The 113227-nt window shown below is 70.7% G+C and carries 101 protein-coding genes, 1 tRNA gene and 11 pseudogenes (1 of these 113 cut by a window edge); 57 read left to right on the forward strand and 56 right to left on the reverse strand.

Going from position 1 to position 113227, the window contains the following annotated elements; translation table 11 throughout:
* From OOK07_RS14390 to OOK07_RS14400, 3 genes are all read left to right on the forward strand, one after another.
* A protein-coding gene (locus OOK07_RS14390) for a TauD/TfdA dioxygenase family protein (RefSeq protein ID WP_266680355.1) crosses the window boundary here: on the forward strand, window positions 1-387 show its end. It extends 510 nt beyond the left edge of the window; only the last 387 of its 897 coding nucleotides appear in the window; its start codon lies off the left edge, out of view; its stop codon occupies window positions 385-387.
* Window positions 388-499: 112 nt separating this feature from the next.
* Window positions 500-1885 (forward strand): amino acid permease, encoded by a 1386-nt coding sequence (locus OOK07_RS14395; protein WP_266680356.1) that lies wholly within the window; start codon window positions 500-502, stop codon window positions 1883-1885.
* A gap of 107 nt (window positions 1886-1992) precedes the next feature.
* Window positions 1993-2631 carry a superoxide dismutase gene (locus OOK07_RS14400; RefSeq protein ID WP_266796796.1) on the forward strand — a complete coding sequence of 213 codons (639 nt, stop codon included), beginning with the start codon at window positions 1993-1995 and terminating at the stop codon, window positions 2629-2631.
* A 107-nt stretch (window positions 2632-2738) separates the two neighbouring features.
* On the opposite strand, the gene OOK07_RS14405 is transcribed toward OOK07_RS14400, so the two are convergent.
* From OOK07_RS14405 to OOK07_RS14435, 7 genes and pseudogenes are all read right to left on the reverse strand, one after another.
* A complete protein-coding gene (locus OOK07_RS14405; protein ID WP_266680358.1) occupies window positions 2739-3515 on the reverse strand; it encodes an SAM-dependent methyltransferase in 777 nt (258 codons plus the stop codon).
* Window positions 3516-3527: 12 nt separating this feature from the next.
* Window positions 3528-3893: pseudogene (locus OOK07_RS14410) on the reverse strand (histidine phosphatase family protein); the annotation flags it as partial.
* A 58-nt stretch (window positions 3894-3951) separates the two neighbouring features.
* On the reverse strand, window positions 3952-4605 hold the full coding sequence (locus OOK07_RS14415; RefSeq protein ID WP_266680359.1) for a class I SAM-dependent DNA methyltransferase: 654 nt from the start codon (window positions 4603-4605) through the stop codon (window positions 3952-3954).
* 80 nt (window positions 4606-4685) lie between these two features.
* Window positions 4686-5186 carry a hypothetical protein gene (locus OOK07_RS14420; RefSeq protein ID WP_266680361.1) on the reverse strand — a complete coding sequence of 167 codons (501 nt, stop codon included), beginning with the start codon at window positions 5184-5186 and terminating at the stop codon, window positions 4686-4688.
* A 206-nt stretch (window positions 5187-5392) separates the two neighbouring features.
* Window positions 5393-5872 carry a DUF6415 family natural product biosynthesis protein gene (locus tag OOK07_RS14425; protein WP_266796797.1) on the reverse strand — a complete coding sequence of 160 codons (480 nt, stop codon included), beginning with the start codon at window positions 5870-5872 and terminating at the stop codon, window positions 5393-5395.
* Entirely contained in the window at window positions 5869-6075 is a 207-nt protein-coding gene (locus OOK07_RS14430; RefSeq protein WP_266796799.1) for a hypothetical protein, read from the reverse strand. The genes OOK07_RS14425 and OOK07_RS14430 overlap by 4 nt, the downstream gene beginning before the upstream one ends.
* A gap of 222 nt (window positions 6076-6297) precedes the next feature.
* Window positions 6298-7482 carry a helix-turn-helix domain-containing protein gene (locus OOK07_RS14435; RefSeq protein WP_266680365.1) on the reverse strand — a complete coding sequence of 395 codons (1185 nt, stop codon included), beginning with the start codon at window positions 7480-7482 and terminating at the stop codon, window positions 6298-6300.
* 118 nt (window positions 7483-7600) lie between these two features.
* Between OOK07_RS14435 and OOK07_RS14440 the strand changes: the two genes are divergently transcribed.
* Window positions 7601-8143, forward strand: a complete 543-nt coding sequence (locus OOK07_RS14440; RefSeq protein ID WP_266680367.1) for a flavoprotein — start codon at window positions 7601-7603, stop codon at window positions 8141-8143.
* Window positions 8144-8196: 53 nt separating this feature from the next.
* Here OOK07_RS14440 and OOK07_RS14445 read toward each other — a convergent pair whose 3' ends face one another.
* Entirely contained in the window at window positions 8197-8811 is a 615-nt protein-coding gene (locus tag OOK07_RS14445) for a histidine phosphatase family protein (RefSeq protein WP_266796801.1), read from the reverse strand.
* Window positions 8808-10247, reverse strand: coding sequence for an FGGY-family carbohydrate kinase (locus OOK07_RS14450; protein WP_266796803.1), 1440 nt, complete (start codon window positions 10245-10247; stop codon window positions 8808-8810). Before OOK07_RS14450 ends, OOK07_RS14445 begins: the two co-directional genes overlap by 4 nt.
* A 173-nt stretch (window positions 10248-10420) precedes the next feature.
* Here OOK07_RS14450 and OOK07_RS14455 point away from each other — a divergent pair, with 173 nt between their 5' ends.
* The 10 genes from OOK07_RS14455 (at window position 10421) to OOK07_RS14500 (ending at window position 19947) form a co-directional block, all read left to right on the forward strand.
* Window positions 10421-11842 carry an ABC transporter substrate-binding protein gene (locus OOK07_RS14455; RefSeq protein ID WP_266796805.1) on the forward strand — a complete coding sequence of 474 codons (1422 nt, stop codon included), beginning with the start codon at window positions 10421-10423 and terminating at the stop codon, window positions 11840-11842.
* Window positions 11843-11848: 6 nt separating this feature from the next.
* Window positions 11849-12730 carry a carbohydrate ABC transporter permease gene (locus OOK07_RS14460; protein ID WP_266796807.1) on the forward strand — a complete coding sequence of 294 codons (882 nt, stop codon included), beginning with the start codon at window positions 11849-11851 and terminating at the stop codon, window positions 12728-12730.
* Window positions 12727-13557 (forward strand): carbohydrate ABC transporter permease, encoded by an 831-nt coding sequence (locus tag OOK07_RS14465; RefSeq protein ID WP_266796808.1) that lies wholly within the window; start codon window positions 12727-12729, stop codon window positions 13555-13557. Before OOK07_RS14460 ends, OOK07_RS14465 begins: the two co-directional genes overlap by 4 nt.
* Window positions 13554-14642, forward strand: coding sequence for an ABC transporter ATP-binding protein (locus tag OOK07_RS14470; RefSeq protein ID WP_266796810.1), 1089 nt, complete (start codon window positions 13554-13556; stop codon window positions 14640-14642). Before OOK07_RS14465 ends, OOK07_RS14470 begins: the two co-directional genes overlap by 4 nt.
* A complete protein-coding gene (locus OOK07_RS14475; RefSeq protein WP_266796811.1) occupies window positions 14639-15493 on the forward strand; it encodes a DeoR/GlpR family DNA-binding transcription regulator in 855 nt (284 codons plus the stop codon). The genes OOK07_RS14470 and OOK07_RS14475 overlap by 4 nt, the downstream gene beginning before the upstream one ends.
* Window positions 15471-16550: an ABC transporter ATP-binding protein gene (locus OOK07_RS14480; RefSeq protein WP_266796813.1), complete on the forward strand. Its 1080-nt coding sequence runs from the start codon at window positions 15471-15473 to the stop codon at window positions 16548-16550. Before OOK07_RS14475 ends, OOK07_RS14480 begins: the two co-directional genes overlap by 23 nt.
* 56 nt (window positions 16551-16606) lie before the next feature.
* On the forward strand, window positions 16607-17629 hold the full coding sequence (locus OOK07_RS14485) for a 2-hydroxyacid dehydrogenase (protein WP_266801948.1): 1023 nt from the start codon (window positions 16607-16609) through the stop codon (window positions 17627-17629).
* A gap of 150 nt (window positions 17630-17779) precedes the next feature.
* Entirely contained in the window at window positions 17780-19204 is a 1425-nt protein-coding gene (locus OOK07_RS14490) for an FGGY-family carbohydrate kinase (protein WP_266796815.1), read from the forward strand.
* 224 nt (window positions 19205-19428) lie between these two features.
* Window positions 19429-19656 (forward strand): hypothetical protein, encoded by a 228-nt coding sequence (locus tag OOK07_RS14495; RefSeq protein ID WP_266796817.1) that lies wholly within the window; start codon window positions 19429-19431, stop codon window positions 19654-19656.
* 90 nt (window positions 19657-19746) lie between these two features.
* Entirely contained in the window at window positions 19747-19947 is a 201-nt protein-coding gene (locus OOK07_RS14500) for a hypothetical protein (protein WP_266796819.1), read from the forward strand.
* An 18-nt stretch (window positions 19948-19965) separates the two neighbouring features.
* Here OOK07_RS14500 and OOK07_RS14505 read toward each other — a convergent pair whose 3' ends face one another.
* A complete protein-coding gene (locus OOK07_RS14505) occupies window positions 19966-20628 on the reverse strand; it encodes a mycothiol-dependent nitroreductase Rv2466c family protein (RefSeq protein ID WP_266796821.1) in 663 nt (220 codons plus the stop codon).
* Window positions 20629-20778: 150 nt separating this feature from the next.
* Here OOK07_RS14505 and pepN (OOK07_RS14510) point away from each other — a divergent pair, with 150 nt between their 5' ends.
* Both pepN (OOK07_RS14510) and OOK07_RS14515 read left to right on the forward strand, forming a co-directional pair.
* The gene (gene pepN, locus OOK07_RS14510; protein WP_266796823.1) at window positions 20779-23358 is read left to right on the forward strand and encodes an aminopeptidase N; all 2580 of its coding nucleotides are present in this window, start codon (window positions 20779-20781) and stop codon (window positions 23356-23358) included.
* A 187-nt stretch (window positions 23359-23545) separates the two neighbouring features.
* A complete protein-coding gene (locus OOK07_RS14515) occupies window positions 23546-24592 on the forward strand; it encodes a hypothetical protein (protein WP_266796825.1) in 1047 nt (348 codons plus the stop codon).
* A gap of 292 nt (window positions 24593-24884) precedes the next feature.
* On the opposite strand, the gene OOK07_RS14520 is transcribed toward OOK07_RS14515, so the two are convergent.
* The 3 genes and pseudogenes from OOK07_RS14520 to OOK07_RS14530 form a co-directional block, all read right to left on the reverse strand.
* Complete coding sequence (locus OOK07_RS14520) at window positions 24885-26651, reverse strand: TIGR03767 family metallophosphoesterase (protein ID WP_266680387.1); 1767 nt, start codon at window positions 26649-26651, stop codon at window positions 24885-24887.
* A gap of 329 nt (window positions 26652-26980) precedes the next feature.
* On the reverse strand, window positions 26981-27442 hold the full coding sequence (locus tag OOK07_RS14525; RefSeq protein ID WP_266680389.1) for an NUDIX hydrolase: 462 nt from the start codon (window positions 27440-27442) through the stop codon (window positions 26981-26983).
* 9 nt (window positions 27443-27451) lie between these two features.
* Window positions 27452-27727: pseudogene (locus OOK07_RS14530) on the reverse strand (pyridoxamine 5'-phosphate oxidase family protein); the annotation flags it as partial.
* 3 nt (window positions 27728-27730) lie between these two features.
* On the opposite strand from OOK07_RS14530, the pseudogene OOK07_RS43665 reads away from it, so the two are divergent.
* Window positions 27731-27868, forward strand: a pseudogene (locus OOK07_RS43665) (CGNR zinc finger domain-containing protein); the annotation flags it as partial.
* Window positions 27864-29954, forward strand: a pseudogene (locus OOK07_RS14535) (S8 family serine peptidase); the annotation flags it as partial. The pseudogenes OOK07_RS43665 and OOK07_RS14535, both read left to right, overlap by 5 nt.
* Window positions 29955-30015: 61 nt before the next feature.
* Here OOK07_RS14535 and OOK07_RS14540 read toward each other — a convergent pair.
* Together OOK07_RS14540 and OOK07_RS14545 are read right to left on the reverse strand one after the other, a co-directional pair.
* A complete protein-coding gene (locus OOK07_RS14540) occupies window positions 30016-30744 on the reverse strand; it encodes a hypothetical protein (protein WP_266796826.1) in 729 nt (242 codons plus the stop codon).
* A 1-nt stretch (window position 30745) separates the two neighbouring features.
* Window positions 30746-31273, reverse strand: a complete 528-nt coding sequence (locus OOK07_RS14545) for an RNA polymerase sigma factor (RefSeq protein WP_266680392.1) — start codon at window positions 31271-31273, stop codon at window positions 30746-30748.
* A gap of 325 nt (window positions 31274-31598) precedes the next feature.
* Here OOK07_RS14545 and OOK07_RS14550 point away from each other — a divergent pair, with 325 nt between their 5' ends.
* On the forward strand, window positions 31599-32615 hold the full coding sequence (locus tag OOK07_RS14550; protein ID WP_266680393.1) for an aspartate-semialdehyde dehydrogenase: 1017 nt from the start codon (window positions 31599-31601) through the stop codon (window positions 32613-32615).
* On the opposite strand, the gene OOK07_RS14555 is transcribed toward OOK07_RS14550, so the two are convergent.
* A complete protein-coding gene (locus tag OOK07_RS14555) occupies window positions 32612-33106 on the reverse strand; it encodes a DUF1203 domain-containing protein (RefSeq protein WP_266796828.1) in 495 nt (164 codons plus the stop codon). The genes OOK07_RS14550 and OOK07_RS14555 overlap by 4 nt on opposite strands.
* Before the next feature lie 175 nt (window positions 33107-33281).
* On the opposite strand from OOK07_RS14555, the gene pepN (OOK07_RS14560) reads away from it, so the two are divergent.
* Entirely contained in the window at window positions 33282-35861 is a 2580-nt protein-coding gene (gene pepN / locus OOK07_RS14560; protein WP_266680397.1) for an aminopeptidase N, read from the forward strand.
* 61 nt (window positions 35862-35922) lie between these two features.
* Here pepN (OOK07_RS14560) and OOK07_RS14565 read toward each other — a convergent pair whose 3' ends face one another.
* The 5 genes from OOK07_RS14565 to OOK07_RS14585 all read right to left on the reverse strand — a co-directional run bounded on the left by OOK07_RS14565 (window position 35923) and on the right by OOK07_RS14585 (window position 41054).
* Window positions 35923-36681, reverse strand: coding sequence for an SDR family NAD(P)-dependent oxidoreductase (locus OOK07_RS14565; RefSeq protein WP_266680399.1), 759 nt, complete (start codon window positions 36679-36681; stop codon window positions 35923-35925).
* Window positions 36682-36761: 80 nt separating this feature from the next.
* Window positions 36762-38165, reverse strand: a complete 1404-nt coding sequence (locus OOK07_RS14570) for a sigma-70 family RNA polymerase sigma factor (RefSeq protein WP_266680401.1) — start codon at window positions 38163-38165, stop codon at window positions 36762-36764.
* Between the two features lie 49 nt (window positions 38166-38214).
* Window positions 38215-39159 carry a LysR family transcriptional regulator gene (locus OOK07_RS14575; protein ID WP_266796829.1) on the reverse strand — a complete coding sequence of 315 codons (945 nt, stop codon included), beginning with the start codon at window positions 39157-39159 and terminating at the stop codon, window positions 38215-38217.
* Between the two features lie 9 nt (window positions 39160-39168).
* Window positions 39169-40068: a DMT family transporter gene (locus tag OOK07_RS14580; protein ID WP_406313313.1), complete on the reverse strand. Its 900-nt coding sequence runs from the start codon at window positions 40066-40068 to the stop codon at window positions 39169-39171.
* A gap of 47 nt (window positions 40069-40115) precedes the next feature.
* Window positions 40116-41054 carry an EamA family transporter gene (locus OOK07_RS14585; RefSeq protein WP_266796832.1) on the reverse strand — a complete coding sequence of 313 codons (939 nt, stop codon included), beginning with the start codon at window positions 41052-41054 and terminating at the stop codon, window positions 40116-40118.
* 147 nt (window positions 41055-41201) lie between these two features.
* Here OOK07_RS14585 and OOK07_RS14590 point away from each other — a divergent pair, with 147 nt between their 5' ends.
* Window positions 41202-41723, forward strand: coding sequence for a MarR family winged helix-turn-helix transcriptional regulator (locus OOK07_RS14590; protein ID WP_266796834.1), 522 nt, complete (start codon window positions 41202-41204; stop codon window positions 41721-41723).
* Here OOK07_RS14590 and OOK07_RS14595 read toward each other — a convergent pair.
* The gene (locus tag OOK07_RS14595) at window positions 41683-43185 is read right to left on the reverse strand and encodes an FAD-dependent monooxygenase (protein ID WP_266796835.1); all 1503 of its coding nucleotides are present in this window, start codon (window positions 43183-43185) and stop codon (window positions 41683-41685) included. The two genes, OOK07_RS14590 and OOK07_RS14595, sit on opposite strands and share 41 nt — an antisense overlap.
* A gap of 156 nt (window positions 43186-43341) precedes the next feature.
* Between OOK07_RS14595 and OOK07_RS14600 the strand changes: the two genes are divergently transcribed.
* The gene (locus OOK07_RS14600; protein ID WP_266680413.1) at window positions 43342-43941 is read left to right on the forward strand and encodes a TetR/AcrR family transcriptional regulator; all 600 of its coding nucleotides are present in this window, start codon (window positions 43342-43344) and stop codon (window positions 43939-43941) included.
* A gap of 66 nt (window positions 43942-44007) precedes the next feature.
* Here OOK07_RS14600 and OOK07_RS14605 read toward each other — a convergent pair whose 3' ends face one another.
* The 3 genes from OOK07_RS14605 to OOK07_RS14615 all read right to left on the reverse strand — a co-directional run bounded on the left by OOK07_RS14605 (window position 44008) and on the right by OOK07_RS14615 (window position 46826).
* Window positions 44008-44259: a hypothetical protein gene (locus OOK07_RS14605; RefSeq protein WP_266680415.1), complete on the reverse strand. Its 252-nt coding sequence runs from the start codon at window positions 44257-44259 to the stop codon at window positions 44008-44010.
* 63 nt (window positions 44260-44322) lie between these two features.
* The gene (gene malQ, locus OOK07_RS14610; RefSeq protein WP_266796838.1) at window positions 44323-46410 is read right to left on the reverse strand and encodes a 4-alpha-glucanotransferase; all 2088 of its coding nucleotides are present in this window, start codon (window positions 46408-46410) and stop codon (window positions 44323-44325) included.
* A 185-nt stretch (window positions 46411-46595) separates the two neighbouring features.
* Window positions 46596-46826 carry a hypothetical protein gene (locus OOK07_RS14615; protein ID WP_405624339.1) on the reverse strand — a complete coding sequence of 77 codons (231 nt, stop codon included), beginning with the start codon at window positions 46824-46826 and terminating at the stop codon, window positions 46596-46598.
* 196 nt (window positions 46827-47022) lie between these two features.
* Here OOK07_RS14615 and OOK07_RS14620 point away from each other — a divergent pair, with 196 nt between their 5' ends.
* Genes OOK07_RS14620 through OOK07_RS14630 form a run of 3 tightly spaced genes read left to right on the forward strand, consistent with a single transcriptional unit; the run spans window position 47023 to window position 49636 of the window.
* Window positions 47023-47556, forward strand: a complete 534-nt coding sequence (locus OOK07_RS14620; protein ID WP_266680419.1) for a PadR family transcriptional regulator — start codon at window positions 47023-47025, stop codon at window positions 47554-47556.
* Window positions 47553-48281: an ABC transporter ATP-binding protein gene (locus OOK07_RS14625; RefSeq protein WP_266796840.1), complete on the forward strand. Its 729-nt coding sequence runs from the start codon at window positions 47553-47555 to the stop codon at window positions 48279-48281. The genes OOK07_RS14620 and OOK07_RS14625 overlap by 4 nt, the downstream gene beginning before the upstream one ends.
* Window positions 48278-49636 (forward strand): FtsX-like permease family protein, encoded by a 1359-nt coding sequence (locus OOK07_RS14630; protein ID WP_266796842.1) that lies wholly within the window; start codon window positions 48278-48280, stop codon window positions 49634-49636. Before OOK07_RS14625 ends, OOK07_RS14630 begins: the two co-directional genes overlap by 4 nt.
* A 96-nt stretch (window positions 49637-49732) precedes the next feature.
* Here OOK07_RS14630 and OOK07_RS14635 read toward each other — a convergent pair whose 3' ends face one another.
* Entirely contained in the window at window positions 49733-50269 is a 537-nt protein-coding gene (locus OOK07_RS14635) for an HNH endonuclease (RefSeq protein WP_266514508.1), read from the reverse strand.
* A 321-nt stretch (window positions 50270-50590) separates the two neighbouring features.
* On the opposite strand from OOK07_RS14635, the gene OOK07_RS14640 reads away from it, so the two are divergent.
* The 10 genes from OOK07_RS14640 (at window position 50591) to OOK07_RS14685 (ending at window position 62758) form a co-directional block, all read left to right on the forward strand.
* Window positions 50591-51688, forward strand: coding sequence for a mechanosensitive ion channel family protein (locus OOK07_RS14640; protein WP_266680425.1), 1098 nt, complete (start codon window positions 50591-50593; stop codon window positions 51686-51688).
* Window positions 51689-51902: 214 nt separating this feature from the next.
* Window positions 51903-53123: an ROK family transcriptional regulator gene (locus OOK07_RS14645; RefSeq protein WP_266796845.1), complete on the forward strand. Its 1221-nt coding sequence runs from the start codon at window positions 51903-51905 to the stop codon at window positions 53121-53123.
* A gap of 84 nt (window positions 53124-53207) precedes the next feature.
* The gene (locus OOK07_RS14650) at window positions 53208-54554 is read left to right on the forward strand and encodes an ABC transporter substrate-binding protein (protein ID WP_266680429.1); all 1347 of its coding nucleotides are present in this window, start codon (window positions 53208-53210) and stop codon (window positions 54552-54554) included.
* A gap of 7 nt (window positions 54555-54561) precedes the next feature.
* Entirely contained in the window at window positions 54562-55503 is a 942-nt protein-coding gene (locus tag OOK07_RS14655) for a carbohydrate ABC transporter permease (RefSeq protein WP_266680431.1), read from the forward strand.
* Between the two features lie 2 nt (window positions 55504-55505).
* The gene (locus tag OOK07_RS14660) at window positions 55506-56399 is read left to right on the forward strand and encodes a carbohydrate ABC transporter permease (RefSeq protein ID WP_266796847.1); all 894 of its coding nucleotides are present in this window, start codon (window positions 55506-55508) and stop codon (window positions 56397-56399) included.
* Between the two features lie 88 nt (window positions 56400-56487).
* Window positions 56488-57753: a 6-phospho-beta-glucosidase gene (locus OOK07_RS14665; protein ID WP_266796849.1), complete on the forward strand. Its 1266-nt coding sequence runs from the start codon at window positions 56488-56490 to the stop codon at window positions 57751-57753.
* Window positions 57750-58754 (forward strand): N-acetylglucosamine kinase, encoded by a 1005-nt coding sequence (locus tag OOK07_RS14670; protein WP_406311707.1) that lies wholly within the window; start codon window positions 57750-57752, stop codon window positions 58752-58754. Before OOK07_RS14665 ends, OOK07_RS14670 begins: the two co-directional genes overlap by 4 nt.
* A gap of 90 nt (window positions 58755-58844) precedes the next feature.
* Window positions 58845-60299, forward strand: a complete 1455-nt coding sequence (locus OOK07_RS14675) for a GlnX family signal transduction membrane protein (protein WP_266680439.1) — start codon at window positions 58845-58847, stop codon at window positions 60297-60299.
* Between the two features lie 14 nt (window positions 60300-60313).
* On the forward strand, window positions 60314-61369 hold the full coding sequence (locus OOK07_RS14680) for a glutamate ABC transporter substrate-binding protein (protein WP_266680441.1): 1056 nt from the start codon (window positions 60314-60316) through the stop codon (window positions 61367-61369).
* A 57-nt stretch (window positions 61370-61426) separates the two neighbouring features.
* On the forward strand, window positions 61427-62758 hold the full coding sequence (locus OOK07_RS14685; protein ID WP_266680443.1) for a hypothetical protein: 1332 nt from the start codon (window positions 61427-61429) through the stop codon (window positions 62756-62758).
* Window positions 62759-62830: 72 nt separating this feature from the next.
* Here OOK07_RS14685 and OOK07_RS43670 read toward each other — a convergent pair whose 3' ends face one another.
* Complete coding sequence (locus OOK07_RS43670) at window positions 62831-63079, reverse strand: hypothetical protein (protein ID WP_524540316.1); 249 nt, start codon at window positions 63077-63079, stop codon at window positions 62831-62833.
* Window positions 63080-63089: 10 nt separating this feature from the next.
* On the opposite strand from OOK07_RS43670, the gene OOK07_RS14690 reads away from it, so the two are divergent.
* From OOK07_RS14690 to OOK07_RS14705, 4 genes are all read left to right on the forward strand, one after another.
* The gene (locus tag OOK07_RS14690; RefSeq protein ID WP_524540317.1) at window positions 63090-65303 is read left to right on the forward strand and encodes a tetratricopeptide repeat protein; all 2214 of its coding nucleotides are present in this window, start codon (window positions 63090-63092) and stop codon (window positions 65301-65303) included.
* Window positions 65304-66644 (forward strand): PP2C family protein-serine/threonine phosphatase, encoded by a 1341-nt coding sequence (locus OOK07_RS14695; RefSeq protein WP_266796854.1) that lies wholly within the window; start codon window positions 65304-65306, stop codon window positions 66642-66644.
* A gap of 106 nt (window positions 66645-66750) precedes the next feature.
* Window positions 66751-68097, forward strand: coding sequence for a vWA domain-containing protein (locus OOK07_RS14700; RefSeq protein ID WP_266680449.1), 1347 nt, complete (start codon window positions 66751-66753; stop codon window positions 68095-68097).
* Between the two features lie 81 nt (window positions 68098-68178).
* Window positions 68179-69618 (forward strand): FHA domain-containing protein, encoded by a 1440-nt coding sequence (locus tag OOK07_RS14705; protein ID WP_266796856.1) that lies wholly within the window; start codon window positions 68179-68181, stop codon window positions 69616-69618.
* A 97-nt stretch (window positions 69619-69715) separates the two neighbouring features.
* On the opposite strand, the gene OOK07_RS14710 is transcribed toward OOK07_RS14705, so the two are convergent.
* Window positions 69716-70726, reverse strand: coding sequence for a methyltransferase domain-containing protein (locus OOK07_RS14710; RefSeq protein WP_266796857.1), 1011 nt, complete (start codon window positions 70724-70726; stop codon window positions 69716-69718).
* Window positions 70727-70863: 137 nt separating this feature from the next.
* Between OOK07_RS14710 and OOK07_RS14715 the strand changes: the two genes are divergently transcribed.
* Complete coding sequence (locus OOK07_RS14715) at window positions 70864-71268, forward strand: globin (protein ID WP_266680455.1); 405 nt, start codon at window positions 70864-70866, stop codon at window positions 71266-71268.
* Between the two features lie 150 nt (window positions 71269-71418).
* Window positions 71419-72033: pseudogene (locus OOK07_RS14720) on the forward strand (ABC transporter permease); the annotation flags it as partial.
* 14 nt (window positions 72034-72047) lie between these two features.
* Here the strand turns inward: OOK07_RS14720 and OOK07_RS14725 are convergent.
* The 3 genes from OOK07_RS14725 to ettA are packed head-to-tail and all read right to left on the reverse strand — an operon-like array spanning window position 72048 to window position 74806.
* Entirely contained in the window at window positions 72048-72725 is a 678-nt protein-coding gene (locus OOK07_RS14725; RefSeq protein WP_266796858.1) for a DUF8010 domain-containing protein, read from the reverse strand.
* Window positions 72722-73135, reverse strand: coding sequence for an acyl-CoA thioesterase (locus OOK07_RS14730; RefSeq protein ID WP_266796859.1), 414 nt, complete (start codon window positions 73133-73135; stop codon window positions 72722-72724). The genes OOK07_RS14725 and OOK07_RS14730 overlap by 4 nt, the downstream gene beginning before the upstream one ends.
* Before the next feature lie 6 nt (window positions 73136-73141).
* Window positions 73142-74806: an energy-dependent translational throttle protein EttA gene (gene ettA / locus OOK07_RS14735; protein ID WP_266514570.1), complete on the reverse strand. Its 1665-nt coding sequence runs from the start codon at window positions 74804-74806 to the stop codon at window positions 73142-73144.
* 658 nt (window positions 74807-75464) lie between these two features.
* Here ettA and OOK07_RS14740 point away from each other — a divergent pair.
* Window positions 75465-75905: a VOC family protein gene (locus OOK07_RS14740; RefSeq protein ID WP_266680461.1), complete on the forward strand. Its 441-nt coding sequence runs from the start codon at window positions 75465-75467 to the stop codon at window positions 75903-75905.
* Between the two features lie 83 nt (window positions 75906-75988).
* Here OOK07_RS14740 and OOK07_RS14745 read toward each other — a convergent pair whose 3' ends face one another.
* From OOK07_RS14745 to OOK07_RS14770, 6 genes are all read right to left on the reverse strand, one after another.
* Window positions 75989-76387 (reverse strand): hypothetical protein, encoded by a 399-nt coding sequence (locus tag OOK07_RS14745; protein WP_266796862.1) that lies wholly within the window; start codon window positions 76385-76387, stop codon window positions 75989-75991.
* A gap of 54 nt (window positions 76388-76441) precedes the next feature.
* A complete protein-coding gene (locus OOK07_RS14750) occupies window positions 76442-76624 on the reverse strand; it encodes a hypothetical protein (protein WP_266796864.1) in 183 nt (60 codons plus the stop codon).
* Window positions 76621-78060: a Cys-Gln thioester bond-forming surface protein gene (locus tag OOK07_RS14755; protein ID WP_266680467.1), complete on the reverse strand. Its 1440-nt coding sequence runs from the start codon at window positions 78058-78060 to the stop codon at window positions 76621-76623. The genes OOK07_RS14750 and OOK07_RS14755 overlap by 4 nt, the downstream gene beginning before the upstream one ends.
* A 293-nt stretch (window positions 78061-78353) precedes the next feature.
* Window positions 78354-78842 (reverse strand): single-stranded DNA-binding protein, encoded by a 489-nt coding sequence (locus tag OOK07_RS14760; RefSeq protein ID WP_266680469.1) that lies wholly within the window; start codon window positions 78840-78842, stop codon window positions 78354-78356.
* Window positions 78843-79233: 391 nt separating this feature from the next.
* Window positions 79234-81348, reverse strand: coding sequence for a GTPase (locus OOK07_RS14765; RefSeq protein WP_405672060.1), 2115 nt, complete (start codon window positions 81346-81348; stop codon window positions 79234-79236).
* 3 nt (window positions 81349-81351) lie between these two features.
* The gene (locus tag OOK07_RS14770; RefSeq protein ID WP_266680471.1) at window positions 81352-82959 is read right to left on the reverse strand and encodes a dynamin family protein; all 1608 of its coding nucleotides are present in this window, start codon (window positions 82957-82959) and stop codon (window positions 81352-81354) included.
* A gap of 321 nt (window positions 82960-83280) precedes the next feature.
* On the opposite strand from OOK07_RS14770, the gene OOK07_RS14775 reads away from it, so the two are divergent.
* Together OOK07_RS14775 and OOK07_RS14780 are read left to right on the forward strand one after the other, a co-directional pair.
* Window positions 83281-83353: transfer RNA gene (locus tag OOK07_RS14775), tRNA-Arg, on the forward strand.
* A gap of 279 nt (window positions 83354-83632) precedes the next feature.
* Entirely contained in the window at window positions 83633-83953 is a 321-nt protein-coding gene (locus tag OOK07_RS14780; RefSeq protein ID WP_266796866.1) for a hypothetical protein, read from the forward strand.
* Between the two features lie 267 nt (window positions 83954-84220).
* Here the strand turns inward: OOK07_RS14780 and OOK07_RS43280 are convergent.
* From OOK07_RS43280 to OOK07_RS14800, 5 genes and pseudogenes are all read right to left on the reverse strand, one after another.
* Window positions 84221-85309, reverse strand: a pseudogene (locus OOK07_RS43280) (recombinase family protein); the annotation flags it as partial.
* The gene (locus OOK07_RS14790; RefSeq protein WP_266796868.1) at window positions 85224-85742 is read right to left on the reverse strand and encodes a DNA cytosine methyltransferase; all 519 of its coding nucleotides are present in this window, start codon (window positions 85740-85742) and stop codon (window positions 85224-85226) included. The gene OOK07_RS14790 and the pseudogene OOK07_RS43280, both read right to left, overlap by 86 nt.
* On the reverse strand, window positions 85729-86253 hold the full coding sequence (locus tag OOK07_RS43675) for a hypothetical protein (protein ID WP_406311715.1): 525 nt from the start codon (window positions 86251-86253) through the stop codon (window positions 85729-85731). Before OOK07_RS43675 ends, OOK07_RS14790 begins: the two co-directional genes overlap by 14 nt.
* Window positions 86254-86344: 91 nt before the next feature.
* Window positions 86345-86575: pseudogene (locus OOK07_RS43680) on the reverse strand (DNA methyltransferase); the annotation flags it as partial.
* Window positions 86568-87239 carry a hypothetical protein gene (locus tag OOK07_RS14800; protein ID WP_266796870.1) on the reverse strand — a complete coding sequence of 224 codons (672 nt, stop codon included), beginning with the start codon at window positions 87237-87239 and terminating at the stop codon, window positions 86568-86570. The pseudogene OOK07_RS43680 and the gene OOK07_RS14800, both read right to left, overlap by 8 nt.
* Window positions 87240-87708: 469 nt before the next feature.
* Between OOK07_RS14800 and OOK07_RS14805 the strand changes: the two genes are divergently transcribed.
* The 5 genes and pseudogenes from OOK07_RS14805 to OOK07_RS14825 form a co-directional block, all read left to right on the forward strand.
* Entirely contained in the window at window positions 87709-88497 is a 789-nt protein-coding gene (locus tag OOK07_RS14805; RefSeq protein ID WP_266796872.1) for a hypothetical protein, read from the forward strand.
* 335 nt (window positions 88498-88832) lie between these two features.
* Window positions 88833-89198 (forward strand): hypothetical protein, encoded by a 366-nt coding sequence (locus tag OOK07_RS14810; protein WP_266796874.1) that lies wholly within the window; start codon window positions 88833-88835, stop codon window positions 89196-89198.
* 287 nt (window positions 89199-89485) lie between these two features.
* Window positions 89486-91123, forward strand: coding sequence for a TrbL/VirB6 family protein (locus OOK07_RS14815; RefSeq protein WP_266796876.1), 1638 nt, complete (start codon window positions 89486-89488; stop codon window positions 91121-91123).
* 6 nt (window positions 91124-91129) lie between these two features.
* Window positions 91130-92080, forward strand: coding sequence for a PrgI family protein (locus tag OOK07_RS14820; RefSeq protein ID WP_266796877.1), 951 nt, complete (start codon window positions 91130-91132; stop codon window positions 92078-92080).
* Window positions 92077-92970, forward strand: a pseudogene (locus tag OOK07_RS14825) (TraC family protein); the annotation flags it as partial. The gene OOK07_RS14820 and the pseudogene OOK07_RS14825, both read left to right, overlap by 4 nt.
* 42 nt (window positions 92971-93012) lie before the next feature.
* Here OOK07_RS14825 and OOK07_RS14830 read toward each other — a convergent pair.
* Window positions 93013-93243: a hypothetical protein gene (locus OOK07_RS14830; protein WP_266796879.1), complete on the reverse strand. Its 231-nt coding sequence runs from the start codon at window positions 93241-93243 to the stop codon at window positions 93013-93015.
* A 172-nt stretch (window positions 93244-93415) separates the two neighbouring features.
* Between OOK07_RS14830 and OOK07_RS14835 the strand changes: the two genes are divergently transcribed.
* From OOK07_RS14835 to OOK07_RS14860, 6 genes and pseudogenes are all read left to right on the forward strand, one after another.
* The gene (locus OOK07_RS14835) at window positions 93416-93607 is read left to right on the forward strand and encodes a hypothetical protein (protein WP_266796881.1); all 192 of its coding nucleotides are present in this window, start codon (window positions 93416-93418) and stop codon (window positions 93605-93607) included.
* Window positions 93608-93739: 132 nt separating this feature from the next.
* Window positions 93740-98228, forward strand: a pseudogene (locus OOK07_RS14840) (FtsK/SpoIIIE domain-containing protein).
* A 134-nt stretch (window positions 98229-98362) separates the two neighbouring features.
* Window positions 98363-98692, forward strand: a complete 330-nt coding sequence (locus OOK07_RS14845; RefSeq protein WP_266796882.1) for an SAV_915 family protein — start codon at window positions 98363-98365, stop codon at window positions 98690-98692.
* Window positions 98685-100148 carry a hypothetical protein gene (locus tag OOK07_RS14850; protein WP_266796883.1) on the forward strand — a complete coding sequence of 488 codons (1464 nt, stop codon included), beginning with the start codon at window positions 98685-98687 and terminating at the stop codon, window positions 100146-100148. Before OOK07_RS14845 ends, OOK07_RS14850 begins: the two co-directional genes overlap by 8 nt.
* Window positions 100149-100168: 20 nt before the next feature.
* Window positions 100169-100783 (forward strand): DUF3592 domain-containing protein, encoded by a 615-nt coding sequence (locus OOK07_RS14855; RefSeq protein ID WP_266796885.1) that lies wholly within the window; start codon window positions 100169-100171, stop codon window positions 100781-100783.
* Window positions 100780-101082 carry a hypothetical protein gene (locus OOK07_RS14860; RefSeq protein WP_266796887.1) on the forward strand — a complete coding sequence of 101 codons (303 nt, stop codon included), beginning with the start codon at window positions 100780-100782 and terminating at the stop codon, window positions 101080-101082. The genes OOK07_RS14855 and OOK07_RS14860 overlap by 4 nt, the downstream gene beginning before the upstream one ends.
* Window positions 101083-101167: 85 nt before the next feature.
* On the opposite strand, the gene OOK07_RS14865 is transcribed toward OOK07_RS14860, so the two are convergent.
* The 10 genes and pseudogenes from OOK07_RS14865 to OOK07_RS14905 all read right to left on the reverse strand — a co-directional run bounded on the left by OOK07_RS14865 (window position 101168) and on the right by OOK07_RS14905 (window position 107053).
* Window positions 101168-101428 (reverse strand): WXG100 family type VII secretion target, encoded by a 261-nt coding sequence (locus tag OOK07_RS14865; protein WP_266796889.1) that lies wholly within the window; start codon window positions 101426-101428, stop codon window positions 101168-101170.
* A 69-nt stretch (window positions 101429-101497) separates the two neighbouring features.
* The gene (locus OOK07_RS14870) at window positions 101498-101830 is read right to left on the reverse strand and encodes an integrase core domain-containing protein (RefSeq protein ID WP_266796890.1); all 333 of its coding nucleotides are present in this window, start codon (window positions 101828-101830) and stop codon (window positions 101498-101500) included.
* A complete protein-coding gene (locus OOK07_RS14875; protein WP_524540335.1) occupies window positions 101814-103232 on the reverse strand; it encodes an IS30 family transposase in 1419 nt (472 codons plus the stop codon). Before OOK07_RS14875 ends, OOK07_RS14870 begins: the two co-directional genes overlap by 17 nt.
* The gene (locus OOK07_RS43430) at window positions 103183-103413 is read right to left on the reverse strand and encodes a hypothetical protein (RefSeq protein WP_353963538.1); all 231 of its coding nucleotides are present in this window, start codon (window positions 103411-103413) and stop codon (window positions 103183-103185) included. The genes OOK07_RS14875 and OOK07_RS43430 overlap by 50 nt, the downstream gene beginning before the upstream one ends.
* Window positions 103414-103612: 199 nt before the next feature.
* Window positions 103613-103939 (reverse strand): annotated as a pseudogene (locus tag OOK07_RS43435) (IS3 family transposase); the annotation flags it as partial.
* On the reverse strand, window positions 103927-104217 hold the full coding sequence (locus tag OOK07_RS14885) for a transposase (RefSeq protein ID WP_266796894.1): 291 nt from the start codon (window positions 104215-104217) through the stop codon (window positions 103927-103929). The gene OOK07_RS14885 and the pseudogene OOK07_RS43435, both read right to left, overlap by 13 nt.
* A 48-nt stretch (window positions 104218-104265) precedes the next feature.
* Window positions 104266-104658: pseudogene (locus OOK07_RS14890) on the reverse strand (PE-PGRS family protein); the annotation flags it as partial.
* 149 nt (window positions 104659-104807) lie between these two features.
* Entirely contained in the window at window positions 104808-105521 is a 714-nt protein-coding gene (locus tag OOK07_RS14895; RefSeq protein ID WP_266796896.1) for a hypothetical protein, read from the reverse strand.
* A gap of 105 nt (window positions 105522-105626) precedes the next feature.
* Window positions 105627-106652 carry a hypothetical protein gene (locus OOK07_RS14900; protein ID WP_266796898.1) on the reverse strand — a complete coding sequence of 342 codons (1026 nt, stop codon included), beginning with the start codon at window positions 106650-106652 and terminating at the stop codon, window positions 105627-105629.
* Entirely contained in the window at window positions 106640-107053 is a 414-nt protein-coding gene (locus OOK07_RS14905) for a hypothetical protein (RefSeq protein WP_266796900.1), read from the reverse strand. Before OOK07_RS14905 ends, OOK07_RS14900 begins: the two co-directional genes overlap by 13 nt.
* Window positions 107054-107202: 149 nt before the next feature.
* Between OOK07_RS14905 and OOK07_RS14910 the strand changes: the two genes are divergently transcribed.
* Window positions 107203-108435: an IS701 family transposase gene (locus tag OOK07_RS14910; RefSeq protein ID WP_266796902.1), complete on the forward strand. Its 1233-nt coding sequence runs from the start codon at window positions 107203-107205 to the stop codon at window positions 108433-108435.
* Window positions 108432-108593 carry a hypothetical protein gene (locus OOK07_RS14915; protein WP_266796903.1) on the forward strand — a complete coding sequence of 54 codons (162 nt, stop codon included), beginning with the start codon at window positions 108432-108434 and terminating at the stop codon, window positions 108591-108593. The genes OOK07_RS14910 and OOK07_RS14915 overlap by 4 nt, the downstream gene beginning before the upstream one ends.
* A 764-nt stretch (window positions 108594-109357) precedes the next feature.
* On the opposite strand, the gene OOK07_RS14920 is transcribed toward OOK07_RS14915, so the two are convergent.
* Genes OOK07_RS14920 through OOK07_RS14930 form a run of 3 tightly spaced genes read right to left on the reverse strand, consistent with a single transcriptional unit; the run spans window position 109358 to window position 112884 of the window.
* Window positions 109358-109489, reverse strand: coding sequence for a hypothetical protein (locus OOK07_RS14920; protein WP_266796905.1), 132 nt, complete (start codon window positions 109487-109489; stop codon window positions 109358-109360).
* Window positions 109490-109493: 4 nt separating this feature from the next.
* A complete protein-coding gene (locus OOK07_RS14925; RefSeq protein WP_266796906.1) occupies window positions 109494-110816 on the reverse strand; it encodes a hypothetical protein in 1323 nt (440 codons plus the stop codon).
* Complete coding sequence (locus OOK07_RS14930) at window positions 110806-112884, reverse strand: hypothetical protein (RefSeq protein ID WP_266796907.1); 2079 nt, start codon at window positions 112882-112884, stop codon at window positions 110806-110808. Before OOK07_RS14930 ends, OOK07_RS14925 begins: the two co-directional genes overlap by 11 nt.
* Window positions 112885-113227 lie beyond the last annotated feature (343 nt).

The raw sequence follows: 113227 nt of genomic DNA on the forward strand, positions 1-113227 counted from the left end.
CAGCGCGCCCAGTTCACGTCGATCAAGTACCGCACGGTCCATCCGGTGGTCCGCGTCCACCCGCTCACCGGTGAACGCGGCCTGTTCATCGGCGGGTTCGCGCAGCGGATCGTGGGCCTGTCGCCGGCCGAGGGACGCAAGATCCTCGACCTGCTCCAGGCATACGTCACCCGGCCGGAGAACATCCTGCGCCACCGCTGGTCCGAGAACCAGCTCGTGCTGTTCGACAACCGCATCACCCAGCACTACGCCGTCGACAACTACGACGGTCTGCCGCGCCGTCTGCACCGGGTGACCGTCGCCGGTGACGTGCCGGCCGGCGTCGAGGGCAAGGAGAGCTACTCGATCGAGGGGGACGCCTCGCACTACACCTCCGTAGCCGCGTAGTCACCCCTCGCGACAGGCGCGTCCGGATCCTGGGCGGCCTCCCTTCGCGAGCGGGGAGGCTGCCCAGACTGTGGGCGTTTTGCCCATCTACTGCACTGGACGAGCCGCGCCCATGCCGAACAGCACCACCAGGGTCGAGACACCGCCGCAGGCGGACGACGCCCCTCTGTCCCACAGCCTCAAGCAGCGTCACCTGTCGATGATCGCCCTGGGCGGCGTCATCGGCGCGGGCCTGTTCGTGGGCTCCGGCGCCGGGATCGCCGCCGCCGGCCCCTCCATCGTCATCGCCTACGCCCTCTCCGGCCTGCTCGTGATGCTGGTGATGCGGATGCTCGGCGAGATGTCGGCCGCGTACCCCTCCTCGGGCTCCTTCTCGGCGCACGCGGAACGCGCCGTCGGCCCCTGGGCGGGCTTCACCGCGGGCTGGTCCTTCTGGGTGCTGCTGTGCACCGCCGTGGGCCTGGAGGGCATCGGGGCCGCGAAGATCGTGACGGGCTGGCTGCCGGGGACCCCGGAGTGGGCGTGGGTGGCCCTCTTCATGGTCGTCTTCTGTGCCACGAACCTCGCGGCGGTGAAGAACTTCGGCGAGTTCGAGTTCTGGTTCGCGGCCCTGAAGGTCGGCGCGATCGGTCTGTTCCTGGTACTGGGCGTGCTGGCGATCGCCGGCGTCCTGCCCGGCACGAACAGCCCCGGCACCTCGAATCTCACCGAGTTCCTGCCGCACGGCAGCGAGGGCCTGATCATCGGCGTCCTCGCCTCGATCTTCGCGTACGGCGGCCTGGAGACGGTCACCATCGCCGCGGCCGAGTCGGAGGATCCGGTGCGCGGCGTGGCGAGCGCCGTCCGCACCGCCATGTGGCGCATCGCGCTCTTCTACGTCGGCTCGATGGCGGTCATCGTCACCCTGGTCCCCTGGAACTCGAAGGAGGTCGTCGAGAAGGGCCCGTACGTCGCCGCCCTCGACCACCTCGGCATCCCCGGCGCCGGTCAGCTCATGAACGTCGTCGTCCTGGTCGCCCTCCTGTCGGCGATGAACGCGAACATCTACGGCTCCTCGCGCATCGCCTACTCGCTGGTGCGGCGCGGCCAGGGCCCGAAGGCGCTGGGCCGGGTGTCGGGCGGAGTGCCGCGGGTCGGCGTCCTCGTCTCCTGCGTCTTCGGCTTCGCGTGCGTACTGCTGAGCTACTGGCGGCCGGACGACGTCTTCCCCTGGCTGCTCAACATGATCGGCGCGGTGATCCTGGTCGTCTGGATCCTCATCGCCGTCTCGCAGCTGCGGCTGCGCGCCCGGCTGAACCGGGAGGCGCCACAGAAGCTGGTCGTCCGCATGTGGGCGTACCCGTGGCTGACCTGGGTCGCGCTGGCGGCGATGGCGGCGATCTTCGTCCTGATGGCCCGGGATCCGGGCACCCGCACCCAGCTCTACTACACCGGCGCGATGACCGCCGTCCTCGCGGCCGTCGGGTACGCCCGGCAGCGGGCGCGCGCCAGGACCTGACACTCCGCCTGCACCGAAAGACCCCCGTGACGCACTCACCGGGGTCTTTTTGTTGCTAGCCTGTACTTGCAACCTATGTGCAATAAGAGGCCGGAGGGGAACCGTCCATGCCCGTCTACACACTGCCCGAACTGCCGTACGACTACTCCGCGCTCGCCCCCGTGATCAGCCCCGAGATCATCGAGCTGCACCACGACAAGCACCACGCGGCGTATGTGAAGGGCGCGAACGACACGCTGGAGCAGCTCGCGGAGGCGCGGGACAAGGAGCAGTGGGCGGCGCTGAACGGGCTGGAGAAGAACCTGGCGTTTCATCTGTCCGGGCACATCCTGCACAGCGTCTACTGGCAGAACATGACCGGCGACGGCGGCGGCGAGCCGCTCGCGGCGGACGGTGTGGGCGAGCTGGCGGACGCGATCGCCGAGTCGTTCGGCTCCTTCGCCGCCTTCAAGGCCCAGCTGACCAAGGCCGCCGCGACCACGCAGGGCTCGGGCTGGGGCGTTCTCGCCTACGAGCCGTTGAGCGGGCGTCTCGTCGTCGAGCAGGTCTACGACCACCAGGGCAACGTCGGGCAGGGCGCGGTGCCGATCCTCGTCTTCGACGCCTGGGAGCACGCCTTCTACCTGCAGTACCGGAACCAGAAGGTCGACTTCATCGACGCCATGTGGGCCGTCGTCAACTGGCAGGACGTGGCCCGGCGTCACGAGGCCGCGAGGTCCCGGGCCAACGTGCTGCTGGCTCCCTGAGAGCCCCCCGAGCGTCCTGCCTCGTGATCGTCTTCTCACCCTTCACCTGGCAGGCGGAATGACGGAAGCCCCCGCGAGGACATGACTCGCGGGGGCTTCCCATGCTGCTACGGCTTTCGTCCGAGGCCACCGTGCTGGCCGATCGGTGCGGTCGCCGCACCCGGCTCCGGGCGCCACAGGGGGACGGACACGATGCCCGGTTCCACCAGCTCCAGCCCGTCGAAGAAGGCCGTGATCTGCTCCACCGGGCGCAGGAAGTACGGCACCGCGCCCGTTTCGTTGTAGGCGTCCTGGGCCCGCTCGTACTCGGGGTCGGTGCCGCGTGAGCCCTCGTTGAGGGAGAGGTAGCTGCCGGAGGGCAGGCCGGCCAGCAGGCCCCGGACCAGGTCGCGGGCCTGGTCGTAGTCGGGGACATGGCCGAGGATGCCGCTGAGGATCAGTGCGGTCGGCCGCGTGAGGTCGAGGGTCCTGCCGGCCGCTTCGAGGATGCGCTCGTGCTCGTACAGGCTCAGGTCCTCGTACGCCGTCACGCCCTCGGGCGTGGAGGTGAGCAGGGCACGGGCGTGGGTGAGGACCAGCGGGTCGTTGTCCACGTAGACGATCTTCGCCTCGGGGGCGTGGCGCTGGGCGACCTCATGGGTGTTGTCGACGGTCGGCAGACCGGTCCCGACGTCCAGGAACTGCCGTACGCCCGCCTCCGTGACGAGATAGCGGATGCTGCGTCCGAGGAAGGCGCGGCTGCTGCGGGCGATGGTGACGATGCCGGGGAAGACGGCGGTGTAGGCGTCACCGGCCGCCTCGTCCACGGGGTAGTTGTCCTTGCCGCCGAGCCAGTAGTTCCAGATCCGGGCCGAGTGCGGCACGGAGGAGTCGATGTCCGTCATACGGTCATCCTCCTACGCCTCGTCCGGCTCGCACGGCACGTTCAGCGAGATCAGCCCAACCGACGCGACATCCATACGGAGTTCGGTGACCGCGGCGTTCCGCAGCTGCGGGAGGACACGGCGGTAGTCGGCGAGCGGGACGGACAGCAGACCGCACAGGACCAGCCGGAGCAGGGTGTTGTGGGCGACGACCAGGACGCGTCCGCCGTCGTGGGCGGCGGCGATGCGGTGCAGGGCGGCGGCCCCCCGGGCGGCGGCAGCTCTCGGGTCCTCGGAGCCCGGGAACGGGTGGGCCACCGGGTCGGCACGGAAGGCCTCCGCCGCCTTCGGGTCCTCTCGCGCGAACTCGGCGAGCGTCCGGCCCTCCATCACCCCGAATCTGCTCAGGATCGCTGCGGCCATGGCCGGGCGCGTCTCCGTTCGCGTCAACTGCCGTCTACGCTTCGGCGCGAACGATCAGCGTGCCGATGTGGCCCGGTGTCGGCGCGTCGATGACGCGGGCCTCTGCCGAAGCGAAGCCCGCCCGGCTCAACAGCCGCTCCCACACGGCCGGACGGTAGCTGTAGCGGTAAGTGAACATGGCCCTGCCCGCAAACCCCCCCTTGTACATGCCCTGCGGGCCGTAGGCCCCGGGGATCGCCGACGGCTGAGAGAAGGCGAAGACGCCGCCGGGGTTGAGGCATTCCCGTACGAGGGGGAAGAGCCGACCCGGGTCCGCGAACCAGGCCGCGCCGAAGATGGAGTACACGGTGTCGTACCGGTCGGTGCATGCGGCGAGGTACTCAAGGACTTCCCCGCAGGTGAAGGTGGCCCCGGTACCGGCCCACCGGCTGCTGGTCTTCTTCACCATGACGGGCGAGAGGTCGACGCCGTGGGCGGTGACGCCGCCCATCGCCAGGTATGCGAGAGCGCGGCCGGTACCACAGCCGATCTCCAGCACACTGCGCGGGCTGCCGAGCAGCTCCGGTCCCGGGCCGTGACCGGGGTACTGGGTCCAGCAGAACACCGGCTCGGCGTCGTCCTTGAAGGCGGACTCCGCAAAGGTGTCCCACAGTTCGGTCTCGGCAGCGACGTCGTGCGGTACGGGCACAGCGTGTTCCTCTGCGTGGTGTCGGGATGCGGAACCCCGCCCTTGGCGGGGAACGCGAAGGGCGAGGCGACTGTAGTGGCTCAGTGGCTGTCGGGGACCTTGTTGTCGCACGGCGAGCAGTCGGCCCCGTCGATGGCCCACAGTTCCTCGTCGATGCCGAAGCCGATCGACTTCAGGAAGTCCGCGCTGCTCAGGCACAGGCCGTCGCGACGACGCTCAATGAACGGGGCGTGGTGCTTGTAGGCGCCGCCGTTGTACAGGCGGCAGATACCCCACCACACTGGTGTGTCGAGGATCAGCTGGTGGACCCCGATGTCGACGAGCTTGCCGACGCCGAGATGGACTTCCGGATGCTCGATGCAGCCGATGGTGTACATGACGGCGTTGCCCAGGATCCGTTCGGCCATGTCGCGGACCATCGTGTGATCGCGAAGTAGGAGGGCGATCTCGCGGTCCCACAGGCTGAGGTCGGCGTCGAAGACGTTCGCCGTCAGCTCCGTGATGTGCGGGCTGACGGCATTGAGTAGTTCCCGCGGGTCCCTCGTGCCCGTGCCGACTGGTTGTTCGAGGGTGACGGTCATTGACGTTCCCTTCTGGGTAGTCCTGCCGTGCTTGGTGGAGGGCCCGCCCGGGCGCTTGGCCTGTCCAGAGCTGGGGCTCGGAGCGGGGGCCTCGGGGGACCCCACCCGCCATGATTTCCGGACCTCGGCGGGAGGGGCGATCGGGATGCGACCCTGACCCTGCGGTCGCCATGGGGCCCCGGTGACCGGGGCGGTTTTGATGCCGGTCAGCGCGTCCAGCGCAAGCGGTTGACGCAGGCGGCATGGATGCGCCCGGACGCGGCAGCTCCTCCGGAGGGGCTCACCCCGCCGTACGGCAGGTCCCCCTCCTCCGGTGGGATCGGTCTGTCGCAGGCGAGACACATGGTGATTCCAGTGAGCGTCTCGTCGTGGTCGCACAGAGCTATCACCGAGCGGGCGAGCTTCTTGACGCGTTCGTGTTCGCCCATCAGTCCGGCGCGTTCGACCAGGGTGAGGCGACGTCGCGCCTCGCCGACGCCGGCCATGGCCACCCCCACGAGGATGTCGTGAGGCCTCTGTGACTCGATGCGCTCGATCTCCTCGATCAGCGTCCACAGGTCACCGCTGAACCGCATGCTGTGGTGCTTGATGAACTCGTAGCGAGGCAGAACGTCGAGGGCCAGATACTCGGCCGCCGCCTTGCGCAGTGCCTGTGTGTCAACGACGGCCTGCTCGCCGGTCTTCATCGAGCCGCCTCTGTCTGACGATGCAAGGGGCACTTGCAGGGCGGCAGTTGGGTGCCGATCCCCTCCAGGGGCGGCATGTGTCCGTGGGTGACGCTCACGGTGGCGCGGGAATGTGTGATCGTGCCGTCGAGGGTGACCGCGTACACCCTGATGGTCATCTTGCCCCGCGTGCGCCGCCGGGGCGGGGCGGTACCGTTCGTCATGTCGACGCTCCCTCTCAGCTTTGAGCGTTGGCCAGGCCCGGGGCCGTTCGCGCGGTCGCCGGGTTTTGCCTTGAAGCGATGGAGGCGGCGCATGGTGCTCCGGCGAAGTGCCCGGTGAGCTTGCGCGCTGCCTCCTCGCCCTTGTTTGACCAGCTGTGAGTACAGCGTGACGCTGAGAGAAGGGTGGAACGCTCACGGTTTCGTGAGCGTTGTGAGCGTGACCTACAGGCCGATCCAAGAAGCCATGTGGTTGAGCGTGTCCGGTGTCCGACGAGCGAGATGCACCAGACCGGTGATCGTCTCCCGTGCGCCCGGGTGATAGCGGGTCTGCTCCGGGGCCATCCTGCGAGCGTCGACCAGATGCTCAAGCGCCTTGTCGGTGTGCCCGGTCTCCATTTCTGCGCGGGCACGGTCGATCAGGAAGTGCGCGCGCCGCGACGTGGCGAGCTGCATGGGCAGCTTCATCTTGCGCGCCTGCTTCAGGGCGTCGTCGTACTGGCGCATCTCAACTGCCGCGGACATCTTGTGCAGGGCGACGTTGGCGGGGCCGAACGACAGCCAGTGCACGTCGGAGGCGTCTCCGATGCGCTTCGCGACACGGTGCGCTTCCTCGATGTGCAGATTCACGGCGGTCTTTTCCCCCGCCCGCGCGGAGATGACCGAGGCACCCAGGTGCAGCTGCCCGGCCACCGCCAGCGCCTCGCGGGTCTCCTGCGCCTGCCCGACCAAGCTCTGACCGGAGGCGACGAGCCGCTGCCCGATCCGGTACTCGCCCTCGCGGAAGTAGACCAGGGCACGCATATATTGACGCACGGCAGCCAGGCATGGGTCCGAGGCGCGTTGTGCAGCCCAGTCCATGCGGTCCAGAGCCACCCCCGACAGATCGTAATAGCCGAGCTTGACGCTGATGTCGTGCGCGGTCCGGTAGGTGGAGGCCAGCGCCTGCCACAGCTCCGTCGACGACTCCGACCAGGCTGTGTGGGTGAGTTCCGCGATCAAGCCGGGCAGCCTGCGGGCCGCATTGCGCAGGTGCGTCGCCCTGACCGCTACGCACAGCTGGTCTGCCCCGGCGATGAGCTGCTCCGCCGGCTGCGTATGGAGATCGGGGTTGGGGCCGAGGTCGTACAAGTCCAGGGCTTCACGGATCGGCCTTACGAGTTCGGAGAGGCGGTCGCGCTGCAACTCGGTCACGTACGGTTGCCCGGTGAGCACGGTGACATCGATGTTGAGGGCCCTGGCGCAGGCGGCCACGAAGTCTGCTGTCGCCGGACGGGCTCCGCATTCCACCTGGTTGAGCAGGCTGTAGGAGTAGGACAGCGAGTCGGCCAGTTGGCGTTGAGTGAGCCTGGCGAGTCTGCGCTGTTCCTTGATACGTGCGCCCGTGTGGTTGTCGTCCAGTGGGGGCATCCTGGTCTCCGTTCTGAGCACCCATTTGGGACAGTACCCGCGCCCGGTCGCGTGGGTGCATCCTGCCGCCCTCGACTCCTCTGTGAGTGGGGGCGGTTGTGTGTGGTCGGATGGGTCCATGACGACGCACGTGCTCTACCTGTTCGGTTCCGCCGCGCCGCCGGTCTTCGACGTCGCGACAGTGATCCAGGACGCCCGGTCCCGGGGGTTTGACGTCTGCCTCGGGCTCACCCCGACTGCGGCCCGGTGGCTGGAAGCCCAGCTTCCCGAACTGGAGAGGCTGACCGGGCATCCTGTGCGCAGCGAGTACAAGCTGCCGGGCGAACCCGACGTGTGGCCGAAAGCAGATGTGATCGCGGTGGCCCCAGCCACCTTCAACACGGTCAACTCGTGGGCACTCGGCCTCACCCACGATTTCGTGGTCGGCGTCGTCGCCGAGGGCATCGGCAAGGGCATCCCGGCCGTCATGATGCCGTGCGTGAACGCGGCGTACGTGCAGCACCGCCAGTTCGGGCGGAGCGTCGCCGAGCTGCGCGCCATGGGGGTCCAGATGCTCTATGGCGAAGGTGGCTTCGTCCCGAATCCGCCAGGCCAGGGCAAGCCGAAGGAATACCCATGGCATCTGGTCCTCAACGCTGCGGAGAAGATCGCACGCACCTGACCGGGCAACCCATGAGTGCAAAGGGGCCCCTTCCACCCGCGGGGGCTCCCCTGCTACGAGGAAGCCACGGGGACATTCAGCGAGATCAGCCCGACTGACCTGGTTGTCATGAGGAGTTCGGTGACCGCGGCGTTCCGCAGCTGCGGGAAGACACGGCGGTAGTCGGCGAGCGGGACGGACAGCAGACCGCACAGGACCAGCCGGAGCAGGGTGTTGTGGGCGACGACCAGGACGCGTCCGCCGTCGTGGGCGGCGGCGATGCGGTGCAGGGCGGCGGCCCCCCGGGCGGCGGCAGCCCTCGGGTCCTCGGAGCCCGGGAACGGGTGGGCCACCGGGTCGGCACGGAAGGCCTCCGCCGCCTTCGGGTCCTCTCGCGCGAACTCGGCGAGCGTCCGGCCCTCCATCACCCCGAAGTCGCATTCCCGCAGGTCGGGTTCGCGATGCGGGGCGAGGCCGAGGGCGCGGCAGGCGGGGTCGGCGGTGGCGGTCGCCCGGGAGACCGTGGACGTCCAGATCGCGTCGACGGGATGGGCCGCGGCCCAGCGGCCGAGGGCCCTTGCCTGCGCGCGGCCCGTGTCGGTGAGCGCCACGTCGCTCACCCCCGCGTAGCGGTTCTCGGCGTGCCAGACGGTCTGCCCGTGCCGGGCCAGCAGAAGGGTCGTACTCATGACGGCGAAGTATCCACGGTGAGCCTCCTGTGCGCGTGGGCCGCCACCGTCGGCGAAAGCCAGCCCCGTGCCGTCAGTTCGTCGACCAGGCGGGCGTACGGCTCGGCGAACAGGGCCGTGCGGCCGGGACGGGGTTCGAGGACCGAGCCGATGCGGACCATGCGTTCGGCGACGTCCGTCAGAGGGTCCGATCCCGTGCCGTGGGCGGCCAGTGCGGCCATGCCCAGGGCGGGTTCGGTCTGCTTCGGTACGCGGGCCGGCCGGCCGAGGATGTCGGCGCGCAGCTGGTTCCAGTACGGGCTGCGGGCGCCGCCGCCAGTGAAGGTGAGCGGGCCGTCCAGCGGCGCGCCGAGGTGGTCCAGATAGTCCAGGCAGAGCCGTTCCGCGAAGGCGACGCCCTGCAGCAGCGCGGCCCACAGGTCGGCGTCGCCGGCCGGCTCGCCCATCACCAGGGCGGAGGCGTCCGGCGCGAGGAACGGGAACCGTTCGCCGGGCGACACGAGGGGGTACGCCACCGCGCCCGAGGGCTCGTGGGCGGCCGCCCGTGCGTCCATCGTCGCCGGGTCGGCGCCCGCGAACGCGGCGGTCAGCACGCCCGCGCCCACGCTGGACGCCCCGCCGGGCAGCCAACTGCCGTCCGGCGCACGGTGGTTGTAGACCACGCCGGTGGCGTCGTGGACGGGGGTGACGGAGGCACCCTTCAGGACGAGCGTCGTACCGAGCACCGAGTTCCAGGAACCGGGACGCAGCGCCCCCGACGCGATCTGGGCCGCGCAGCCGTCGGTCATCCCGGCGATCACCGGTGTGCCGGCCGGGATGCCGGTGGCCTCGGCGGCGGCCCGGCAGACCTCGCCGAGGGGAGTCCCGGGGCGGACGACCTCGGGCAGGGAGGGTGCGTGGGGGACGGCCGGCCAGGCGTCGCGCTCCACGTCGTAGGCCGTCTTGAGGGCGTGGCTGGAATCCGTGGGGACGGGGTGGCCGACGAGGCGGGCGGTGACGATGTCGGGCTGGTGGGCGATGTGCCCGTGCCCATGGGTGCGCAACAGCCACAGGGCCTTGGGCAGCCCCCAGGTGTTCTGCACCGTGAGCCCCGCCCCGCGCAGCCGCTCGCCCTCGGCCCAGGCCCGCCCGTCGTCGTACATCAGCGCCGGGCTCACGGGCCACCCGGCCGCGTCCGTCAGCAGCACGGTCCCGGACGTCCCGCACACCGCGAGCCCGCCGACCCTGGCAGGCCGGTCCTTGAGCGCGGTCCGGGCCGCCGCGCACACCGCCGTCCACCACTGCCCCGGGTCCTGCTCGTGCCGTACTCCGTCGCGCCGCCCCTCCAACGGGGCCGAACCGGCGCCGAGGACCGTGCCGTCGGCGGTGACGAGCAGCACGCGGACGCTCTGTGTGCCCAGGTCGATCCCCAGCCACGCGTCACGCTCGTGTCCCATCCGGACCTCCCATGGATCGCGACCCGGCATGTGAACTTCTCACTCTGCACCGATATTTTCGCGTGCGCGAGGGATTGACGGTCATCTTCCGCCGTTACACCCTCTGTTAACGAGTCGACTCGACGTGTTAACCCACACAGCGCACCGGGCCCAACCCCACGCGGAGGTCACGGATGGACACGCACGCGCACGACCGCCGACGCTTCCTCGCCCTCACCGCGGGGGCCGCCGCGACCCCGTTACTCGCGGCCTGCGGCGCGGGCTTCGGCGGGGACGACAAGAAGAGCGACGGCTCGGCCGCCGACGACGTCACCGGCTCCTTCGACTGGAAACGGGAGAAGGGCACGACGGTCAAGGCGCTGCTCAACAAGCATCCGTACACGGACGCCCTGATCGCCGACCTGAAGTCCTTCACCGACAAGACCGGCATCAAGGTCGAGTACGACGTGTTCCCCGAGGACAACTACTTCGACAAGCTCACCGTCGACCTGTCCAGCGGTCGCGCCTCGTACGACGTCTTCATGCTGGGCGCGTACATGGTCTGGCAGTACGGGCCGCCGGGCTGGCTGGAGGATCTCGGGCCCTGGATGCGCAACTCCGCGGCCACCGGCGCCGAATGGGACCGGGCCGACTTCTTCCCCAGCCTCCTCCAGGCCGACCAGTGGTCGCTCAGGGCGGGCGCCCCGCTCGGCCGGGGCGGGCAGTACGCACTGCCGTGGGGCTGGGAGACGAACGTCGTCGCCTACAACACCGAGGTCTTCAAAAAGCTCGGCCTCAAACCGGCCGAGAGCTTCGACGAACTGCGCGAGATCGCCGGAGCCATCAAGAAGAAGGCTTCCGGGGCCGGTTACGACGGCATGTACGGGATCGCCGTGCGCGGGTCCCGCAGCTGGGCCACCATCCACCCCGGGTTCATGACCATGTACGCCCGCAACGGCCTGCACGACTTCACCGTGAACGGCGACAAGCTCAAGCCCGCCATGAACACCCCGGAGGCGATCGCCTTCACACAGGACTGGGCCCGCATGGTCAAGCAGGGCGGGCCGCCGTCCTGGACCTCGTACACCTGGTACCAGTGCTCCAGCGACCTCGGCGCGAAGAAGGCGGGCATGCTCTTCGACGCGGACACGGCCGCCTACTTCCAGGCGGTGAAGGGTGCCTCCCCCGCCTCCGGGAAGATCGCCTTCCACCCGGGGCCGAAGGGACCGGACGGCTCCCTCGCCACCAACATGTGGATCTGGTCGCTCGGCATGAACTCCAAGTCCCGGAAGAAGAGTGCCAGTTGGCTGTTCCTGCAGTGGGCGACCGGCAAGGAGCATCTGCTCAAGGCCGCCATCACCGGCAACCACATCGACCCGGTACGCAAGTCGGTCAGCCAGGACGCGGTCTACAAGGACAAGATGAAGCACCTGCCCGGCTTCATCGAGACCTTCGAGACGGTCGTCGACCAGACGAGGATCCAGTTCACCCCGCAGGCTCAGTTCTTCGACGCGACCACCAGCTGGGCCGCGGCCCTCCAGGAGATCTACGGCGGCAAGAACGCGAAGTCCGTGCTGAACGGCCTGGCGGGCGACCTCGCCTCCAAGGTGGGCTGAGCGGCGATGGGCTGGCGGCCGACCCTGCGCCCGTACGTCCTGATCGTCCCCGCGCTGCTGCTGACCTGCGGGATCCTCTATCCCTTCGGACTCGGGCTCTACTACACGCTGTTCGACTTCTCGGCGAGCAAACCGCGGCCGGACATGGTGCGGTTCCAGAACTACGAGACGGTCTTCACGCAGGACGCCTTCTGGAACTCCGCGTGGGTGACCGTGCTGTACGCCGTCGGGGCCGCCGCGGTCGAGACCGTGCTCGGGGTCGCCGTCGCCCTGCTGCTGCACCGTTCGTCGATCGTCGGCCGGGTGCTGGAGAAGATCCTCATCCTGCCGCTGATGATCGCCCCGGTGATCGCCGCGATCATCTGGAAGCTGATGCTCCAGCCGTCGGTCGGGGTGGTGAACCACCTGCTGAAACCCTTCGGGCTGGGCGGAGTCCAGTGGACGGACACCCCGACGGGCGCGCTGCTGTCGTCGATCGCCGTGGACGTCTGGGTCTACACCCCGTTCGTGGCGATCCTCGCCCTGGCCGGTCTGCGGTCGCTGCCCACCTCCCCCTTCGAGGCGGCGGCCGTGGACGGCGCGGGCTGGTGGTACACCTTCCGGCGGCTGACCCTGCCGATGCTGTGGCCGTACGTCCTGGTCGCGGTGATCTTCCGGTTCATGGACTCGCTGAAGGTCTTCGACATCATCTACGCCCTGACGGAGGGCGGCCCGGGCGACTCGACCGTCGTCCTGCAGATCCGTGCCTACCTGGAGGCGATCCGCTTCCAGCGCTACAGCTTCGGGATCAGCTACACGATCGTGCTGTGGGCCGTGGTGTACCTGGCCGCGATGGCGCTCGTACGCCATCTCGGCACGATCCAGCGGAAGGCGGCCGAGGCGAAATGACCGTCAAAAAACGCCTGTTGGGATGGCTGGCCGATGTCGCGCTCATCCTCTACTTCGTCTTCGCCCTGTTCCCGGTCGCCTGGATGGTGATCCTGTCCCTGAAGCCCGCGAACCAGCTCTTCAGCACCTACTTCTCCTTCACGCCGACCCTCGGCTCGTACCGGACCGTCCTCGGCGACAGCGAGGGCATCCCGTTCGTGCGGTTCTTCGTGAACAGCCTGGTGGTGTCGGTGGGGGCGGTCGTGCTGTCGCTGGTGGTCGGGCTGCCGGCGGCGTACGCGTCGGCCCGCTGGCGGTTCAAGGGCTCGGAGAACCTGATGTTCACGTTGCTGTCGTTCCGGTTCGCGCCCGAACTCACCGTGATCATCCCGCTGTTCGTGCTCTACCAGAAGCTCGGGCTGTTCGACACGTACGTCGGCATGATCTGGGTCCTGCAGCTCGTCACACTCCCGCTGATCGTGTGGATCATGCGGTCCTACTTCGCCGATCTGACACCGGAGCTGGAGCAGGCGGCCCTGCCGGACGGCTACACGCGCAAGCAGGCCTTCTTCAAGGTCGCCCTGCCGCTGGTCAAGCCGGGCATCGCGGCCGTGTCGCTGCTGGCCTTCATCTTCGCCTGGAACAACTTCGTCTTCCCGCTGATCCTCACCTCCAACGAGGCCCAGACGGTGACCGTGGGCGCCCTGTCCTTCCTCGGCGGCGACCGCCCCAAGTACAACCTCACGGCCGCGGCGGCGCTGGTGTCGGTCGTACCGCCCCTGCTGCTGGCCCTCACCATCCAGCGGTATCTGGTGCGGGGCCTTTCGTTCGGGGCGGTGAAGTCGTGATCGGGCTGCGGGGGATCAGAAAGGCGTACGGCCGGGTCACCGCCCTCGACGGGCTCGAACTGGACGTGTCCGAGGGCGAGTTCTTCTGTCTGCTCGGTCCCTCCGGTGCCGGCAAGACGACCACGCTCAAGACCGTCGCCGGGCTGGAACAGCCCGACTCCGGGACGGTCCTGCTCGACGGCAGGGACATGGCGGGCATCGAGCCGTACGACCGGGGTGTGGCGATGTGCTTCGAGAGCTACGCCCTCTACCCGCACCGCTCGGCCTACGACAACCTGGCCTCCCCGCTCCGCTCGCCACGCCACCGCCTGCCGGCCGCCGAGGCCCGCGACCGTATCGGCGCCATCGCCGAACTGCTGGGCATCAGCGCCCTGCTGGACCGCCGGGTCGGACAGCTCTCCAACGGCCAGCGCCAGCGCATAGCCCTCGGCCGGGTCCTGGTCCGCCCCGCCCGCGCCTTTCTCCTCGACGAGCCCCTCTCCCACCTGGACGCCAAACTCCGCCAGCAGATGCGCGCCGAGCTGAAGGCGATCGGAGCGGTACAGAACACGACGACTCTCTACGTCACCCACGACTCCCTGGAGGCGCTGGCGCTCGGCGACCGGATCGGGGTGATCCGGGACGGGCGGATCGTGCAGACGGGGACGCGGGAGGAGATCTGGTACCGGCCGTGCGACACGGAGGTGGCTCGGGCCTTCGGGCGGCCGCGGATCAATCTGCTGCCGGGGACGGTGACCGAGGACGGCGGCTTCCGGTCGGCGGACGGGAAGGTGGAGCTGCCGCTCCGGGCGAAGGCGCAGGCCGGCACGGACGTACTGGTCGGCGTGCGGCCCCGGGACATCGCGCTGAAGGGCGTCGCGGGCCACCAGCTCACCGGCACCGTCTACGTCACCGAGGTGCTCGGCCGTTCCGTGGAGGTGACGGTCCGGCTGGGCGGGCAGCACGCGTCGCTGGTCGCCCCGCGCGGCGACACGGCCGGGCTGCGTCCCGACGATCCGGTACGGCTGACCGTCCGGCCTGAGAACCTGCTGCTGTTCGAGGCCGACCGGCCTGGGCGTCCGGGACGACTGATCGGGACACGATGAGCAGCAACAACAGCGCACATCAGCAGGGGCCCGCGGCCCGCCGGGCCGCCATGGCCGAGCAGGTCCTGGCCGACGGCTCGGCGACCGCGGCCGAGCTCGCCGAACGCTTCGGGGTGAGCCTGATGACCATTCACCGGGACCTCGACGAGCTGGAACGGCAGGGCATCGTCAGGAAGTTCAGGGGTGGGGTGACCGCCCAGCCGTCCGGGGTCTTCGAGTCGAACGTGCAGTACCGGCTGAAGACCATGCGCGCCGAGAAGGCCGCCGTCGCCGAGCACGCGGTGAAGGCGATAGAGCCCGGCATGGCGATCATGCTGGACGACTCCACCTCCACCCTGGAGATAGCCCGCAGGCTCCGCCTCGGTGACATCACCCCGCTCACCGTCGTCACCAACTTCCTGGAGGCCATCAACCTCCTCTCCGACCAGCGGGGCATCCATCTGATGGCCCTGGGCGGGGAGTACGACCCGCTGCACTCCTCCTTCCTCGGCGTCTCCTGCGTCGAGGCCGTCCAGTCGCTGCGCGTGGACGTCTGCTTCGCCTCCACGTCGGCCGTGCACGGGGGCTATGCCTACCACCAGGAGCAGCACATCGTGTCCGTGAAGCGGGCGATGCTCGACTCGGCCGCCCGCAACGTCCTGCTGATCGACCACACCAAGCTCGCCCGGGTCGCCCTGCACCGGGTCGTCCCGCTGTCCCGCTTCGACCTGCTCCTCGTGGACGACGGGGCGTCGGCGGAGGCACTGCGGGACCTGGACGAGCACCAGGTCCGTTACGAGGTGTGCGCCACGACTGCCACCACAGCCACCACAGCCACGAGGGGCGGCGATGACCGAGCTGGAGCTACGTGATCTGCGCAAGACGTACCGGTCCCGGGGCCGGCCGCCGGTGGACGCCGTACGCGGCATCGACCTCGCACTGCACTCAGGGGAGCTGCTCGGGCTGCTGGGCCCCTCCGGCTGCGGCAAGTCCACGACCCTGCGGATGATCGCCGGCCTGGAGACCGTGACCGGCGGGGACATCGTGGTGGCCGGCAGGTCCGTGACCGGCCGTCCCGCACAGTCCCGCAACATGGGGGTCGCCTTCGAGAACTACGCGCTGTATCCCCCGCTGACGGTGGCGGAGAACCTGGCCTTCGGGCTGAAGGCGCGCAGGGGAAGCGCCCGGAGGGACGTGGCGCGCAAGGTCGCCGAGATCGCCGACCGCGTCGACCTCACCGGCATCCTCCACGCCCGCCCGGCGGGCCTGTCCAGCGGCCAGAAACAACGGGTCTCCCTGGCCCGCGCGCTCGTCCGCGAACCGGACGTACTGCTGCTGGACGAACCCCTCTCCCACCTCGACGCCACCCAGCGCGACACCACGCGCCGCGAACTCAAGCGCATCCAACGGGACTTGGGCCATACGACGATCCTGGTCACGCACGACCAGGAGGAGGCCCTCACCCTCGCCGACCGGATCGCCGTGATGAAGGACGGTGTCATCCAGCAGCTCGGCACGCCCTACGAGATCTACGACAGCCCCGCCAACGTGTTCGTCGCGGACTTCGTCGGCGAACCCGCGATCAACCTGCTCCCCGGCATCGCGGACCCGGACGGTCACGCCCGGCTGTCGGCCGCGGTACGGATCGCGCTGCCTCTGCCGGTGCCGGCCGGCCGCGAGGTCGTCGTCGGTATCCGCCCCGAGGACCTGCAGCTCACCGGCGACGAGGGCCTGCCCGCCCGGGTCGTCGCCCACGAACCCCTCCTGGAGGCGGGCATCGCCACCCTCGCCCTCGACGGCGTCGAGCACTCCCTCGTCGTCCTCACCGACCCCGAGGTGCGCCTCGCGCACGACGAGCCCGTACGGGTCACCGCCGACGCGCGCCTCACCCATGTCTTCGACGCCGAGACGGGAGACTCGCTGCGATGAGCGATCCGACGAGTGAGCCGACGAGCGGTCCGACGAGCGAACCCGTGCGCGAATCCGTGAGCGAACCCGTGCGCGTCGTCGCCGCCGGTGACCACTTCGTCCTGCCGTCGCTCATCACGGCGGCGATCGGCCGTGAAGCCGCCTGTGACGTGCGCGAACTGACCCTCGGCTGGCCGCTGGAACCCTTCGGCCCGGTCGCCGAGGTGACGGAGGCCAGTGACGCCGAGGAGGAGCTGATCGACTCACTCGCCGGCGCCCAGGTGCTGGTAACCCAGATGGGGCCGGTGACGGAACGCGTCCTGGCGGCCTGTCCTGATCTGCGGCTGGTCGTGGTGTGCCGGGGCGGCCCGGTCAACGTCAACCTGGACGCGGCCAAGCGGCACGGCGTCCGCGTCTGCTTCGCCCCGGGCCGCAACGCCGCCGCCACCGCCGAGTTCACCGTCGGCCTGCTCCTGTCGGCCCTGCGCCGCATCCCCCAGGCGCACACCCTCCTCGCAGGACAGGGGAGCTGGGAGGGGGCGACGTATTACACGTACGAGCACAGCGGTCTGGAGCTGGAGGACCTGCCCGTCGGGCTCGTCGGCTACGGCGCCGTGGGCAGCCGGGTGGCCCGCGCGCTGTGTGCCTTCGGCGCGCAGGTGATGGTGTACGACCCCTATGTGCGTGGCGAGATCCACGGTCTGCGGGTCGCCTCACTGAACGAACTCCTGCGCAGCTCCCGGGTGATCACGCTGCACGCGCGGCTCACGCCGCAGACGCGCGGCCTGATCGGCGCCCGTGAACTGGCGCTGCTGCCGCGGGGCGCGGTGGTCGTGAACGCGGCCCGCGGCCCGCTGCTCGACGAGGACGCGCTGTGCGACGCCCTGGAGAGCGGGCAGTTGTCGGCCGCCGCCCTCGACACCTACGTACAGGAGCCGCTGCCGGCGGACTCGCGGCTGCGCGCGCTCGCCGAACGCGTCGTACTGACCCCGCATCTGGGCGGCGCCTCGCGTGCGGTGGCGGAGAAGGCGGCGCGGATCGCCGCGGCGGAAGTGGGGCGCTGGGTGCGCGGGGAGGCGCTGGCGCACGCTCTGACCTGAGTGCCGGGAAGTGTCGTTCGTTCGTATGCAGCGCCGTCGGGGCTGGTCGCGCCCGCGCGGCGGAGCCGCACATCGGCTGTGACATCAGCCGCTGCCGCGGCGGGCCCCGGGCCCCTTGGGGCGCTGCCGGACCGCTAAGGAGAGCGCGTTATGTACGTCGGGATCGATGTGGGCACGTCCATGGTGAAGGCCGCCGCGTTCGACGCCGAGGGACGTGAACTGGCCGTCGAGGCACGCCCGGTGGGGCTCGCGCTGCACGGAGGCCTCGTCGAGCAGGACATGGAGGAGGTGTACGCGGCCGTCGTCGGCGTGCTGCAGGAGTTGACGGCGCGCGTGCCCGGGCCCGTCGAGCTGGCCGGCCTGACGGGGCAGGGCGACGGCGTGTGGCTGGTCGACAAGGAGGGGCGCCCGGTCCGCCCCGCGGCGTCGTGGATGGACGGCCGCGCCCATGAGCTGCTCGACCAGTGGCTGGCGGACGGCACCTTCGAGGCGGTGTTCCGGCGGACCGGGAGCGCCATGTTCCCGGGCTGCCCGGGCCCGCTGCTGGCCTGGTTCGACCGCTTCGAACCGCACTCCCTCGATGCCGCTGCCACCGCCCTGTACTGCAAGGACATGGTGTTCCGGCGGCTGACCGGCGCCCCGGCGACCACCGACGTGTCGGACGCGTCGATGCCGTTCCTCGACCCGCGCACGAGGGAGTACGACAACCGCGCGGTCGAGCTGCTCGGCCTCACCCACCGCCGCGGACTGCTCGCGCCCGTCGGCGACCCGATCACGACGGCCGAGACGCTCGGCGAGGGCCTGCCGTCGGGCACACGGCTCGCCAACGGCCCCTACGACCTCCCCTCCTGCGCCCTCGGCGCGGGCGTGACGACACCAGGGGACGGTCTGCTGATCGTCGGCACCTGCCTGGCCAGCCTGGTCGCGACGACCGACCTCGACCTGACGGGGGAGCCCGCCGGCCTGTACATCTCCACCGACCGACCCGGCCACCGGCTGCGCGCCATGCCCGCGATGGTCGGCACGGCGGCCCTGGACTGGGTGCTGTCGACCACCGGCGTCCACCACGAGGAGGTCGACGCACTGCTCGCCGAGGCGCCGCCCGGTGCGAACGGCGTGCGCGTCCTGCCGTACTTCGCCCCGTCGGGTGAGCGCGCCCCCTTCGTGGAACCGCGCCTGCGTGCCGAACTCACCGGTATCTCCCTGGAGTCGACGAAGGGCGACCTGATCCGCGCCACCTGCGAGGGCATCGGCTTCGCGGCCCGGCACTGCCTTGAGGCCGCCGGCCTCACGGGCACGCTCGCGGTCTGCGGCGGCGGCACCCGCAGCCCCGCGTGGATGCGGCTGCTCGCCGACGTCCTCGGCCGTCCGCTCAAGGTCGTCGAGGGTGAAGTGGGCGCGCGCGGTGCGGTGCTGGCGGCGGCCCAGCGGTACGGGGTCGCCCTGGACGCGTCCGCCTGGACCGAGCCGACGAGGGTGGTGGACCCGGACGCGGGACGGGCGGCGTACTACGCGAAGGCCTACGAGGACCATCTGTCCCGGCTCGCGGCGGCCCGGGGCCGGGCACGCGGGTGAACGACGCGACGACGAGGCGTTCGGTGCGGCGCCGGCCGGGAAGAGTCCGCGCCGCGGTGCCGGGGTGAACGATTTGAGGGACGATTTCGGGGACGATTCCAAGGCGCCTTCGCCGAGTACGCGCTGTACTACCGCCTGGGGGGTCGACGTGGGTGTGTGGCCGCCCGCGGCGGAGCCGCTGTCCGATACCGCCCGGAGCAGGCGGTGAGCGCGAGGAGAGGTTGATGACCGAGATCGAGCGGGAGTGCCCGACGTGCCGGAGCAGGCAGAGGTTCCGCCTGCTCACCAACGCGGAGAAGGCGGCCGTCCGTAAGAAGAAGGGCCCCCGCTTCTTCGTGGGCAACCTGTGGCGCTGCACGGCCAAGGGGTGCCTCTGGTACCAGCCGTACCTGAACCGGGGCGGGGGCGAGCGCCTTCCCGAGGAGTTCGGGGAGGCGGCCAAGGGCAGGTGACGGCGGGAGGACCCGGACGGCGCGAAGGCTCCGCGAGTACGTGTCTCGCGGAGCCTTCCGGTAGCCGGGCCTCCGGTGGATCGTGCCGTCATGGCGAATCCACGGAAGATGTACTGCGAGACCTGCCGCCACGACGAGGGGCACAGTCCGCTGACGAAGGACCAGCAGGACAAGCTCCGCGGCGCCACCGGGCGCAGGTACGTGGGCGACTTCTTCGTCTGCGACTGCGGGACCCTGCGAACCGGCCTGAACTCGTCCCCCTTCGACCGGCCCCGGCGGCTGCCCGACTGAGCCGCCCCGCTCAGGGGGTCACAGGTTGCTGAAGTCCGGTCCCGCCGTCCGTGTCCGCTTGATCTCGTAGAAGCCGGGGACCGAGGCGACAGCGAGGGTGCCGTCCCAGAGCCTGGCGGCCTCCTCGCCCTTGGGAGCCGGGGTGACGACGGGGCCGAAGAAGGCGATCTGCTCGCCGTCCGCACCGGGGACGGCGATGACCGGGGTGCCGACCTCCTGGCCGACCTTCTCGATGCCCTCCTTGTGGGAGGCGCGCAGCTCGGCGTCGAACTCGAAGTCCTCCTGGTCGGCGTAGTCGATCAGGTCGGCGGGCAGGCCGACGTCGGCCAGGGCGCCCACGATCGCCTCGACGGTCGGGCCCTCGCCCTGGTTGTGGATGCGGGTGCCGAGCGCCGTGTAGAGGGGGCCGACGACGTCCGCGCCGTGCTTCTGCCAGGCCGCGGTCACCACGCGCACCGGCTTCCAGGCCTTGGTCGCGAGCATCTCCCGGTACTGCTCGGGCAGCTCGTCGATCCGGTCCTCGTTCAGCACGGCCAGGCTCATGATGTGCCAGTGGACCGATATGTCCCGGACCTTCTCCACTTCCAGCACCCATCGGGAGGTCATCCAGGCCCAGGGGCACAGCGGGTCGAACCAGAAGTCGACGGGGGTCTTGGCGGACGACGTCGCGGTCTCGGACATGGCTCTCCTAGGAATACGGCCGTTTCCCAGGGCAACACCGGGCATCACCGACCCCATTCCCGGGTGTCCGGCGTCAGGTGCACATGGCAGGATCGGTCCTGTTCCGCCGCACCCCACCCATGCCCGACATGTCCCGAGGGAGTACCGCCCGTGCCCGGTGAGAATCTGACCCGCGACGAGGCCCGGGAGCGGGCCGCCCTGCTGTCCGTCGACGGTTACGACGTGTCCCTCGACCTGCGTACGGCGGTGGGGGACGTGGCCGAGGAGGGGCGGCGCACCTTCCGCTCGGTGACCACGATCCGGTTCCGCAGCAACGAGGCGGGCGCCTCCACCTTCGCCGACCTGATCGCGCCGAGTGTGACGGCCGTCTCACTCAACGGCCGGGACCTCGACCCGGGCGCGGTCTTCGACGGTTCGCGGATCCTCCTGGAGGACCTCGCCGCGGAGAACGAGCTGGTCGTCGACGCCCAGTGCGCCTACTCCCGCACCGGTGAGGGCATGCACCGCTTCGTCGACCCGGAGGACGGCGAGGTGTATCTGTACACCCAGTACGAGCCGGCCGACTCCCGCCGGGTCTTCGCGAACTTCGAGCAGCCGGACCTCAAGGCCCCGTTCCGCTTCGAGGTGCGGGCACCGGAGGGCTGGACGGTCTGGAGCAACGGGGCGGCTGAACTGGCGGACGGTGTCTGGAAGTTCGCGGAGACCAAGCCGATCTCGACGTACATCACGTGCGTGACGGCCGGTCCGTACCACTACGTGACGGACTCCTACGAGCGGACCTTCGAGGACGGCTCGCGGCTGGAGATCCCCCTCGGCGCCCTGTGCCGCAAGGGCCTGGCCCCCTACTTCGACTCGGACGACGTCTTCCTCGTCACCAAGCAGGGCCTGGACTTCTTCCACGACCACTTCGACTACCCGTACCCCTTCGGGAAGTACGACCAGGCGTTCGTCCCCGAGTACAACCTCGGCGCGATGGAGAACCCCGGACTGGTCACCTTCCGCGAGGAGTTCATCTTCCGGGGCAAGGTCACGCGGGCCTCGTACGAGGGGCGGGCCAACGTCATCCTGCACGAGATGGCGCACATGTGGTTCGGCGACCTGGTCACCATGGAGTGGTGGGACGACCTGTGGCTGAAGGAGTCCTTCGCGGACTTCATGGGCGCGTTCGCGCTGGTCGGCGCGACCCGCTTCACCGACGGCTGGATCACCTTCGCCAACCGCCGCAAGGCCTGGGCGTACCGCGCCGACCAGCTCCCCTCCACCCATCCGATCACCGCCGACATCCGCGACCTGCAGGACGCGAAGCTCAACTTCGACGGCATCACCTACGCCAAGGGCGCCTCCGTACTGAAGCAGTTGGTGGCGTACGTCGGTCAGGACGCGTTCCTGGAGGGCGCGCGGCGCTACTTCAAGCGGCACGCGTACGGCAACACCCGCCTCGGTGACCTGCTGTCGGCCCTGGAGGAGACCAGCGGCCGGGACCTGGCGACGTGGGCGCGCGGCTGGCTGCAGACGGCGGGCGTCAACTCCCTCAGCCCGCATGTGCTGTTGGACGCGGACGGCCGGGTCGACGAGCTGGCGGTGGTGCAGGAGGCGGTCGAGTCGCACCCCGAACTGCGGCCGCACCGCGTGGCGGTGGGCCTGTACCGGCGTACGGCCGAGGGCGGCCTGGAGCGGTACGCGCGTGCCGAGGCGGACGTCGAGGGGCCGCGTACGGTCGTGGCGGAGCTGGCCGGCGCTCCGGCGCCCGAGCTGGTGCTGGTCAACGACGACGACCTCACGTACTGCAAGATCCGCTTCGATGACACCTCGCTGGCCGCCCTGCGTGAGCACCTCGGTGAGATGACCGACCCGCTGGCCCGCGCCCTGTGCTGGTCGGCGCTGTGGAACCTGACCCGGGACGCGCTGCTGCCCGCGGCCGGCTTCGTCGACCTGGTGACCCGGTTCGCGCACCGCGAGTCCGACATCGGCGTCCTGCAGATGCTGCACGCGTGGGCGAACTCGGCGCTGGTCAACTACGCGGCGCCCGCCTGGCGGCCGACGGGCGAGCGGCTGCTGGCCCAGACCGCGCTGCGGGATCTGCGGGCGGCCGAGCCGGGCAGCGAGCACCAGCTGGCCTGGGCCCGTTTCCTCGCCTCGGTGGCGTCGGCGCCGGCCGATCTGGCGCTGCTGCGCGGCCTGTTGGACGGCACCGAGAAGGTCGACGGACTGGAGGTCGACCAGGAGCTGCGCTGGGCGTTTCTGGAGCCGCTGACGGCGCACGGAGTCGCGGACGAGTCGGCGCTGGCGGCCGAACTGGCCCGCGACGACACGGCCTCCGGCAAGCGCCACCAGGTCCGCTGCCTGGCCGCCCGCCCCTCGGAGGCGGTGAAGGCGCAGGCCTGGGCGCAGGTGGTGGAGTCGGACGCGCTGTCCAACGCCCTGGTGGAGGCCACGATCGCGGGCTTCGCGCAGCCTTCGCAGCGGGAGCTGACCGCGCCGTACGTCTCGAAGTACTTCGCGGTGATCGAGCGGGTCTGGCAGGAGCGGTCGATCCAGATCGGGATGGACGTGGTCCGGGGCCTGTTCCCGGCCCATCCGGCCGAGCGGGACGCACAGCCGACGCTGGACGCGGCGGACGCCTGGCTCGCGGCCCACGAGGACGCGGCGCCGGCGCTGCGGAGGCTGGTGCTGGAGTCGCGTGACGACCTGGCGCGGGCGCTGCGGGCCCAGGCTTTGGCCAACGGTTGATCCGCCCGTGACCGTTACGGAATCCGGTCAATAACACCCGTAACCCCTGGTCCAACCCGAACGGACCAGGGGTTTTCCGTGCCCTATCGGCATCCGAACATCCGTCCTTTAGTGCCCCCTTGTCCGCATTTGTCGACGAGCGTGTAACAGCGGTTAAAGAGCGGGCCGGGCGCGGAAAACCCCCGGCATGAACCACAACACGCCGCTCCCCCCGGCTTCCCCCCGCCCCCTCCGTCACCTCTCCGAGGTGCACCGCCGCGTCCTGACGACGGCTCAGCTCCGCTCGCACGGCGTCTCGTCCGCGGAGATGACCGAGCAGTGCCGCGCCGGCGGCCCCTGGCAGCAGATCCTTCCGGGCGTCTTCCTCCTCCACCCGGGCCCGCCGACCAGCGAGGAGCGGCTGCACACGGTGCTGATGTACGCGGCGCGCGAGTCGAACGCCGGGGTGCCGGCCCAACCGGACGCGGACGACCCCCACCGCGCGGTCTACCCGGAGGCGATGATCACGGGGCTGGCGGCCCTGAACCTGCACGGCTTCACATCCGCTCCCCCGCTGCTGTCGCTGGACAAGATCGACGTCCTGGTTCCCCGGCTGCGCCGACTGCGCTCGACGGGCTGCGCACGGATCGTCCGCACGCCGGCGCTGCCGACTCCCCAGCAGGTGACGGGAGTTCCGGTCGCTCCGGTGCCGCGGGCCCTGGCCGACGCGGTCTCCGAACTGGCGGACGCGGGCGCGGTGCGCCGGCTGCTGACGGAGGCGGTGCGCGGCGGCCACTGCGAACCGGCGTCGGTGGTACGGGCGTTGAACCAGGCGAAGCTGCTCAGCCGGCCGCACGTGGTGGACGCGGTGGACTCGCTGCTGGCCGAGGGCCGCGCGATCGCCGAGAACCGCCTGTACCGGATGGTCCGCGAGCACGGCCTGCCCGACCCGGTCTGGAACGTGGACCTCCGCCTCCCGGGCGGCCCCCACCTCGGCGGCCTGGACGCGTACTGGCCCGAGCAGGCGGTGGCGGTGGAGCTGGACACGCGGGCCCCCCGCCAGGACGAGGACGCGATGTGGTCGGAGTACGCCCGCAAGCGGGAGACCTTGGAGCGGCTGGGCATCACCGTCGTGTACGTCACCCCGAAGAAGCTCCGCGACTCGACGGAGCAGCAGGCCACGGTCATCCGTACGGCGCTCATGGCGTCCGGCGACCGCGAACCCGCCGCGTATGTCGTGGTGCTGCCCCGGTAGTGACGGACCGGGGCCGGCATCAGGAGGGGAGAGGAGGGGCCGCCGGGCCTGCACCGGCGGCCCCTCCTCGTGCGCCCGGGTCCGGCCGGGAGGCCTCCCGTCAGAAGGGACCGGGCCGCCGGGCCGGGTCGGGACGGAAGCGGAGGAGCCGCCGGGGTCCGGGGCCCGCGGCGGAGCCGTCGGCTCCTCACCGGACCTCGTCCGGCCTCAGCTGCCGCAGAACCCCTCCTTGATCACGTCCTTGCTGTTGTCCGCCCAGCCGTTGATGCGCCGCGAGCCGGTCGAGCCGGTTTCAGGCCTTCTTCAGCACCAGTTCCGTGTTGCGGTCGTTCGCGTCGCCGCCGAGCGAGGTGCTGGCGCCCGGGGCGTTGTACGACAGCTCGCGGTAGAGCGCCGCGAGGCCCGTCTGGGTGAGGTCGGAGAAGTCCGTGCGGTGCGGGGCCGAGGACTCGACGAGCGTCGTGAACAGGGAGATCGTGCCGTCCTTGTTGTCCGTCAGCTCGATGACCCGGGCGAGCTGGGGGTAGTCCACGTGCGACGCGGTGGAGATCTCCCAGAAGGAGCGGCCGCCGGAGGCCGCGTGCGGGGTGATGTCGTTGCGGTGGATGTGGCCGTTCACCCAGGCGAGGACGTTGCGGTGGGCGCCGAGGGTCGCGATGACCTCCTGGCCGTTGTGCCGCCGCTCGTTCGGGCGGGCCGGGTCCACGTGGTTCGTGTTCGTCATGGTCTTGCTGGTGTGGTGGCTGAAGACGACGACGTACGAGTCCTTGTTGTCCCGCAGCTGCTTGTCCAGCCACTTCAACTGGGCCGTACCGATGGAGCCTTCGTAGTGCCCGCCCGGGTCGGTGGTGTCGAGGCTGATGCCGACGACGTCCTCGGCGATCCGGAAGGTGTAGTACTGGGTGCCCGCCGCGAGGTTGGCACTGGAGTAGCCGTGCCCGACCGGGCCCACACCGCGGTACGCCGGGTCGAGGTGGGCCTTGAGGTACTCGGCCGGGGTGTACGGGGCACGCTTCTCGTCCGCGCTGACCGAGCGCATGTCACGGCTGTGCGCCTTCAGCATGTCCCGGAAGGCGGTGCCCTTGGGGTCGTTGCCGTTCTTGATGTGGTTCTGGAGCTTCGTCGCCTCGGACGCGGACAGGGACATCAGCTTCCTGCCGCCGACCGCGTACTCGGCGAGCCAGGAGTCGCCGTGGCCGTAGCAGCCGAGCGGCATGGCGTCGTGGTTGCCGACCGTGGAGTACCAGGGCAGGTTCAGGCCGGGGCTCTGGACCTCGCGGATCGCGGCGGCCAGGAAGCCCTGCAGATGCGGGAAGCCGAGCTGCTTGTCGCCGTCGCGGACGCTGGAGTCGGGCTGCCAGTACGTCTTGAGGCCGCTGTTCTGGACACCCTCGTAGTGCCGCGGGTCACCGGAGTTGGGGGTGATACGGCCGCCGCTCATGATCTTCAGGAACCAGTCGAGCTCGGACTTGGCGTTGTTGTCCGTGTTGTCGCCTGTGGTCATCGCGAAGTGCAGCGGGGAGCCTGTGACAGGGGCGCCGCGCAGCGCGTTGATCCGCTCGACCAGCGAGACCGCGCCCTGCACGGTGAGCGCCTCGTGCGGACGCCAGGCGTGCTTGTCGGTGGAGCGCAGGTACTCCAGGCGCATCGGGTGCTGGGCGTCGATCAGGTGCAGGTCGGTGAGCTGCACGAACGCGGCGAGCGCGGTACGGCGGCCGGCGCGGCCCGTCTTGGGCGCGGCCAGCTCGCTGCGCACGACCCGGCTCCAGCCCGGGCCGTCACCGAGGCGGCGGTAGCCGGAGCCGGTGTGCGGGGCGGCGACGGTGGCGAGGGTGGTGCCCTTGGTGTACGGGGCGAGGGGGGCGGCCGGGGCCCGGCGGGACTGCGCCACGACCCGGGTGCCCTCGGTGGTGGCGGTCGTGGCGGTGGCGGCCTGGCTTTCGGTGGGCCGCAAGGCGTAGCCGACGCCTGCGGAGACGGCCGCCGCGCCGGCGGCGGCGAGGACGGTACGGCGGTTGATCGCCGGGATGGTGGCGGCGACAGAGCGTATGCGCGACATGGCGCGATCTCCCCGAGTACAACGCGTCGGCAGTGGTCGCGGGTCGTTTCGCTGTCGCGAACAACCCGCTCACTCTGGATGCTTGGCATCGGGGATGACCTGTGCGTGAACGAGACGGCAACGCGCAACGCCGATCACCGTACGTCGATCTTGGGCCACCCTGCGCGTTCACGCCCGCTCGTCGGACCGCCCGGGGGTGGTCACTCAGTGTTCATTTTTCGGGGTAGGGGAGAGATTCCGCGGGGTTCGGCGAGGGCGGGCACCGAGCCGTCCGTCTTCGCCGGGCGGAAGGCGTTCACGTTCACCGCCCTGCCTTCGCCGCCCCCGCCTCACTCGCGGGCGGCCGGTGTCACATGTCCCGACGCCGGCCGCTCCCGCCACAGCGCCAGTCCGGCGTCGACCAGTCCCACCCGGTTGAGGCCCGCCACCTCCTCCAGCGGATGCCAGGCCGCCATGTCCGTGGATCCGCCGACCTCGGGGCGGAGTTCACCGCCGGTGATGCGCGCCTCGTAGATCAGCCGCAGACCCTGGTGGTCGACCGTGCGGCCGAAGCGGCGGGGGAAGCGGCGCCGGTTCGTGTCGACGCCCAGCAGGCCCGTCACCTCGATGTCATAGCCGGTCTCCTCGTCGACTTCCCTCCGCACGGTGTCGTAGGGGTCTTCCCCGTGTTCCATTCCGCCGCCCGGCAGGGTCCACTCGGGGACCCCGTCCCCGTCGATCCAACGGGCCAGGAGGAGTTGCCCGTCACGGACGCACATGGCGTAGGCCGCCACCCTCAGTTTCCTTCGCACATACGGACGTTAGACCGCAGGAGAGGGATTGGCAGGCGAGTACTGGGGTGTCGACCAGCGCAGCGGGACCGCGGACGGGGTCTCGACGACTTCCGTGACACAAAAACGCACCCGTCGTGCCCCGTCCGCACCGAACTCCGTGCGCGCCTCGCCCGTCAGCTGCAGTGTCCTGCCGCTCGTCCAGTCCAGGAACAGCAGCCCCGCCCGCGGATCCGCCGCGAGGTTGCCGAGGGTGAGGAACATGGAGTTGCCCGGATAGTCCCGCCAGACGAGTTCCCGCGGTGAGGCACCGCCGGCGGCCCCGGCGAGCTGCCCGAGTTCGACGACCCGTCCTGGGGTCCCGCCTGGCTCGCCGCCCGCAGCTATCTGGAGCTGCTCTCGACCGCCTCCGACCGCATCCGCGGCTGCGCCCACGACGCGTGCATCCCCGGGCGCGAAGATCGTGTCCTCCCGCGCCTGCACCTGGAGCGGCGGCTGCACCAACGTCGCACTCACCGAGGGCATGATCGACCTCGTGGTGAACCGCGGCGTCGACATCGTGAACATGTCGATCGGCGGCCTCCCCGCCCTCAACGACGGCAACAACGCCCGTGCCGAGCTGTACACGCGGCTCATCGACACCTACGGCGTGCAGCTGGTGATCTCGGCCGGCAACTCCGGTCCCGGTGCCAACACCATCGGCGACCCGGGCCTGGCCGACAAGGTGATCTCCGTCGGCGCCGCCATCTCCAAGCAGACCTGGGCCGCCGACTACGGCTCGGTCGTGGAGAAGAAGTACCAGATGATGCCCTTCTCCTCGCGCGGTCCGCGTGAGGACGGCGGCTTCACTCCCACCCTGTCCGCGCCGGGTGCCTCGATCAACACCACCCAGACCTGGCTGCCCGGCTCCCCGGTCGCCGAGGCGGGCTACTCGCTGCCGGCCGGCTACTCGATGCTGCAGGGCACGTCCATGGCGTCCCCGCAGGCCGCGGGTGCGAGCGCGCTGCTGCTGTCGGCCGCCAAGCAGAAGCACATCGCGCTGACGCCCGCCACCCTGCGCACGGCCCTCACCTCGACCGCCGGTCACATCAAGGGTGTTCAGGCCTACGAGGAGGGCGCGGGCCTCATCGACATCGTCGACGCCTGGGACGCGATCCGCGACGGCGCCACGGCACACGACGCTGTGCTCAATAACTACGCCGTGAAGGCACCGGTCGACACCGCGCTCGACCAGGCGCTGAAGCTGCCGGGCTTCGGCACCGGCCTGTACGACCGCGAGGGCGGCCTCAAGGCGGGTGACAAGAAGACGTACGACGTCACGATCACCCGGACCTCAGGCTCCGACAAGGCGGTCCGGCACGAGCTGAGCATCGAGAACAACGCCGGTGACACCTTCAGGATCGTCGGCAAGGACGAGGTGAAGCTGCCGCTGAACCAGCCGGTCACCGTCAAGGTGCGGGCGAATCCGAGGGCCGCGGGCATCAAGAGCGCGATCCTCGACGTCGACGACCCGAGGACCGAGGGCGTCGACAAGCAGATCCTCGCCACGGTCGTGGTCTCGACGCCGGTGAAGTACACCTACACGGCGTCGAGTTCGGTGCAGCGCAACAGCACGCAGTCGTACTTCGTGACCGTGCCCGAGGGCGCGAAGTCCCTTGAGGCCGCCATCGGCGGGCTGAAGGACAAGAGCCAGACCCGCTTCATCTCGGTCCACCCCTACGGTGTCCCGGTCGAGGACACCGGCACCCCGTACTGCTACAGCAACTACCCGAACACCAACGGCTGCAAGCCCGACGTGCGTTCGTACGCGGACCCGCAGGCCGGCGTGTGGGAGATCGAGGTCGAGTCGCGCCGTACGTCGCCGCTGCTCGACAACCCCTACAAGCTGGACCTCGCCGTCTACGGGGCGGCCTTCGACCCGGCGACCGTGACCGTGCCCGAGGCCAAGGTCGGTACCCCGGCCGCCATCTCCTGGAAGGTGACGAACAAGCTCGCCGCGCTCGACGGCAAGCTGGTCGGCGGCCCGCTCGGCTCGTCCAAGACGGCCCGCCCGACCATCAAGGAGGGCGAGACCCGGACCACCACGGTCGAGGTGCCCGCGGGCGCCAAGTCGCTGGACGTCGCGATCGGCAATGTGTCGGACGCTTCCGCGGACCTCGATCTGGTCGTGAAGAACGCGTCCGGCACGGAGGTCGGCAGGTCCGCCGACGGCGACTCGGAGGAGGCGGTCTCCATCGCCTCGCCCGCCGCCGGTACGTACACCATCGAGGTCGCGGGCTACTCGGTCCCGTCCGGCTCCACCGCCTACGACTACCGGGACGTCTTCTTCTCCGCGTCCCTGGGCACCGTCACCGTCGACGAGTCGGTGCCGGTGAAGCTCGGAACGGGCGAGTCGGCGACCGTCTCCGGCAGCGTCACCGCCGCGGCGGCCGCCCCGGAGGGCCGTGAGTTCTTCGGCCAAATCCAGCTGGTGAACGCACGCGGCACGGCCGCGGGCACCGGCAGCGTGAAGATCGAGAAGGTCACGCCGTAGTCGGTCAGTGACACGGCGGTGGGGGCGGACGTCCGTAAGGGCGCCCGCCCCTTCTTGTCCCTCACCCGCAGGGGAGGCCGGCCGACTCGGGCAGCGCCCGGGTGAGCCCGGCGCGCTCGCGGGCGATGGAGTCCTCGCCGACGAGCACGTGGTCCGGGGTGACGGCGTGCTGCGGGACGGCCACCAGGATGTGGTCGCCCTTGTGCAGGGCCTTCTGGAGAGCGCCCTCGTCGATCACGAGGGTGAGCTGCTTCTCGGCCTTCTCCGGCTTGTACGAGCGGGTCACGTGCAGCGTGACCCGCTCCTGCTCGGCGGCTCCGGGCAGCTGCTCGACGTCCGTCACCTCGCCCTCGGCGACCAGACGGGTGCAGGCGAGGTAGCCGGGGCTGTCGAAGGCGGAGCCGGCCTTGGAGCCCGCGGCCTGGTCGGCGCTCGCGCTGGAGCCCGAGTCGGAGGCCCCGCCGCCGACCTGCCCAAGCAGCCACACCATGCCCGACAGCGCGCCCGCGACCGCGACGGTGCCGAGGGCGAACCTGCGCGCCGGACGCCAGTTCCGCGGCGCCCGTACCACCGGAGCGGGTTCCTCCAGCGGCCGCGCGTCCACGGCCAGCGCGCCGGCGACGATCCCGAGCTGCTCCCGCAGCAGTGCCACATCGGCCCTCGCCCTGCGGTGTTCAGCCATGAACGCGGCGTCGTCGCGGGCCTCGTCCGGAAGCTCCTCGCCGGTGATCGCGGCCATCAGCGCATCGGTGCCGTCGTACATGTCGTGCGTCTCGTGTTCGGCGGTCATCTCACACCACCTCGTCCTCGTGCAGGCGGGCGCGCAGGGCCCGTACCGCCGTGTGCAGCCGGCTCTTGACGGTGCCCTCGGGGACGCCGAGCTCCTCGGCGATCGAGCGGACCGGCAGATCGGCGAAGAAGCGCAGGACGAGGACCTGACGCTGGGGGCCGGGCAGCTCGTCGAGGCCCTGGGCGACGGCCAGGGAGAGCACGCTGGTGTCCTCCCCTGAGGGGTGCTCCAGCTGCCGCAGGGAGGCCAGCCGTTCGCCGATCCGCTCCTGGCGCTTCTTGGCCCGGTGCCAGTCCATGGCCAGGTTGGAGGCGACGACGGCCGCCCACGCGGAGACGTCGCGCGGGGCCTCGTACCCCTTCGCGGCGCGCTCCAGCAGCCGCAGGCGGACCTGCTGCACCCCGTCCGGCAGGTCCGTCTGCGGCACCCCGCCCAGCGCGAGCACCGCCCGCACCCGGCGTTCCTGAGCCGCGTCCAGAGGATCCCCCTGATCGTCCTTCTGGGCCCGGCGGGCCTTTCTGCGCAGCACAAGCCACCCCCCTCACCGCGTTTCCTCTACGACGCCGCGGCGCACGGAAACGTTCGGCCGGGTCTTTGGGAATTCCGCCGAGGCGTACGTCACACCGTCGCGTGGCGCAGCACAGCTTGCGGCACAAGGCCCGCACAGAGCTAATTTCTGCAGCTCAGCGCGGCGCAAGCACGAGTTCCGCAACCGTAGGGATGGTCCGGGTGTCCCAGTTTCCGGGCATGGCGTCCAAAGAATTGGACAGGCGGACCCCGGTCGGCCGCATGATGGAAATGCCGCAGACACGCAAGAAGCCGCAGACAGGCACGTACACGTAGAGGGAGTCGCCGTGAGGGTCGGAATCGTCGGAGCCACCGGGCAGGTCGGCACGGTCATGCGCAGGATCCTCAAGGAGCGTGCCTTCCCGGCCACCGAGCTGCGCCTGTTCGCCTCGGCCCGCTCGGCGGGGACGGTCCTGGACGGCGTGACGGTGGAGGACGCGGCGACCGCCGACTACAGCGGCCTCGACATCGTGCTGTTCTCCGCGGGCGGCGCGACCTCGAAGGCGCTGGCCGAGAAGGTCGCCGCACAGGGCCCCGTCGTGATCGACAACTCCTCCGCCTGGCGCCGGGACCCGGAAGTACCCCTGGTGGTATCCGAGGTGAACCCGCACGCGGTCGCCGACCGGCCCAAGGGCATCATCGCCAACCCGAACTGCACGACGATGGCGGCGATGCCGGTCCTGAGCGTGCTGCACGCCGAGGCCGGCCTGGAGGCGCTGGTCGTCGCCACCTACCAGGCGGTGTCCGGCTCGGGCCTCGCGGGCGTGGCGGAGCTGCACGGCCAGGCGCAGAAGGTGATCGCCGACGCGGACAAGCTGACGCACGACGGCGGCGCGGTCGACTTCCCGGAGCCCGGCGTCTACAAGCGCCCCATCGCCTTCAACGTGCTCCCCCTCGCCGGCTCGATCGTCGATGACGGCCTGAACGAGACGGACGAGGAGCAGAAGCTCCGCAACGAGTCCCGCAAGATCCTGGAGATCCCCGAGCTGAAGGTCTCCGGCACCTGCGTCCGCGTCCCGGTCTTCTCGGGCCACTCCCTCCAGATCAACGCCCGCTTCGCGCGCCCGATCTCCCCGGAGCGCGCGACGGAGCTGCTGGCCGGCGCCCCGGGCGTCGCGCTCTCCGACATCCCGACGCCTCTCCAGGCCGCCGGCCAGGACCCGTCCTTCGTCGGCCGCATCCGCCGCGACGAGACCGTGGACAACGGCCTGGCCCTGTTCGTCTCCAACGACAACCTCCGCAAGGGCGCCGCGCTGAACGCGGTGCAGATCGCGGAGCTGGTGGCGGCCGAGCTGAAGGGCTAGACCCTCCTGACCTCGTAGAGGAAGCAGCCGTACTCGACGGCCCGGACGTGGACGAGTGCCACGGACGGGTCGTCGAACGCGTTGTGGAAGGCGTTGTGGAAGGCGTTGTGGAAGGCGTCGTGGTCCGGGGCGTCCACCAGTTCGCCGCCGAGGATGTGCCCGTCGGCCGAGTAGTGGCGGACCGTGCGGTGGGCGTTGGCGAACGGGTAGCCGTCGCCCTCCGGACCGGGGCACTCGTCCGCGTGGATGAAGACGGGGCCCTGCTCGTCGTAGGCACCGGGCTCGGCGCCCGTCGCGGCCGCCCAGCGGCGCAGGGGCGCGTAGGAGACGAGGGCGATCCGTTCGCCGGCCTCGCTGCGACGCAGACAGCAGCGGAGCGGGGCGCCGCCTTCGTCGTCGGTGACGGGGGTCATCGGGCGGCCCGCGTCGTCGGCGGTGCGCAGCTCCTTGAGGGCGGACGGTTCGACGGGTCGTGCGGTGTACGTGGTCATGGGTCCCAGGCTGCCGCGGGCGCGCGCTGATGACTGGCGGGATTCGGACGCGGTGTTCTCACCCGGCCCGTCCGGGGGTGTGCAGGCCAGGGGACTCATCGGGAAAACCCTCGTCGCCCTCCCCACGGTCACGTGGAAGGATGGCGCAACCCACACAGAACGAGGAGATGACCGCGTGCCTGGCACAAACCTGACTCGCGAAGAGGCGCAGCAGCGGGCGAAGCTGCTCACCGTTGACTCGTACGAGATCGATCTCGACCTCTCCGGCGCGCAGGAGGGCGGCACCTACCGGTCCGTGACCACGGTGCGTTTCGACGTGGCCGAGAACGGCGCCGCGTCCTTCATCGACCTGGTGGCCCCCACCGTCCACGAGGTGACGCTCAACGGCGACGCGCTCGACCCCGCGGAGGTCTTCAAGGACTCGCGCATCGCCCTCCCGGGGCTGCTCCAGGGCCGCAACATCGTGCGGGTCGTCGCCGACTGCGCCTACACCAACACCGGTGAGGGCCTGCACCGCTTCGTCGACCCCGTCGACCAACAGGCTTATCTCTACACCCAGTTCGAGGTCCCGGACGCCCGCCGCGTGTTCGCGTCCTTCGAGCAGCCCGACCTGAAGGCGACCTTCCAGTTCACGGTGAAGGCACCCACCGGCTGGACCGTCATCTCCAACTCGCCGACGCCCGAGCCCAAGGACGACACCTGGGCCTTCGAGCCGACGCCGCGGATCTCGTCGTACATCACGGCGCTCATCGTCGGCCCGTACCACTCGGTCCACAGCGTGTACGAGAAGGACGGGCAGTCCGTCCCGCTCGGCATCTACTGCCGGCCCTCGCTCGCCGAGTTCCTCGACTCCGACGCGATCTTCGAGGTCACGCGGCAGGGCTTCGAGTGGTTCCAGGAGAAGTTCGACTACGCGTACCCGTTCAAGAAGTACGACCAGCTGTTCGTGCCGGAGTTCAACGCGGGCGCGATGGAGAACGCCGGTGCGGTGACCATCCGCGACCAGTACGTCTTCCGCTCCAAGGTCACCGACGCGTCGTACGAGCTGCGCGCCGAGACGATCCTGCACGAGCTGGCCCACATGTGGTTCGGCGACCTGGTCACCATGGAGTGGTGGAACGACCTGTGGCTGAACGAGTCGTTCGCCACCTACACCTCCATCGCCTGCCAGGCGTACCACCCGGAGTCCCGCTGGCCGCACTCCTGGACCACCTTCGCCAACTCCATGAAGACGTGGGCCTACCGGCAGGACCAGCTGCCCTCGACCCACCCGATCATGGCCGAGATCAACGACCTCGACGACGTGCTCGTCAACTTCGACGGCATCACCTACGCCAAGGGCGCGAGCGTCCTGAAGCAGCTCGTGGCGTACGTCGGCATGGACGAGTTCTTCGCGGGCGTGCAGGCGTACTTCAAGCGTCACGCCTTCGGCAACACGCGCCTGTCCGACCTGCTGGGCGCGCTGGAGGAGACCTCCGGCCGTGACCTGGGGACCTGGTCCCAGAAGTGGCTGCAGACCGCCGGGATCAACGTCCTGCGCCCGGAGATCGAGACAGACGGTGAAGGCGGGGCGGGCGTCATCACCTCCTTCGCGATCCGTCAGGAGGCCCCCGCCCTGCCCGCCGGCGCGAAGGGCGCGCCCACCCTGCGCCCGCACCGTATCGCCGTCGGCCTGTACGAACTCGACGCCGAGAGCGGCAAGCTGGTGCGCGACGAGCGGGTCGAACTGGACGTGGACGGCGAGTCGACCGCCGTACCGCAGCTGGTCGGCAAGCACCGCCCCGCCGTCGTCCTGCTCAACGACGACGACCTGTCGTACGCCAAGGTCCGGCTGGACGAGGAGTCCCTCGCGTTCGTCACCGAGCACCTCGGGGATTTCGAGTCGTCGCTCCCTCGCGCCCTGTGCTGGGCCTCGGCCTGGGACATGACGAGGGACGCGGAGCTGGCGACCCGTGACTACCTCTCCCTCGTCCTGTCGGGCATCGGCAAGGAGTCCGACATCGGTGTCGTGCAGTCGCTGCACCGCCAGGTGAAGCTGGCCATCGACCTGTACGCCGACCCGGCGACCCGCGAGGCCCTGCTGAACCGGTGGACCGACGCCACGCTCGCCCACCTGCGCACGTCCGCACCGGGCAGCGACCACCAGCTGGCCTGGGCGCGGGCGTTCGCGGCGACGGCCCGCACGCCGGAGCAGCTGGACCTGCTGGATTCCCTGCTCGAAGGCGCGCATACGATCGAGGGCCTGGCCGTCGACACCGAGCTGCGCTGGGCGTTCGTGCAGCGGCTCGCGGCGGTCGGCCGCTACGACGAGACGGAGATCGCCGGCGAGTACGAGCGGGACAGGACGGCCGCCGGTGAGCGCCATGCCGCCAGTGCCCGTGCCGCCCGGCCGACGGAAGAGGCCAAGGCGGAGGTGTGGGCGCAGGTCGTCGAGTCCGACAAGCTGCCGAACGCCGTCCAGGAGGCCGTCATCGGCGGTTTCGTCCAGACCGACCAGCGTGAGCTGCTCGCCCCGTACGCCGAGAAGTACTTCGAGGTGGTCAAGGGCGTCTGGGACTCCCGCTCGCACGAGATCGCCCAGCAGATCGCGGTCGGCCTCTACCCGGCCGTCCAGGTCTCGCAGGAGACGCTGGACCTGACGGACGCCTGGCTGGCCTCCGCCGAGCCGGGCGCGGCCCTGCGCCGCCTGGTCTCCGAGTCCCGCTCGGGCGTGGAGCGCGCGCTGAAGGCACAGGCGGCCGACGCGCGGGCGTAGTCGTCGATACGAGCAGCAGGGCGCCCGGTGTCGTACCGGGCGCCCTTTCTCGTCGCCGGACTCAGCGCACGACCATGCCGCCGGTCACGTTGACGAAGGTGCCGGTGATGCCGGCCGCGTGGTCGGAGGCGAGGAAGACGGCCGTGGCGGCGACCTCGGCGAGGGTGGGGTTGCGGCGGGTCATGCGCATCCCGGCGAGCTGGTCGATGATGCCCTGCACGGCGGCGGCGTCGATGGCCGGGTTGACCGCGGAGAGCTTCTCGACGGTGAAGGTCTCGGGCACTCCGGCCGCCCACAGGCCGACGGCCCGCACCCCGCGCGGGCCGCACTCCACCGCGAGGTTGCGGACGAGCGTGTCGATGGCGGCGTCGGCGGGCCCTGTGCCGCCCATCATCGGACTGCCGTGCGCGGAACCGCTGTTGAGGGTGAGGATCACGCCCGAGCCGCGTTCGGCCATCCGGCGGGCGGCGCCGCGGGCGGTGATGAAGTTGGCGCGGGTGCCGTCGACGACGGGCCGCAGGAAGTCGTCCACGGGCATCTCGGTGAGCGGGGCGCCCTGCACGTCGCCGCGTGTGACGAGGTTGAAGGAGATGTCGACGTCGCCGACGCGGGCGAGATGCTCCTCCACGGCCGCCTCGTCGAGGGCGTCCACCACGGCGACCTCGGCGTCCTTGATGTCGTCGGCCACCGTCTGAAGCGTCTTGCGGGTGCGCCCGACGAGGTGCACGCGGGCGCCCTCGGCCGCGAAGGCGCGGGCGACCGCCCCGCCGATCGATCCGCCTGCGCCGTAGACGATCGCGGTCTTGTCGGTGAGCAGCATTGGGAATCTCCTTCGGAGGTGTTCCGTATCGGTCGGTCATACAGACGCAACGCACCCCGGCCGCTCATCGGTCGGCGGGGTCACAGGCGCAGCGGCAGGCCGAAGGCCGGAAAGAGATGCGGTTCGAAGGACACGACCTCCACGACGCGGTCGTCGCCGTCGAAGCGGAGGACGTCGAGGACCTGGGCACGGTAGACGTTCGTTCCCGGCCTGCGGACGTAACCGCCCGCCGCCAGCTGGCCGTTGGCGCGGGCGGGCAGGTGGCGCCAGTGCCCGAAGAACATGGGGGACGCCGGGTCGAGGGTCGGGCGCAGAAACTCGACGAGGGCGTCGCGGCCCGTGAACCAGAACGGGTTCGGCGGCATGGTGAGGGTGACGTCCTTGCTCAGCAGGTCGGTCATCGCCGCGAAGTCGAGCCGCTCCGCGGCGGCCATGTACCGCTGCAGGACGGCGCGCTGGGCCTCGGTGGGCTCGGTGGCGGTCCAGTCGGCGCGCCGGCGGGGCAGGTGGTCGCGGAGGGTGGGGCGGGCCCGCTGTAGGGCGCTGTTGGCGGAGGCCACGGTCAGGTCGAGGGCCTCGGCGGTCTCGGCCGCCGTCAGGCCGAGCACGTCCCGCAGGATCAGCACGGCGCGCTGGCGGGGCGGCAGATGCTGGATGGCGGCGAGGAAGACCAGCTCCAGGGTCTCGCGGGAGACGGCGGCGATGTCCGGACGGTCCTCGTCGGCGGTGGGCAGCTCGTCGTCGGGGTAGGGCTGCAGCCAGGTGACCCGGGCGGGTGGTTCGCCGGTGCCGTGGTTCATGCCGGGAACCGGTTCGTAGCGCTGTGGGCGGCGGGCGGTGCGGCGCTGGAAGTCGAGGCAGGCGTTGGTGGCGATGCGGTACAGCCAGGTGCGTGCGCCGGCCCGCCCCTCGAAGCCGTCCCGGGCCCGCCAGGCCCGCAGGAACGTCTCCTGCACGAGGTCCTCGGCGTCGTCGTAGGAGCCCGTCATGCGGTAGCAGTGCACCTGGATCTCGCGCCGGTGGGACTCGGTGAGGGCGGCGAAGTCGGCTTCGGTGAGGAGGGATTCGGGGCGGGAGCGTTCCGTAACGGGGTCCGGTGTGACGGATTCCTTCGCCGTGTCCCGGGATGCCTTCGCCGTGTCCTGGGCCACTTCCGCCGTCTCCCGGGACACGTTCGCCGTGTCCCGGGCCAGTCGTGCCACCCGCCGCAGCCGTGCCACGGACGACGAGAGTTCGGTCGCTCCCGAGTACAGGACCGAGGGAGGCTGCGGTGCCAGCTCCTTCACCTGCCGGGCGATGTCCTCGATCAGGCCGTCCACTCCGGCAGCTCCGGCCGCTCCCGCCGCTCCGGACTGATCGAGGTCGTGCCGCTTGCGGTACGCCTTCTGCCGGCAGGCGGCCGTGCAGTACACCGAGCTGCGGCCCGTGCGGCCGGCCCGGGCGGGAAGCGGTTTGCCACAGCTGGCACAGACCTGGGCGACCACGGGCACCTCCGGAAGTCCGGGCTTTGCGTCACGCGGGGACGGTGTGACGCTATCGCGAGTCGGTGCCCGTGATGCGGGTCCGGACCGACTTCTCGGTGAGGCCCTCGGCAACAGTCCGCAACACCTCCAGCACCCGCCCCACCGCCGCCCCCTCCTCGGCGCCCTTGCGTACGGCCGCCACCACGTGCCGTCGCGGCCGGTCCGCCGACAGTTCCCGCATCACCACGCCCTCCCTGCCCACAACCGCCATGCGCGGTACGAGCGCGACCCCCATCCCGGCCTCGACCATCGCCAGGATCGCCGTCCACCCGGCCGCCGAATGCGCCTGGACGGGGCTGAAGCCGGCCGCCTCGCAGGCCCCGCGCGTGATGTCCGACCAGGGCCCGCTCCCGCCGAAGATCCACCGCTCCCCGGCGAGACCGGCGAGCCGCAGCCCGTCCACGGCGGCGAGGGCGTGATCGCGGGGCAGAGCGACGTCGAGCGGGTCGGCGAGCAGCGGGACGCGGGTGAAGCGGGGGCCGGCCGCCGTCGGGGCCTGTGCGGCGAGGGACAGCGCGAGGTCGACGTCCCCGGCGGCCAGCAGCTCGTACGCCTCCCCGGCCTCCGCCTCCCGCACCCGCACGCTCACCCCGGGGTGCGCGGTTCGGAGCGCCTTCACAGCCGGTACGACGAGGGCGGGTACGGCGGTGGAGAAGGCGCCGATCCGCACCTCGCCGACCTCACCGTGCGCGTAGGCCGTCAACTCGGCGTCGGCGCGCTCCAGTTGCTCGAACACCGCCTCGGCGTGCCCGAGCACCAGACGCGCCGCGTCCGTCAGCCGCACCCGCCGCCCGTGCGCCTCCAGCAACGGCACGCCGAGCTGCTTGGCCAGGTTGGTCAGCTGCTGCGACACCGCCGACGGCGTCATCCGCAGCGCCTCGGCCGTCGCGGTCACGGTCCCCCGCTCCCTGAGCGTCCGCAGGATCTGCAGTTTCCGGATGTCCCACTCGGCCATGGCGGCAACCTATACGGCGGCGCCGAGCACCACTCCGCCGAGGATCAGCGACATGCACAGCAACCGTGCCGGGCCGAGCGTCTCGCCGAGCACGGCCCGGGACAGCAGGGCCACGCAGACCGGCTGAAGGTGGTAGACGGCTCCGGCCCGGGAAGGACCGACGAGCGCGATCGCCCTGTTCCAGGCGAAGAAGGCGACGGCCGAGGAGGCGATCCCGACGTAGAGCAGCGGAAGGACGGTGCCGGCCGTCGGCTGGAACCCGCCGTGGACGGCGAGGTCGGCCACGAAGGCGGGCAGCAGCATGACGTCGCCCAGCAGGAACGTGGTGAACAGGAGGGCCGCGCCGCCGAGTTCGGCCGGCCTGCGCCGCAGCACCGCGCTGTAGGAACCGAAGCAGCAGGCCGCGGCGATCATCCAGAGGTCACCCGGGGAGAAGCCGGCCCCGCCTCCCATGAGCAGCAGCACACCCCCGCACGCCGTCACCAGTCCGGCGACCCTGCGTGCCCCCAGCCGCACACCGCCCAGCCTCTCGAACACCGCCATCAGCACCGGCGAAGCAGCCATGATCATGCCCATGCTGGCGGCCGGGACGGTCAGCCCCGCCTGGTTGACGAGGGTGTTGTAGACGCTCACGCCGAGGAGCGAGGCGAGCAGTACGAAGCCGAGATGACGTCGTATCAACTGCCGCTGCCGCCAGGCCTGCCGGGCTCCGAAGGGGGCGACGGCGACGAGCGCCACCAGCCAGCGCCAGAAGGCCTGCTGCACCGGAGGGACGCTGTCGTGCAGGGCCCGGGAGGTGACGAAGCTGCCGGACCACACGACGGTGGCCAGCGCGGCGAACGCGAGCCCGCGGAGGGGGGCGTCGCGGGTGGCGGAGGAGGTCTCGGTCGTAGGGGCGGTCCGGTGCAGGACGGCGGCCACAGATGTCCTTTCACTGATCGGGGATCCCGTTGGATCTACCGTCGCAGCGCCGAACCTGTCACGTCCATCGAATGTTCTTGACCGGTATGTTCAGCTGAACTGAACGATTGGTGGGCCACCCTCGGCCGGATCTGCCCTGCCGCCGTCGCCCCGAAGGCCAGGGCCATGCCCGTCAGCTGGAGGGGTGTCAGTGCCTGGCCGAGGGCCGCCCAGCCGACGATCGCCGCGGTCAGCGGTGACAGCGGGCCGAGGAAGGTGACCTGTGTGGCGGTGAGCCGGCCGATGCCGCGGAACCAGAGCCAGTACGCGACCGCCGTATTGGCGAGGGCGAGATAGAGGTAGCCGCCGACGGCGCGACCGTCCAGCGCGGGCGGCGCACCCTCGACCAGCAGGGCGAGAGGCGCGATGAGCAGGCCGCCCGCGGTGAGCTGCCAGCCGGTGAGGGCGAGCGGGCCGACGCCCTCGGGTCGGCCCCATCGCTTGGTGAGCACCGTGCCGGTGGACATGGACGCGGTGGCGGCGAGGGCCGCCAGGACGCCCAGCCCGTCCAGCGCCCCGGCCGCCTTCAGTACGACGAGGCTGACACCGAAGGCCGCCGCGATCCCCGTGAGCAGGGTCCGCAGGGTCGGCCGCTCCCCCAGCAGCACCGCCGCGAGCCCGGCGACGAACAGCGGGCCGACCGATCCCACAACCGCCGCCATACCGCCGGGCAGCCGGTAGGCGGAGAGGAAGAGGAGGGGGAAGAAGGCGCCGATGTTGAGTGCACCGAGGACCGCGGCCTTCCACCACCAGGCGCCGCGCGGGAGGACACGGGTGATCGCGAGGAGCAGCAGGCCGGCGGGGAGAGCGCGCACCAGGCCGGTGAAGAGCGGGCGGTCGGGCGGCAGGAACTGGGTGGTGACGGCGTATGTGGTGCCCCAGGAGGCGGGGGCGAGGGTGGTGAGGGCTATGAGAGCGCTGCGGTTCGCGGGCATGACGGGGACCCTTCCGCGACCTTTCGAAGTAGGTCGCCGGTAAGTAGCTTAGTCCTAAGCTACTTACCGTCAAGCCACTAGCTGCCAAGTTACTGAGCGCCAAGTCACTTTCTTGCGGGCGACCGGAACCGGACGGATACTCGCCGCATGACTGCGCAGCACAACGACCCCGTCGACGCGATCATCGGCCAGTGGGCCGAGGTGCGGCCCGATCTCGACACCGCCGCGATGGAGGTCTTCGGGCGGATCTTCCGGCTGTCGCGGACGATGGGCGACCGGATGGAGCGGGCGTACGCGCCCTACGGGATCTCGCGCGGTGAGTTCGACGTCCTCGCCACCCTGCGCCGCTCCGGCGAGCCGTACACCCTCTCGCCCCGGCAGCTGTCCGGCACGCTGATGCTCACCACGGGCGGCATGACCGGCCGACTCGACAAACTGGAGCGGGCCGGCCTGCTCCGCCGCTTCCCCGACCCGCACGACCGCCGCGCGCTCCAAGTGACGCTCACGGACAAGGGGCTGGCCATCATCGACGAGGCGGTCGGCGCCGGCCTCGCCGCCGAGACCGAGGCCCTGTCCGCCCTGGACGCCGAACAGGCCGGCCAACTGGCCGACCTGCTGCGGGAGTTGCTCACCGGGACGGCCACGGGGTCCGGGTCCGACCGGCCCTGAGCCGGCCCAGGTGGCGCGCGACCGCTTCCTCGACCGTCGCCGCGTCCGCCGAGTCCGCCGCCCAGGCCACGTACCCGTCGGGCCGGACCAGGACGGCCGTACGCCGGTCGCTCGCCCAGCGCTCCACCGCCAGCCGGTCCCTGCCGGCACCCAGGCCCTCGTACGCCTCCGGGGTGATCAGCACGAACCGGCCGCCGCGCAGGGCCTCGTAGAGGCGGCAGCCCTCCAGGGCGACGTCCGGGACGCGGGTGCCGACGAGGCGGTGGGCGCCGCGGGGGGCGGGGTAGCGGTAGCCGATGCCGGTGATCTGGCCGATCCCCTTGCGCCGGGCGGGGCCGACGGTGTCGAGGAAGGTGGTGAGCACGGACCGCAGCGCCAGTTCCCAGGGGCGCTCGGCCATCGCGAGGCGGACGATGCCGCCACTGCTGCGCAGGACGGCCCGGCCGACGGGGTGGCGCTCGGCCTGGTAGGTGTCGAGGAGTGCCGCGTCCGCGTGACCCTGGACGACGGCGGCGAGCTTCCAGCTCAGGTTGGCCGAGTCCTGCAGGCCGGTGTTCATGCCCTGGCCGCCGGCCGGGGTGTGGACGTGCGCGGCGTCCCCGGCGAGGAAGACGCGGCCCACGCGGTAGGCGGGCGCCTGGCGTTCGTCGCTGTGGAAGCGGGACATCCAGCGGGCGTCGCGCATACCGAAGTCACGGCCGAGGGCGAGCCGGGTGGCCTCCTTGACCTCGTCGAGGCCGAGGGGCTCGCTGTCGGATACGTCGCGGGCCCGGTTCCAGGCGATGACGCGGTGGTAGCCGTCGCCGAACGGCGCGAGGAAGGCGAAGGCGTCGCCGACGGCGTTGACGGTCAGCAGGTTCTCGGGCTCCTCGGCCAGCCGTACGTCCGCGAGGACGACCGAACGGATGACGGAGCGACCGGGGAAGGGCAGCCCGATCGCTTCGCGCACGGCACTGCGCATGCCGTCCGTGCCGACGGCGTACCCGGCGCGCAGGCGGTGCGCCTCCCCACCGGGTCCGCGGGCCTCGACCGTCACCCCGTCCGCGTCCTGGGCCAGCCCGGTCAGCTCGGTCTCGTACCGGAAGTCGACGCCCGCCTCGACGGCACGCCGCTCCAAATCCTTCTCCACCTCGTACTGCGGGATGACGAGGAGGTGGTTGAAGCGGGAGGGGAGCGTGCCGAGCTCGACGGTGAGGCGGCCGAAGAGGCGCAGGCTGTCGTGGCGGCGGCCGACGGACTCCAGGCCGTCGGCGAGACCGCGGGCGTCGAGCTGTTCGAGGGTGCGGGCGTGCAGGACGAAGGCGCGGGAGAGGTTGCTGGTGCGGTGCGGGCGCTTTTCGAGGAGGGTGACCGGGACACCGGCGGTGGCGAGATCTCCGGCCAGCAGAAGGCCGGCGGGGCCCGCGCCGACGACGATCACGGGGTGCTGGGTGCTGTTGGTGCCGTTGCCGTTGCCGTTCATGGTGGCCTCCTGTTGCCAACACTTGTTTGCCAACACTTGTTTGCCAACGCTTGTTTGCCAACGCTTGTTTGCCAACGCTTGTGGACGACGATAGGAGCACCCACCCGAAGAAGTCAACACTTGTTGGCCAACAGCCGCTGGCCTACGCTTGTTGATGTGAAAGCCAGTGACAGCAGCAGTACGGAATCCGGCACCGGCGGTGCCCGGCGCCGTTCGGCGGACACCCGCGACGCCATCCTCGCCGCGGCCCGCGAACGCTTCGCGGCCGACGGCTACGAGCGGGCCACCATCCGCGCGATCGCGGGGGACGCCGGCATCGACCCGTCCATGGTGATGCGCTATTACGGCAACAAGGAGGGCCTGTTCGCGGCAGCGGTCTCCATCGATCTGTCGATGCCGGATCCGGGTTCGCTGCTCCGGCAGGACGTCGGCCGGACGCTCGTGGCGCACTTCCTCGGCATGTGGGAGGAGAACGAGGTGCTGACGGCCCTGCTCCGGGTCGGTGTGACCAATCGTGCCGGGGCCGAGCGGATGCAGTCCGTCTTCCGGGACCAGCTGATTCCGGTCGCCCGCGAGGTGTGTCCCGATCCCGAGCAGGCCCCGGCGCGGGCCGCGCTCGGTGCCGCGCAGCTGCTGGGGCTGGCGCTCACGCGCTACGTGCTGCGGTTTCCGGCGACCGTGGCGCTGAGCCGCGAGGAGATCGTGGCGTGGCTGGCGCCGACCCTGCAGCGGTATCTCACGGCGCCGAGCCCCTGAGAACACGCCGAGGGCGCCGGTCTCGCCCGCGTACGGCGGGGCCGGCGCCCTCGAAGGAGTGTGAGGTCAGGCCTTCGCCTTGGCCTTCGGCTGACGGTCCTTGGACCTGTCCAGAACCATCACCAGGCCCGCGATGACCGCGAACAGGGCGAGGGGGGCCAGCACGTAGAGGCCCAGCGTCTCGCCGACGCTCAGGCCCTGGCCGGGGTCGTCGCCGTCGTCGCGGGTCAGCGCGAGCGCGGGGGACGTCATGAGCAGCATCATCAGCGTCGTACCGGCAGCCAGGGCGCCGGCGCGCAGGGCGTTCTTCTTGTCCACGGTGCCAAAAGTATCGAACGACGAATCGGCCCGCTCGTCCGGGGGTGCCGTACGGGCTCCGCCCTACTCCTGCCGCCCCGCCCGCAGCACATCGATCAGCGCATGCAGACGTGGCGATCCCGCCAGCTCCTCCAGGGTGACCGGGCGGCCCTCCGCGTCCGCGATCGGGAGCCGCCAGTTCGGGTACTGGTCCCAGGTGCCGGGAAGGTTCTGGGGACGGCGGTCGCCGAGCGTGTCGGGGAGCCAGACGCCGAGCATGCGGGACGGGGTGGCGAGCAGGAAGCGGTGGACCGCCTGGATCTCGGCCTCCTCCTGCGACGTGCCGTGGCCGCCACCCATGCCGTCCAGCAGGCCGAGGCGGGTGAGCAGGGCCAGCCACTCGCCCGTGTCGGCCGCCGCCTCCGCGCGCTCCTCCTCCAGCGGACGGGTCAACAGGCCCAGGCTGTCGCGGAGTTCGACGTGCTCGCCGGTGAGGCGGGCGGCGGTGGGCGGCAGGTCGTGGGTGGTGGCGGTGGCCAGGCAGTCGGCGCGCCAGCGCTCCGGCGGCAGCGGACGGCCGTCGCCGTCCCAGTCCCGTTCGAACCACAGGACGGACGTGCCGAGCACCCCGCGCTCGCGCAGCGTCTCGCGTACGCCGGGCTCGACCGTGCCCAGGTCCTCGCCGATGACGACGGAACCGGCGCGCGAGGCCTCCAGCACCAGGACGGCGAGCATGGCCTCCGCGTCGTAGCGGACGTACGTCCCCTCGGTGGGCGGGTGTCCCTGCGGCACCCACCAGAGGCGGAACAGGCCCATGACGTGGTCGATGCGCAGGGCGCCGGCGTAGCGGAAGAGCGCCTTCAGCAGGCGGCGGTACGGCGCGTAGCCGGACTCGGCGAGGCGGTCCGGCCTCCAGGGCGGCAGGCCCCAGTCCTGGCCGCGCGCGTTGAAGGCGTCCGGTGGCGCGCCCACCGACATCCCGGCGGCGAAGTACTCCTGCTGCGCCCAGGCGTCGGCGCCCCCCGGATGCACTCCGACCGCCAGGTCGTGCACGATCCCGATCGGCATCCCGGCCTCGCGCGCGGCGCGCTGGGCGTCGGTGAGCTGGGCGTCGGTGAGCCAGGCCAGCCAGGAGTGGAAGTCCACCCGGTCCAGCAACTGCCCGCGGGCGCGAGCCGTTTCGGCCGACCGGGGATCACGCAGGGCGGCCGGCCACCGGCTCCAGTCGGAGCCGTGCACCTCGGCCAGGGCGTACCACGTGGCGTGGTCCTCCAGGGCCTCACCCTCCTCGGCGACGAAGTCGACGTACGCGGCACGCCGCCCGGGCCCCGGCTCCACCTCGCGGATCAGCTCCAGCGCCTGCCGCTTGAGCGCCCAGACCGCGTCCCGGTCGATCAACGCGCCCTTCTCCAGTACCGATTCGCGCAGCCCGGCGGCGCGCCCGAGCAGCGCACGCAGGTGCTCGCGGTCCTCGACGTAGGCGTACTCGGGGATGTCCTCGACGCGCAGGTGCACGGGGTCGGGGAAGCGGCGGGAGGAGGGGCGGTAGGGAGAGGGGTCGGTGGGAGCGCCGGGCACGGCCGCGTGCAGCGGGTTGACCTGGACGAACCCCGCGCCGAGGGCCCGTCCGGCCCAGGCGGTGAGTTCGGCGAGGTCACCGAGGTCGCCCATGCCCCAGGAACGGTGTGAGAGCAGGGAGTAGAGCTGGACGAGCAGACCGTACGAGCGGGCGGCCGGCGTGGGCAGCCGGGCGGGGGCGACGACCAGGTGGGCTGCCGCGGAACGGCCGTCGGGTGCGCTGGCCGTCAACCGGTGGATCCCGGGCGGGAGTTGCTCGGCGGACCCACGCGTCTCGCCCTGTTCGGTCTCGATGCGCAGTCGGGTGCCGTTTGGGAGGGCCGCGAGCGCGGGGGACGTACCGCCGCTCCAGAGCACCACCGTCGGCGGCAGCAGCCGCTCGCCCAGCTCCCGCTCACGGGCGGCGAGCGCGGCACGGGTGGCCTCGGGGGTGCCCGTGTCGACGCCGAGGGCGGCCAGCGCGAGGGTGACAGCGGTGGCCGAGGCCGCGACCTTGCGGTCCGGGGAGGGGCTGTAGGAGGTGGCGACGCCGTGCAGGGCGGCGAGCCGGGACAGGTCCTCGGCGGGCGGTTCGGGCGACCCCTGCGCTGCCATCTAGGGCCTGCCTTTCGGATCAGGTCGGCTGTACGGAACGGTGCCTCACCACCACCCCGAGCGGGGTCTGGTGCGTGCGGGTGCAAGGCGGAGGGGGAGTCGACGCGGAGCGTCGGCGACCGACGACAACGCCGCAGACGCGTGTGCCAGGGCCCGCGACGCCGGGCGGATCCGGAAGGCGGGTCCTAGGGCCTCGTGCAGTCCGGCTCGGGGGCCACCGCCTCGCTGGTCAGGTGCGCCGCGTCGGCGAGAGGCGGCTCGCTGGTCAGGGGCTCGGCGTCGGGCAGGGGCGGTTCGCTGGTCAACGGGATCTCGGCGCAGGCGCCCTCCGCACTGAAGACGCAGAAGTGCGGCTCGGGTTCGAAGGACGGCAGCTGCGCCACGGGTTTGGAGAGGGGGTAAGCCGGTGCGGCCACGGAAGGCCTCCTTGTCGGATACGGGCAACGGGTTACCGCAGCCCTACCCCGTGCGCGCGGCGGCAGACGTACGGGATCGAACCAGGTGCCTCTTGTCACATTCTGCTCCACTTCTCCGCCATACCGGGAGCGCCGCGGGGCAGCGAATCCCCGTCACTATTCACTCAGTACATGTATCGAGTGCATAATGATCGCCATGAGCACCCGCCACATCCTGCTGGGGCTGCTCGCCTCTGGGCCGAGCCATGGCTACGACCTCAAGCGACGCCACGACGAACGTTTTCCGCAGGCCCGTCCGCTGGCCTACGGGCAGGTCTACACGACCCTGCAGCGCCTGGTCCGGGACGGCCTCGCCCAGGTCGAGGGCACCGACTCGGACGGCGGCCCGGAGCGGACGGCATACCGCTCGACCGAGGACGGAACGCGCGAACTGGCCCGGTGGGCCGGGGAGATCGCCCCGCCCGCACCGTTCGTGACGAACGAGATCTTCGCCAAGGTCGTCGTGTCGATCCTGTCCGGCGGCGACCCGGCCGGCTACCTGGCCGCGCAGCGTGCCGCGCACATGGAGCGGATGCGGGAGCTCACGGCGGTCAAGACCGCCGGGGGCGCCGGCCTCGCGACCGTGCTCTCGGCGGACTACGCCCTCAACCACCTCGACGCCGACCTCCGTTGGATGAACACCACGGCGGCCCGGCTCACCACCCTGACCGCGGAGGTCGACGCAGCATGAGCAACGGGGACACGAGCAACGGGGACAGCCCGGACGGCACGGACAGCGCGGTGCCGCTCCTGGCGGCCCGTGACCTCACCAAGACGCACGGCAGGACCGAGGCCCTGCGCGGCGCCTCGGCCGAGTTGCGGGCCGGCGAGATCCTCGCCGTGACCGGGGCCAGCGGCAGCGGGAAGTCCACGCTGCTGCACTGCCTGGCCGGCATCGTGCGCCCGGACGCGGGCGCGGTGACGTATGCCGGGCAGCGGCTCGACCAGCTGCCGGAGAAGCGGCTGAGCGAGCTGCGCCGCACCGACTTCGGGGTGGTCTTCCAGTTCGGGCAGCTGATTCCCGAGCTGACGGCGCTGGACAATGTCGCGCTGCCGCTGATGCTGGCCGGAACACCGCGCGCCGAGGCGCAGGCACAGGCCGGCGAGTGGCTGGAGCGGTTCGGCGTGTGGGGGCAGGAGGCGCTGCGGCCCGGTGAGATGAGCGGCGGCCAGGCCCAGCGGACGGCGCTGGCGCGGGCGTTGGTCACCGGCCCGAAGGTCGTCTTCGCGGACGAGCCGACGGGAGCGCTGGACTCCCTGGCGAGCGAACAGGTGATGGCGGCCCTGGTGCACACGGCCCGGGACGCGGGCACGTCGGTGCTGCTGATCACGCACGACGCCCAGGTGGCCGCGTACGCGGACCGCGAGGTGCGGCTGAGCGACGGTGCCGTGGCGCCGGCGGGGGTGGCGGCATGAGGACCGATCTTCGGCTGGCCTGGCTGCTGACCCGGGGCTCCGACCGGCGGGAGTGGTGGCGGATCGGGCTGACGGCGGTCGGGGCGGCGATGGCGACGGGCATCGCGCTCGCGGTCGTCTCGCTCGCCTCGCTGGACGGGTACTACTCCGTGTCCGTCGGGTCCGGGCTGCTCGACTCCGACAGCGACCGGCGCGGAGTGATCTTCGCGTTGGGGCTGCTGCTCATCCCGGTGCTCGGGTTCCTCGGCCAGTGCGCGCGCATCGGAGCGGTGCACCGCGACCGGCGGCTGGCCGCGCTGCGGCTCGCGGGAGCCTCGCCCCGGCAGGTGCGGCGGATCGCGGCGCTGGAGTCGGGGCCTGCCTGTCTGGCCGGTTCGGCGGTGGCCACGGCCACCTTCGTGCCGCTGCTGCCGGCTCTGTGGTCGCGCCCCACCGCCCCCGCCTGGGCGGGCATCGCCCTGGTGGCCGCGGCCGTACCCGTGCTGGGCGCGGCCGTGAGCGCCCTGGCGCTGGGCCGGGTGGTGGCCTCGCCACTCGGGTGGGTACGCCGGGTGCGGGCCACGCGGGGCCCGGGGCGGCTGTTCAAGTCGGCGACCTGGCTGCTGGCCGCGACGCTGCTGTTCATCGTCGTGGCCCCGCTCTTCAGCGACTCCTTCACCTTCACCCCCGGCCCGCCGACGCTGATCGTCCTGACGCTGCTGATCAGCTGTACGGCGGTGTGGCTGTCCGGCTCGTCGTCCCGGCAGCTGGGCGCGGGCCTGGCCGCCCGCACCCGGCGCCCGGCGGTGCTGATCGCGGCGGAACGGCTGTGCGAGGACCCGTGGGCGGCGGCCCGTACGCACGCGGCGGTGCTGCTGGTGACGGTCGTGGGCTCGGGCTTCGTCGGCGTACGGCAGGTGCTGCTGACCGAGCTGCACGCCATGCGCCGCGAAGGACGGCTGGGCACGGACATGGCCTACTACACGACGGGCATCGACCTGACGGCCGCCGCGATCCTCGTCGCGCTCGCGCTCATCCTCACCGGCCTCGCCGTCGGCACCGCCGAGTCCCTCGCCACCCGGCGCCGGGGTCTGGCCGCGCAGTCCGCCGCCGGAGTGCCGCACGGCGTGCTGGCCCGGGCACTGCTCCTGGAGACCGCGCTGCCGCTGGCCCCCGCGGTCGCGGTGGCGGGCATCGGCGGCCTGGGGATCGGCGCCTGGTACGCCTCGCTCAGCACGGACTACATCGTGGCGCCGGTGCCGTACGGCACGCTCCTGGTGCCGTTCGCCGTGTACGCGTGCTGCCTGCTGGCGGCGGCCACCTCACTCCCTCTGCTGCGCCGCTCGGTCCGCCCGGCCGAGCTGCGCTACGCATGAGGGGATGACCGTCCGGTCCGGGAGTACGGGGGGCTCCCGGACCGGACCGCGTGCGCGGCACGCCCCGCCACCAGAGCTATGCGAAAGCCCGGATCGTCAGGCGGAAATGCCGTCGATCCGGGCCATGGCGGCCTCCGCGCCGTATGGCTGCAAGTACGGCAGCCAGCGCGGGTCCCTATGGCCGGTGCCGATGATGCGCCAGGCCAGTCCGGTGGGTGGAGCGGGTTTGTGGCGCAGCCGCCAGCCGATCTCGAAGAGATGTCGGTCGGCCTTCACGTGGTTGCAGCGGCGGCAGGACGCCACCACGTTGTCCCAGACGTGTTTGCCCCCGCGGCTGCGCGGGATGACGTGGTCGACGCTGGTTGCGACGCCACCGCAGTACATGCACCGGCCCCCGTCGCGCGCGAAGAGCGCCCGCCGGGTGAGAGGAACGGGCCCCCGATAGGGAACCCGGACGAATCGCTTGAGCCGGACCACGCTGGGTGCGGGGACTGTGACGGTTGCGCTGTGCATGAAGGCGCCGGATTCCTCCAGGGAGACAGCCTTGTTCTCCAGGACGAGGACGAGCGCGCGGCGGAGCGGTACGACGCCGAGTGGCTCGTACGACGCGTTGAGGACCAGGACGTGCGGCACGGATGCCTCCTTGTGCGTCGGCGGCGCGTGGCTCGCGCCGGGACGATCTGTAGCCAGTCTCCCCTCTGGCCTGCTGGAAGCGCCACCATGTCCCGGTAACGGGCTGGGAGTGTTTTCGACCACATCTGATTCATCCCCCGGAGGGGCGACTGTTTATCCCACCTGCTCATCCCCGGATGGCCAACGGCTCTCCCCGGAAGAGGGCAGGGATTCGCACACGATGCCCCGATAGTGTGGTGGACCCGCCCACCCGGTGACCTTTCCGTGACCTTGACCAATCCGGAACCGGGCGGCGGACCGCAGCACCTGGAGGTACCTGCCGTGTCCTTGCCCGCCGTCCTACTGGCCGCCGGTCCGTCGCCGTCGCCGACTCCCCCGGAGTCGACGGCCCCGGCGGTCCCCACGCTCCAGGACGCCCAGCAGAGCGCGACCAACGCCGCCGGCTGGGTCGAGCAGAACTGGTCCACCTGGCTCGCGATCGGCCTCAGGGTCCTGCTGATCCTGGTGATCGCCGGGGTGCTGAGAGCGGTCGTGCAGCGGGCGATCACCAAGCTGATCGACCGCATGACCCGCACCGCCCAGGCCGTGGACGGCACGGCGCTCGGCGGACTGCTGGTCAACACCGAGCGCCGGCGCCAGCGCTCCCAGGCGATCGGCTCGGTGCTGCGCTCGGTCGCGTCCTTCGCGATCCTCGGCACCGCGGCACTGATGATCCTGGCCGCGTTCCAGATCAACCTGGCCCCGCTGCTGGCCTCCGCCGGTGTCGCGGGCGTGGCGATCGGTTTCGGCGCCCGCAACCTGGTCACGGACTTCCTGTCCGGCGTCTTCATGATCCTGGAGGACCAGTACGGGGTCGGTGACACGATCGACGCGGGCGTCGCCTCCGGCGAGGTGATCGAGGTCGGTCTGCGCGTGACCAAGCTGCGCGGCGACAGCGGCGAGATCTGGTACGTCCGCAACGGCGAGGTCAAGCGCATCGGGAACCTCTCCCAGGGCTGGGCGACGGCCGGCGTGGACGTCACCGTGAAGGCGCACGAGGACCTGGACCGGGTGAAGGCCACCCTCGACGAGGTCGCCGAGAAGATGAGCGCGGAGGAGCCCTGGAACGAGCTCCTGTGGAGCCCGATCGAGGTCCTCGGCCTGGACAGCGTGCTCCTTGACTCGATGGTGGTCCGGATCTCCGCGAAGACCATGCCCGGCAAGTCCCTCACCGTGGAACGCGAGCTGCGCTGGCGCGTCAAGCGCGCCTTCGACGCCGCGAACATCCGCATCGTGGGCGGGGCGACGGCCCCGCTGGACGAGGAGCCCGTCGACCCGGCGGCAGCGGTCTCCGCCCCCTCGGTGCTCTCCAACCCCGACTCCCCGCAGGCGGAGGCCGCATCGCCGCTCGCCCAGCAGCGCTCGGCGGCGCCGAAGTAAGGGCCGGCCGGCCCCACCACCCACTCCCACCGCCCCCGAGGTAACGAGTCTGTTGCCTCGGGGGCGGTTCCTATTGACGCCTCCTTCGCCCTGGGCTTACGTTCCTCTCCAGCCAATAGGAAACTTTCCTAACAGTGATCAACGGCCACCCGCACAGTGATCAGTGAGAAGCTGGGCAGTCGAGCTGGGCAGTCGAAAGGCAGGTGTCGACCACATGGCAGGAACAGCCGGTACGCCGGGCACCCCGCGCGTCCTGCGCGCCATGAACGACCGCGCCGCCCTGGACCTCCTCCTGGAGCACGGGCCACTGTCCCGCACCCGGATCGGCAAGCTCACCGGCCTCTCCAAGCCGACCGCCTCCCAGCTGCTCGCCCGCCTGGAGGCGGCCGGCCTCGTCCTCGCCACCGGCACCACCGAGGGACGTCCCGGCCCCAACGCGCAGCTCTACGAGGTCAATCCGGCCGCCGCGTACGCCGCCGGACTGGACGTCACCCCCGAGCGTGTCCTCGCCGCCGTCGCCGACATCACCGGCCGCAGGGTGGGGTCGTACGAACTGCCCACCCCGGGAAGGCGGCCCACCCAGCCCGTCGTCCGACAGGTCACCGACGCCCTCGACGGCGCCGTGAAGGCCGCGGGGCTCACTCGCGGCGACGTCCACCGGCTCGTCATCGGCACCCCGGGCGCCTTCGACCCCAACACCGGCCGGCTGCGCTACGCCTCCCACCTCCCGGGCTGGCACACCCCGGCCCTCCTCGACGAACTCGCCGCCGCCCTGCCGATGCCGGTCGAGTACGAGAACGACGTCAACCTCGCCGCCGTCGCCGAACAGCGGCTGGGCGCGGCCCGCGGGCACGAGGACTTCGTGCTGCTGTGGAACGAGGGCGGCCTCGGTGCCGCCCTGGTCCTCGGCGGGCGGCTGCACCGCGGCTGGACCGGCGGCGCGGGCGAGGTCGGCTTCCTGCCGGTGCCGGGCGCACCCCTGGTCCGGCAGGTGACCAAGGCCAACAGCGGTGGCTACCAGGAGCTGGCCGGTTCGCAGGCCATCCCCAAACTGGCCCGGCGGCTGGGCATCGAGGAGATCCCGGCCGGCCCGTACGCCGAGGCCGCCGCCGCTCTCGTCGCCCGCGCCGCCGAAGCCCACGAGACCGACAACGGCCCCTACCGGCAACTGCTGGAGACCTACGCGACGCACCTCGCCACCGGTCTCGCCTCCCTCGTCTCCGTCCTCGACCCGGAACTCGTCGTCCTGAGCGGCAGCTCGCTCACCATGGGCGGCGAGGTGCTGCGCGCCCTGGTCCAGGCCGAGCTGGAGGAACTCGCTGCCTCCCGGCCCCGGCTCGTGGTCGGCGACGTCCGTGAACACCCCGTGCTGCGGGGCGCGTTGGAGAGCGCCCTGGCGGCCACCCGCGACGAGGTCTTCGACACCTCCCGCTGACCGGCCCGTAGGCCCTCTCGCCGAACCCGTACTCACCACCCGCCTTCCCTCACCCACCCCGTCCCGCCCCTGGGAGAACTTGCCATGCCCGGAATGTCACGGAAAGCGGCCCTCGCTCTCGCCGCCTCCGCCTCCCTCGCCCTCCTCGCCACCGCCTGTACCGGCCAGACAGACAGTTCGTCGTCCGGCGCCGACGACGACGCCTCGAAGGAGACGACCATCAACTTCTGGCATGCCTGGAGCGCGCCCAATGAAGTGAAGGCCGTCAACTCCCTGATCGCCGGCTTCGAGAAGGCACACCCCAACATCCATGTGAACGTCGTCGCCAACATGACCGACGACAAGATCAACCAGTCGCTGCGCACGGGCGGCGACAAGGCTCCGGACGTCATCTCCTCCTTCACCACCAACAACGTCGGCAAGTTCTGCTCGTCGGGTGCGCTGGCCGACCTCAACCCCTTCTTCAAGAAGGCGGGCATCGACCCGGAGACGACGTTCCCGAAGGCGATGAACGAGTACACCCAGTTCGACGGCAACCGCTGCGCGGCACCGCTGCTGGGCGACGCGTACGGGCTCTACTACAACAAGACGGCGTTCGCGAAGGCCGGCATCAGGAATCCGCCGAAGACGTGGTCCGAATTCGAGGCCGACGCCAAGAAGTTGACCATCACCGAGGGCGACAGCTACAAGCAGCTCGGCTTCATGCCGGACTACCACGGCTGGGAGACGACGACCGAGCACTACTTCGGTCAGTTCTCTCCGACGTACTTCGACAAGGCCGGCAAGTCCGAACTCGCCACGGACCCCGCGTTCGAGGCCGGATTCAAGCTCCAGAAGAAACTCGTCGACGAACTCGGCGGTTTCAGGAAGCTGGAGACCTACCGCTCCGAGCTGGGTGACGAATGGGGCGTCAAGCACCCCTTCCACACCGGCCAGGTGGCCATGCAGCTGGACGGTGAATGGCGTCTGGGAATGGCCCTGGACGCAAAGCCGAAGTTCGATGTCGGCGTGGCCCCGCTGCCCGTCCCCGACGACCAGGCCGCCCAGTACGGCAAGGGCTACATCACCGGCACCATCACCGGCATCTCCGCCGCCGGCCACAAGCAGAACGCTGCCTGGGAGCTGGTGAAGTACATGACCACGGACACGGACGCGGTGGTGAACTTCTCCAACGCCATCCACAACGTGCCCTCGACGCTGGCCGCCCTGAAATCCCCCAAGCTGAAGTACGACCCCCGCTTCAAGACGTTCCTTGACATCGCCGCGAACCCGAACTCCACGACGTCGCCCGCTTCCATCAACGGCGGCGTGTACCTCGCGACGATCCAGAACTTCGGGTACGACTACGAGAGCGGAAAGGTCACCGACCTGAAGGCGGGCCTCAAGAAGACGGCCGCGCAGATCGACACGGACATCGCGCAGGCGAAGTAGCCGGACGATGAGCACCATCACCCTGGCGTCGAAGCGCCGCAGGTCGGCCCTTCGAACTCTCGCCTTCATGTCGCCCTGGTTGATCGGCTTCGCGGTCTTCTTCGCCTACCCGCTGATCTCGACGGTCTACTTCTCCTTCATGCACTACGACGGCTTCAGACCGCCGACGTGGAGCGGGACGAAGAACTGGACCTACGTCTTCGAGCACTACCCCTTCTTCTGGCCGGCCCTGCGCAACACCCTCTGGCTGGTCCTGGTCATGGTGACCCTGAGGGTCCTCTTCGGCCTCGGCGTCGGCCTCCTGATCACCAAGATCAAGACGGGCACGGGAGTCTTCCGCACCCTCTTCTACCTGCCCTACCTCGCCCCGCCGGTGGCCGCGACGATGGCCTTCGCGTTCCTGCTGAATCCCGGTACGGGCCCGGTGAACTCGATCCTCGAAAAGGTCGGCATCCCGGCCCCCGGCTGGTTCAACGACCCCACCTGGTCCAAGCCCGCCCTCACCCTGCTCGCCCTGTGGGGCATCGGCGACCTGATGGTCATCTTCATGGCCGCGCTGCTCGACGTACCCCAGGAGCAGTACGAGGCCGCGGAGCTGGACGGCGCGTCGGCGTGGCAGCGGTTCCGGTACGTGACGCTGCCGAACATCTCGCCGATCGTCATGTTCGCCGTCGTCACCGGCGTGATCCAGACGATGCAGTACTACACGCAGCCGCTCATCGCCGGGAAGGTCGCCTCGGGCGTGATCCAGGGCGCGGGCACCCAGTTCGAGCCCGGCTACCCCGAGAAGTCGACCCTCACCCTCCCCCAGCTCGTCTACAACCTCGGCTTCCAGCGCTTCGACTACGGCTCCGCCTGCGTCGTCGCCCTGGTCCTGTTCGCCCTGTCCATGGTGTTCACCGCGTTCCTGATGCGGCGCCGGGGCGGTCTCAACCTGGCAGGTGACTGACCATGGCCCAAGTACTGGACAAACCGGTGCAGTTGAAGGCACCCGTCTCCCCCGCCGAGCGCACGGCCCGCCGCCGGTCGCTCCTGGAGTGGGTCGCGGTCCACTCCCTCGGCGTGGCGGTGGCGCTCTTCTTCGTGCTGCCCTTCGTGTTCGTGTTCCTGACCTCGCTGATGAGCGACACCCAGGCCCTCAGCCGGGACCTGATCCCGCACACCTGGGAGTGGTCCAACTACAGGAAGGTCTTCGACACTCCGGGCTTTGTGACCTGGTGGAAGAACACGCTGATCTACGCGGGACTGGGCACGGTCCTCACCGTGGCGTCGTCGATCCCGGTGGCGTACGCGCTCGCCAAGTTCCGCTTCCGCGGCCGCAATCTGTCGCTGATGCTGGTGATCTCGATGATGATGCTGCCACCGCAGGTGATCATCATCCCGATGTACCTGTTCTGGGCGAAGCAGCTGGACCTGTCGGGCACGCTGTGGCCGCTGATCATCCCGATGGCGTTCGGTGACGCGTTCTCCATCTTCCTGCTGCGCCAGTTCCTGATGACCATTCCGAACGAGTACCTGGACGCGGCGAAGGTGGACGGCTGCGGCGACTTCAGGACCCTCCTGAAGGTCGTCCTGCCCATGGCCAGGCCGGGCATCGCGGCCGTGGGCCTCTTCCAGTTCTTCTACGCCTGGAACGACTACTTCGGCCCGCAGATCTACGCCTCGGAGAACCCGGGCGCCTGGACCCTCTCCTACGGCCTGGAGTCCTTCAAGGGCGCCCACCACACCGACTGGAACCTCACCATGGCCGCGACCGTGCTGGTCATGGCCCCGGTGATCCTCGTCTTCTTCTTCGCGCAGAAGGCATTCGTCGAGGGCGTCACGCTCACCGGAGTGAAGGGTTAACCACGCATGCAGCATCTCCCCGGGGGCAACCCCCGGACCCCCGGCCGATGATCACCGTCCCGCGCGCCCGGAAGCGAGGCAACCTCCAGTGAAACTCACCGTGGTCGGCGGAGGCTCGACCTACACACCCGAACTCATCGACGGCTTCGCCCGGTTGCGTGACACGCTGCCCGTCGAGGAACTGGTCCTCGTCGATCCGGCGCCCGAACGCCTGGAGCTGGTGGGCGGACTTGCCCGCCGTATCTTCGCCCGCCAGGGGCACGACGGCCGGATCGTGGCGACCGACGACCTGGACGCCGGCGTGGACGGCGCCGACGCCGTGCTGCTGCAGCTGCGCGTCGGCGGTCAGGCGGCCCGCGAGCAGGACGAGACATGGCCCCTGGAGTGCGGCTGCGTCGGCCAGGAGACGACCGGCGCGGGCGGCCTGGCCAAGGCGCTGCGCACGGTCCCGGTCGTCCTGGACATCGCGGAACGGGTGCGCCGCACCAACCCGCACGCCTGGATCATCGACTTCACCAACCCGGTCGGCATCGTCACCCGTGCCCTGCTGCAGGCGGGCCACAAGACGGTCGGCCTGTGCAACGTCGCGATCGGCTTCCAGCGGAAGTTCGCGGACCGGCTCGGTATCTCACCGGCCGACGTCCACCTCGACCACGTGGGCCTCAACCACCTCACCTGGGAGACCGGCCTACGTCTCGGCGGCCCCGAGGGCGAGAACGTTCTGCCCAGGCTGCTGGCCGAACACGGCGCCTCGATCGCCGCCGACCTGCGGCTGCCCCGGGCCGTGCTCGACCGCCTGGGCGTGGTCCCGTCGTACTACCTGCGCTACTTCTACGCCCACGACGAGGTCGTACGAGAGCTGCGCACCAAGCCCTCCCGGGCCGCCGAGGTCGCCGAGATGGAGCGGCATCTGCTGAAGATGTACGCCGACCCGGCCCTGGACGAGAAGCCGGCACTGCTCGCCCAGCGCGGCGGCGCCTACTACTCGGAGGCAGCCGTGGATCTGGCGGCCTCGCTGCTGGGCGCGGGCGGCAGCCCGTACCAGGTGGTGAACACCTACAACAAGGGCACGCTGCCGTTCCTGCCGGACGACGCGGTGATCGAGGTTCAGGCGGCGGTCGGTCCGAAGGGACCGCTCCCGCTCGCCGTGCCGTCCGTGGACCCGCTGTACGCGGGTCTGATGGCGAACGTGACGGCGTACGAGGACCTGGCTCTGGAGGCGGCGCTGCGGGGCGGCCGCGACCGGGTCTTCCGGGCCCTGCTCTCCCACCCCCTCATCGGCCAGTACGAGTACGCCGAAGGCCTGACCGACCGACTGATCGCACACAACCGGGAGCATCTCGCGTGGGCATGACCGCACGTGTCCTCGCCGTCGACGCGGGCAACAGCAAGACCGATGTCGCGGTCGTGGCGGCCGACGGAACCGTCCTCGCCACGGCCCGCGGCGGCGGGTTCCGGCCGCCGGTGGTGGGCGTGGACGCGGCGGTGGACGCCCTAGCCGACGCGGTGGGCAGCGCCTTCGCCGCCGCCGGGGCGGAGTCGGTCGACCATGTCTCCGCGTGCCTCGCCAACGCCGACTTCCCCGTGGAGGAGGAGCAGCTGGCGGCCGCGCTGCAGGCGCGCGCGTGGGGCGCGCAGGTGGAGGTCCGCAACGACACCTTCGCCATCCTGCGCGCCGGCATCACCGAACCCCGGGGGGTCGCCGTGGTCTGCGGCGCCGGGATCAACTGCGTCGGCATGCGCCCCGACGGCCGCACCGCCCGCTTCCCCGCACTCGGCCGTATCTCCGGCGACTGGGGCGGCGGCTGGGGGCTGGTGGAGGAAGCGCTGTGGCACGCGGCACGCGCGGAGGACGGCCGCGGCGCACCGACGGCTCTCGCCCGCGTCCTGCCCGCCCACTTCGGCCACTACACCATGCTCGCGCTCATCGAGGCGCTGCACCTCGAAGAGGTGGCGCCCGCCCGCCGCCACGAGCTGACACCGGTGCTCTTCGCCACGGCCGCGGACGGCGACCCGATCGCCCGCGCGATCGTCGACCGGCTCGCGGACGAGGTGGTGGCGATGGCGACGGTGGCACTGACCCGCCTCGATCTGCTGGAGGAGGAGACCCCGGTCCTGCTCGGCGGCGGCGTACTGGCCGCCCAGCACCCCCAACTCAACGACGGAATCAAGGAGTTGCTGGCGACCCGCGCCCCGAAGGCGGTGCCCCGGGTGGTGACGGCGAGCCCGGTGCTGGGGGCGGCGCTGCTGGGGCTGGACCGGGTCCACGCGGGACAGGCGGTGCATGACAGGGTGCGCGCCCACTTCACGGGCAGTCCCAAGGGCGGAACCGATCCGATTCCCACGACGTATTGATGGGCAGGGGGTGATGCGAGCCCCTGCCCTCCCGCCGGAGGCATCCGGCAGGGATACTTGCGGCGACGGATGACCACGGGGGAGGTCAAGGTGACACACCCGCCGAAGAGCAGTACGGCGCCACCGGGGTCCGGCATGCCCACGATGCCGGCCGTGCCGCCGCAGCCGGGACGGCCCGTTCCCCCGCCGCCACCGGGTCCCACGGCCGTGCCCGCGCCCGTTTCGGCGCGCCGTACCGCCTTCGCGGAGGGGGTCGAGCGCCTGCGTGAGGCGGCGACGACCGAGCCGGGGCGGCTGCGCATCATCGGCGCGTTCGTCGCGCTTCTCGTCGTCGCGTTCGGCTCGGTCACCGCCTGGCAGATGACCGACCGCGCGTCCGCCGCCGACCAGGTGCTCACCCGCAGCCAGCCGCTGAGTTCCGACGCGGCCGACATCTACAGATCGCTCGCCGACGCCAACACGGCGGCGGCCAGCGGCTATCTCGCGGGCCCGCAGGAGAAGCCCGAGATGCGTCAGCGGTACGAGCGAGACATCGGCACGGCGGCGGACAAGCTCGTCAAGGCCGCCTCCAACTCCGACCCCGGGTCAAACTCCGCGAAGACCATCGCCGATCTCAACAAGCTGCTGCCGCAGTACAAAGGCCTGATCGAGACGGCCCGGGCCAACAACCGGCAGGGCTACCCGGTGGGCAGCGCCTACCTGCGCGCGGCGAACGAGCAGATGCAGCAGCAGATGCTGCCGAAGGCCGAGGCCCTGTACCAGAAGGAGAACCAGCGGCTGAGCTCGGACTACTCCGACGCGAAGTCGTTCCCGTGGGCCGCGGTCGGCCTCGGCCTCCTCGCGCTCGGCGGCCTTGCCTGGGCCCAGCACCGCAACTACCTGCGCACCAACCGGGTGTTGAACCACGGTCTGGTCACCGCGTCGGCCGCCTCCGTGGTGGTCCTGCTCTGGCTCGTCGTCGGTCACACCGTCGCCCGCGCGGGGCTGAGCGACTCCTACGACCACGGCGTCCGCTCACTGAACGTCCTGCATGACGCCCGCATCGCGTCCCTGACCGCCCGCAGCGACGAGAACCTCAGCCTCATCCGCCGCGGCGCGGACACCCAGGTCGTGGGCGGCAAGCCCGTGGACGCCTACGCCGTGGGGTACGACCAGCAGATCGGCGAGCTGGCCACGTCGCTCACCAGGGCCGGCGGTCTCGCCGACGACTCCGCGGGCAGGAAACCCGTACAGGACGCGGACAGCTTCATGAAAGCGTGGAAGGACCGGCACGTCGTCGCCCAGGGCCTGAACGACAAGGGTGAGTACCAGCAGGCCCGTGACAAGGTCATCGGCGTCGGCAAGGACCCGACGAGCGTGTGCTTCGACAATGTGGACGCCGCTCTGGAGAAGGCACTCACCCACGAGCAGACCGAGTTCCAGCAGGCGGCGGGCGACGGCAAGGACGCACTGACCGGCCTGCCGTACGGGGCGGCGGTCCTCGCCGTCCTGGGCGCGGCCGGCGCGGTGCTGGGTATCGGGCGCAGGCTTTCGGAGTACCGGTGAGAGGGGGCGTGGAGATGCATGCACACCGTCTGGCGCGACGTCTGCGGGCCGGCCTCCGGGGCTGGGGCGGCGTCGGCGCGATGGCGGCCGTGTGCGCCCTCGCGCTGGCCTTCGCGCTGCTGCTGCCCCTGACGCAGTCGAGCGGAGCGGCCGGCGCCACGGGCAGCGGCGCTCAGGGCGTCGCCCAGGGCAGCCAGATCAAGGCCGACGACTGCAAGACGCTGAACGACCCGCAGGACCGGAGCCTGTCCCCGTCGGGCGGCGACGGCGGCACACAGACCCTCGACAAGATCAAGGCCCGCAAGGACCGGCGTCTGATCGTCGGCATCGACACCAACAGCTACCGCTGGGGCTACCTCAACCCGAACAACACCTCCGGCGCGCTGGAGGGCTTCGACATCGACCTCGTCCACCGGATCGCCAAGGACATCCTCGGCGACGCGGACGCGGTCTCGTTCAAGGCGATCCCCACCAGCCGCCGTATCGACGCGATCCAGAACGGCGAGGTCGACATGGTGGTCCGCACCATGACGATCAACTGCGACCGGCTGAGCCAGGTCGCGTTCTCCGCGCCCTACTTCAGAACCGGCCAGCAGGTCCTCGCCCCCCGCACCTCGACGATCACCGGGTACAACGGCACGCTCGCCCACAAGAAGGTCTGCTCGGCCGACAGTTCGACGGCGCTGGACCGTCTGCAGTCGGACCAGAAGGCCGGCAGGCTCCCGGCCGGCACCGACATCAAGACGGTGGTCCCCAACCAGCTGGACTGCCTGGTGAAGTTGCAGCTCGGCGCGGTCGACGCGGTGGTCACGGACGGCGCGCTCGCCGCGAGCCAGGCCGCGCAGGACCCGACGGTGGAGCTCAAGGGCGGCCTGTTCACCGACGAGTACTACGGCGTGGCGATGAAACTGCACTCCGACGATCTGGTACGCCAGGTCAACCGGACCCTGCAGAACTACGTCAAGGACGGTGGCTGGGCGGACTCGTACGAGAAGTGGCTGCACCCCACCCTGGACCAGGGCGACAAGAAGTCGGCGTCCGCGACCCCTCCCGCCGCCCACTACAAGTGACCGACCACCGGACGCAGAGACCACACCACGGACCACGACAGCAGCGAGAGGTGATCGATGGGCGTCACGGACCCCGCCGGGCCGGTGATGGACCGGGACGAGGTGGACCGTGCGCTGGCGCGGCTCGGCGCCGAGCACGAGGCGATCGAGACCTCGCTCCTCGCCCTCCAGGACCACGCGGGCCGCAGACTCCTGGAGGGCGCGGAGCTCACCGGCGTCACCAAGGAGCGCTGGGCTGCCGCGGAGACGTCGATCACGCTGCTGTGGGCGTACTTCGACGCGTACACGGACGCGCTGCGCTCGGCCCGGGAGATCCGCTCCCGCCGCCGCTGGTCCAGCCGTGAGGACCTGGTGGAGCTGACGGAGCTGCTGCGCGGCGAGTCCGTGACGCTCGCGGGTTCGACGACGGCCACGGCGAACGCGCCGACGCTGACCGGCGGTTCGGGCAAGCTCAGCCGGCGGTTCTCCCTGGCCGGCCTCGTCGACCTGATGAACGACCTGTACGCGACGAGCCTGGACATGGTCGTCACCGCAGACGCGGTCTGGTCGGCGCTGCCCGCGCGGATCGATTTACTGGCCGCGGAACTCCAGCGCACCCGCAAACTCGCCCACTCGGTCGGCGTACGCCCCGGCGAGCACCCCTCCGGGGACGACCTGGAGCTGATCACGCGCACCCTGACGTCCCTGCGCGAGCAGGTGGTGTCCGACCCGCTCGCGTACTGGATTCCCGCGCAGGGGAGTTCGGCGCCCGGCGGTGGCCGGCCGGACACCACGGTGTACGACCGGGAGGCGCGCGCTCTGGAGGAGGTGCGCCGGGAGATCGACGCCGTGCTCACCGTCCGGCAGGACGCGGAACAGCGGCTGGTGCGGCTGCGGGACGTCCTCGGCCGCGCGGACCGCACCCTCGCCGAGGCACGCAGCGCACGGGGGGAGGTCCTCGCGAAGATCGCCGCGACGGAGGTGCCCGTGGTCAGCGGTCCGCCGACCGTGCTGCAGGAGCAGCTGGCGACGGCCGCCGAGTACCGCAGACACGCCCAGTGGCACCGCCTGTCCCCGCTCCTGGAGTCCCTGGAGGAGAAGGCGGAGGACGAACTGCTGCGCGCCCGCGAGTCGTTGACCGCGGTCACCGCGCCGCTCGCGGTCCGCGCGGAGCTGCGCGGCCGCCTCGACGCGTACAAGGCGAAGGTCGCCCGGCACGGGTACGCCGAGGACCCGTTCCTGATCGAGCGGTACGACGCGGCGCGCCGCATGCTGTGGAGCGCGCCGTGCGATCTGCGCGTCGCCGAGCAGGCCGTGCTGCGCTTCCAGCAGGCGGCCGCCGAAGTGCTGGCCGGCCCGCGCGTTCCGGGGCAGAGCGGGCCCGAGGACCGCAGGGGGCCCGGAGCGTGAGTGACAGAGGGGGTGCTGTGACGTCATGAGTCAGGCGCAGCAGAACTGCCAGCGGCCGGGGTGCGAGGGCGCCTACGACAACGTGGGCGACGGCGAGCTGTACTGCGACACCTGCGGCCTCGCGCCGGTCGTGTCGCCGACAGGCATGGTGAGTTCGCCGGCCACGGGCATCACGGGCGGCGGCAGGGGGTCGCAGGGCAGCGGCAGTTCGCGTTCCAGCGGCCGCAGCAGCCGTAGCAGCTCGCGTACGTCCTCGCAGTCGTCGAAGTCGCGGCGCTCGGTGTCGGGACGCCTGTCCCGTTCCCTTTCGGGCCGTTCCACGGGCCGTGCGGTGTCGGTCAGGAGCTCCGGTTCCTCCACGAACACCAGTGCCCGCGGCCGGCTGGGCGTCGGCCTGGTGCAGGTGCCGGACGTGCCGCGGCCCGACCCGCGCGCGATGGTGCTGGACAACCCGGAGGTGCCCGAGCGCAAGCGGTTCTGCTCGCGCTCCGACTGCGGGGCGCCGGTCGGCCGGGCGCGCGGTGAGCGGCCTGGTCGTACGGAGGGCTTCTGCACCAAGTGCGGCCACCCGTACTCCTTCGTGCCGAAGCTGAAGGCCTCCGACGTGGTGCACGGCCAGTACGAGGTCGTGGGCTGTCTGGCGCACGGTGGGCTCGGCTGGGTCTACCTCGCCGTGGACAAGGCGGTCTCCGACCGGTGGGTGGTCCTCAAGGGCCTGCTCGACACCGGCGACCAGGACGCGATGGCGGCGGCGATCTCCGAGCGGCGCTTCCTGGCCGAGATCGAGCACTCCAACATCGTGCGGATCTACAACTTCGTGGAGCACCTCGACCAGCGCACCGGTTCGCTCGACGGCTACATCGTCATGGAGTACGTCGGCGGCAAGTCGCTGAAGGAGATCGCCAACTCGCGCCGTACGTCCACGGGCAAGCGGGATCCGCTGCCGGTGGAGCAGGCGTGCGCGTACGGCATCGAGGCCCTGGAGGCGCTCGGTCATCTGCACAGCCGCAACCTGCTGTACTGCGACTTCAAGGTCGACAACGCGATCCAGACCGAGGACCAGCTCAAGCTGATCGACATGGGCGCGGTGCGCAGGATGGACGACGAGGAGTCGGCCATCTACGGCACGGTGGGCTACCAGGCGCCGGAGGTCGCGGAGGTCGGCCCGTCGGTGGCGTCCGACCTGTACACGGTCGCCCGCACCCTGGCCGTCCTGGCCTTCGACTTCCAGGGCTACACGAACGTCTTCGTGGACTCGCTGCCCGACCCGGACAACATCGAGGTCTTCCGGCAGTACGAGTCCTTCTACCGCTTCCTGGTCCGGGCCACCGACCCGGACCCGGCCCGCCGGTTCGCCTCCGCGCAGGAGATGGCGGAGCAGCTGACGGGCGTGCTGCGCGAGGTGGTGTCGCTGCAGACGGGGCGGGCCCGGCCCGCGCTGTCGACTCTGCTGGGGCCCGAACTGAAGGTCACGGACCCGGAGTTGTTCCCGAAGCTGGAGGGGGACGTGTCGCTGCTCGGGGCACGGGTGGCGGGCAGGCAGAACAAGCAGAAGGGGAAGCAGCAGCAACCCGCTCTTCCCGCCTTCGCGAACGGCAGCCCGGCGATCGTCAAGCCGGTCAACTCCCCCGTCGCCGCTCTCGCCCTGCCCGTCCCCCGAGTCGACCCCTCCGACCCGAACGCCGGTTTCCTGGCGGGCCTGATGACGACCGCGCCGGCCGAGCTGCTGGGGGCGCTCGCCGCGGCGCCGGCCTCGTCGGTCGAGACGCGCCTGCGGCAGATCCGCGCCTGGCTGGAGAACGGCGACGCGTACACCGCGCTGGAGGCCCTGCGGAACCTGGAGGAGGAGCGTCCCGACGACTGGCGGGTCGTCTGGTACCGGGGCGTGGCCGCACTGGCGACCGGCGACCACGAGGGGGCCGCGCTCGCCTTCGACGCGATCTACGACGCGTTCCCGGGCGAGCCCGCGCCCAAGCTGGCGCTCGGCCTGTGCGCGGAGGTGCTGGGCCAGCTGGACAACGCGGCCGAGTACTACCGGCTGGTCTGGTCGACCGACCCGAGCTATGTGAGCGCCGCGTTCGGTCTGGCCCGCGTCCAGCTCGCGGCCGGGGACCGCACCGGCGCCGTACAGACGCTGGAGTCGGTGCCGGAGTCGTCCATCCACTACACGGCCGCGCGGGTGGCCGCCGTCCGGGCGCGGCTGCGCGGGCGCACGGCGAGTGCCGCCGACGTACCGTTCCTGGGCGACCTGACCGCCGCCGCCGGGCAGGTCGAGGCGCTGGACGCGTACGGTCTGGACCCGGCGCGCCGGGAGCAGTTGTCGGCCGAGGTCCTCGGCTGCGCGCTGGACTGGATACTCTCCGGGGGCCGGGGTTCCGCACCCGCGGGACAGCAGGTGCTGCTCGGCAGTGACCTGGACGAGCGGGGACTCCGCTTCGGCCTGGAGCGCTCGTACCGCACGCTGGCCCGGCTGGCGCGGGGCGGCGAGGAGAGGATCGACCTGGTGGAACGTGCCAACCGTTACCGCCCCCGGACGTGGGTGTAGTTGATGTCGCAGATGCCCCAGCAGGCCGCCCTGTCGAACTGCCCGAGCTGCGAGTGGCCGCTCGAGTCGGGTGACCGTTTCTGCGGTGCGTGCGGATACGACCTGTCCGTGGTGCCCGTACCGCCGGACGACCATCCGACGGTCGCCCTGAACGGCTCGGCCCCGCCCGCGGGCGACGGCGCCGGCGCCTGGCCGCTCGCCGCCGGGCCCGGCAGCTCCGGCGCCCCGGTGCCAACACATCTGCCGACGGACCTGCCCGGGCAGGACTCGGGCGGCTCCCCGCTGCCGCCGGAGCCGTCACCGCCCACCGGATCGCCGGTGTCCGCGGCCTCCGGCGTGCGCTTCGACCGGCCGCCGGAGCCCGACGAATACCCGCTGCAGGCACCGGATCCGCGCGTCGCCGACCTCGCGGCCTCCGCCGAGGAGGCCAAGATGTGTGTGGCCTGCCGCGCCGGCCGTGTCGACAGCGACGGCTACTGCGAGAACTGCGGGCACGCACAGCCCCGGGAGCGCGATCACATGGAGCAGGAGTGCGGCCCGCTGGCCGCCGTCAGTGACCGCGGCCTGCGCCACCACCGCAACGAGGACGCGTTCGGCCTCGGCCACACCGCGCTGCCCGACGGCTCCCCCGTGTCCCTGGCCGTCGTCTGCGACGGCGTCTCCTCGGCGACCCGCCCCGACGACGCCTCACTCGCCGCGGCCCGCGCCGCGAGCGAGTCCCTGTCGGCCGCGCTGCCCCGCGGCACGCACCCGCAGCAGGCCATGCACGACGCGATCGTCGCCGCCTCGCACGCGGTGAACGTCCTGGCCGCCGAGCCCGCCACCGCCCGCGAGCACAGCCCGCACCAGAACGCGCCCGCGTGCACGATCGTCGGTGCCGTCGTCACGGCGGGGCTGCTGGTCGTCGGCTGGGTCGGCGACAGCCGCGCCTACTGGATCCCGGTGGACCGCGCCTCGCCCCCGGCCCGGCTCACCGAGGACGACTCATGGGCCGCGCAGATGGTCTCCGCGGGCCTGATGAGCGAGGCCGAGGCGTACGCCGACGAGCGCGCCCACGCGATCACGGGCTGGCTGGGCGCGGACGCCTACGAGCTGGAGCCGCACACCGCTTCCTTCAAGCCGGACCGGCCCGGCGTGGTGGTGGTGTGCACGGACGGGCTGTGGAACTACGCGGAGGCGGCCGGGGAGCTGGCCGAGGTCGTGCCGCTGGATGCCGCGGTACGTCCGCTGCACAGCGCCCGCGTGCTGGTCGGTCACGCCCTGGACGGCGGGGGCCACGACAACGTAACAGTGGCCGTCGTGCCGTTCCCCGCCGTGTCTCAGGGGGCAGGATCGGACTGAGGCGGGCCCATAGAGCACCACGGGGTTCCGGCGGACCGGAGGGGACCGGTCCGCATCCAGGTATCGCCTCGCACCTGTGAGGTTTTCAAGGGGGATTTGAGTAGGCATGGCCAATTTCTCGAAGTCCAACGTGCCGCAGTTCTCGATGGACGTGTACCAGAACGAGTACCTGCCGGAGGCCGGCCGTGAGGTCAACGCGATCGTCACGGTGACCGCCACCGGGGGCGGCACGGTCGGCAGCGCGGTCGCCGCGCCCCACCTATACGCGCCGGGGCGGGGCCCGTCGGCGGCGGTGGCGATCATGGTCGACTGCTCCGGCTCGATGGACTACCCGCCGGCCAAGATGCGCAACGCCCGCGACGCGACGGCCGCCGCCGTCGACACCCTGCGCGACGGAGTGCACTTCGCGGTGATCGGCGGCACGCACGTCGCCAAGGAGGTCTATCCGGGCGGCGGGCGCCTCGCGGTCGCCGACGCCACCACCCGCGACCAGGCCAAGCAGGCCCTGCGCAAGCTCAGCGCGGGCGGCGGCACGGCCATCGGCACCTGGCTGCGCCTCGCCGACCGTCTGCTCTCGTCCGCCGACGTCGCCATCCGGCACGGCATCCTGCTCACCGACGGCCGCAACGAGCACGAGTCGCCCGAGGACCTCAGGGCCGCCCTGGACTCCTGTGCCGGACGGTTCACCTGTGACGCACGGGGCGTGGGCACCGACTGGGAAGTGAAAGAAGTCACAGGAATCGCCTCCGCCCTCCTCGGCACCGCCGACATCGTCGCCGACCCGGCCGGCCTCGCCGCCGACTTCACGCAGATGATGGAGACGGCCATGGGCAAGGAGGTCGCCGACGTCGCCCTCAGGCTGTGGACGCCGGTCGGCACCGCCATCAAGTTCGTCAAGCAAGTCGCGCCCACCGTCGAGGAGTTGACCGACCGCCGCACCGAGGCCGGCCCGCGCGCCGGGGACTACCCCACCGGCTCCTGGGGAGACGAGTCCCGCGACTACCACGTCTGCGTCGAGGTTCCGGCCGCCAACGTCGGCCAGGAGATGCTCGCCGCCCGGGTCTCGCTCGTCGTCCCGCAGCCCGACGGCGGCGCCCAGAACCTCGGCGCCCAGGGCCTGGTGAGGGCCGTGTGGACCGACGACATGGCGGCTTCGACGTCGATCAACCCCCAGGTCGCCCACTACACGGGCCAGGCCGAACTGGCACAGGCCATCCAACAAGGGCTGGATCTTCGCAAAGCGGGCGATTTCGACGGAGCAACGGCCAAACTGGGCCGGGCCGTTCAGCTCGCGAGTGCCTCCGGAAACGCGGATACTGCGAAACTGCTTGCGAAGGTGGTGGACGTGGTCGATGCCTCGACAGGTACTGTGCGACTGAAGGCGAAGGTCGAGGAGGCCGACGAGATGACCCTCGAGACCCGGTCCACAAAGACTGTTCGTGTAAAGAAGTGACATAGCAAGCCGCGAGCCCGGCCCCCTGGGGTTGGAGAAACCCGGCCCGCGGGCCGGAACAGGAGAGGGGGAAGCGCCGACATGCCGACCTGCCCGAACGGACACCAGTCGGGTTCCGACGACTGGTGCGAGGTCTGCGGTCACCGCATGGCCGGTGCCGTACCCCCGCCCCCTCCGCCACCCCCGCCCGGCGGTGGCTACGGCTTCCCCCCGCCCGGCCCGGGCCAGCCCGGCCAGCCCGGCGGCCGTCCGCACCTGTCCGCCGTGCCCGACCACGAGCCGGAGCTCTGCCCGCAGTGCCGTACGCCCCGCGAGGGCGGCGCGCCGTTCTGCGAGGAGTGCCGGTGGAACTTCCTGACGAACACGGCGACCTCGTACACCCCGGCCGCCCCGCGCCCGCCGGCGCCCGGCCCTGCCGTGCACTTCCAGCAGCAGCCGCCTCCGGGACCGTCGTACGGCGGCGGTGACTCGTACGAGTACCAGGGCTCGCGCCCGTCCCGGATGAACCGTCCCGCCGAGCCGATCCCGCCCTTCGGCAGCGAGCCGTCCGGCCCCGCCGGGTTCGGCGACGACCCGCGCCCCGGCGGCCCGTACGGCAACGACCCACGTCCCGGCGGCCCGTACGGCAACGACCCGCGCCCCGGCGGCCCCTCCGGCTTCGGCGGCGACCCGTCCCGCCCGGTCCCGCCGCCGCCCGGACCGACACCGACCACCGCTCCCGGTGGCCCGGGAGGCTACGGCGGCCCCGGAGGGTACGGCGAACCCCAGGGTCCCGGTCACGGCGGTCACGGTGGTCCCGGCCCTGGTGGTCCCGGTGGTGCCCCGCAGGCGTTCCAGCAGCCCGGTCCGCCGGCCCCGCCCGCCTACCCGCAGGAGACGGGCCGGCCGCCGCAGCCCGGCGGACCCTCCGGCTTCGGCGGTGACGACGACTGGGTGATCTCCCCGCCGTCCGGTGGCCCGGGCGGCCCCGGTGGCCAGGGTGCTCCCGGCGGTCCGGGCGGTCCCGGCGGTCCGGGCGGTCCCGGCCAGGGCGGTGGCTACGGCTATCCGCAGCCCGGCTCCGCCCAGGCCCCGCCCCCGCCCGGCCAGGGCTACCCGCAGCAGCCCGCCGGCCCCGCCACCTGGATCGCCACCATCGGTCCGGACCGCGAGTACTTCATGGCGATGATGCAGCGCTCCGGCCCCGAGGCCGCGGGTCTCAACCTGCCCGCGTACTCGCCCGAGCAGCAGCGCACCCTCAGCGGCAACCAGATCACCATCGGCCGCCGCCGGCACTCCACCGGCGAGTCCCCCGACATCGATCTGGCGGTGCCGCCGGAGGACCCGGGCGTCTCGCACCAGCACGCGGTGCTGGTCCAGCAGCCGGACGGCAGCTGGGCGGTCGTCGACCAGAACTCGACGAACGGCACCACGGTCAACGGCTCCGAGGAGCCCATCCAGCCCTTCGTGCCGGTACCGCTGCAGGACGGCGACCGGGTGCACGTGGGCGCCTGGACGACGATCACGATCCGCAGGGGCTAGACGCCACGCCTGCGGCGGCCGTTGTCCGGCTGCGGCACCGTCGTGGCCGGTCGCGCGGTTCCCTGCGCCCCTTCGGGGCCCTACCGAACCGTCGGCTTCACCGGAGGGGCCAGGTGTACGGGCCCTCCGGATCGTCCAGCCACGCCCACTCACGGTCCCCGGCGACCGTGATGCCGTAGCGCTCGCGTTGCGGCTGGTCCTCGCGCTCCCACAGCTCGTACGCCTCCTGGGGGTCGAGGCTGCCGCGGGTCAGGGCGAGCAGGAACCGGAACAGTTCGTGCTCCCTGGCCCGGCGTGGAATCGCATCGAGGTGTGAAGGTTCCGGTTCGGGGCGGCTCTCGCCGCGCAACGGCACGAAGTAGGCGGCTGTGTGGAGGAAACGGCCCTCCCCGTGCCCGGGGCCCCGGACCGTCAGGGCGATCAGGCCGGTGGCCAGGGGCGCCAGGATGCGGGCGCCGGGGTTGCACTGGGCGAGCCAGGCGGGCGGGACCGAGGCCAGGGTGCAGGTCGCGATGATCCGGTCGAAGGGGGCGCGTGCGGGGACTCCCCGGGCGCCGTCGCCGGTGACGACGGCCGGGTGGTGTCCGGCGGCGGCCAGGTGCCTGCGCGCCGACTCGGTGATCTCCGGCTCCAGATCGACGGTGGTGACCAGGTCGTCGTCGCTGAGCCGGTGCGCCAGCAGGGCCGCGTTGTAGCCGGTGCCGGCGCCGACCTCCAGCACCCTGTCGCCGTCCTCGACCCTCAGCTCGGCCAGCATCTTCGCCATCAGCGACGGCTGGCTGCTGGAGGAGACCAGCTCGCCGTCGCGCAGCCGCGTGGCCAGCGGAACGTCGGCGTAGGCACCGCGCACCCACCGCTCACGCGTCCGCCGATCGGGACTCTCGCCCCAGCGCCGCTCATAGCCGCCCTTGACGCCGACGTAGTAGTACGGCACGAACAGATGGCGCGGCACCGCCTCGAACGCCCCCCGCCACACCGGGTCGTCGTCCCAGGCCCCGCTCGCGTCGATCTCCCGCACGAGTGCTGCCCGCGCCGAGACCGCGAGATCGGCGAGGTCCCTGTCGTCCTCGTCGTCCCTGTCGTCCTTGTCGAGAGCATGCGCGCCCATATGTCCACTGTGCTGCGGGACGGGGCGCGAGGCGAGCACCGGAGCCGGCCGATCCGGAATCGCTCCTTCCCGGCGGGCCGGGCGTGAGTGGTCCTACGCCTTGAGTCCTGGTCCACCCGGTCTGAGAGCATGGACGGGTGAATGAGATTCGGCGCGGCACGCTTCAGGAGCAGACCTTCTACGAGCAGGTCGGCGGGGAGGAGACCTTCCGCCGCCTCGTCCACCGTTTCTACGAGGGTGTGGCCGAGGACCCGATCCTCAAGCCCATGTACCCCGAGGAGGACCTCGGCCCGGCCGAGGAGCGCCTCACGCTGTTCCTGATCCAGTACTGGGGCGGCCCGACGACGTACAGCGACAACCGCGGCCACCCCCGTCTGCGGATGCGCCACGTCCCCTTCACCGTGAACCGCGAGGCGCACGACGCCTGGCTGAAGCACATGCGGGTCGCCGTCGACGAACTCGGCCTCTCCGCGGAGCACGAGCAGCAGCTGTGGAAGTACCTGACCTACGCCGCCGCCTCGATGGTGAACACCCCGGACTGACCGCTGACCGCGCCCGCATGATGTGCGGATTCTGGTCGTAAGCCGCCGAAATCCGGTCACGATCCGGTCAGGCCGTGGGCACAAGCGCTTACCCGTGACCCGCCCCCTCTGGCAACATCGCCCGGAGTCCGGGCCGCCACAGGGGTTGGCGTGACGGCGCTGGGTGCCGTGGGCCGGTTCGTCCTGTCACGTGCCCGTGCGCACCGCTTCCTGCTCGCCGCGGCGCTGCTCACCGTCCTGCTGACCACCGCCGTCCTGGCCACGTTCGCCGCCTACTCGGGCGCGATCGGCGACGCGTCTCTGCGCCACTCCCTGCGGAGCCCGCAGAACGCCGCCGGCGCCGCGCTGATCGTCAAGGCGGACGAGCCGGCCCACCGGCGCGCGGCAGCCGGCAGGACCGTACGGGAGGGCGCGCGGCGGACGTTCGACGGGCTGCCGGTGACCGTGCGGACCTGGGTGCGCTCGGGCCCGTACGGACTGCCGCGTTCGTTGCAGTCGCCGGCCGAGCGGTCCGGGGACCCTGATCTGACGCATGTCGCGGCGCTGGACCCGACGCAGGTGCGGGTCGAGTCGGGACGAGCACCCCGCGAGGGCTCCGGCACCGCAGTCGAGGCGGCCCTGCCGCAGACCGCCGCCCAGCGCCTCGGCCTGGGACCCGGCGCCCGCCTCACCGTCACCGACCGGCTCGGCGGCCCGAAGGCGCACGTCCCGCTCACCGGTCTGTACCGGCCCGCGCAGGCGGACGCGCCCTACTGTCGGCTGGACGCAGACGCCGAAGCTCAGCGGACGCTGACGTTCAGTGCCCCAAGTCCCGCCCGTCGTACGGCGATCGACCCGAACGGCGTGCGCAGCCGCAGCCACGCACCCGACGAGAACAACGCCTGCCCCTCCGCACCGTGAGGGGACCGCAGGAAGCCGAGCGACTGTGCCGCGTGCGCGGCCCGCACCGGGAGACCGGTGTCGCCGACAGCCCGGGACCAGATCTCCCCTCCGATACGGTCGAGTTCGGCCCGCGTACGCTGCTCCGGCGCCAACTCCTGCGTACGGGACCGGAATTCAGCGACCGCCGCGCCGACCATCGCCCGCAGGGCGTCCGGCGCCGGGAGCCCCGGTTCGGCACGCCAGCCACCGCGCGGCGGCAGCACCCCGGCCCACGGCGGACCGGTCACCGCGGCCGGCACAGCTGCCGTGGCGGCCGACTCGTCGACCGACTCCAGGAGTTCACCGGCGGACACGGTCACATCGAGCGTGACGTCCAGCCCGTCCTCGTACGGCTTGGCGAGCCGGACCGCCCGGATCGCCAGCACCTCGAAGGACGGCGGCCGCCCGAAGACGGCGAGCGCGGTACCGGCCGCCTGCAGCCGCACCGCCGCCGAACGGTCGTAGTGGATCAGCCGGGAGAGGAAGGCCGCGAGATCCGCCGCCTCCCCCTCGTCAGCAAGGTGGAGCACCGTCATGCGGCGACGGCCTCCTCCTCGGCCTCGTCCCGGTACCCCTCCAGGAACTCCCGCTCATCCGAGGTGATCCTGCGCGGACGCTGCGCCTCGAAGTCGAACGGCACGACCACCGTGCACGCCCGTACATAGACCAGGTCGTCGTCCTTCACCTCGCAGGTGATGGTGAAGGACGCCGCCCTGATCTCGGTGATCCACAGTTCGATGTCCACGGGGTGGTGCCGGTGGACCAACTGCCGCTTGTAGTCGATCTCATGGCGCGCCACCACGGACCCCTGCTTGAAGTCCTTCTCCGGGCGGAAGAGGAAGTCGATACGGGCTTCTTCCAGGTAGCGGATGAAGACCGCGTTGTTGACGTGGCCGTACGCGTCCATGTCCGACCAGCGCAGGGGGCAACGGTAGATGTGGCGCAAGATCGATCAGCCCCGGGTCAGCTTCTTGTACGTGGCACGGTGCGGACGCGCGGCGTCCGGCCCCAGCCGCTCGACCTTGTTCTTCTCGTACGACTCGAAGTTGCCCTCGAACCAGAACCACTTGGAGTCACCCTCGTAGGCGAGGATGTGCGTGGCGACGCGGTCCAGGAACCACCGGTCGTGGGAGACGACCACCGCCGCGCCCGGGAACTCGAGCAGCGCGTTCTCCAGCGAGGACAGGGTCTCGACGTCGAGGTCGTTCGTCGGCTCGTCGAGGAGCAGCAGGTTGCCGCCCTGCTTGAGGGTGAGCGCCAGGTTGAGGCGGTTGCGCTCACCACCGGAGAGGACTCCGGCCGGCTTCTGCTGGTCGGGACCCTTGAAACCGAAGGCCGAGACATAGGCACGGCTCGGCATCTCGACCTGGCCGACATTGATGTAGTCGAGCTCGTCACTCACGACGGCCCACAGCGACTTCTTCGGGTCGATGTTCTCGCGGCTCTGGTCGACGTACGAGATCTTGACGGTCTCGCCGACCTTGATCGAACCGGAGTCGGGTGTCTCCAGCCCCTGGATCATCTTGAAGAGGGTGGTCTTGCCGGCGCCGTTCGGGCCGATGACACCGACGATGCCGTTACGCGGCAGCGTGAAGCTCAGATCATCGATGAGGACCTTGTCCCCGAAGGCCTTGCTGAGGTTGTTGACCTCGACGACCACGCTGCCCAGCCGGGGGCCCGGCGGGATCTGGATCTCCTCGAAGTCCAGCTTCCGCATCTTGTCCGCCTCGGCGGCCATCTCCTCGTAGCGGGACAGACGCGCCTTCGACTTGGCCTGCCGGCCCTTGGCGTTGGAGCGGACCCAGTCGAGCTCTTCCTTGAGCCTCTTCGCGCGCTTGGCGTCCTTCTGCCCCTCGACCTTGAGGCGGGAGGCCTTCTTGTCGAGGTACGTGGAGTAGTTGCCCTCGTACGGGTGGGCACGGCCGCGGTCCAGCTCGAGGATCCACTCGGCGACGTTGTCCAGGAAGTACCGGTCGTGGGTGACGGCGACGACGGTGCCCGCGTACTTCGCCAGGTGCTGCTCCAGCCACTGCACGGACTCGGCGTCCAGGTGGTTGGTGGGCTCGTCGAGCAGCAGCAGGTCGGGGGCTTCCAGGAGCAGCTTGCAGAGCGCGACGCGACGCCGCTCACCACCGGAGAGGTTGGTGACGGGCCAGTCGCCGGGCGGGCAGCCCAGGGCGTCCATGGCCTGCTCAAGCTGGGTGTCCAGGTCCCACGCGTTGGCGTGGTCCAGGTCGTCCTGGAGCTTGCCCATCTCCTCCATGAGCGCGTCCGAGTAGTCGGTCGCCATGAGTTCGGCGACCTCGTTGAAGCGCTTGAGCTTGCCCATGATCTCGGCGGCGCCGTCCTGCACGTTCTCCAGCACCGTCTTGGACTCGTCCAGGGGCGGCTCCTGCAGGAGCATGCCCACGGAGTAGCCGGGCGACAGGAAGGCGTCACCGTTGGACGGCTGCTCAAGCCCGGCCATGATCTTGAGAACGGTGGACTTACCGGCACCGTTCGGACCGACCACACCGATCTTCGCGCCGGGCAGGAAGCTCAGCGTCACGTCGTCAAGGATCACCTTGTCGCCGTGCGCCTTACGCGTCTTGCGCATGGTGTAGATGTACTCAGCCAAGAGAAACCGTCCGGCAGCTTGAATTCTGGCAGTGGGCAGATACACCCCATCTTGCCTGACGTCCACCCTCCGGGGGAAACCCATATGGCCGAGGGCCCCCGACCTGGACGTTCGGTGAGCGCCAGTAGCCGACCTGTCACTGGTTGTCCCCGTCGGCCGCTGCCGAGCGACCTCGCACGGCCCGGAGACGGCCCGAGCGGGACAACGTGAGAGCTGGGCCACGGCCATGGATGCGGGCGGGAGAGGCCTCCTCACCCCTCCCGCCACGGGTCACTCGGACCGCCCCCTGAAGAGCGCCTTCCAGCAGATGCACCCCGCAGAGATCACCTCCGAGGAGAGGATGCCGATGGTCCCGCTGATCGGCACACCCTCCGCGGGCGGTCCCCACCCGCATGTCGCTTTGGTCGAGATTCACCCTTCTCGGGTCAATCGTGAGGTGTCAAGCAATTCTAGTGATTGCGACAAAGCCTGATGAACCTCCCAAGCGGATCCGCAAGTGAAAGCGGCGCCGCACGTACAACGCAGGGAACCTCGGTTGGCTCTAGATTTTTCGGAGTCCGGCGGTCTGTGGATGTCGAGAACGTGCCACCGGCTCCGTCCCAGGGACATCAGCGGCCACCACCGGCCGCACGAGGAAGAAGAAGAAGGAGAAACCAGCATGGCGATTCAGCGGATGGACAACGTCGGCATCGTCGTCGAGGACATGGATGCCGCCGTCGCGTTCTTCGTGGAACTCGGTATGGAGCTGGAGGGCAGGGGGGAGGTCGAGGGCCCCTTCGCCGACCAGTGCACCGGACTCGACGGCGTCCGCTGTGACATCGCGATGATGCGGACCCCGGACGGTCACAGCCGGCTGGAGCTGGCGAAGTACCGCAGCCCCGAGGTGATCAGCGCCGGGCCGCGCAACCGGCCGCACAACATTCTGGGCACGCACCGCGTCATGTTCGCCGTCGACGACATCGAGGACACCGTTGCCCGCCTGCGCCCGCACGGCGCCGAACTCGTCGGCGAGATCGCCCGGTTCGAGGACGTCTATCTGCTCTGCTACCTCCGCGGCCCGGAGGGCATCATCATCGGACTGGCCCAGCAACTGAGCTGAGCAGGAGGAAGCGAACCGCTCAGCCGAACGGACGCCATGAGACGGACCCCGCAGAGCCCCCGCGGTAGCGGCGGGCGTGACGGTCAGTGGCCATCAGCCGCCCCGGGAAGCCGCCGGGCCAGCAGCAGGGCTGCCACCGCGGTCACCCCCACGGCCCCGGCGGCCACACCCACAGCGCCCACTGCACCCACGGACCGGAAGGCGCGCGAGGAGCGCCAGGACAGAACCGACCACTGCGACTGCGCGGACAGCACCGACCCCTTGCTCAGCCAGGATCCGGCCGAGAGCAGTGAGAGCGCCGAGCCGATTGATCCGACGGACAGGGCGCTCCCGATCGACCCGACGGACAGCGCCGAGCCGAGGGAGCCGATGGACAGTGCCGACCCCACCGAGCCGATCGACAGCACCGAGTCCTGCGACCACAGGGACAGCAAGGAGCCCGAGGGGGCGTGAGGCGTGGGCAGTGCGGGGGGCTCGGTCATGAGGCCATCCTGCCCAGCGGACGGGCGGCTCGCACGACAGTGCCCCGAGACGCCTCAGCGCAGGGCCGCGGCGAACTCGGCGCGGTGCGCGACGGTGTGGTCGCGTTCGCGCCTGGACCAGGCGATACGGGCGAGGATCTCGTCCTCGCCCGCACCGTGCGGCCCGGGTCGGCCGAGGTATCCGTGCCACCAGCGGGCGTTGCGGGCCTGACGGCCCATCAGGCGACGCAGGCTCACTCCTGCGTCGGCGCCTCCTTCTTTCCTACGAGCACCAGTGCCGCGCCTCCGATCACGACGAGCGCGATGGCGACGCCCACGATCAGCGGGGTCGCGCTGGAGCCGCCGGTCGCGGCGAGGTTGGTGTCGTCCGCCGTGCCGCCCACCGATGCGGGGCTGGGTTCACTGAGGATCTGGGTCGCGTCGCCACTCGCGCTGCCCTGTGTCCTGCAGTCGAGAATGCCGGTGAACCGCTTCGCGAGTCCGCCCGGCGCCTTGATCGTGAAGTCGTAGACCTGGTCTTCCTGCAGCGGGATCGTCACCGTGCGGGACTGGCCCGCGGGGATGCCGTACTCGCTCCCCATCAGCTCGAAGGTGAACGCCTCGTCGCCCTGGTTGGCGGCGGTGATGTCAACGCCGCCCTTCGCGCAGTTCTTCGCCGCGGACAGCGCTGGTATCGGCCCCTTCTCGGCCCAGGTCGCGCCGGCCTGCGCCGAGACCGTCGACTCGCTGGACCCGGCCAGGATCTGCGTCTGGCTGCGGGTCTCGGAGGCGAAGGCTCGGCCCACCGGCACGGTGGTCGAGGCCTGCACGGTGATCTCGGCCGAACCTCCCCCGCTGCCCGACGCGTCGGCGGTGCCCCCGGCGGCATCCTCGGGAACGTCGAAGAAGATCTGACTGCCGTTCACCGCGGATGTGAGCGGCTTGCCGTCCTTTCCGACGATCCGCACCCCGCTGGTCGCCGCGTCCGCCGGCGGCGTGACAGCCACGCCCGTCGCGTTGGTGTGCACGGTCACCGGGCCGAGCAGTTCGCCGGGCCGGCCGGAGACCGCGGGCGGGTCGAGCGTCAGCGACGCCTGGGGCTCCGCCAGGTCCGCGGCGCTCTTGTGGAGATAGTCGGCGAGCTTCTCGGCCTGCGGGTCGACCGCGTCCACGTCGGCCGCGTCCGAGTAGCGCCAGATGGCCACCTGGGTGCCGGCCGCCGCGTCCTGTTCGGTCAGGCCGCCCTGGACGCCGGCCTTCGCTGCGAGCGCCGCGAGGTCGTTGACCTGCGGATAGGAGTTCTGCAGGATCCAACGGATCTTGCCGGCGTCCTTGTTCGTACCCAGCGAGGTCCCGCTCCAGGCGGTCTCCTGGTACTTGGCGTCCCGCTGCGTGGGGTGCTGGATGTCGACGCAGTACGTCTGCAGGGTGCCGCCCCCGTCGACGGACATCTCGAACAGGCCAGCCGAGACCTGTTGGTCGCCGGTGTCTTCGTGGATCACGGCCGCGCCGTAGGTCTTGAGGCCGCCTATGGTGGCGGTTGCCCCGCCCTGGCTCTGTGCCGTCTCCTCTGCGGTGGCCGCACCGGCTCCGGCGAGCACGCCCGCCGCCACGAGACCGGACACCAACGTCGCAGCGGCGAGGCGGGCGGCGCCTCGCTTGCTCACGGACAGCGCGGAGAAAGAAGAAAACACCAAATCCCCTTCGAGCAGGACCCATTGATGTGGGGGTGTGGTCCCACCAGCAGAATCAGAAGCCCCGAGAGCTATGCCCGGCATCCTAAGGAGGCGGCGCACCCACGCTTGCCGGTCATGCTCTCGGACAAGCGATCCGACTCGGAATTGTTATCGCCGAGACGGCCTGTGAGCAGGGCTTATCGACAAATCCACCGGTTCGCGCGGAACGCATTCACCGATAAGCCGCAGTACGGTCAGCTCAGGACACCCTCTGACATCTGGTATCTGGTATCGCCATCTGACACCTGACATCACGTCATTGCAGCGGCTACCGCCTCACGTTGGGCCGGTGCCGCCCCGGAGTCCCCTGGCTGCGTCTCCCAGTTGGGCTCTGGATGATGCTGTGCCGTGGCTGTCGTCCCCGTCCCCATTCCCGTCTCCGGCCTGCCAGTTCGCCGGAAGGCCGACGTCCCCCGCGACAGGTCGTGGCCGATCGACACCGCGTCGAGATCCGCCGAGGTCCGGCTCTGCCCCTCGCGCGTCTCCGAACGGACCTTGAGCCTGCCCTGGACGATGACGGGGTCGCCCACGTTGAGTGACGACGTCACGTTCAGGGCCAGATGGCGGTTCGCCCACACCGTGAAGAAGTTGGTATGGCCGTCGGTCCACTCGTTCTTCTCCCGGTCCAGATAGCGCGTGGTCACCGCCAGCCGGAACCGCGCCGAAGGCCCCGACGCCAGCTCCCGGAACACAGGCTGCGTCGCCACGTTCCCCACGGCACAGATGGTCGTCTCGTTCATCACGAACCCCTCCCTCGCCCGGCCGCCGAGGCCGGACGGACATGCCGACGGGCCCGTCCCGTGCAGCTGCGTCTGCCGCTGCGACCGCGTCCCTCGCGACCGCCGCACAACCAGACTGCCTCCGCCGGGCCGAGCCCGCTGAGCCCTGTGGACCGCCCTCCACCTGTGGAAAACTCCGTCACCCGGACGAGCGGCCTCAGGACGCCCCTGACGAGTGATCACCCACCGAGGGCCTCGCCCTCACACTCCGATAATCACCGCCGCGTCCCAGGAACCAGTCCCCGCTCCGGGGCCCGCCCGTCCCGCACCGGGCCGCCGGGGTACCCTCCGCCGAGGCCCCCAGGCCCCGAGTCACCGAGTCACCGAGTCACCGAGTCACCGAGTCACCGAGTCACCGAGTCACGGTCCCCGCCCCAGCTCCCGTAACCCGCCCGTACTGCTCCCGGACCTCCCGGTACCGCAGCAGCTCCGCCGCCACCGGATCCAGTACCCGGGCCCTTCCGCACCCGGCGGCCGCCTCCCGCAGTCGCCGCTCCGCATCGGTGCCGTAGCGCCGGGCCGGCCCGCGTGCGGCCATCCGGCAGCTCCACTCGACGAGCGGGCCGCCGACGATTCCGGTCAGCATCAACAGCACCGGCACCCCCAGGTTCGGCACCATGAACCCGATGATCTGCCCCAACAGCCAGAGCCCGCCTACGATTTGAAGAAGCGTCATGGCGGCCTGGGCCAGCACGGCCACGGGCCACCAGCCCGGTCGCGGCGGCTTGCCCGGCGGCAGACCTGCCCGTGCTGCCAGGTCGTCGAGCGCCTCGGGCAGCCCCTGGGAGCCGCGTGCGGCCGCCTCGCGCACCGCCTGCGCCCACGGCGCGGGCAGCCCGGTGGAGGCCCGGTCGGCCAGCGTCCGTACGGCCTGCTCGACGCGTTGGCGCGCCGTGGCCTCCTCGTCCGTCTGGGAGCGCAACGGCAGCCGCCCCGTGGCCGGTTCGTACCGGTCCTGGTACCACCGCCACAACCGCAGCCAGGGGGTCCCGCACGCCCGGTTGGCGTTGCGCACCCACGCGCGTTCGGCGGCCTCGCCCGCGGCGGAGGCCCCCACCGCGTCCGCGAGCCGGGCGGCGAACTCATCGCGCGCCTCCTCGCTCAGACCGGTGCGCCGCCGCGTGGTGTAAACGGGCCTGAGCCCCGCCGCCGCACTGTCCAGATCCGCCGAGATCCGGCGCGCTGGAGCCCCGCGCTCCGCCACGAACTGGCCGAGCGCCTCGCGCAGTTCACCGATGCCGTCTCCGGTGAGCGCGGACAGTGCGAGCACGGTGGCACCGGGTTCGCCGTACTCGCCCAGCGCGATCCCGTCCTCGTCGAGCAGCCGCCGAAGGTCGTCGAGGACCTGGTCGGTGGCCTCGCCGGGCAGCCGGTCGGTCTGGTTCAGGACGACGAACATGACCTCCGCGTGCCCCGCCATGGGCCGCAGATAGCGCTCGTGGAGCATGGCATCCGCGTACTTCTCGGGATCGACGACCCAGATGACGGCGTCGACGAGGGCCAGGACGCGGTCCACCTGCTCGCGGTGCTGTACGGCCGCCGAGTCGTGGTCGGGCAGGTCGACCAGGACGAGCCCGCGCAACTGCGCCTCGGCGTCCGCGTTCTGCAACGGGCGCCGGCGCAGCCGGGGCGGAATGCCGAGTCGCTCGATGAGGCTGGCCGCGCCGTCGCTCCAACTGCACGCGATGGGCGTCGCCGTGGTGGGCCGCCGCACGCCGGTCTCCGAAATGGGCACCCCGGCCAGCGCGTTGAACAGCTGCGACTTTCCGCTGCCCGTCGCGCCCGCGATGGCGACGACGGTGTGCTGTCCGGAGAGCCTGCGCCGCGCCGCGGCCTCGTCGAGCACCCGGCCGGCCTCGGCGAGAGTCCGGCTGTCGAGCCGAGCGCGCGAGAGTCCGACGAGTTCCCGCAGCGCCTCCAGCCGCGACCGCAGGGGGGCGTCGTAGGCGAGCGGGCCCACGCTCTGGGCACTGTGCGCGCGGGTCTCCACCACTACGACCTGCTCGGCGCCTGTGCCCTCTTCGGTCACACGTCGCGCGATCAGCCCGTCGTCCCAGGCACCCGCGGGGTCCGTACGAGTGCCCGAGCGGTTGTCCGTACGACCGTCCGAGCCGCTGTCCGTACGACTGGTGGCGTCACCGCCCGCCACGCGCGCGTGGTCGTCGTTCACGTGTGTGCCGGCCGTGCCCGAGCCGCCACCCACAGCCTCCCCCTCCGCGGGCAGCCCCTGCCCACCTTTCCCGCCCGTACGGCCCTTCCCGCCCTTTCCGGAAGTGCCCCCTTCGGGGAGGCGCTCTTCGGGACGCCCACCCCCGGCGCCCTGTTCACTCGCATGATCGGCGCGTTCCGCATGATCGGCGTGTTCCCGGCGATCCGTATCGTCCCTGCGATCCGTATCGTCATTGCGACCCGTATCGTCCTTGCGATCCGTATGGTCCGTGTGGTCCTGGTCAGTGACGGCAGTCACCGGTCACCTCTCCTTCTGCAGTACGGACAGCGCGGCGATGAGTTCGGCCTGGGGTTCGGGGTGGACGTCGAGGGCGTCGAGCGGCGCTTGACGGCGCTCTCGTTCGGTGTGCATCACCCGGTCGACGTGCTCGGCGAGCAGCCGCCCGCCCCGGTCCCGCAGCCGCAGCGCCCCGTGGGCGCCGATCCGTTCGGCGAGTCCCTCACCGGCCGAGCGCGCCCGACGGCCGCCCAGCAGCACGGTGGCGACAAGGACGGCGACGACCTCCGGGTCCGGCGCGACATTGCGGTCGAGGTCACGGACCTCCTCCTCGGCGAACTCCTCGAGTTCGCGCCGCCACCGCCGCACGGCCATCCCGATGCGGTGCTCGGCGCTCTCCAGGGACGGGTCGCGGTCCGTCAGCTCCGGGGCGCGCGCCGCGGGTTCGCGCCGCCAGGCCTCCTCGACGCGCTCGTCGGCGGCGGTGACGGCGCACAGCAGGAGCGCGGCCAGGCTCTCCACGAGCGCCTCCAGAAGCTCACCGGCGGTGCAGTCGAGCGGAAACGCGCGCCAACGCTTCAGTGCGTCCCCGGCGAGCACGGCACCGGCCTGCAACCGCCCTCGCACGCGCGCGTGCTCGCTGTCGTACGCCGAGTCGACGGCGGAGGTGAGCCGGAGAGCGGCCGCGTACTGGGCTGCGGCGGCGCTTGCGAGTTCGGGCATGCGGGCCTTGAGGGAGTTGAGCATCCCGTGCGCGGTACGGACCATGGCGTGCTGGCGGGCGGCCGGGTCCTGCGCCAGGTGCACCAGCCAGGTCCGCAGCGAGGCCACGGCGCTGGCCGGCAGCAGCCCGCTTCCCCAGGCGGACTCGGGCAGTTCGGGCACCGTGAAGCGCGGTACGTCGCCGAGACCCGCCTTGGTGAGCAGCGCGCCGTACTGCCGGGACACCTCCGAGACGACTTGGTGCGGCACGCGGTCGAGCACCGTCACGAGCGTGGCGTCGTACTCCTTGGCGGTACGCAGCAGATGCCAGGGGACGGCGTCGGCGTACCGGGCGGCCGTGGTCACCATGACCCAGATGTCGGCCGCGCAGACGAGTTCGGCGGCCAGGACGCGATTGTCGGCCACCAGGGAGTCGATGTCGGGGGCGTCGAGGAGGGCGAGGCCGCGCGGCATCGTGTCGGCGGTCTCGACGCGCACCACGCGCGCGGGGTCCTCTCCCGGGAGCAACAGGTCGTCCCCGCCTTCCTGATGGGGAACCCACACGCGGGTCAGATCGGGCAGCACCCTCATCCCGCTGAACCAGTGATGGTCCTCCGGATGGCACACCAGTACAGGCGTCCGCGTGGTCGGCCGCAGCACGCCCGCCTCGCTGACCCGCCGCCCGACAAGGGAGTTGACGAGAGTCGACTTGCCGGCTCCCGTCGAACCGCCCACGACGGCCAGCAGGGGCGCTTCGGGCTCCTTCAACCGGGGCACCAAATAGTCGTCGAGCTGTGCGAGCAGTTCGTCGCGGTTGGCACGCGCGCGTGGAGCCCCCGCCAGGGGCAGCGGGAAGCGTGCGGCGGCGACACGGTCGCGCAGGGCGGATAGTGCGTCGAGCAGCTGAGGCCGTACGTCCAAGGTCACCACATGCGAAGAATGCCCAATTTTAGGGGAATTCTGAAGCATATGAGCATGTCTGCGCGCCGATAGGACACAAGGGACGGAAGGGATGACTGGGACGCAGGCACCGTCCAGGCATAACGAGTGCACAACACCCGGTGCGTGAGAGCCGAAAAGCGATGCACGATTCGTACCTGCCTGCGATTATCAGGACCGCTTCACCGAACCTCCACATCGAGCCACGGAGGCGAAGCAACAGAGGCATGGACGCAGGAGCCCTATCCTTGTCCCCGGCAACGTCACGGTTCGGCCCACACCTGGGCACCCACGACAGAGGCCACACACCCGGCCCCCGTAGCTCAGTGGATAGAGCAGGCGCCTTCTAAGCGCTTGGCCGCAGGTTCGAGTCCTGCCGGGGGCGCCCAAAAGATGGCTGGTCAACGCCCGTGCGTGCGGCCAACGGGGTCAGCGTCCGCGCCGTCAGCTCCGCCAGCTCGGTGGCCGTCGCGGCCGGGATGGTCACGCAGAGCTGGATCTCGCGGCGTGGTCGTAGGTAGCGGACTTCCAGCCGGTAGGCATCGTAGAGCTGTCTCTGGTGCTCTTCGGGCAGCTCGGCCAGCCGGGGGCCGAGCTGCGGTAGCAGTTTGATCAGTGCGGCGTTCTGGGCGGGGGATCCCGACGCGGCTTGCTGCTGATGGATGTGGAGCTCGGCGACGAGATCGCGGCGTTCTCGGTCGAGACGGTCGTACCGGTCCCGGATGCCTCGCCGGAAGGCCCTGCTGCTGTCCGGATCGCCGTCGTCGTCCTCGGCAAGCTGATCGAGGAGCCGCTCCTGCCGGCCTTCGATCTTCTTGATTTCTTCCTGAAGCTGCTTCGTCTGCTCCGGGGCGGCCTCTGCGGTGGGAGCGGGCTGGCCCGCTCCGAGTTGTGTCTGGAGGAATTCCTCTCGCCGTGGTCCGAGCACGCGCTCCGCGAAGAACCAGTGGACGGCGTCGAGGAGGATCTTCTCGCTCATCCATAGGGCCTTGGGGTGCTGCTCGAACCATTCGGCCTTGCTGCGGCGGGACTCGTCCTTGTAGCAGACGTAGTACGGGAGGTCCTTGCTGACCTTGCCGAACATGCGGCGGTCGCACAGGGCGCAGTACACGTAGGAGCGGAGCATATAGCTCCGAGTGGTGGCGGGGTGGGAGTTGGGCTCAGATCCGCCGCGTGAGCCCTGGAGTGATGCCCGGTCGGCCCAGACCGTGTTGAAGACCTCGCGGGTGACCAGCGGCTCGTGGACGGGGCGCGGTGACCAGATCCATTCGGAGACCGGGTTGGCCCTGTTGCCCCGCTTCTTGCGGGCCTTGCGGTTCCAGACCTGGTAGCCGGTGTACTTGGGGTTGGAGAGGATGCCCCGGACTGATTGCACGGTCCATCTGCCGACGGTGACGTCGGCGCGGTTCGCTGTCGGCGGCGGGTACTTGTCCAGGTCTTCGTTGAGTCGCAGCGCGATCGCCCGGTAGGTGAGTCGTTCCAGCGCGCGCAGCCGGAAGATCTCGGAGACCACGGGACCGCACACTGGGTCGGGTACCAGCCGGTGCTTGGTGGCTCCTTCGGCGCGCCGGGCGGGGACGGGGTGGGGGACTTTGTCGGCGAGGTATCCGTAGGGGGGCTTGCCGATGTTCCAGCCCTGTACGGTGTGCTCGATGAAGCCGTCCCAGGACAGTTCGAGCATCTGCAGGACGTACCACTCGGCGACGGCCTGCTTGACCCGTCGTGTCAGGGTCGGGGTCGCGCGTTTGGCCGTGGAGTTGGTGAGGATGGGCTCGTCGGCGGCGCAGAGGGCGACGCCGTGGCTCTCCAGCTCGTGCTCGATCTTGGTGCCGAAGTAGGTACGGCGGGCGACACGTTCGATCGACTCGCAGATAACAGCGGCGAATCTGCGCCCTGGGCTCGCGGCTTCCGCCAGGAGGTCAGCGATGCCGCCGTCGCGGGGGATGGGGATGGCGAAGCGCTCGTGGGCGCGGCTGTGTCCGCGCTCGTCGAGTTCCTTGCGGCCGGACTCGACGTCGTAGAAGTGCGCGACGATCACCCACCCCGGCGGCAGCGCAGCCCGTGCGTTACGCAGCTGGCGGGGCAAGGACAGCGTGGGGTCTTGAGACTCTTCAGTCGAGGTCCGGCCGAGCCAGGCCACGGCAACCGTGGCCTGGGCAGTCGGCGGGTCGGGCACGGGTGGCCCCCAGGGCATCCCGGGGGCCGATTCCCCGCCGAAGGCGGCCGGAACCAGTGGTGCGGTCATGGTCTGCCTTTCAGGCCGCTCCCTCGCCGGAGCGGTCGTGGCACTGTGTGGGGGATGAGACGTGATCGGGGTGGGCGGCCAGCCAGGCGAGGGCATGGCGGATCGCGGCGGCCTGGCGCTCGGCGAGCGCCTGGCCATCGGGCCCGTCGACCACGACGTAGCGGACGGTCACCTTCGAAGTCGTCCCCCGGTGTGTTAGTTCGGTCTGGTGCACGGTGCCGGGCGGCGCGTCGACGGCGGCCGTCGACCATGGACGCTCCGTCTCGGCCGCGTCGTCAAGGCCGTGTTCTTCCGCTCCGCGAGGGGTGTGAGATCGGCGGACGCACACGGGCTCGGTCCGCTGCCAGTCGATGGCCCGCACATCCCCCAGGTTGGGGACGCGGGGCCAATGTCGGGCGAGGACCTGGGCAGCGCGCGGGTCGGACTCGGCGTGCCAGGCAATGTGCCCGCCGAGCGCGGCCTGGACGCCCAGGTCCAGGCCGCCGACTCCGGAGAACAGGCTGCCGATCGGAAGGTCAGTGGCCGCCACAGCGGCCTCTTCGGGCGCAGGTGCGGGAGCGGACGGCGGCCGGGGGCGCCGATCTGCAAGCGGTCGTTGCCGCACACTTCGGCTCCTGTGTCGTCGTTCTCGGAAGGGTGTGCTGTTCGGGCCGGGTGAAGACGAGTACGTCCTCGTGTTGGACCACCGCGAGGGGGATGCCCTGGCGGCGGGCGTCGCGGACGTTCTTCATCTGGAAGAACGAGGGGCGGGTGATCAAGCGGCCGTCGCGGATGCCTGCGAGGAGGGCGACGCAGCGTTCGGCGGGGGTCAGTCCGGCGGCCTGGCCGGCGGCGAGGACGGCGGAGGGCAGGTCGATGAGTTCGCCGCCCTCGCGCCAGGGGCGGGTGGTGACGACCACGGTGCCGCCGGGGCGAAGGACGCGTCGGCACTGGGTGAGGATCTCGGTGAAGGCCTCCAGGAGCCGGTCGGTGGAGACGTGGGCGAGGTTGGAGGGGTCGTGGCTGTAGCGGTAGTCCTTCCTGACCGCTGCCGCGGTCATTCGTCTGCATGGTGTGGATGACGTTGGCGCGGGCCATGTCGGCCCAGCGTGGTTCGTACTCGGTGCCGAGGGCGTGGCGCCCAAGGCGGATTGCCTCGACGAGTGTGGTGCCGATGCCGCACATGGGGTCCAGGACCAGTTCGTCGGGGTGGGTGTAGGCGGCGATGGCGTGGGCGGCGATCTGCGGGAGCATCTTGGCGGGGTGGGCGGCGGAGCCGGGAACGTAGCGGTCGGCGCGCTGGGCGGGAGCAGAAGTCGGCGCGGTGTTCCACACCGAGAGGGGGGACGCCATGCGGGTTCTCCTGTTCCTCGGCCTAGGCATGGGTGATCGCGGACAGGGCGATCAGGTCGCAGTGCGCGACGCCGCGGGACGTGTCCGGGGGCGGTGTGGGTACCAGGCGGTCGCCGGCCGGGTGGCCGTAGACGACCACGAGGTGCTGGAGGTAACGGAAGCCGGCGGTGCGGGCGGATGCGATCAGTGCGCCGAGCGGGTCGGTGAGGCGTCCGGCCTCGCGGCGTTGGCGGGTGGCCAGCAGCAGGAAGCCGTGCGCGGGCAGGAGCCGGTGGGCGCGGTGGAAGAAGCCGGGCCAGCCGTCCTCCAGCGCGCCGGGCGTCTGGCTCCCGCTGGCCGGCAGGTCATCTGCGGGGGTGGGGAGGGCGTCGGGGTGAAGCTCGGCGAGCAGGATGGACGGCTTGCCCGTGGCGTCTTCGTCGTCGGCCGTGGAGGGGAAGGGCGTGCAGGGGATGCGGGCGTCCATGCCGGGCGCCGTGTCCCGGATCGCGATCTTGAGCAGCGGGGCCGGCCGGTGGCCAGGGCGTCCGACGAACTCGGTACGGACCTTGTCGATCGCCCAGGCGGGCAGCACCGCGCGGGGGATGGGGGCGACGTTGGGCTCGTCCGAGTCGGGGAACCAGATCGTCGTCGGCAGTGGGTTGGAGGTAGGCGGGCGGAAAGCGGTGGAGCGGCGGGAGGGAGTCTTCGACATGGGCGGGGTGGCGCCCGGGACCGTGGGTCCGGCCGTTTCGTGCTGACGTGACGTAATAGGGACTCGGCAGCTGATCTTTGCCATCGGGCCGGTACGTGTTCGATCCCCGGGCAGCTGCCGCCGCGCACTCGCACATGCGCCCGGTCGACCCTGCCGCGCACCGTGTCTGTGCAGGTCATTCCCTGTGCGAGCCAGTCGCGTGCCAGCGCCGAGCCACCGCCGGGCCACCTCGGACCACCGCAGGGCAAGGGCTGAAAGCGGATCCGAGAATTTCTGTGTTCGATTCGCGTACCGGCGGTTGACGCGTCGCGGCAGGTCATCGAGGGCGGGCCGGTGGCGGGCCATCGCACGCGCCGGACCATTCGACCGCCGCAGGCACGGCGCTGGCCTGCGGGTGGGCCGCTCGTGGCACGAGGGCTTGGGAGGGGTGGCGGCGGAAGTTGTCCGCACCGCTCACGGGAGATGCGCCATGCACCACCGTCCCCACGCCCACCGCCCCGCCGCCCGCCCGGCCAGCGCCGTCCGCTCCCCGCTGGGGGAACTGGAGCAGGCGTTCCTCGCCCTCGCCCACCGGGTGGAGCCGCTCACGCTGCCCGCGCACCTGGTGTGCGACGCCCCGGACCGTGAAGCGTGGCCGGTCGACCGGGTGCGCACCCACCTCGCCCACCCCTCCACCCGTCCCGAACTGCGCGAGCAGACCTGGCGCGAGGTGATCCGGCGCGCCCACGAGCTGGGCGAGCCGTGGGACGTGGTGGCGGTGGCCATGACCGTTCCGGTCCTGCGCAGGATGCTCGCCCGGCTGGCCCGCCCCGTCCACCTGGAGCGGGCCGAGGTCGAGCAGGAAGCCCTGGCCGCCGTCGCCGCGGCCCTGCGCACGGTCGACGCGGGCGCGGAGCGGCTGGACCGGGAGCTGTTCAGCGCCGCCGACCGGGCCGTGCACCGGCTGGTGTACGCCGCACGCCGCCGCGCCACCCGCGAAACCGGCCAGGCGGCGGTGCACCTCGACCACCTCTGCTCCGTCCCACAGGCAGAGCACGGTGAGCCGGCGGACGAGCTCACCGTGCTGGCCCGTGCCGTACAGGCCCAGGTGGTGGACGTGGCCGAGGCACGGTTGATCGCCCGGACCCGCCTCGACGGCGAGCCCATGCACCGCCTGGCGGCGGAGCGCGGGGTGAGTGTGCGTCAGCTCTACCGTCACCGCAGCGCTGCCGAGCAGCACCTGGCCGCCCATCTGCGGTGCCGGCTGCAGGAGCAGTAGCCGCCCGGCCGGGGGATTTTCGGCGGCGGGATGTCAATTCCCGCCACCGGGGTCTCTATTCACGATGACGGCGGCCCGCCCGGCTTGGGATCGGACCGTCCGTCGTGGTCCGGGGCGACGGCCGATGCCCCGGACCAGCACTCCGCACCGTGCGGGGTGAGCACGACCGTCTCGTGCTGACACCCGAGAACCGCCTGCCGCCGCACCCCCGCAAGGAGGCCGGCGCCCGGGCCAAGGGTTTCTGCTCACCCCGCACCGCCTCTCCCACGCCCCTGCGGCGTCCCCGTCCTGTCCTGCTCCCGTCCGGCTGTGTGCCCCGATGGAGGTGTGCTGCCATGCCCGCAAGGCTCCGTCGGCCACGCCGACCACTCACCCGCTGGTCCCTCCGACTCGCTCTCACCACCGCCCTCACCGCCTGCGCGCTCCTTGCGCAGGCGCCGCACGTATGGGCGGTCGCCGACATCCCGACCGTCATCAACAATCTGCGGAACTGGATCATCGGCCTCCTCGCCGCACTGGCCACCCTGTTCCTCACCTTCGGCGGACTGCGCTACCTGATGGCCGGTGGCGATCCGGGAGAAGTCGAGGCGGCCAAGCGGGCGTTGAAGGCCGCAGCCATCGGCTACAGCCTGGCGATCCTCGCCCCGGTGATCGTGACCGTCTTGCAGGGCATCGTCGGCGCGGACGGAGGCGGGCAGTGAGCCCCGGCGGGCGCCGCACACGCGCTGTGCCCCTGCTGCTCGCGCTGGCCGTCTTCGTCCTGGTACCGGTGGCGGCCTCGTTCACCACCATGCACCCGGCGTATGCAGCCGCTGCGGCGCCGACGGATCCGCAGCCGCCACAGCCTCAGCCCGCGCCCGGTCCTGCCGCTCCCCCGCCCGGTCCCGGGGCGCAGCCGAGGCCCGAGCCCTCCCCCGGACCGCCCCCGGCACCGGGACGCCCCGCACCCGCACCAAAACCCGCGCGGCCTCAGCCGACGCCGGGCCCGATGCCGTCCGCCTGCGAAGCGACCGGCGTGGGCTGCGACAAGGACACCAGCTGGGACCTCCTCGACATCCCCGGCATGATCGTGAACGCGATCACCTCGTTCCTCGGCATGCTGATCGAGCAGATCATGAAGCCGGTCCGCGAGTTCCTCGCCGACACCCTGCTGGCCACCCCCGACGTCACCCAGCACGCCGACATCAAACGGCTGTGGACCGCCATGCTGGGGATCACGGCCGGGATCTACGTGCTGTTCGTGACCGCAGGCGGCATCACGGTCATGGGCTACGAGACCGTCCAGACCCGCTACGCCCTCCAGCAGATCGCGCCCCGGCTGCTGCTCGGAATCATCGCCGCGGCCACCTCGCTGACCGTGATGGGCAAGGCGATCAGCCTGTCCAACGCCCTCGCCCACGCGATCATGGCCACCGACATGGCCGACGCCGGACAGGGCATGGTCGAACGCGTCCTGCCCTTCGCCCTGTTCGGCGCCCCTGGCCTGAAGCTGTACCTGCTGATCCTGGCGACCGTGATGATCGCACTGGTGCTCGCGGTGCTGATCGGCTTCCTGGTACGCGTCGCGGTCATGGCGCTGCTGGCCGTGGCCGCGCCCCTGATGCTGGCGTGTCACGCGCACCCACTCACCGACCCCGTCGCCCGGCTGTGGTGGCGCGGACTGGCCGGCTGCATGGTCATCCAACTTGCCCAGTCGATGACGTTCGTCCTCGCCCTGAAGCTCTTCTTCGCCCCCGGCGCCACCACCCTGGGCCTCCCCAGAGCCGACCAGCTGGGCACGATGCTCGCCGGCGTGGCCCTGTTCTGGGTGCTGTTCAAGATTCCCGGCTGGACCCTCCAGGCCGTTCTGCGCGGCACCCCCGTGCACAACCCGCACGCCCCCGCCGGGGTGCGGATGCTCAAGCACCTGGCCCTGTACCGGCTGATGGACCACTACCTGCCCGGCATGCGCCTGCTTCGCCACCGACCCGGCGGTGGTGCGCGGCGCGGTCCTGGTCGTGGCGGACCCGGTGGTGGCGGGGGCGGCCGTCCGGGACGGCGCGGAGGCGGACCTGGCGGGGGCCACCCGCCCGCCGCCGGGCCCGGGCGCGGCGGCGGTGTGCGGGGCCGGGGCCTGCTTGCCCGCGGCCGTGCGGCCCTGGCCCGTCCCGGAGCAGCAGGCCGGCCCGCACCTGGTGCCCCGGCCAGGCCAGGCGGGCGCCGCGCGGGCGTTGCCGGTGCGGCACCCGCGGCAGTTGGCGCTCCCGGCGCCAGGGCCAGGGCGGGCCGGATTCCCGGGCGCCGCGGCACCGGGGCGGCTCCCCTCATCCGTGCGCCGAAAGGTCCCCGCGCTGTGATCCATCCCGCCCGGGCCCGCCGCATGCGGCAACTGGCCCTGCCCATCGCCGCACCGCGCAACCCCGCCCGCCCGGCGAGAGCCACGCAGATGTGGCTGCCGATCCGCGCCGAGCGCGTTCCCGCCCCGCCCCCGGCGGGCCGTGCCCTACCCGCCACGCCACCCCCGGTCCGGCCCGCGCCGGTGCCGCGTGCGCGTCAGTTGGCGCTGCCCATTCCCGCGCGCCGTGCCCGGATTCGCCCGCCGCGCCCCATGCAACTGCGGCTCCCCCTCGAACCGCCCCGGAGGTAACCCCGAATGAACTCAACCGACGAGGCAGCAGACGCCCCGTACGCCACGCGCATCCCGGCCGATATCTCCCGCCCCGACCAACTCCTCGGGCCCTTCACGGCCCGGCAGAGCGCCGTCCTCGCCGCCGCGGCGCTCGTGCTGTACTGCGGCTGGTGGGCCACGCGTCCCTTCATGGCGCCGCTCACGTACGCGGCTCTCGTGGTCCCCGTCGCCGGGGCTGTGGCCGCGCTCGCCCTCGGTCGGCGAGAGGGCATCGGCCTGGACCGCTTCCTGCTCGCCGCCCTCGCCCATGCCCGCACGCCCAAGCGCCGGGTGCACGCCCCCGAAGGAGTGCCGCCGCTGCCAGCCGTGGTCCCCGACCGCTGGAAAAGGGCCGCAGGGCCTCCCCCGGCCGCGATGCGCATGCCATACGACGGCATCACCGCTGAAGGCGTGCTCGACCTGGGCGCCGAAGGGAAGGCGGCCCTGGCGACATGCTCGACGGTCAACTTCGAGCTGCGCTCGGCGGCCGAACAGCAGGGCCTGACCGCGGCGTTCGCGCGCTGGCTCAACTCCCTGACCGGTCCCACCCAGTTGCTGGTGCGCTGCCACCGCATCGACCTCGCCCCCCTCGCCGACGTGCTGCAGCAGGATGCCGCCGCATTGCCGCACCCCGCACTGGAAAGGGCCGCCCGCGCGCACGCCGACTTCCTCGCCGACCTCGCCACCGGCGGCGACCTGCTCGGCCGGCAGATCGTGCTGGTCGCCCGTGAAGAAGCCGCAGCGCACGGGATGTGGCGTCACGCGGGTGAGGGGCGAGTCCTGCAGCGCGTGGCCGAGGCCGCCCGCGCTCTGGGGGCGGCCGAGATCACTGTCACCCCGCTGGACGCCGAGCAGAGCGCCGAGCTGGTCAGTGCCGCCTGCAACCCCGACTCCCCCGCCCCGTCCGACGACGTATCGGAAGGTGACCTCGTATGACCCGGCTCCGCTTCGGCCGCCACCGCACCGCTCGCGACGTGCCGGTCCCGGTCATCGACGGCGCTCACCTGCTGGACGTGGCCGGGCCCGAGGCCATCGAGGTGCACGCTCGCGCCCTCGCTGTCGGTGCGCACCTGGCCACCACGTTGGTGGTCACCGGCTACCCGGCCGAGGTCAGCGCTGGCTGGCTCGCCCCGTTGCTGAATTTCCCCGGCCACCTCGACGTCGCCCTGCACATCGAGCCCGTCCCCAACCCGGTGGCCGCCGCGGGGCTGAAGAAGCAGCGGGCCCGCCTGGAGTCCGGCCGCCGTACCGGCTTCGACAAGGGCCACCTGGACGACCCGGAGGTGGAAGCTGCCGCCGCGGACGCCGCCGACCTCGCCTACCGCATCGCCCGCGGCGAGGGAAAACTCTTCCACGTCGCCCTCTACCTGACCGTGCACGCCCCCGACGAGGACACCCTCGCCGAGCAGGCCGCCGCGGTCCGCGCGATCGCCGAGTCACTGCTCATGACCATCGCTCCCACCACCTACCGGGCCCTGCCGGGCTGGCTGGCCACCCTGCCCCTGGGCATCGACACCCTCAAGATCCGCCGCACCTTCGACACCGCCGCGCTCGCCGCCTGCTTCCCCTTCACCAGCCCCGATCTGCCGATCGCCGCCGACCGGGACCACGCCGCGTCCGGGGTGTTGTACGGGCTGAACGCCGTCTCCGGCGCCCCCGTCGTGTGGGACCGCTACGCGCAGGACAACTACAACTCCATCACCCTGGCCCGCTCCGGCGCCGGCAAGTCGTACCTGGCCAAACTGGAGCTGCTCAGGCTGCTGTTCACCGGCGTGACCGCCTCGGTGATCGACCCACAGGGCAAGGGACAGATTATCGCGGGTACTTGATCGGCAACAGGCGGTAACTGGACGTTGATCGGCAGTTGTTCAATGTCCCCACAGCGGCAGGCACTCACGAACGGATGCGGGAGCCGGGGCAAGCAGCGGCCGCATCGCGTAGTGATGGTCCGGTTCGGTCGCGATGCCGGTGGTGAGAGCGGCGGATAGCTTCGCGTTGTGCGCGTAGCCGCCGCGGTAGGCCTCCGGGATCACGCCGATCAGGCCACGGCGCGGAGCGAAGACGCCGAAGACGAGCTCGTCGTCGCGGTATCGATCCACGGGCGCGCAGCGTCTCGGGCTGCGCATCGCTGCTCATCAACGTCGTCCCCTGGACAGCGATGTTCAAGACGGGCGCCCAACTCGTCAAGGGCGTTTTGAAGATCGCCAAGGCCCTCAGGAAGTGGCGCAAGGAACAGGAGTGGGCCGACGACATCCTGGAAACCGCGGGATCGTGTGTCGCCAAGCACCGCTTCCTGCCCGGCACGAAGGTCCTGCTGTCGCCGCCATCAACGCCAAGACGGGCAAGGTCCGCTGGACCTGGACCGACGACAAGGGCCGAAGCGACGACTGGCAGATCGCGCTCTGCGGGAACCGGCTGCTGATGACAAACGGGCCGGATGTCTATGCGATGCCGACGGTGTGACGGCCGGCATCCGTCGCTCGTCGCCCGGTGTCCGATGCCCGGGCGGCCGAGCGCGGAAGCAGCTACTGCCATTAGTCTCCGTTAGCTGAAGCAACGCACGTGGCCACAGGGACCGACGGGAGGATGACCACCATGCGGATGCTGGTCACGGTGGTACAGGAAGGTGGTGAGCCGCACGACGTTGTGATCGCAACGGACGACACGGCCACCGCAGGCGATGTCGCGCAGGCGCTAGGGGCGGTACTCGGGCGCCCCGCACAACAATCCGGCTACGCGGCGGGAAACGTGGTGCAGATGCCAGGTACCGCCATGGCCCCGATACCCGGATACGGCACAGCGGCGACCGGGGCGCCCTCGCTGTGGGCAGACGGTGTGTACTGCGATCCGGCGGCACCGGCGGCCACCGTACTGCGCGACGGCATGCGCGTCTCCGTGGACGACTCGATGAGCCCCCTGCTGCGCAAGGGCGAGCCGATCGGGCAGTACGAGCTGAGGGTGGCAGGCGGTCCCGCGGCCGGCCGCGTGGTCCGGCTGGGTGTCGGCGCGGCGACCGTGGGATGGGCGCCGACCTGCACGCTGCCGGTGTCCGACCCGTCGCTGCCGCAGCTCGCGCTCCGGGTGACGATCGACCTGCAGGGCAACACCACGCTCAGCCCCGAGGGCAGTGCCGAGGTGGTGCTCGACGACGAAGCCGTGGCGGCGGGGGCGTCCTGGCCGCTTGGGGGTGTCGTCCGGGTCGGTGACTCGCTTCTCGTACTCGACCGGGTGGCTGAGCCGGACGCGCATCTGTCCCTGATGAGCGAGGGCGGCCTTGCCTACAACCGGCCGCCGCGGCTGTCCCCGCTCAGACCCCGACGGCGGCTCACGGTGCCGGTGCCGCCCTCGAAGGGTGAGAAGGCCAAGTTCCAGCTCCTGATGGCGATCATGCCCCTGTTCTTCGGCCTGGGCCTGTACTTCGTCACCAAGCAGGTCTACATGCTGGCGTTCTGCGTGATGAGCCCGCTGATGATGCTGGGCCAGTGGATCAGCGAGAACCGCGAGGGCAAGAAGAAGGACAAGACCTCGCTGAGGCAGTACAAGAAAGACCTCGCGGAACACAAGGTCGAACTGGCCGTCCTCGGCAAGGAGGAGCAGCGTGCCCGCCGCGCGGACGCACCCGACCCGGCCGAGATCCTACTCTTCGCCACCGGCCCGCGCCGCCGCCTGTGGGAGCGTCGTCTCACCGACCCGGACGCGATGCAGCTCAGGATCGACATGGGCGGGATGGAGTCGGACGTCGAACTCGTCATGGGCCGCGGCGGAGTGGCGTACGACGACGACCGCCCCGAACCCCCGGTCCTGCCGGACGTCCCGGTCACCCTCCCCTTCGCCCGGCTCGGCGTCGTCGGCATCGCCGGTGACCGCGCCCGCGCGCTGGCCACCGCCCGCTGGATCAGTGTCCAGGCTGCCGTCCTGCACAGCCCCCGTGACCTGTCCGTCGTGTCCCTGGCCGCCACCCAGGCGGCTGGTGCCGAGTGGCACTGGGCGCACTGGCTGCCCCACACCGACCCCGACCAGGGGCAGGACTGCATAGCCCTGATGGGCTTCGACTCCGAGGGCATCACCCGCCGGGTCAACGAGCTGCTGAACGAGTTGTCCCGCCGCAAGGCGGCCCGCGAGCAGCAGAACGCGCTGGGCCAGCTCTACCCCGACCCCAACATCCTGCTCATCCTCGACGGCGCCCGGCTGCTGCGCCGCGTGCCCGGCGTCCCCCAACTGCTCACCGAGGGCCCGCAGTACGGCATCATCGCCCTCTGTATCGACGAGGACGAGCGCCTGCTCCCCGAGGAGTGCAATGCCGTCGTCGCCTGGTCCCCGGACGCCGCTCACCACGTCCGCATACGTGGCTACGGCATGGAGGGCGTCGGCGACATCCTGGCCGACCAGGTGACATCGGAGTGGTGCGAGCTGCTCGCCCGCTCCCTGGCGCCGGTGCGTGACGTCAGCCGCGACGACGCCGGTGCCGCGCTGCCGACGTCGGCCCGGCTGCTGAACCTGCTGAACATGCCCAACCCCACCGGAGCGGACGTGGAACGCATCTGGCAGGCGGGCGGCTCCACCACCGCCGCCCCGATCGGTATCGCGGCCGACGGCCCGTTCGTCCTGGACATCCGAAGGGACGGCCCGCACGCACTGGTGGCCGGCACGACCGGTGCCGGTAAGTCGGAGCTGCTGCAGACGATCATCGCATCGCTCGCGGTGGCCAACCGCCCCGACGCCCTGAACTACGTCCTCATCGACTACAAGGGCGGCAGCGCGTTCATGGACTGCGCCCGCCTCCCCCACACCGTCGGCATGGTCAGCGACCTCGACGCCCACCTGACCGAGCGGGCCCTGGCCTCCCTCGCGGCCGAACTGCACCGGCGCGAACGAATCCTCTTCGACGCGGCCGCCAAGGACATCGAGGACTACAACGACACCCGCAAGCTCCGCCCCGAGCTGGAGCCCATGCCCCGACTCGTGCTGGTGATCGACGAGTTCGCCTCCCTGGTCGCCGAACTCCCGGACTTCATCGCGGGCCTGGTCGACATCGCCCGCCGAGGACGTTCACTGGGCGTGCACCTGGTGCTGGCGACACAGCGCCCGGCGGGTGTGGTGAGCGCGGACATCCGGGCCAACACGAACCTCAGGATCGCGCTGCGCGTGACGGACGCCTCCGAATCACAGGACGTCATCGACGCCCCGGATTCGAGCGCGATCGCCAAGTCGACCCCCGGCCGCATGTACGTCCGCTCCGGCGCCCAGTCCCTCGTCGGCGTCCAGTCGGCCCGCATCGGTGGCCGCCGCCCGGCGACGGGCCGTACGGGCCCGAAAGCCACGCTGGTGCCGCTGGCATGGAACGCCTACAGCCGCCCGCTACCCAAGCAGCACCAGGCCGAGGACGACGGCACCATGGTCACCGACCTGGCGGTCCTGGTCGACGCCGTCCGCGACGGCGCGGCCCGCATGGGCTTCGGCGAACAACGCAGCCCGTGGCTGCCGCCGCTGGCGGAGACGGTGACGCTGCAGGAACTGGAGGCGTACGGTTCGGCCGTCTCCGGCGCCGACGTGGCACCGGTCCCGTACGGCCTCATCGACTTGCCGGCGAAGCAGAGCCGCACGCCGCTCGCCCTGGACCTGGTCCACGGCGAGCACACCCTGCTGCTCGGCGGTGCCCCGGCCGTTCGACGGCCCTGCGCACGCTGGCCGGCTCGCTGGCCCGTGCCACCTCCCCGCACGACGTGCACGTGTACGGCATCGACTGCGGCTCGAACGCCCTGCTGCCACTGATGCGGCTGCCGCACGTCGGCGCCGTCGTCACCCGCGACGAACCCGACCGCGTACGGCGTCTGGTCGACCGCCTGCTCGCGGAGATCGCCCGCCGGCAGCGCATGCTCGCCATGGAGGGCGCGTCCAGCGCGGCCGAACAGCGTGCCGCAGCCGCTCCGGAGGACCGTCTGCCGTGGATGGTGCTGCTCCTGGACAGCTGGGAGGGCTTCGCCTCCACCTTCGAGAGCTACAACTACGGTTCGCTGCTCGAGGCGGTCCAGCGAATGTTCCGTGAAGGTGCCGCGGTCGGGCTGAAGGTGGTCATGACGGCCGACCGCAGCGGCCTGAGCGGCCATGTCTCGTCGGCCTTCGCGGACCGGCTCGTGCTGCGCTTCGCCGACCCGAACGACTACTCCACGGCCGGACTCCAGCCGCGCGAGGTCCCGAAGAACATGCCTCCGGGCCGCGCGCTGCGGGTCACCGACACGGGCGTGAACGAGACCCAGATCGGCCTCCTGGCCGAGGACCCGGCGGGGCAGGCGCAGGTGCGCGCCCTGCGCGAGATCGCAGAGGAAGCGCGAACGCGCTACGCCCGCATTCCCGCAGGCCGCCGCCCCCTGCGGGTGGACGCGCTGCCTTCCCGCATCACGGCGTCCGAGGCGCTGGCCCTGGATCCCGACTTCGCTCCGTCATCCCGTCTGTGGGCGCTGGTCGGTGTCGGCGGCGACGAACTCCAGCCCATCGGCGTCGACCTGGAGGAGAACGGCCCCGGTTTCGTCATCGCGGGCCCGCCCAAGTCGGGCCGCTCCACACTGCTGCTGACCGCGACCGAGTCCCTGCTGCGCTCCGGGACCCCGGTGGTGCTGGTCACCCCGCGGCGCTCTCCGCTCCGCGACCTGGAGGGCCGGGACGGAGTCCTCGGCATGCTCAACGCAGACAGCCGCGAGGACGACCTGGAGCAGCTGACCGACAAGGCGCCGAACGGTTCCTACGCCGTTGTCGTCGACGACGCCGAACTCCTCTACGACACCAGCCTCGACGAGGCCCTGGAAAACGTGCTCCGCAGGGGCGCCGACGGCGGGATCGGCCTGATCGCGGCCGGCTCGACCGACAGCCTGTCGGGCCAGTACCGGGACTTCGTCGTGGAGGCCCGCAAGTCCCGCAACGGCGTGCTGCTGACCCCGCAGAGCCCGTCGGACGGCGAACTCTTCGGCGTCCGACTTCCCGCGAACAGCGGGGGCGGGCAGGCGGGCAGGCAGGCGGGCAGGCGGGCAGCGGTCTGTTCGTCTCGGGTGGTGCATTCATGCCGATTCAGGCGGTCATGAACGGCTGATCGTACGGCGAGGAACATGCTGCGGCCCCGCTGTACCTGCGGGGCCGCAGCATGTAGTCCAGGGCGAGCGGGGGTTGCCCAAAACTTAGGAATCCTCATACCTCGGCTTTATGTCGCCCTCATAGTCTGGGCGGATGGATTCGGCAAATCCCTCTCGTGAAACCCCGGATGTACTCGTGCTGCCCACCATGACGGATGTGCCTCGGGACGAGGACGGCGCACCGGTCCTCGAAGGCACCGTCGAGGTGATGCTCGTCCGCGTGGAGGGCGAGTCCGGCGGGGAGCGACGTGTGGCGCTCGCCTTCTCGACCGTGGTTCGTCTGGTCGAGGCGATGGGTGAAGAGCAGCCTTGGGTGGCGATCCCGACCGAAAAACTCGAAGACGCGCTGCGCGGATCGGGCGCTCAAGCCATTCTCCTGGATCCCCAGTTGGCCGAAGGTTCGGGAGCCCCGACGAATGGTTGACCCGAACTTCTCGGGAATCAATCCCGAAAATCTTCTCAGAACCATCAACAGCCTTTCGTCGGGCAGTAAGGCACTGCACGAGAGCAAGACCGCTTATTACAGCCGATTCCAGAAGTTCGGACTCGACAGCAGCAGCCTCACCGAGATCGGGAAGATCGCCTCCTGGGTCGACGACGAGCTTCCGATGCTGCGCCGCCGCCAAGCGCTGGCCGCGGCCATGGAGTTCCACGGAGTGGGCCCCAAGCCCACCATGGTCCAGTTGCGCGAGCCGATATGGACGGTGAAGCAGGCACGGCAGGAAGGCGCGAACCTGGCCAAGGAGGCCAACGAGCTGGCGGACATGGATCCCGCCAAGGCCGGTCCGGAGTTCCACCGCATCGCCCAGGAACTGGCCGCGCACAAGGGTGACCCGGACTTCGACTCGTCCTTCTACGCCAAGATGGACCCCAACCTCGTCAAGAACCTTCCCATGGCCATCGCGATGTCCAACGCGCCGACGGCCGAGGAAGACACCAAGACATTCGGTGCCGTGTTCACCGCTGCGGTGAACGCCGACAACCCGGCACCGGGCTTCGACAAGGTTCTCGAACTCTTCCACGGTGACATCCCGAAGGACGAACCCGGTGCCGTCTTCAACCGAGCGCTGCTGCAGGGCGACGATCCCGACCTGTGGGACACCGCCTGGAAGCATCTGAAGAAGGCGGTCACGGACCTGGGCGACCCCAAGGCGACATGGACCGTGCACGCCGGACTTGTAGCCAGCGTCATCGGTTTCCAGTCGCACTTGTCCGAGAATCTCTGGGGCGAAGCGGAGAAGTTCTCGCGGGAGGCCAAGGCCGCCTACGAGAAGCGCATCAACGCCATGAGCCCGAAGGAGCGGGCTCAGTTCAGGAGGGAGACACGCGCAGCCGCCAAGGCGTCCAAGGCCGCCTCTCGCGACTCCGAACGCATCTACGGCAAGTACGGCCTGGGCCCGATGTCACGCTTCATGGAGGCATCGGTCGGCGATTCGGCCCGCTGGCTCGTCGACAAGGCCCCCTTCGTCAGGGGAGGATCGGCGAGCGCGGAAGCCGGATGGCTCGGCAAGGCATTCAAGACGGGGGACCGACTGCCGCTGGTCGGCACACTGCTGACCATCGGCGGTATCGCGTACGACATCAAGGTCAACCATTCCGACACGGACGTCGCCGTCACCTCGAACGTCGCGTCTCTCGGCGTCGGAATGGCGGCTACGTGGGGCACCGAAGCGCTGATAGTCGCCGCTGCCGGTGGCCCTGTCGGCTGGGCGGTGGGAGCGGGCATCCTCGTGGGTGCCGGCCTTGGTTACGCTGCCTATTACGTCCTCAACACGGATACCGGTAAGAAGGCGATTCATGCCGTCACCAACGCGGTCAAGGATGTCGGCAAGGGCATAGGCGGGGCTGCCAAGACGGTCGGCGGCTGGCTCGGGTTGTGACTCACGGAAACCGGGATCTGATGGTGAAGAAGAAGAGGACGAAGCGGGCACCGGGCGACTGGGCCCTGCCTCCGAAGGCCGATGAACAGAAAGCTCGTCTGGACGAGTCACGCAGGAAGATCGCCCGTGTGCGGCAGCCGGTGCCGCAGCGGCGGCTAATCCTGACGTTGTTCGCTCTGTTCCTGGTGGCTTTCGGTATCTCCCTCGTCTTCTTCGTGCCCTCGCACTCGCTCGTCAGCGACCTGCGTTCGCGTGGAGTCGCCACGTGGGCGCAGGTCACGTCCTCGCCGAGGGACCACTTCGGCAGTCCCGGCAATATCAAGATCCAGTTCAAGGGCCCCAAGGGTGAGGTCGACACGACGCTGAGCGACTGGGGCGGTCGGCGTCCCGACGGCCTGGTGACCGGGCAACTCGTATCGGTGACCTACGACCCGCACGACCCCACCCGAGTGCTCACGACAGCCTGGGTGAAGAATCCGCCGATCGTGACACTGCCGATGCTGGTGTCACTGGTCGTGTCCCTGTTCTTCCTGGCCGGGGCGGTCTTCCTCACCCTGCGGAGGCGCAGACTCCTGTCCGAGCGGAAGCAGGCGGAAACGACGGAGGAACCGGAGAACGTGAGGGAGCAGCTATGACGGACTCCGAGCCGAAAGTGGACAACCCCAGAAAGGCCGACCTCGTGAAGCTGCGCGGCGACCTCGCCAAGGAGGTCGCCCGGCTCAGGGACACGCTCAAGCGCCCGACCGAGGACATCGGCGGCGACAAGGTCTGGGTCGGGAAGAACGCCCGAGCATGGCACCGGGAATTGGACGGCCGCAACAAGAGACTCGGTGACCAGGTCGACAAGCTGCTCCCGGTGATCGACGCGGCCATCCGCAGCGAGCCGGAGAAGGTGCCGGCGAGCGAGGCGCGCAGGTATCACCAAGGGGTCTGAACACGCCGCCGGGGCGCCGGCCGAAGACCTGTGGGTCTCGTCCGAGCGCCCCGGCAGACAGTGTCATCGGCGCTGCTGCCTGGGATCAGGTGGCGCGCTCGATGTTGTCGGCGCTCGTGTTCGCCGACTTGCTGGCGTCGTGCAGGGTGTCGACCCATTTCGAGAACGTCGGCTTGACGTCGTGCCAGTCCTGTCGGAACCGGTCGGCCTTCGGGCCCTTCCAGATGCTCTCGCTGCTGCTCGTCCTCGCATCCAGGTCCTTGATCAGAACCTGAAGGTCCTGGGCCTTGCGGGCGTAGAGCTTGGAGAGCTCCCGGAGTTGCTGGAGATCTGCACCGCGATCCATTGCGATCCTCCCCGTGTGATCAGTGGCAAGCGGGCTATTGTCAATCCCCGGGTTTCGTAGAGACGTTGGTTATGCGGCCCGGCCTTCCTGATGGGTCCGGGCTCGCGCTTCCTGGATGATCCGTTCGAACTCGACGGGTGGTTTCCCGCCGGCCGCGCTGTGACGGCGTTTCGTGTTGTAGAAGTCCGCGATCCACGTGGCGGTCTTCAGCCGGGCCTCGGTGCGGGTGGCGAAGGTGTGCCGGTGGATGTGCTCGACCTTGAGGACCGAGTGGAACGACTCCGCGGCGGCGTTGTCCAGGGCCGACCCGACGCGTCCCATCGACTGCACCACGCCCCAGCGGCCGCACAGCTGCTGGAACGACTCGGACGTGTATTCGGCGAGTTCAACCGGTCGATGCAACACCGTGCTGTTGCAGTGAGCGTAGCTGCTCTTCGAAAACCTCGGCCGGTGTCCGCCAACCGAGGATTTTTCGGGGCCGGTTGTTGATTGCCAGGGCGACGGCTTCGAGGTCCGTGGACGACCACCGGGAGAGGTCGGTGCCCTTCGGGAAGTACTGACGCAGCAGCCCGTTCGTGTTCTCATTTGTCGGTCGTTGCCAGGGCGAGTGCGGATCGGCGAAGAACACCTTCGTCCCGGTGTCGAGAGCGAACTGGGCATGGCCAGAGAGTTCCTTCCCTCGGTCCCAAGTGAGGGTCTTGCGCAGCTGCTCGGGCAGCTGCGTCATCGACGTGGTGAGCGCCGCGTTCATCGCGATCGCGCCATAGCCTCCGAGCGAGGGGCCGTTCTTCGCGGGTGTCCTTTCCCCCCAGCCCTCCAGCCGGGGCAGGTGCACCAGGAGTGTGGAGCGGCTGCTGCGCTCGACAAGCGTGCCGATCGCGGAGCGGCCCGTCCCAATGATCAAATCGCCTTCCCAGTGTCCGGGGACCGCGCGGTCTGCGGCCCCGGCGGGGCGTTCACTGAGGACGACGTCCGCGGTGACATGCCCCTGCGGCTTGTTCCGTGACCGTGCACGGGGAGTCCGCAGCGCCCGGCCGGTGCGCAGACACGTGACCAGTTCCCGCTTGAGCGCGCCACGGCCTTCGATGAACAGCGCCTGGTAGATCGCTTCGTGGCTGATGCGCATGGACTCATCATCGGGGAAGTCGACATGAAGGCGATGCGAGATCTGTTCCGGGCTCCATGCCGTCGCCCATCTTCTGTCCTGGCGGTGCGGCTTGTTCAGCCCTTTCCATGCGGGCGTCCTGGGCCCGGTGACGATCGTGTTGTCGGGGCGGCGGACGCTGCCGACGAGCCGGTCCTGTACATATTCACGCAACCTGTCGTTGCCTGTGAGCTTCGCGGTCTTCGGGCGCTTGGCGGCCTGCTGTGCTTTCCACTGGGCGACCGTCGCGCGGTACTCCTGCTTGCCGCCGCGCGTGGCAGCGTTGCGGCGCAGTTCGCGAGAGATCGTTCCGGGGTCACGCCCCAGGGCGCGGGCGATCTCGCGCACGCCCTTCTTCATCGCCCTGAGGATCGCGATCTCCTCGCGCTCCTCGAACGCAAGGTACCGGCCCGTGGGCTCGGCCAACGAGATCGGAGGCATGCCGCCAGCGTGACGAAACCACCTCGCACCCACCGGCCACGACACGCCGACCGCCAACGACGCCTCCACCGTCGTGACCCCCGTGGCGATCAGCCGCCAGAACTGGCGCTGCACGACTCGAGACGGATCAGGCCGCCCCGGCGACCGCATCGCCGGCCGCAACGCACGATCAGCGCGCCACTGCCGACGCCGACCCTCCGGAACATCGCTGGTCTTCAAACTCCAGTCCGCCGTAGCCACGTCGCACACCTCCGAGATCAGGGTGTTGCGACGACCAGTTGAATCCACCTTCGGTGCCGCGGTCCGTGTGGAAAATGACGCCGTCGACCTGGCCGCCCCGGGTCGCGATCGCCATCTGCAGGGCGGCGCTGACCAGCGCGGCATCGTGCCGCTCGCCCATCGCGTAGCCAAGGGCGCGGCGGGAGAAGGCGTCGTGGACGGATGCGATGGTAGAGCTTGCCCTCGCTGGTCTCGATCTCCGTCATGTCGCCCCACCACAAGATGTTGGGAGCGATGGCGTCGAACTTGCGTCGCACCAGGTCAGGGGCAGTCTTCCGCTTGCCGGGGCGAGTGAGTGAGCGGCGTCGACGAGGCGGCTTGCGGCCCTGCAGACCGAGCTCGGCCATGATCTCGGCGACGGTGTTCTGCGACACCTGCCAGCCCTCCTCCCACAAGTCCAGCGTGATCCTCGGCGAGCCGTACGTCCGGCCGGAGCGGTCGAAGAAGCAGCGGATCCGCTCGGCCAGTTCTGCGCGTCTGATCTCGCGTTTCGTCGGCTCGGACGGCCTGCGGCGCCACTTGTAGAACCACGCCTCCGACACGCCCAGGGCCCGACAGGAGGTGCGGTACGGAATGCTGTGCACGGTCTTCTGGTCGCTGATCACCCCGACGAGCAACGCCGGGTCCGCCACAGCTACTTCACCCACAAGACCATGCAGCGTTTGAGCACATCACGCTCCATGGCCAGCTCCTTGTTGTCCTTCTTCAACTGCGCGTTCTCCCGCCGCAGCCGCGCGAGCTCCTCGCTCTCACCCGCCGCCGCTGCCCCGCTGGCCCGGCGAGCCCGCGACACCCAGCTCGCCAGCGTGGTCTCGTTGATCCCGAGATCCTCCGCGACCTGCGCGATCGGCTTGCCGGTCTCGGCGACGATCCGCACAGCCCCCTCACGGAACTCCGCGTCGAACTTCCGCCTCTTGCCTGCCATGACCCTCAACTTCCCCTGCAGTCACGGTCTCTACGCTACGAGGGGAAGGTCATTCAGGGACTCGTTGGACTTCCGCTTGAAGACATCGGCGTCCGGATCGTCGCTGGCGGCCACGGAGTTGGCAAGAAGGATCTCGTCGGGGGAAAGCCCCTCGCCCTTGTGGTCCCTGAGGTACTTGTCGAGGTCCTTGGCGCTGAAGCCGGCCCAGAGCACACCGGCTTCCGGGTCTCCACTCTCCAGCCGGGCGAACGTCGCACGCCTACGCAGATCCGGGGCCGTGTCGGAAACCCAGCTCCGCAGCGGCTTGAGGGCGGTCAGCTTGCTGGAAACACCCAGACGTGAGGCCCTGGTGAAGGCCTCGTCGACCTTGTCTTGGACACCACCCCGACCGTCCAAGAGCTTGGCGAGCTGCTCCAGGTCATCCGGGTTTACGGTCCTCACGCTCTTGCCCCCTCAAAAGTGTGGACCCTGCATGTACCGCCGCTTCGGCATCCATGGCTGATTCGATCGGTGCAGGAGCTTCATCGTACGTACGCGTACCAGGCGGCACAGGAAACGGGCAGGCTCAGCCCAGGTGTTCCACGGGACTGCTACTTGTCACCAACGAGCGCGAACGCGAACGCCAGCCGCCGATCGAGCCAGTTCGCCTCGATCTTGACCTGCGCGCTGCCCTCGGAGGTCATGACGACCTTGTCTCCGGCCCGCCATTCCAGCGACCGCGCCTTCTTCTTCGCCCCGTCGTCATTGCCCGTGCTGAACAGGCCGTCCACTGCCTCGAAGGTGGCACGGATGGCCACGCGCGCGGCCACCTCACCGGCGCTTCCGCTCGCCCACTCGTTGCGCCCGACGATTTCCGGCCGACCGGGCTGGTCGATGCGCCAGGTGTGCTTGAAGGGACGCTTGGGCGGAACACGGCGAAGGGTTCCGATGAGCTGCCCCTGCGCGTCACGCACTACATGGTGTTGTTCTCCGTCCACCTCCCGCGCATCCTCCACATAGCAGAGGAGGCGCCGGGCGTCGGCATCCTCATAAAGCGTGAGCTCGGGATGCGACGGAAGATTCGCGACGGACGACGAGCCGAGAAACGCGCAGGGGGCGAGAACCGGATAGTCCTTGCTGCCAGTCGGCACGCGCACGGCGGGCTTTCCCCATCCCGACCGCAGCCGCTTGGGGGACTTGGGTCGCTCGACGGATCCGACCACGAACCTGAACACGGTCTCCCAGGAGACAGGCTCCACCGGCGCTTCTTCCGCTGCCTTCGCCTTGTTGTTCCTGCCGAACGCCACTTCCGCCTCCATGGCCACGCTTCGCACCGGACAGCATGACTCTACCCAGGCGGGTTTACGATCCTTTGGGCGCGGGCGAGAGGCGGCCGACGGTCTCGGGTTCCGCAGGCCGCCCACCTCTGATCAGCGGTTGACAGCTTGGATTTCCTGGACGGTGACGTTCTGGGTGGCACCGAAGGTGCCGTCGGGCAGGTCGTCGCCCGCGCCGTCGGAGCCGGTCCAGTGGATCTTCCAGGTGATGGTGGCCTTGAGGGGGTACGAGCCGTTGCCCGTGGAGCGCAGGTACTTCACCCCGCAGGGCGGGGTTTCATCCGCTTTGCCCTTGGCGTACGGCTCACCGATCCGGCCGTTGTTGATCTCGCAGACGCCGGAAGCTGGGTAGGTCTCCGCGTTCGTGGTGCCGGGGTCGATCTTCAGCGACACCGGTACGGCCGTGGTCGTCGCGGAGATACCGAGCACCGGGACCGAGGCGGTGACGGAGACCGGTTTGAATGCGGCGCCGTCCAGCCAGGCCCAGGTGGGGAGGTTGACCTTGGTCGTGTCCGCCGGGGCGAGGGTCACCTTGGTGCTGGGGACGCGGATCTCTTTGTACGCGAGTTCGCCGAGGACCTTGGGGGTGACCGCGTTCTCGATGTTGGCCGGTGGGGGATCGCCCTTGTCCACCCAGAAGATGGGCTTAGTGCACTTGTCCCAGCCGGGCGGGAAGTTCTCGTTGACGTACGAGTCCCACCAGTAGCCCTTGCCGGTCTTGTCCTTGTTGAAGTCCTTGTACGGCTTGCCGTTGATGTACCGGTCGCGCTGCGTGGCGTCCCACTCGTAACCGGTCGAGTCGGCCGCCCAGATCGGCTCCAGGTATGCCTTCAGCTGTGCGGGGGTGTACTTCGGGGCGTACCAGCAGGCGGGCGGGGTCCAGGACGTGGTGGAGGTGACGGGACCGACGGAGCTGCCGGAGCCGTTCTTGGAGCGGTCGAAGACGACGCCTCCCGCGGTCGCGGAGATCTCCGTGCCTTTACTGTCGCCATTCACCTGCGTCTGGGAACCCGTGCCCTTGCCTCCGGGCACGAAATCCGCCCAAGCTGCGGGGCTGGATGCCCAAATGGTGGCTCCGACAACGGCAACGCACACCGAGAATCTGCCTACGGCTGGCACTGGGCTGCCCCCCTGGAGGAAACAATCTGAGACGTCTGCCAGATCCCGTCGGAGTTCTTGTCCAGCCTGGTGTTGTAGAAGACGTAGCTGTTCTTGGTGACCGGCGTCTTGGCGATCTTGTTGGTCTTCTTGTCCTTGCTGAAGCCTTTGCTCTCGTCGCCGCAGTACGAGAGGGTGGCCGATGTCTTGCTCGTCAACGTCACGCTGCGGTCGTAGTACCGAGCTTCGCCCGTGAGTATGGCTCCTGCCTTCTTCCACTGAGCGACCCAGGAGAGCGCAGCCTCAAGTGCCTTGCCTGTGTTGTAGAAGGCGAGACCATGGCCTTTGGGGTCCGTCCCTGTGATCGCGGCATCCACAGCCTGCACACTTGCCGCGCTGTCCGACAGCACGGCGTCTTTCACCGAGTCCCCCGTCTTCGTATCCTCGAAGACCAAGTTCAGGTCCGAGGGCAACTCAATCTTGGGCCGGCTGGCTGCGCTGGAAGCCGAAGCACTAGTACTACAGCCGGTGGTTCACGTGACGTGACGGTGGTTGGCTCGTTGCTCCGTTCGTGGGATTGAGACTGCCGCTGGGCGTGGTGCGGACGGACGAGCTGACCGAGGGCCAAGTGCGGGAGCTTGAGGGGGAGTTGGAGGCATTGTGCGCTTCGGTGGACGATGTGTTTGCGCGTCCGGCTTCCCGGGAGAATCTGCGGGCGATGGTGCGCGGGCTGCTGAGCGAGGTGCCGCGCAAGAACCTGTGGCAGCTCGCGGAGGCTGCCGGCCACCCCAGCCCGGACCGGTTGCAGGGCTTCCTGGCCAAGGCCGCATGGGATGCGGACGAACTGCGCGACCGGGTCCGCGCCCACGCGGTCGCCGCCCTGGCCGCCGACGACGCGGTGCTGATCGCGGACGAGACCGGCGACATCAAGAAGGGCACCAAGACCGCCGGTGTCCAGCGTCAATACACCGGAACTGCGGGCAGAATCGAGAACGCCCAGGTCAGCGTGCACCTGTCCTACGGATCTCGCCGGGGTCGCACTCTGATCGACGCCGAGCTCTACCTCGGCAAGCACTGGGCCGGCGCCACCGCGGAGCACGAACGCCGCTGCGCCGAGCAGGGCGTCCCGCCCGAACGCGCGAGCGCGGTGGCCACCAAGCCGGAGCTGGCCCGGCGGATGCTGGAGCGGGCACTGGCCGCCTCGGTGCCGTTCACCTACTTCCTGGCCGACGAGGCCTACGGGCAGTGCCGTGCACTGCGCGCCTGGCTGGAGGAACACCAGGTCCGCTACGTGCTCGCCATCCCGAAGGACGAGGTGCTGCCCCTGCCCGACGGCCGCACCCGGCAGGCCCGCGAGCTGTGGGCGCTGGTACCCGAGGATGCCTTCGAGCGCCGCTCGTGCGCGGACGGCGCCAAGGGCCCTCGCGAGTACGACTGGGCCGCCGTCCAACTCGCCTCCGTTTCCACCGGGCTGGAGCGTCACCTGCTGATCCGCCGCTCGACCGTGCCCAACAAGAAGGACAGGAAGACCGGCGCACTCGTCCGGGAGATCGCCTACTTCCTGTGCCACACCCACCCCGGCGCCACCGTGGCCGAGCTGGTGGTCGCCGCCGGACAACGCTGGATGGTGGAGGAGTCGTTCCAGGTCGCGAAGGGACAGGTGGGCCTGGACGAACACGAGGTCCGCAAATGGTGCTCGTGGTACCGGCACACCACCGTGTGCATGCTCGCCATGGCTTTCCTGGTCACCGTCCGGAGCCGGCTCATACCCGCCCCACCGACGACACCCGACCCCCGACCGTGAACGAGATCCGCCGCCTGTACGACCGGATCGTCCTCGCCCCCGCACGCACCGCCCGGACCTGGCTCGCCATGCACTGGCACCGCTGGCGCACCCGCCACCAGACCCGAGCCCGAACCAGCCACTACCGCACCCGAGCCGCACGCGCACACTCACCGTGAAACCACCGGCTGTAGTACTAGGCGAAGCCGCCGTCGGGCTCCCCGTGTCCGCCCCCGCGATCTTGTCGTTGGCCTTGGATTTGTCGTCCCCGCCCCCGCAACCTGACAGCAGCAGGGCTGCGGTCGCGGCGAGCGCGGTGGCAGCGGGCAAAGTACGGCGCTTCACAGTGGACTCCCCGTGAGACTGAAGTGCGTCAAGAATGCAGACGCTATCGGTGGGGTTCCGGGTTTCGCCAGAGCGAACTTCCCTGTGAACGTGCGCATTTAAGGACGTAACGGTCTCTTGTCGGCGTGTGATGTGTCCTGATCGCGCCCAAACGGCGGCGGCCCCGGAACCGTTCGTGTGCCGCGTCCGGGGCCGTTGCTGGCGGGGGATTTCGCTTCGCTATCGCGGTGCCCTGCACCTCACGCACGTGCACGGCGGGTTCGCCGACGCGCACAGCACCAGCTCGGCGCGTGCACCGGCCGCGATCTCGAGCTTGCCGCTGTCGGTGGTCACGGTGCCAGGCCGTGTCGATGGTGTAGAGGGTGAGGCGGGAGCGGCGGTGGGCGGCGGCCTCCAGGAGTTCGAATACGTCAGGCTGGGGCAGGTAGTGGGTAGCGCAGTCCGGGCAGGCGTAGACGTTGAAGCAGGGGCCGGTGGCGGCGTGAACCTCCTGGACCAGGACCGGTTCGTCCGTGGTGCGTTGGCAGCGGGCGCACATACGCGCCGCGGGGCGGGTCATCGGGTGACTCCCGCCGGAACGCGGACGCCACGGATTGACTCAGGCGGCGCGGTCTTCGAAGCGGAACTCGGGGCTGGTGCGGAGGTCGATGTGTGCATCGGCTTTCAGTGCGGTAGCCAGTTGCTCGATCAGTTCGAGCGTCGGGTCGACGCCGTTCCCCGCACGAACCACCGCCTCAGCCGCTCTGGCCGCTCTCCCCGCCCACACTCCGCGTGAAGTCCCCCCGAGCCACCCGCCTCGCCAGGCTGTCCCCACCCCGCAGCAACGACCCGTACCCTGTGGCCGCCCAAACACTCCGCTCCCCCGCAACCTCGAAGTACGGCACCGAGCGGCCGCCCTCCGCCACGTCCGTGAGGACCTCCGGCGCCCGGCGTGCGCGCAGAGCGGCGGCGCACTCGGGGCATACGGCCACCTGGGCGCGGTCCCGGCGGCCCAGTGGGCGCCAGGTCGTGCGGCGTACGGCGCGGCCGTGCAGGGGGGTGAAGAAGCAGAGGGGGAGGGCGGACCGGGAGTCGGCCAGGGCGTCGCGGCCCTCCGCGACCAGGGCCAGGACGCCCGCCAGGTCGGGCAGGCCGCGGGCGGCGTCGAGGACCGTGCCCGCGGCGGCGTAGGCGTCCAGGGCGTGCTGGAGGCCGGGGGTGTCGGATACGTCTGCTGCCTCGGCCGCCTCGCCCAGGGCCAGGACCTCCGCCTCCGCCCGGCGACGCAGGGCAGCCTCGTCTGCGGCGCGGGCCGCCGCGAAGACGGCCTGCGGGTGAGCGAAGGGAGAGGGGCCGGCGGTACGGCCGTACCGCCTCGTACGGCGGTTTCGTACCAGGAACAGGGCGCCGCCGGCGGCCAGCAGCGCGAGCGTCGACACGGCCAGCAGGGTGGGCCGACTGCTCCAAGGTCCTCCACCGGAACTCGCTTCACCGGAACTCGGCTTGGGGGAAGGGGACGCCGGGGAGTCGCCTCCCAGATCCTTCGTCGCCTCCTCGTACACCTTCGTTCCGTCGCCCTGCGCCACCAGCTCCACGGCCTTCGCAGTGAGGTCCGCCAGCCCCGCGTCCCGCATCTCGTCCAGGAACCCGACGGCGGACACGGCGTCGCTTGTCTGGTGGGTGTCGCTCGGCCATTCGTAGCCGTTGAGGGAGTCGGCGAAGTCGCTATCCGTCGTGATGAGGATGAGGTCGCGCATGCCCAGGCGGTCGTGGACGACCGCTGCCAGGTCGTCGGAGTCGCCGTTGAAGGCGTCGCCCTTGGTGAGAGGGGTGAGCACGACCTTGATCGGCAGGCCCGTCTTCCTGATCTGCTCGGCCAATTGGCGCTGCCGCGCCTGCGGTACGGCGGTGGTGTACGCCTCGTCGACGTAGACGGGCGAGGTGCGCAGGGCGGCCGCGATGCGTTTGCCGGGGCCCGGGGCGTCGGTGTCCGTGGCCGCCCGGGCCGTGGTGGCGGAGACCGCCAGCAGCAGTACCGCCAGCAGAACAGAGGCCATGCGCCTGACGTCAGCGGACATGTACCCACTTCCTCACGTCGTCGACAACCCCCGAGATCCCCCCGAGCACAGCGCACAAGGGGCTGTCGTAGTCCTCGTACGGGACGCGCGTCCGCCGCCCCTGGCCGTCCGGGGCGGGAAGTGTCAGCCACCGTTTGCGGGTTTCGGACGCGTCGCGGCACGCCTCGCAGACCGGGAGTCGGAGCTTGTGGGCCACCGCGGGGCCGTGCAGGGGGTTCACGCCGCAGCACAGGTCGTTGTCGTCGCCCGCGAGCGCCTGGCGGGCCGCGCGGGCGAGGACGATGACCGTGACCAGGGTCGCGGGGTCCGTCTGGCCGGACCGCCTCAGGGCGGCGTCGGGGTCGTCGTCGACCAGGAGCAGCGCCGCGTCGAAGCGGTCCTGGACGCGGGAGTCCTCCCTGGCTCCGGCACCGAACTCGGCTGCCAGCGCGCGAAGTTCGACCCGCGCTGTATGCCGCAGATACGCCTCCGACGGCTCCCTCGGCGACACCAAGGGCAGGGACTCCGTCGGCAACGGCTCCGGATCGACGCGCAGCAACACCCTGCGGACGATCCTCAGTACGCCCGCCACCAGCCCGGTCAGCAGCCAAGCCCCGATGGCGCCCATGAACAGGCCGGGCCAGAAGTCGGTGGCGAAGAGCGGGGGCAGGTGGTTCTCGGTGATCGGGTCCGTCACCGGGTGCGGGTCGCCGACGGCGGTCGGCTCGTCCGTGCGCTTGGTCCTGTCGAGGATGGTCATCAGGGTGTCGAGGCGCTGGCCCAAGAGGTGGTCGTCGGCCTGGTCCGCCCTGTCGTCCCCGTACGCGACGGAGTCCGGCAGGTCGAAGAGGACGCTGTAACTGTCCAGCCGCAGGCCGTAGTTGAAGACGTCGATGGAGCCGATCGAGGGATCGGCGACGACGTACACCCCGTCCTTGTTCAGCTTGTTGTGCACCGCGGCGGCGAACGCCTCCGCGTCGTCGGCGGACTCGTCCTCGGCCATCTGCGGCACGAGTGAGACGTACACCGGGCCGCCGCCCTCGGACTTCTCGAACTTCCGGATGCGGGCGTGGAGCCGGCCCAGCCGGGTCGCGTCCAGGACGCGCAGGCTTTCCGGGTCCTCGTACACCGGGTCCTGCGCCAGACCCGCCGCCACCCGGTCGATGCGGGCGTTGAGGTCGCTCGCGCGGGGTGGCGGAGAGGCGCTCGACCTGGTCTGGTCGAAGGTGCGGGTGGCGGTCACGGCGATCGCGACGGCGGCGGCGAGGACGAGCACGGGGGCGAACCAGCGGGCTACGCGGACGCGGGGCGCTGTCGCCTTCCCGGGCATGCCCTCCGCCCCGGCGGCCGCGGCTTCCTTCCGGGCGCCTCCCGGCAGCCGGCGACGCCACCATCGTACGTACCCGAAGAGCAGCAGAATCAGCAGCGGTACGCCGGTGAGCAGGGCGCCCGTGAGGAAGGACTGGTTACGGCGGTCGGTCGGCCCAATGTACATGCGCGCAGGCTCTTTGACGCCGTCGCCGTACTTCTCGCGCGCCGCCTGCGCCCGCGCCGCGGCCTTCGCGCTGCCCTGCGCGACGACCTCGACGAAGCGCTCGAAGCTGCGCAACGGGCCTGCATCGTAAGGGAGTTCGTACGTCACGACGGTGGCGGCGTCGTCGGCGGGCGCGCGCACCCCGTAGGCCGTGGCCTGCGTGACCGACGACTCGTCGATCAGCACGTACAGGCCGTCCTTGCCGAGCCGGTCATGGACGGCGGCGAGCAGGCCCTCACCGCCGGTGGTGGTCCGGCTGGGGAGGACGAGCACGTAGGTCGGGACGCCGGTGCGCTCGGCCAGCCTGGCGAATTCCGGGGCCGTGGACCGGGGTATCTCGCGGGGGAGTTGGTCGCTGACGTAGACCGGGTTCGCGCGGAGGCGGTCGGCGAGGTAGGCGGCCTGGGAGGTCGGGGCCTCGGGGGCCGCCTGGGCCGGGGTGGTGACGGCTGTCAAGAGGGCGGCCAAGGCGCAGAGGGCCAGGAGCGCCCGTGCGGCGTGGGCGCGCAGGGGCTGCAGAGGTCTGCCTGTGCCGTATGCCGTGACTGCGCTCACCGCTGCTTTCCCCCGTGTACCGCCGTGTACTGCTGATCTCTCGCGGCACTCTACTGATTGCTTCGCTGGTGCGAAACGGCGCCCGGCGAGACGGGCAGATCAGCGGATTCCGGACCCTGACGGGGAAATGCGCACCTCTGGTTGCAGGTGTATGGCAGCGGGATCAGGGCGGTCCATGAGGCAGGACGCACCTTGAGGGGCTTATGTACGGCCAATACGGTGCGATGGCTTGACACCCGCCCCAGCAATGGCTATTCGCCCTGATCGGGCGGTATGTCCCGCGCGTCCGGCATGTCGTCGCGCGGGCGGGCACGGGTGAAGTGTCCGAATCTGCAGGGGATTT

Origin of the sequence: Streptomyces sp. NBC_00078, assembly GCF_026343335.1 — a bacterium.
Classification (GTDB): Bacteria; Actinomycetota; Actinomycetes; order Streptomycetales; family Streptomycetaceae; genus Streptomyces.

What these genes read in the sequence shown, in the direction of transcription:
- OOK07_RS14395 (WP_266680356.1), top strand. Translation starts at nt 500, where the DNA reads ATGCCGAACAGCACCACCAGGGTCGAGACACCGCCGCAGGCGGACGAC.
- OOK07_RS14400 (WP_266796796.1), top strand. Translation starts at nt 1,993, where the DNA reads ATGCCCGTCTACACACTGCCCGAACTGCCGTACGACTACTCCGCGCTC.
- OOK07_RS14405 (WP_266680358.1), bottom strand. Translation starts at nt 3,515, where the DNA reads ATGACGGACATCGACTCCTCCGTGCCGCACTCGGCCCGGATCTGGAAC.
- OOK07_RS14420 (WP_266680361.1), bottom strand. Translation starts at nt 5,186, where the DNA reads ATGACCGTCACCCTCGAACAACCAGTCGGCACGGGCACGAGGGACCCG.
- OOK07_RS14425 (WP_266796797.1), bottom strand. Translation starts at nt 5,872, where the DNA reads ATGAAGACCGGCGAGCAGGCCGTCGTTGACACACAGGCACTGCGCAAG.
- OOK07_RS14430 (WP_266796799.1), bottom strand. Translation starts at nt 6,075, where the DNA reads ATGACGAACGGTACCGCCCCGCCCCGGCGGCGCACGCGGGGCAAGATG.
- OOK07_RS14435 (WP_266680365.1), bottom strand. Translation starts at nt 7,482, where the DNA reads ATGCCCCCACTGGACGACAACCACACGGGCGCACGTATCAAGGAACAG.
- OOK07_RS14440 (WP_266680367.1), top strand. Translation starts at nt 7,601, where the DNA reads ATGACGACGCACGTGCTCTACCTGTTCGGTTCCGCCGCGCCGCCGGTC.
- OOK07_RS14445 (WP_266796801.1), bottom strand. Translation starts at nt 8,811, where the DNA reads ATGAGTACGACCCTTCTGCTGGCCCGGCACGGGCAGACCGTCTGGCAC.
- OOK07_RS14450 (WP_266796803.1), bottom strand. Translation starts at nt 10,247, where the DNA reads ATGGGACACGAGCGTGACGCGTGGCTGGGGATCGACCTGGGCACACAG.
- OOK07_RS14455 (WP_266796805.1), top strand. Translation starts at nt 10,421, where the DNA reads ATGGACACGCACGCGCACGACCGCCGACGCTTCCTCGCCCTCACCGCG.
- OOK07_RS14460 (WP_266796807.1), top strand. Translation starts at nt 11,849, where the DNA reads ATGGGCTGGCGGCCGACCCTGCGCCCGTACGTCCTGATCGTCCCCGCG.
- OOK07_RS14465 (WP_266796808.1), top strand. Translation starts at nt 12,727, where the DNA reads ATGACCGTCAAAAAACGCCTGTTGGGATGGCTGGCCGATGTCGCGCTC.
- OOK07_RS14475 (WP_266796811.1), top strand. Translation starts at nt 14,639, where the DNA reads ATGAGCAGCAACAACAGCGCACATCAGCAGGGGCCCGCGGCCCGCCGG.
- OOK07_RS14480 (WP_266796813.1), top strand. Translation starts at nt 15,471, where the DNA reads ATGACCGAGCTGGAGCTACGTGATCTGCGCAAGACGTACCGGTCCCGG.
- OOK07_RS14490 (WP_266796815.1), top strand. Translation starts at nt 17,780, where the DNA reads ATGTACGTCGGGATCGATGTGGGCACGTCCATGGTGAAGGCCGCCGCG.
- OOK07_RS14495 (WP_266796817.1), top strand. Translation starts at nt 19,429, where the DNA reads ATGACCGAGATCGAGCGGGAGTGCCCGACGTGCCGGAGCAGGCAGAGG.
- OOK07_RS14500 (WP_266796819.1), top strand. Translation starts at nt 19,747, where the DNA reads ATGGCGAATCCACGGAAGATGTACTGCGAGACCTGCCGCCACGACGAG.
- OOK07_RS14505 (WP_266796821.1), bottom strand. Translation starts at nt 20,628, where the DNA reads ATGTCCGAGACCGCGACGTCGTCCGCCAAGACCCCCGTCGACTTCTGG.
- OOK07_RS14515 (WP_266796825.1), top strand. Translation starts at nt 23,546, where the DNA reads ATGAACCACAACACGCCGCTCCCCCCGGCTTCCCCCCGCCCCCTCCGT.
- OOK07_RS14520 (WP_266680387.1), bottom strand. Translation starts at nt 26,651, where the DNA reads ATGTCGCGCATACGCTCTGTCGCCGCCACCATCCCGGCGATCAACCGC.
- OOK07_RS14540 (WP_266796826.1), bottom strand. Translation starts at nt 30,744, where the DNA reads ATGACCGCCGAACACGAGACGCACGACATGTACGACGGCACCGATGCG.
- OOK07_RS14555 (WP_266796828.1), bottom strand. Translation starts at nt 33,106, where the DNA reads ATGACCACGTACACCGCACGACCCGTCGAACCGTCCGCCCTCAAGGAG.
- OOK07_RS14565 (WP_266680399.1), bottom strand. Translation starts at nt 36,681, where the DNA reads ATGCTGCTCACCGACAAGACCGCGATCGTCTACGGCGCAGGCGGATCG.
- OOK07_RS14575 (WP_266796829.1), bottom strand. Translation starts at nt 39,159, where the DNA reads ATGGCCGAGTGGGACATCCGGAAACTGCAGATCCTGCGGACGCTCAGG.
- OOK07_RS14585 (WP_266796832.1), bottom strand. Translation starts at nt 41,054, where the DNA reads ATGCCCGCGAACCGCAGCGCTCTCATAGCCCTCACCACCCTCGCCCCC.
- OOK07_RS14590 (WP_266796834.1), top strand. Translation starts at nt 41,202, where the DNA reads ATGACTGCGCAGCACAACGACCCCGTCGACGCGATCATCGGCCAGTGG.
- OOK07_RS14595 (WP_266796835.1), bottom strand. Translation starts at nt 43,185, where the DNA reads ATGAACGGCAACGGCAACGGCACCAACAGCACCCAGCACCCCGTGATC.
- malQ (WP_266796838.1), bottom strand. Translation starts at nt 46,410, where the DNA reads ATGGCAGCGCAGGGGTCGCCCGAACCGCCCGCCGAGGACCTGTCCCGG.
- OOK07_RS14620 (WP_266680419.1), top strand. Translation starts at nt 47,023, where the DNA reads ATGAGCACCCGCCACATCCTGCTGGGGCTGCTCGCCTCTGGGCCGAGC.
- OOK07_RS14625 (WP_266796840.1), top strand. Translation starts at nt 47,553, where the DNA reads ATGAGCAACGGGGACACGAGCAACGGGGACAGCCCGGACGGCACGGAC.
- OOK07_RS14630 (WP_266796842.1), top strand. Translation starts at nt 48,278, where the DNA reads ATGAGGACCGATCTTCGGCTGGCCTGGCTGCTGACCCGGGGCTCCGAC.
- OOK07_RS14645 (WP_266796845.1), top strand. Translation starts at nt 51,903, where the DNA reads ATGGCAGGAACAGCCGGTACGCCGGGCACCCCGCGCGTCCTGCGCGCC.
- OOK07_RS14650 (WP_266680429.1), top strand. Translation starts at nt 53,208, where the DNA reads ATGCCCGGAATGTCACGGAAAGCGGCCCTCGCTCTCGCCGCCTCCGCC.
- OOK07_RS14655 (WP_266680431.1), top strand. Translation starts at nt 54,562, where the DNA reads ATGAGCACCATCACCCTGGCGTCGAAGCGCCGCAGGTCGGCCCTTCGA.
- OOK07_RS14660 (WP_266796847.1), top strand. Translation starts at nt 55,506, where the DNA reads ATGGCCCAAGTACTGGACAAACCGGTGCAGTTGAAGGCACCCGTCTCC.
- OOK07_RS14670 (WP_406311707.1), top strand. Translation starts at nt 57,750, where the DNA reads ATGACCGCACGTGTCCTCGCCGTCGACGCGGGCAACAGCAAGACCGAT.
- OOK07_RS14680 (WP_266680441.1), top strand. Translation starts at nt 60,314, where the DNA reads ATGCATGCACACCGTCTGGCGCGACGTCTGCGGGCCGGCCTCCGGGGC.
- OOK07_RS14685 (WP_266680443.1), top strand. Translation starts at nt 61,427, where the DNA reads ATGGGCGTCACGGACCCCGCCGGGCCGGTGATGGACCGGGACGAGGTG.
- OOK07_RS14700 (WP_266680449.1), top strand. Translation starts at nt 66,751, where the DNA reads ATGGCCAATTTCTCGAAGTCCAACGTGCCGCAGTTCTCGATGGACGTG.
- OOK07_RS14705 (WP_266796856.1), top strand. Translation starts at nt 68,179, where the DNA reads ATGCCGACCTGCCCGAACGGACACCAGTCGGGTTCCGACGACTGGTGC.
- OOK07_RS14710 (WP_266796857.1), bottom strand. Translation starts at nt 70,726, where the DNA reads ATGGGCGCGCATGCTCTCGACAAGGACGACAGGGACGACGAGGACGAC.
- OOK07_RS14725 (WP_266796858.1), bottom strand. Translation starts at nt 72,725, where the DNA reads ATGACGGTGCTCCACCTTGCTGACGAGGGGGAGGCGGCGGATCTCGCG.
- OOK07_RS14740 (WP_266680461.1), top strand. Translation starts at nt 75,465, where the DNA reads ATGGCGATTCAGCGGATGGACAACGTCGGCATCGTCGTCGAGGACATG.
- OOK07_RS14745 (WP_266796862.1), bottom strand. Translation starts at nt 76,387, where the DNA reads ATGACCGAGCCCCCCGCACTGCCCACGCCTCACGCCCCCTCGGGCTCC.
- OOK07_RS14760 (WP_266680469.1), bottom strand. Translation starts at nt 78,842, where the DNA reads ATGAACGAGACGACCATCTGTGCCGTGGGGAACGTGGCGACGCAGCCT.
- OOK07_RS43675 (WP_406311715.1), bottom strand. Translation starts at nt 86,253, where the DNA reads ATGACCGCGGCAGCGGTCAGGAAGGACTACCGCTACAGCCACGACCCC.
- OOK07_RS14800 (WP_266796870.1), bottom strand. Translation starts at nt 87,239, where the DNA reads ATGTCGAAGACTCCCTCCCGCCGCTCCACCGCTTTCCGCCCGCCTACC.
- OOK07_RS14805 (WP_266796872.1), top strand. Translation starts at nt 87,709, where the DNA reads ATGCACCACCGTCCCCACGCCCACCGCCCCGCCGCCCGCCCGGCCAGC.
- OOK07_RS14810 (WP_266796874.1), top strand. Translation starts at nt 88,833, where the DNA reads ATGCCCGCAAGGCTCCGTCGGCCACGCCGACCACTCACCCGCTGGTCC.
- OOK07_RS14815 (WP_266796876.1), top strand. Translation starts at nt 89,486, where the DNA reads ATGCCGTCCGCCTGCGAAGCGACCGGCGTGGGCTGCGACAAGGACACC.
- OOK07_RS14820 (WP_266796877.1), top strand. Translation starts at nt 91,130, where the DNA reads ATGAACTCAACCGACGAGGCAGCAGACGCCCCGTACGCCACGCGCATC.
- OOK07_RS14845 (WP_266796882.1), top strand. Translation starts at nt 98,363, where the DNA reads ATGGATTCGGCAAATCCCTCTCGTGAAACCCCGGATGTACTCGTGCTG.
- OOK07_RS14850 (WP_266796883.1), top strand. Translation starts at nt 98,685, where the DNA reads ATGGTTGACCCGAACTTCTCGGGAATCAATCCCGAAAATCTTCTCAGA.
- OOK07_RS14855 (WP_266796885.1), top strand. Translation starts at nt 100,169, where the DNA reads ATGGTGAAGAAGAAGAGGACGAAGCGGGCACCGGGCGACTGGGCCCTG.
- OOK07_RS14860 (WP_266796887.1), top strand. Translation starts at nt 100,780, where the DNA reads ATGACGGACTCCGAGCCGAAAGTGGACAACCCCAGAAAGGCCGACCTC.
- OOK07_RS14865 (WP_266796889.1), bottom strand. Translation starts at nt 101,428, where the DNA reads ATGGATCGCGGTGCAGATCTCCAGCAACTCCGGGAGCTCTCCAAGCTC.
- OOK07_RS43430 (WP_353963538.1), bottom strand. Translation starts at nt 103,413, where the DNA reads ATGGGCGAGCGGCACGATGCCGCGCTGGTCAGCGCCGCCCTGCAGATG.
- OOK07_RS14885 (WP_266796894.1), bottom strand. Translation starts at nt 104,217, where the DNA reads ATGGCAGGCAAGAGGCGGAAGTTCGACGCGGAGTTCCGTGAGGGGGCT.
- OOK07_RS14925 (WP_266796906.1), bottom strand. Translation starts at nt 110,816, where the DNA reads ATGTCCGCTGACGTCAGGCGCATGGCCTCTGTTCTGCTGGCGGTACTG.